Source organism: Pseudomonas sp. PWP3-1b2, from assembly GCF_049896045.1.
In the GTDB taxonomy this organism is placed as follows: Bacteria; Pseudomonadota; Gammaproteobacteria; order Pseudomonadales; family Pseudomonadaceae; genus Aquipseudomonas; species Aquipseudomonas antarctica_B.
This window is the reverse complement of the sequence record NZ_JAFCTN010000005.1, coordinates 109,633-214,652: the sequence shown is the minus strand read 5'-3', so window position 1 is coordinate 214,652 and position 105,020 is coordinate 109,633. Positions and strand designations below refer to the sequence as shown.

Here is a 105,020-nt window from a genome sequence, read left to right as displayed (position 1 = left end):
ACTGCGTTTCGCGCCCGTATCCATTACACCGTCCTGATAAGACTTCAGAAGGTGTAAACCTTATTCAGGGCGAGACACTGTAAATGAAAAAGCCCCGATCGAAAGATCGGGGCTTTTTTTTGAGTTTCAGATGGATCGAGTGGGCCTCATCGCAGGCGGCCAGCTCTCACAGTTTGATTTGAGAATACCTTCACGTGTGGGAGCTGGCTTGCCTGCGATGAGGCCGTCACATTCCCCCAAAAAGTCAGGAAGCCATCCCCAGTTCCCGCTTGACCATCTTCGCCAACTTCACGCTATCAATCGGCTTGAGCAGGAAATCCACCACGCTCAAATGCATCGCATCAATCACATCCGGCGCTTCTGCATCCCCCGACACCACGATGATCGGCAATGCTGCGCGGGTAGAGCTGCGTACTTTGCGGATCAATTCCAACCCATTACTCGGCGCCATGCGCAGATCAGTGATCAACAAACCGATGGAGCTGCTCGAGCTCAGCAAGTCCCACGCAGACTCGCCGCTGTTGGCGGTCATGCAGCGAATACCGTCCAGCCCAAGGATCTCCGCCAGCAGTTCACGCGCGTCTTTGTCGTCGTCAACAATCAATACGCGTTGTGGCGGTAAATCAGGCTCCAGCATTACGGCGCTCAGCGCCTCGCGCTCGTCATCACTCAAAATATCGTGGTCGGACATACGTTTCTCAGCAATTCTCGTCAAACTCGCAGCACTCTCGTCACACTCGTCAGACATCTGCGGAAGGGCGATCAATGTGCACTTCGTCGGAAAGTTTGCCTAGTGGGCGTTCTACGGGTTTTGTACGATAGTCATGTAAGGCTTTTCCCTAGTTCGGTGCGAATTTCCTCTACCTAGACTTACGTCCAATGGGCACCCGCCGCGCGGGGGTCGACGATGACGGCTGATAACGACAATAAAAATGCGGTCACTGTTATGAGTAAAGCTGATGCTTTTACACAGGCGGGAAAAACCGCCGTGTTGCAGAACATTCACGGCACCCTGCAATTCCTGCAACGCTTCCCGCCGTTCAACCAGATGGAAAACGCGCACCTGGCGTTTTTGGTGGAGCAGTGCCAACTGCGCTTTTATGGCCCAGGCGACAGCATCCTCAAGCCCTCGGGCGGGCCGGTTGAGCACTTCTATATCGTCAAGCAAGGCCGGGTGGTCGGTGAACGGCCGCTGCTGAATCAGGAAGGGGCCGAAACCACCTTTGAAATCACCACCGGCGAGTGCTTCCCGCTCGCCGCGCTGTTGGGCGAGCGCGCCACCCGTACCGAACACAAGGCCGCCGAAGACACCTTCTGCCTGCAACTGAACAAGCCGGCCTTCATCAAGCTGTTTGCCCTCTCCAGCGCGTTTCGCGATTTTGCCTTGCGCGGCGTCAGCAGCCTGCTTGATCAGGTCAACCAGCAGGTGCAGCAAAAAGCCGTGGAGACCCTCGGCACCCAATATTCACTGAACACCCGCCTGGGCGAATTGGCCATGCGCCATCCCGTCTCCTGCAGCCCGAACACGCCGCTGCGCGAAGCGGTGACGCTGATGCATGAACAGCAAGTGGGCAGCATCGTGATTGTTGATGAACACAAAACACCCTTGGGCATCTTCACCCTGCGCGACCTGCGCCAGGTGGTGGCCGACGGCACCCGCGATTTCGATCAGGCCATCGAACATCACATGACCCAGGCGCCGTTTTTCCTGACGCCCGACCACAGCGCCTTCGATGCCGCCATCGCCATGACCGAGCGGCACATTGCCCACGTGTGCCTGGTCAAGGATCAGCGCCTGTGCGGCGTGGTGTCGGAACGCGATCTGTTTTCCCTGCAACGGGTCGACCTGGTGCACCTGGCCCGTACCATCAGCAATGCGCCCAGGGTAGAAAACCTGGTGGCCATTCGCGGTGAGATCGGCCAACTGGTGGAACGCATGTTGGCCCACGGCGCATCGTCCACCCAGATCACCCACATCATTACGCTGCTTAACGATCACACCGTGTGCCGGGTCATCGAACTCACCCTCGCCGAGAAAGGCGACCCCGGCGTGCCCTTCAGCTGGTTGTGTTTCGGCAGCGAAGGGCGGCGTGAGCAGACGCTGTTTACCGACCAGGACAACGGCATCCTGTTTGAGGCCAAAGACGCCGCCCAAGCCGCCGAAATTCGCGGGCGGCTGCTGCCCCTGGCGCAGCAGATCAACCAGAGCCTGGCGCTGTGCGGCTTCAGCCTGTGCAAGGGCAACATCATGGCCGGCAACCCAGAACTGTGCCTGTCGCGGGCTGAGTGGGCGCGGCGGTTTGCGGCGTTTATCCGCGAAGCGACGCCGGAGAACCTGCTGGGGTCGAGTATCTATTTCGACCTGCGGGTGGTGTGGGGCGATGAACAGGGCTGCGAACAATTGCGCCAGGGCATCCTTGATCAGGTCGCGGATAACCGGCTGTTCCAGCGCATGCTCGCCGAAAACGCCTTGCGCCAGCGCCCGCCCGTAGGGCGCTTTCGCGAGTTCGTGCTGACCCGTAAAGGTGGGGAAAAAGCCACGCTGGACTTGAAGGTGCAGGGCCTGACGCCCTTTGTCGACGGCGCACGCTTGCTGGCCCTGGCCAATGGCATCCACGCCAACAACACCCTGGAGCGCCTGCGCCAACTGGTGGCCAAGGAAGTCATCGAGCCGCTGGACGGCGCCGCCTATGAAGAGGCCTACCATTTCATCCAGCAAACCCGCATGCAGCAGCACCAATTGCAAACCCGCGAGAACCAGCCGTATTCCAACCGCGTTGACCCCGACAGCCTCAACCACCTGGACCGGCGCATCCTGCGAGAATCCCTGCGCCAGGCCCAGCGCCTGCAAAGCAGCCTGACATTTCGGTATCAGCTGTGAGTTTGTTCGGCTGGCTGCGTACGAAAAAGCCTGGGCTCGACGCAGTGCAACAGCGGCGGCTCGAGCAATTGCCCACACCCGGCGCGCTGGGCGACGGGCCATTGCGCAGCCAGCGCTGGGTCGTCGTGGACCTGGAAACCAGCGGCCTGAACCTCAACCGTGACCAGGTGCTGTCCATCGGCGCCGTGGTCATCGACGACGGCGCGGTGGATTTTTCCCAACTGTTCGAACGCACCCTGCACCGCGCCGAAACAAAACTCAGCCCCAGCGTGTTGATTCACGGCCTGGGGCCAAGTGCGATTGCCGCCGGCAGCGACCCGGTGGAAGCGCTGCTGGATTTTATGGAGTTTGTCGGCGACAGCCCGTTGCTGGCGTTTCACGCGCCGTTCGACCAACACATGCTGTGCCGGGCGCTCAAAGACAGCCTGGGTTACCGCTTGGCTCATCCATTTCTGGATGTAGCCGACATCGCCCCGCTGCTGTGCCCCGACGCCAACATTCGTGAAGCCGGGCTCGACGACTGGATCAGCCACTTCAAACTGCAGGTCGGCGAACGCCACCACGCCAGCGCCGATGCCTTGGCCACGGCCGAGCTGATGCTCATCCTGTTCAGCCGCGCCAGCCGCCAACACATCGACAGCCCGCAGGTACTGCAAGAGCGCTTGAGCCAATGGAAACGCCGTAAACAAACGCCCACTTTCTAATGGGGTGAGCGGGCCTCTGTGGCCGGTGGGCTTCTGTGGCGAGCGGGCTTGCCCCGCGTTGGGCTGCGCAGCAGCCCCAAAACCGGATGGCCTGATTCCGACTGATGCACCGCGGCGTACTTGCTGGGGTCGCTTCGCGCCCCAACGCGGGGCAAGCCCGCTCACCAGACGAGCCAGCTCACCACCCTCGGCAGTCGCTACCCGACAAACGCCAATTGCGCCCGCCTTGCGCCTCTGACACAATCGCGAATAATTCTCGTTAGTTTAAACTCTCCGTTTATTTGGTGATGCCTTGTCGTCGGCCCAGACCCCACGCAGTGAGCTTGTTGGCGCGTTGTATCGCGACCATCGTGGCTGGCTGCTGGCCTGGCTGCGGCGCAACGTGGCGTGCCCGAGCCGCGCCGAAGACCTGAGCCAGGACACGTTCATCCGCCTGCTGGGCCGTGACGAGCTGCGCGAACCCCGCGAGCCGCGCGCGTTTCTGGTAGCCATCGCCAAAGGCCTGCTGTTCGACTACTTCCGTCGCGCCGCACTGGAACAGGCCTACCTCACCGAACTGATGCTGATCCCGGAAAGCGAACACCCCTCGCCCGAAGAACAGCAACTGATCCTCGAAGACCTCAAGGCCATCGACCGCCTGCTCGGCAAGCTGTCGAGCAAGGCCCGCGCCGCCTTCCTCTATAACCGCCTCGACGGCCTTGGCCACGCAGAAATCGCCACGCGCCTCGGCGTGTCAGTGCCGCGCGTGCGCCAATACCTGGCCCAGGGCATTCGCCAGTGCTACATCGCCCTGTATGGCGAGCCGCTGTGACCGGCGCCAAACCGGTCTCGGCCCGCGTACTGGATGCGGCGATTGCCTGGCAACTGTCCCTTGATTCAGGCGACGGCAGCGCGGTTGAGCGTGAGGAGTTCGACAAATGGCTGGCAGGCCATGAAGAACACGCCCGCGCCTGGCGCCAGTTGGGCATGCTCGACCAGCGTTTCAGCGCCGCCTCGGGCCCGGCGCGGGCGGCGTTGTTGCACTCGCGCGAGGGTATTCGCCAGCGTGTGCGCAAGCTGGGCAGCGGCCTGGCGAGTGTCGCGCTGGTGATTGGCCTGGCATTGTTTGCCGGTGAACGCTACGTGCCGATCCACTATTGGCTGGCCGACCAACGCACCGCCACCGGCGAGCAGCGCACGCTGAAACTGGCAGACGGCACGCTGATCAACCTCAATACCCACAGCGCCATCGACGTGCGCTTTGATGAAAAGCGCCGACTGATCGTGTTGCAGGAAGGCGAAATTCTCGTCGAAACCGGCCACAACGATTCGCGGCCCTTTTATGTACAAACCCGCGACGGCAGCCTGCGGGCGCTGGGCACGCGGTTTATCGTCAAGCGCGAAGACGCCGCCACGCGCCTGAGCGTGCTGCAGTCCGCCGTGGCCGCTCAACCTGAGGCGTTGCACCAGGAACAGATCTTCAAGGCAGGCCAGCAAGTGCTGATGCGCAGCGACGGCCTCGGCCCTGCGCTGGCCGTCACCCCCGCCACCGACGCCTGGACGCGCGGCATGCTGGTGGTCGACAACGCTCGCCTGGGCGATGTGATCAACGAGCTGAGCCGTTACCGCACCGGTTATCTGGGTGTGGATAAAACCGTGGCCGACTTGCGCATCACCGGCAGCTTCCCGCTGCACGACACCACGCTGGCGCTGAATGCCCTGCTGCCGACCCTGCCAGTGCAGATCAAGCAGCACACGCCGTGGTGGGTGACGGTTAAGGGCAAGCCTTAGGACCTGCGGTGCTTGGGCAATGGCTATCGCAGGCAAGCCAGCTCCCACATTTTGCTGAGTGAACACCGTCAATTGTGGGAGCTGGCTTGCCTGCGATAGGGCCCCAAGGAACACCCCAAAAAAATATTTTCACCCCGCCCTATCACTTTTCGATTCTCACTCGGCACCTAGGCAATTGAGAAATATTTCCATTCAGGAGCCTTCCCCATGTCCCGCACGCTCGACACCCTGTTGCGTCCCAGCCTGTTAACCCTGGCCATCGCCCTCAGCGTCCCGCTGGCCAGCACCTCGCTGATCGCCGCCGAACAGGCTTCCAGCGTGCGCGCCTACAACCTGCCGGCTGCACCGTTGGCCACCAACCTGAACCAGATCGCCAGCCAGGCCGGCCTCGCGCTGACGCTCAACCCAGCGCTGGCCGCGGGCAAAACCTCGGCCCCGGTTAAAGGCCAGTTCGATGCACAGGGTGCGCTGCGTGAAGCGTTGCGGGGCACCGGGTTGCAGTTGGAGCAGAGCAGCGCCGGGACGTTTACGCTGGTGGCGATTCCGGACGGTGTAGTGGCGCTGCCGCAAACCAGTATCACCGGCCAGGGCGACTTTGAAAGTGCATGGGGCCCCGTTCAAGGCTACCTGGCCACCCGCACCGCCGCAGGCACCAAGACCGACACCGCACTGGTCGAAGCACCGCGCTCGATCTCCGTCGCCACCCGCCAGCAGATGCAGGACCGCAACGTCCAGAATCTGGATGACGCGGTTAAATACATGCCCGGCATCGTGTCTTCCAGCTACGGCAGCGATACCCGCTACGACTGGATGCGCGTACGCGGTTTCGAACCCACGCAATTCCTCGACGGCCTGCCTCTGCCGCGCGGCGTTTACGCCAACCCAAAAGCCGAAACCTGGAATCTGGATCGCCTGGCCCTGTTGCGTGGCCCGGCGTCCTCTGTCTACGGCCAAACACCGCCAGGCGGTTTGCTGGACATGGTCAGTCGTCGTCCCAGCGCTGAATCCAGCAACGCCATCCAGGCGCAATATGGCAGCGACAACTACCGTCAAATCAACTTCGCCAGCACCGGCAAGATTGATGATGAAGGCCAGTTCCTCTATGGCCTCAGCGGCGTAGTACGCGATGCCGGCACTCAGGTCGATCACATCGACAACAAGCGCTACAACATTGCGCCGAGCCTGACCTGGAACATCGATCCCGACACGCAGTTGACCTTTCTGTCGCAATTCACGCGCGACGATACCGGCACCACCAGCCAGTTCATGCCGATCCAGGGCACCAAGATCAAATCGCCGCTGGGCGAGGTTTCCCACCACAAAAACCTGGGCGACCCGGACTACGAGTTCTACGACCGCACCTACTACGCATTGGGCTACGCGTTCGAACACCGCTTCAACGATACCTGGCAGTTCAAGCAGAACCTGCGTTACACCAAATCCGAGTTGGACTTCCAGCAGTTAACCGTAGGCTCCTTTGCCTACTCCCCCGCTGATGCGGCGGGCAATATCAGCCGGTCTACCACTAACGTTGACGAAAGCATTGGCCAGTTTGCTGTGGATAACAACTTCCAGGCCGACTTTGCCACTGGCGATATCACCCACACCTTGCTGCTGGGCCTGGATCATCAACGCACCGATACGTCTTATCGCGCGATCTACGGCCTCGCGTCCGGCACCAATATTTTCAACCCCGTCAACACCCAGCCAACGCTGCGTCCGACTAACAGCGCCTTCTACAATTACAACCAGAAAACCGTGCAAACCGGCCTCTATGTTCAAGACCAAATGGCTCTGGACAAGTGGCGCCTGACCCTGGGTGGCCGTGAAGACTGGGTGCATCAGGGCACCACCTATTTCAACGATAACGATGCGACCAACACTGACCGCATCAGCCATTTCAGTGGCAATGCGGCGCTGAGCTATGTCTTCGACTCAGGCGTCGTACCGTACGTGTCTTACGCCGAATCATTCCAACCGGCGAGCAACGCAGATACAAATGCGCTCAAGACGTTTAAGCCGACGGAAGGCAAGCAATGGGAAATGGGGGTCAAGTACCAGCCGCCCGGCTCCAATACGCTGCTGAGCGCGGCGGTCTATGACCTGACCCAAAAGAATGTGCAGGTGACCACCCTCGGCGCGGGGAACCAGCAAATCAACAGCCAGACCGGCGAAGTGAAGGTCAAGGGCCTGGAACTGGAAGCCGTGTCTGACGTGACCGAGAACCTCAAGGTGATCGCCGCCTACACACTGGCCAAGTCCGAAGTGCAAAAAGGCATCTACAAAGGCAATCGCCTGACCCTGATGCCCAACCAGCAAGCTTCGCTGTGGACCGACTACACCTGGCACAGCGGCGTACTGGATGGCTTCGGCATCGGCTTCGGCGCCCGCTACACCGGCAACACCTACGGCGATCAGGCCAACACCTGGCTGGGCAAGGCCAACGCCTACACCGTGTTCGACGGCGCGGTGCACTACGATCTTGGCCGCCTGGACAACAGCCTCAAAGGTGCGTCGGTCAAACTCAACGCCACCAACCTGTTCAACAAGGATTACCTGTCTACCTGCGACGGCAACTACTGCTACTTTGGCGACCAGCGCAGCGTCGTTGCCAGCGCCACTTACCAGTGGTGATCGGCTGAGTTAACAGCCAGGCCGTCCTCCGGGGCGGCTTCGGCATGTCTGAAGGCTGGAAAATGAAAAGCAAAACCATCCGCCGCTGGTCCTTCATCCACACCTGGGCCAGCCTGATCTGCACGGTATTCCTGCTGTTGCTCGCCCTCACCGGCCTGCCGCTGGTGTTTCACCACGAGATCGACCATCTGCTGGGCAACGAGCCCGAACTGGCGCAGATGCCGGCCGACACGCCACAGCTCAACCTGGAACAGCTGGTAGCCAAAGCCCAGGCCCATCGACCCGGCGAGGCGCTGCAATACCTGGCCTGGGACGAGGACGACAAGAACGGCGTGATCGCGATCATGGCCGCCACCGCCGGTACCGAGCCCAACGCGTCCCACACCTTCATGCTCGATGCGCGCACCGGCGACGCCGTGGAAACCCCGGCGGCCAACGGCGGGTTGACCCTGTTCCTGCTGCGCCTGCACACCGACATGTTCGTCGGCCTGCCGGGCAAGTTGCTGCTGGCGTTCATGGGCATTTTGTTTGTGATGGCGATTGTTTCGGGCACGGTGCTGTACCTGCCGTTTATGCGCCGGTTGGAGTTCGCCACCGTGCGCAAGGACAAGTCCACGCGCCTGCGCTGGCTCGACCTGCACAACCTGATCGGCGTGGTCACGCTGACCTGGGCGCTGGTGGTGGGAGTGACCGGCGTGATCAGCGCCTGCGCCGACCTGATCATCGCCGCCTGGCGCCAGGACAGCCTCAGCGCGATGATCGAACCCTACAAAAACGCGCCACCGTTGACCCTGCGCGCGCCGGCCACGGACCTGCTGACCATCGCCGCCAAGGCCGCGCCCGGTATGCAACCGGACTTCATCGCCTTCCCCGGCACGCGCTTTTCCAGCGAGCACCATTACGCGGTGTTCATGAAGGGCGGCACGCATTTGACGTCCCACTTGCTCACGCCGGTACTGATCGACGCCAGCACCCTGGCCGTCACCGCCATCGCCGAACGGCCGTGGTACATGGACGCCATGGGCATGTCCCAGCCGCTGCATTTTGGCGACTATGGCGGCATGCCGATGAAGATCCTGTGGGCGGTGCTGGATGTGCTGACCATCATCGTGCTGGGCAGTGGGGTGTACCTGTGGATTGTGCGGCGCAAGGCGGCCAGGGCATGAAGCCGCGCCAGTCGAATTTCTGGAAGGTATTTGGTGCGCCGCTGGGGATTGGCCTGCTCAGTGCAGCCGGGTTGTTTGCGGCGTTGCTGGGGGATGGGCTGTGGGATTCGCTCAGCTGGGTGGGGTTGGGGGTACCGGCTGCCGTCAGTGTATGGGGGTTGTTTAAGCGGCGCGGCTAATGGCGCTTTCGCAGGCAAGCCAGCTCCCACCTTTGAGCGGGTTTACAGATCAAAAAGGTGGGAGCTGGCTTGCCTGCGATGAGGCCCTCTCAAACACCAAAATTCCTGCTCGCCAGCCACCGAGCAACCCTCTAGGCTAGCCACAGCCCATTTCGAGGAATGCCCATGTCCGCCCCCAGCATGACCTTGTTTCATAACCCCGCCTCACCCTTCGTGCGCAAGGTTCGCGTGTTGCTGGCCGAAACCGGCCAACAAGACCGCGTGACCCTGCAGGACTGCATGCCAACGCCGGTCAACCCGGATGCGCAACTGGTGCAGGGCAACCCCGTGGGCAAGATCCCGGCCCTGCGCCTGGCCGATGGCAGCGTGTTGCACGACAGCCGGGTGATCCTCGACTATCTTGACCACCAGCATGTCGGCAACCCGCTGATCCCCCGCGACGGCTCGGCCCGCTGGCGCCGCCTGACCCTGGCCTCGATGGCCGACGGCATCATGGATGCCGCCGTGCTGGTGCGCTATGAGACCACCCTGCGCCCGGCGGAAAACACTGGGACCAATGGCTGGATGAGCAACGCAACAAAATCCGCCGCAGTGTCGCCGAGCTGGAACAGGACGCCGTGGCCGAGCTGACCAGCCACTTCGATATCGCCGCGATCAGCGTGGCCTGTGCCGTGGGTTACCTCGACTTCCGCCACCCGGACCTGCAATGGCGTGATGCCAATCCCAAGCTTGCCGCCTGGTACGCCGAGGTCAGCCAGCGGCCGTCGATGCAGCAGACCCAGCCGCCCCTCTAACGCCCACCTTTCTCCACTGTGGGAGCGGGCTTGCCCGCGATGTCGGAGTGTCAGGCGGCGCATCGCTGACTGGCCAACCGCTATCGCGGGCAAGCCCGCTCCCACAGTAGCCGGCGGTGGCCGCGTTGAGATAAGTGATCAACTGCTCCCTCATCTGCTGATCTTCGCGCAAACCGATCATTGCACCTCCTCCAGCTCAAACCTCAACGGCGCTTGCACCTGACGCTTGCCCACGCCATACCAGTCCAGTTTGCGCGTCAGCACCATCACCGTGCCCAGCAGGCCGAACAGCAACAGCGAGCCCATCAACAGCGCGTAATCCTCGGCGCTCAACAGCCCGTACAACAAGCCGTACAGTGCCGCCAACCCCGCCGAAAACCCCAGCCCATGGTGGATACTGCGCAGCACGTGGCACACGTAAAAACCGATCAACAACACACAGGCACTCGCCGATATCAGGTAAGCCAAGGCAAACCCGATGTGCTCGGACAACGACAGCAACAGCAGGTAGAAAAACGCCAGGGCAACCCCCACCAGCGCGTACTGGATCGGGTGTACCGCCAGACTCTTGAGCACCTCGAACAGGAAGAAACCGGCAAACGTCAGGGCGATAAACAGCAGCGCGTATTTGATTGCACGGTCGCTCTTGAGGTACTGGTCCACCGGGTCGATGAAGTTCACGCCGAAGCTGCGGCTGTTGAAATCGTCACAGACTTTGTCGACCGAACAGCCGCGCAATGCTTCTTCCAGGTTGGTGGAGAAAAACGAGGTCTGCCAGTTGGCGGTAAACCCCTTGTCCGTGACGTCGCGTTGAGCCGGCAGGAAGTTGCCGATAAAGCTCGGGTGCGGCCAGTTCGAGGCCAGCGACACCTGGCTGGTTTTACCCACCGGCACCACTTGCAGCTGCTCGGTGCCTTGCAGGCGCAGGTCGAAAGCGAAGTCCAGCGTGGCCGGTTTTTTGCTGTCCTGTTCCGGCAACGCCACGTGCACGCCCTCCCCCAGCCAACCCACTTGGGTACCCGGCGAAAACTCCAGGCGCTGGCTGCCCAGTTCAAGCTTCAGCGCGTTTTCAATGCCACGGATATCGCTGATGCCCACCGCCAGAAACGCCGGCTCAAACGTGTAATCGGAGAAGTCTTCCTTGATGCCCAACTGCTCAGGCAAGACAAAGCGCCCGCTGATGCGGTTGTCGGCATGGAACAGCCGCGCCTGATAGATGCCGCGCGCGCGCAGTTCGGTTTGCACCTGGCCGTCGAGGGCGAAATGCTCCGGCAGGAAATACAGACGACCGCGCACTTCACGGGTTTCCTCGTAGCGCTTGTTGAGTTTTTCATTGAGCTTCCACTCGCGGACAATCTTGCGATACGGCACCACCATCACCGGGCCGGTGAGGCGCTGGCTGTAGCTGGAGCTGCGGGCGATATCTTCCAGCACACTGTCCCGAGCGTATTGGCGGTCGGCGATGATGCCGTTGATCATCAGCAACGGAATCAGCAACAGCAGGATCAGCAGCGCAATCGCGCCAAGTTTGAAAAGCAGGCTGCGGTTCATGGGTGTCTCCCTGTTTTGATGGGGAGAGTCTGGGCAGCCCGTATGGGGGATTTATGTGGGGGATGTGGAGACTGTGTGGAGATGCAGCGCCGCTTGCACGCCGCCGGGCACGTTGCCGATCTGCAAGGCGCCGCCGTGAAGCTTCATCACTTCCTCGACGAAATTGAGGCCCAGCCCAGTGCTTTTGCGCCCGCTGGCCGGGCGTGGCAGCGAGTAGAAACGTTCGCTCAGACGCGGCAGCGCGTAATCGGGAATCGCTGCGGCCTCATTGAACAGCGTGACGCGCACGTCGTTGTGCTGCGCGAGCGCGCTGAACCTCAACGCCCCGCCGGCTGGCGTGAAATCCAGTGCGTTATCCAGCAGATTGCCCAAGGCCTGACGCAGCAGGAAGGGCTCGCCGAACACCTTCACGTGCGCGCCAATCGTCTGCTCGACCTGCAAACCGGCGCCTTCGATTCGCGCGCATTGCGCCTTGATTACCTCGTCCACCATCGCCGCCAACGGGATACTCACCTGCTCTTCCAGGCCTTGGCGCTGCTCCACTTGCGCCAGGTTGAGCAGGCGCTCGATTAACTGCTGCAGGCGCGCGCTTTCGCTGTCGATATTGCCCACGAAGCGCTGCTGCTGCTCGCGGGTCATATCGCCCTGCAACAGCTCCGCCGCACCGCGAATCGCCGCCAGCGGGCTTTTCAATTCGTGGGTCAGGGTGTGCACGTAATGCTCGACGTAAGCCTTGCCCTCCAACTGCGTGCGCATGTGCTCCACAGCGGTAGATAGCTGCTTGAGTTCACCGCCCCGGTAATGCGGCAACTCGGCACGCCGACCTTCGCTGACGGCCTCGGCGTAGGCGGTGAGGCGTCTGAGGGCAACACTCAGCCACCATGACAACAACGCGCCCAGCAGCAGGCCCAGAATCACCAACCCGGCGCCGTACCACAGCAGGCGGTTCTCGGTGCGGTCCACATAAGGCTGCAACGAGCTGTTGGGTTTGGCCACGGTGACCACGCCGATAATCTGCCCGTTATCACGAATCGGCGCGCCCACGTGCATCACCGACGAGGTCGGGTCATTCAGCTCGTTGCGGGTGGAGCGGGCGCCGTATTCGCCGCGCAAGGTCAGGTACACGTCGTTCCATTTGGAGTAATCCTGGCCCACCGCTTCACCCGTGGAGTCGAGCAACACGATGCCCTTGGCGTCGGTCACATAAATGCGGTGGTTAACCTGGTTTTTTGGCAAGCCCCAGATGGTCGCGCCGGGCTGACGGTTGCCGTAAGCCTTGAGGTATTGCGGCCAGTGACTTTCGCCGAGGGTGCGGTTTTTCACGTCATCGCGCAGGATCTCGGCGAGCAGGTTGGCGGTGTCCACCAACGTTTCTTCGGTGGACTGGCGCACGCCGGGGCGGATTTCCTTCATCACGGTGTTGAGCACGAAGTAACCGGTCAGGCCGATAAACAGTGCATACACCAGGAAAATCCGCAGCCCCAGGCGCATCAGCTGTTGCTCGGGCTGTAGCTGTAGCCGAGGCCGCGATGGGTCTGGATCGGCTCGGCATCGGCGGCCACGCTGCGCAACTTGCTGCGCAGGCTTTTGATGTGACTGTCGATATTGCGCTCGTACCCCGCATCGGCGGGCACGCCCACCGCGTCGAGCAATTGCTCGCGGCTGAAGACCCGCTCGGGTTGCTCCAGCAGGCTTTGCAGCAAACGAAATTCGTGGCGTGTAAGGCTTAAAGGCTGCCCGCGGTAGCTGATCTGCATACGCTCCAGATCGACCTGAAACACAGCCGGCGCCACGCCTGAGCCGACGCGCTTGAGAATCGCGCGCACCCGCGCCGCCACTTCCCGAGGGCTGAACGGCTTGACCACGTAGTCGTCGGCGCCGATCTCGAGCCCCACCACCCGGTCAATTTCGCCATCACGGGCACTGAGGAACATCACCGGCACTTCAGTGAAACGGCGCAGTTGTTTGCAGGTTTCAAAGCCGCTGATGTCCGGCAGGCCGATGTCCAGAATGATCAGGTCGGCCGGGGTCTGGCGTTGATAGGCCAGCGCCTCCTGGCCAAGGCTCAGCCAGGTGGTGGTAAAGCCCTCGCCTTGCAGCGCGAATATCAGCGTGTCGGCTATCGCCGCTTCGTCTTCGACAATCAGGATATGCGCCATGGGGTCCGTCAGCAGTCCGGTTTGTCAGCAGTGTAGCGACGGGCCGGGTTCACCGCCGCGCCGAATTCACGCAGGGCTTTGGCGCCGATCAACAGCGGATAGTTGAAGCTGCTGCGGTCGGTGAGGTTGACCTCGACCGTGCGCTTGACGTTGCCCAGGCACATTTCCAGGTCGATGACCGGGCGCTTGGCCACGGTGGCTTCGTCCTTGTCTTCGTCTTCGTCGGCGCGGCTTTTGATCTTGCTGATGCGCGAGACCTTGTGCTCGTAGACCTTGTCGCTCGCATCCTTGCCGCCGATGCGGAAGCGCACCCAGTCGTCGCCGTCGCGCTGGAAGGTTTCGATGTCACGGGCCGACAGCGAAGCGGTCAGCGCGCCGGTGTCCATCTTGGCCTTGAAGGTCTGGCCGATTTCCGGCAATTGAATGTATTCGTAGCGACCGTAGAGGGTCGGTTCGGCGGCCATGACGGGCAAGGCAACCAGGGCGAACGCGGCAAGGAGCAATTTCACGAAGTGATTTCCTCGAAAGAAGTAGGCGGATTCTAGACCGCAAAAGCACTGCTTAGTTAGTTTCAAGCCTACGGGGAACATTGTGAAACATTCGTCGGGCGAATTGGGATTTGGCCTCTCGACTCACCTCTCTTATCATGGCTCGCCCAACAGCTTTCAAGAGTTACTTATGCGCCGCCTGCTCACCGGCTGTTTTGTCACACTGCTGTTATTGCTCAATACGCTCGTGCTGATCGGGCCGTTGATGGTGTTTGCCCTGCTCAAGCTTGTGGCCCCGGGGCGCTCACGCGATTGGGCGTCGCGGGCGGTGATGTGGATCGCCGAAACCTGGGCCGAGATCGACAAGCTGATCTTTGCGCTGTGCATCCCGACCCAGTGGGACATTCGCGGCGGCGGGGATTTGCGCAGCGACACCTCCTACCTCGTCATCAGCAACCACCAATCCTGGGTGGATATTCCCGCGCTGATCCAGGCGTTCAACCGGCGTACGCCGTTCTTCAAATTCTTTTTGAAAAAAGAGCTGATCTGGGTGCCCTTCCTGGGTCTGGCCTGGTGGGCGCTGGATTACCCGTTCATGAAGCGCTACACCAAGGCGTTCCTGGCCAGGCACCCGGAACTGGCCGGGCAGGACTTGAAGATCACCAAACAGGCCTGCGAGCTGTTCAAGCGCCAGCCGGTAACGGTGGTCAATTACCTGGAGGGCACGCGCTTCAACGAGGCCAAACGCGCGCAGCAGGCTTCACCGTTCAAGCGTTTGCTCAAGCCCAAGGCAGGCGGCGTGGCATTTGTGCTGGCGGCAATGGGCGAGCAGCTGGACGCGATCCTCGACGTGACCGTGGTCTATCCGCAGGCAAAAATTCCGGGGTTCTGGGACTTGCTCTGCGGTTCAGTGCCGAAGGTGATCATCGACATCCGCACGCGCGAACTGGACCCGGCGTTGTGGCAGGGGGATTACGAGAATGATCCGGCGTTTCGCCAGACCGTCCAGAACTGGGTGAACCAGCTCTGGAAGGAGAAAGATGCGCGCATCGAGCAACTGCGCGCAGAGGCGCTTTAGCTGCCAGTGCCCCAGGCCGAGGCCAGCTTGCTCAGCACCGACTGATTGGCGCCCTGGCCGCCCAGGTATTGCAGGATCACCGGCGCAAACTGGCTGACCATGCCGCTGTCCATGCCCAGCGCGCTGAACGCGGTGTTCAGGTCGTTGGTGTTTTTCACGTTACCCAAAATGCTGTCCAGGCCGCTGATTTTGCTGCCGCCGGTCTGGCCGAGCAAACCGCTCAAGGCGCCGAGGCTGCCCAGGGAGTTGCTCCCCGACAGCTGATCCAGGCCAGGCACGCTCTTGCTCAGTTTCGAGTAGTCAGTGTTGTTCAGTTGGTTCTTGGCCAGGCCCAGCATGGCGCCGGTGCCGCCGACGGCTTGCTCCGGGGTGATGTTCAGTTGCGAGGTCAGTGCGCTCAGCAGGCCGGCGGTCTGGGAGCTCGGCGCTGCGGCAGCCGCCTTGTCGTTGCTGCCCTGTGCGCCGGAAACGGCGTTGGCCACGTCACCCAGGCTGAAACCTGCGGCAAACACCGGGCTGGCGGCCACGGTCAACAGGCAGGACAGGGCGAAACCGCGTGAAATCTTCATCAAGACAACCTCTGAATGTAGGAGCTAAAAGCAGGCGTTTGACTGACGGTTCTGGAGGAATGTTCCCACACCAGAAACAGTTCGGAAAAAGCCGCATCCAAATCACCGGCCCGCGCGTATATCAGGCTTGCACCGCCCGGAGATGGATGGAATGAATGTTCAAGCTGGACTACCCTCTGCCTACCGTGCGCCGTCCCGCCGCCCTCGATCGCGAGCCTGGAGAAGCCCCATTTCCACCCATGATGCTGACCCGTTGCGGCCTTTGCTGGCCCAATGCGCCCTGGGCAATCGCCAGGCGTTTGAAACCCTTTACCGCCGCGTGTCGCCGCGCTTGCACGGTGTTGCGTTGCGTTTCATGGGCCGCTCCGACCTCGCCGAAGAGGTGCTGCAAGAGGCCTTCGTGCGCATCTGGTACAACGCCTCACGCTACGAAGCGCACCTGGCGGCGCCGATGACCTGGATGGTCAACATCACCCGCAACCTGGCCATCGACCAACTGCGCAAACACCGCGAGCAACCCTTGGCCGACGGCCAGCAGGACGCCTTGCTCGACGACAGCCCCGGCGCCGACGAAAGGCTCGACAGCGAGCGCGAAGCCCGCGCCCTCAACCGTTGCCTGGACACCCTCGACGGCATGCAACGCCAGTCGATCACCGTGGCTTACTTCCAGGGCCTGTCGTGCTCGGAACTGGCCGACCACTTGGCCGCGCCGCTGGGCTCGGTCAAATCCTGGATTCGTCGCGGCATGGAGCGCCTGCGCAGGTGCCTTGAATCATGAACTATCACACCACCGCCCTGCGCCGCGCCCTCGCTGCCGATTACGCCATCGGGCTGATGCCCGCCATGGCGCGCAAGCGCTTTGAACACCTGCTGCTGGACGACGCCGCACTGCGCGCAGAACTGGGCCACTGGCAGGATGCACTGGCCAGCCTGACCGGAACCTTGCCCGAGCGGCCAGTGCCCGATCACGTGTGTGCCGGCATCAACGCGCGGATTGAGCCGCAGGTGCTGCACGTGCCGGCGAAGAAGCCGTTCCTGATGAGTTTCCGTTTCCTCGCGGCGGCGTGCGCCGTGGTGCTGGCGCTGTTTGTCGGCGTGCTTTACCAGCAGAGCAACACCGCGCAGTACACCGCCACCCTGGTCAACGCCAGCCAGCAACCGGCGCTGCGGGTCCAGGCATTTGCCGATTACCTGCAAGTAGAGCCACTGACGCTGGCGGCGCTGGAACCCACGCGCGCGCTGGAACTGTGGGCGATTCCGGCCGGCGGCAAACCGATTTCACTGGGCCTGGTGCCAGCTTCGGGCAAGGGCCACATCCAGTTGAGCAAGGCACAGCAAGCGCTGCTGACTGCGCCGCTGACTCTCGCCATCACCCTGGAGCCAACCGGAGGCTCGCCCACCGGGCAGCCAACCGGACCAGTGCTATACCAAGGCGCGCTGGCCACTCGCTGACGCGAACCCGTCGTGACAAACGGGCTTGTCGTGGCGAGCGGGCTTGCCCCGCGTTGGGCTGCGAAGCAGCCCCAATAGAATCACCGCGTTTTTCCAGGCAGTTCACCGTGTAGGGTTTCAGGGCCGCTGCGCACCCCAACGCGGGGCAAGCCCGCTCGCCACAGATTCAGCGCTCGTTCGGTGCTTATCGAAATAATCAGCACCGACTACTACAAAAACGGTTCTAAAAACTTTCACTTCTAACAGTGACCTCCGCCCTGTATCACCCGCACCATCACTCTCCTGCACGCCACGGGAGAGCGTTCATGAAGCACGTCATACTGGCGACTGTGTCGGCGACGATCGGCGGTGATGGGTTCAGGAACCCATCGCGGTTAACAGAGTCCATTTACTGACTACACAATTTGTCAGGAAAAGACCAATGACTGCGATCCAACCCCAAGTGACGGAACACACACCTTCATTCTGGAGCGGCCCTCGCCTATTCATCGGCATATGTGCGGTGGTGGTTGCCGGTGTCGGCGCCGCGTTTTACACCCAAGACAGCGTTAAATCTGCCGCTACGCTGCTGACCACCGAGCAACAGCCAGCCGCGCAAATCATGGCCCACAAGGATTACCTGGAAATAGAACCGATCGCTGCGGCGGCCGCCGCGCCCGACCAGAGCCTGGAACTGTGGGCCATTCCCGAAGACGGTACGCCGGTGTCCCTGGGCCTGTTGCCGACAGATGGCAAAGGCATCATCGGGCTCAACCCTCGCCAACAGGCATCCATCAGCAAGCCGGTGGAGTTGATGGTGAGCGCCGAAACCAAAGGCGGATCGATCAGCAAACAGCCGACCGGGCCGACGGTTTACCAAGGCGCGCTGGCCAACCGCTAGGCACCGACCCATACAAATTCCCACATTTTGATCTCCATCAGCCAGGCGACTTGCTCCTGGCGCAGGATGGCGCTTATAGTTCGGCCGTCGTCCACATGGCGACACGGGTTTGGCGACTCGGTGGATATAAAGTGTGCAAAAGCGCCTGCTCCTTTGCAGGTTTTTTTGTACGCGTAAAGTCGCTTTATGGCGGCTGTGCGCGGGAGACCTTCGGGTCTGCCGGCTTTGCTTTATTCCCCGGTTCGCCAACCTGCGTACAGCTGCCACCCATTCGTTTGGCGACGTGTGAGTAGCAGCCTCACTCTCTGGAATAAAGGTTACAACATGAATCGATACATGCCGCTCACCGGCCACAACAGCACCACCCCTTCCCTGCTAATCGACACCCAAGTCCCCTTGGACGTGCTCCACGACGCTGCTATTTACCGCATCCGCGCGGTCACTCAAGTCATGGAAAACCTCGCGTTTCGCGAAGGCCTGCACACCGACAACCTCGTCCTCCAGGACTTCGCCCTGCTCTGCGCCATACCGCTGCGCGACGGCTGCGACTTGCTGGATGTGATCAGCCGGCGCTTGCAGGCTTAATCTCAGGATGCAAAAAGGGCGACCCACGGGTCGCCCTTTTATTTGCCCAACGCTTTACGCCGCACTGAACAACTTATGCGGGTCGATCACAAACTTCTTCGGCACGCCCGCATCGAACTCGCCATACCCACGCGGCGCGTCATCCAGGCTGATGACCTGCACACCGACGATGTCGGCAATGTTGATGCGGTCCCACATGATCGCCTGCATCAGTTGGCGGTTGTACTTCATCACCGGCGTTTGCCCGGTGTGGAAGCTGTGGGATTTAGCCCAGCCCAGACCAAAGCGAATGCTCAGGCTGCCCATTTTTGCGGCGGCGTCCACAGCACCTGGGTCTTCTGTGACGTAGAGGCCCGGGATACCGATCTTGCCCGCCACACGCACCACGCCCATCAGCGAGTTGAGCACGGTGGCCGGGGCTTCGGCTTTGACGCCTTCATGGCCGTGGCCACGGGCTTCGAAGCCCACCGCATCCACCGCGCAATCCACTTCCGGCTCGCCCAGCAGTGCGGCGATTTGTTCGTGCAGCGGTGTGTCTGTGGACAGGTCGGCGATTTCAAACCCTTGCGCCTTGGCGTGAGCCAGGCGGATCGGGTTGACGTCGCCGATGATCACCACCGCCGCGCCAAGCAGGCGTGCAGAGGCGGCAGCGGCCAGGCCGACAGGGCCGGCACCGGCGATGTAGACCGTACTGCCGGGGCCAACGCCCGCGGTAACGGCGCCGTGGTAGCCGGTGGGCAGGATGTCGGAGAGGCAGGTCAGGTCGCGGATTTTCTCCATGGCCTTGTCGCGGTCCGGCAACTTGAGCAGGTTGAAGTCGGCGTAGGGCACCAGCACGTATTCGGCTTGGCCGCCGGTCCAGTCGCCCATATCGACGTAGCCGTAAGCACCGCCCGGACGGGCCGGGTTTACGCTCAGGCACACGCCGGTGTGTTGTTCCTTGCAGGAGCGGCACAGGCCGCAGGCGACGTTGAACGGTACCGACACCAGGTCGCCGATTTTCAGGTTTTCGACGCCGCTGCCCATTTCAATCACTTCGCCAGTGATTTCGTGACCGAGCACCAGGCCGGTCTGGGCGGTGGTGCGGCCGCGCACCATGTGTTGGTCGGAGCCGCAGATGTTGGTGGAGACCACGCGCAGGATGACGCCGTGTTCAATCTTCCTGCCACGGGGGTCCTGCATTTTGGGATAGTCGATTTTCTGTACTTCGACTTGGCCGTTGCCGAGATACACGACACCACGATTACCAGACATGCTTTCACCTCGCTGTTGTTTTTATGGAACCGCGTTGCCCAGGCAGGCAGCGCGTTAAAGTGCTCGGGTACAGATGCTGTTTCTTGTGTTGTTGCTGAGGGCCTCATCGCAGGCAAGCCAGCTCCCACATTTTGATGTGTGAATACTTTCAAATGTGGGAGCTGGCTTGCCTGCGATAGCGTCCGTCAGAGCACCACGGTGCGATTGGCATTCAAAAACACCCGCCGCTCAATGTGGTACCCCACCGCCCGCGCCAACGTCAGCCCTTCAATATCCCGCCCCTTGGCAATCAAGTCCTCGGGATAGTGGCTGTGATCCACCACCTCCACACCCTGCGCAATGATCGGGCCTTCGTCCAAATCGTTGTTGATGTAATGCGCCGTGGCGCCGACCAACTTCACCCCCTTGTTGTACGCCTGGTGATACGGCTTGGCGCCCTTGAACCCCGGCAACAACGAGTGATGGATATTGATCGCCTTGCCATCCAGCTTGCGGCACAGCTCCGGCGACAGCACTTGCATGTAGCGCGCAAGGATCACCAATTCGGCGCCGGTGTCTTCCACCACTTGCCACACTTGACGCTCCTGGGACGGTTTGTCGTTAGGGTCGAGGGGGAAATGGTAGTAGGGAATCTGGTGCCAGTCGGCCAGAGGTTTGAGATCGGGGTGATTGGACACCACCGCGACCACGTCCATCGACAGCTGGCCGATGCGCTGGCGGTACAGCAAGTCGTTCAGGCAGTGATCGGCCTTGGAGACCATGATCACCACTTTTGGCCGGTAGTTCGGCGCCGTCAGCTCGAAGATCATGCCAAAGGCTTCGCCGCGAGAGGCCAGGCCATCGCGGAAACCCTGCTCGTCAAACCCATCGGGCTGGCGAAATTCCACGCGAATAAAAAACCGGCCCGAAAGCCGGTCATCGAACGAATGGTGCTCGGTAACGTAGCAACCCTGTTCGAACAGGTAGCGGGTCACCGCGTCCACCGTGCCGAGCACGCTGGGGCAGTCGGCAGTCAAAATCCATGTATCAGGTGCGCGGCTCATACAGAAATCCTCAGGCCCTTGTGGCGAGGGGGCTTGTCCCCCGTTGGGCTGCAAAGCAGCCCCAACACCTGCCATTCAATTATTTCAAAAAAAATGCGCCGGCTTTATCAGGCCTGGACACTCAGGCCGAATTCAGCCGAGGCGTCCTGCAACCACAACCACCAGTAATCCGAGAAGCTGCGACGAATCACCAGCTCCCAGGTGTCTTCGGCTGTGTGACGAATCACCAGCTGCGACTTGGCGAACACTGTGCCCACCGCCTTGCCCACCGGGAAGTTGCTGGGGTGCACGTCGTAGCTGGTGGATTTCATCAGCACGTCGCGCACATTCGGGCCGCGGAGTTCGAGGATCTGCTGGCCGCCGCTGACGTTGACGATCTGGATGTGCAACTCACCCAGGGCCGCACGCAGGTTTTGTTCGGCGGCGAATTCTTCACCGCTGGGCACGATCAGCAGCCACTCATCCGGCCCGAGCCATTGCAGGCTGGTTTCGCCTTTGACGATGACTTGTAATGCGCCGGGCAGCTCGATGTCCAGGGCTTTGTGCACGCCTGCTGCAAAGGCGGCGTCATGGCCGTCGCCACGAATGGTCAGGTGGCCGAGGAGTTTCTTTTCACGCACGGTCACGCCGGCGTTCTTGCGGCCCTTGCCGACCAGGCTGGCGAGGTCGGCATGGTGCAGCGACGACTCGGCCTTGGCCCCGGTGGTTGGGCGTTGTTGGTACACATTGGCTGCTGTCATAAAGCACCTGTTCTGAATGCTGTGGTGACTGTTCTGGCCTCATCGCGGGCAAGCCCGGCTCCCACAGGGAAACGCATTCCACATGTGGGAGCTGGCTTGCCTGCGATGCAGGCGACTCGGTCTGTCAGATATTCTGGCGTTCGCCTTTCGGATCAAAGAACACCGAAGACACAATTTCCGCCTCGATCACGCTGCCATCGGCCTGGGGCGAAAACACCCGCTCGCCGATGCGCTTCAAGCCGCCCTTCACCACCGCCATCGCGAACGAATAACCGAGAGAGTTGTGGGCATAGCTTGAGGTGACGTGGCCGACCATCTTCATCGGAATCGACTGCTTCGGGTCCAGCACCAACTGCGCGCCTTCCGGCAACCACACGGTCGGATCAATCGGTTTGAGCCCGACCAGCTGCTTACGCTCTTCGCGCACGCAGTCTTCACGGTTCATGCCGCGCCAGCCGATCCACGAGAACGGTTTGGTCCGGCCCACGCACCAACCCATGTTCAAATCGTCCGGGGTCATCGAGCCGTCGGTGTCTTGCCCGACGATGATGAAGCCCTTCTCGGCCCGCAGTACGTGCATGGTTTCGGTGCCGTACGGGGTCAGGTTGTATTTTTTGCCGGCTTCGACGATCTGCTCCAACACGCCCATGGCGTAGTCGGCCTGCACGTTGACTTCGTACGACAGCTCACCGGTAAACGAGATACGGAACACCCGCGCCGGTACGCCGCCGACCAGGCCTTCTTTCCAGGTCATGAACGGGAAGCCGTCCTTGTCCAGGTCGATGTCGGTGACTTCCGCCAGCAGCTTGCGGCTGTTGGGGCCGGACAAGGTCATGGTCGCCCAGTGGTCGGTGACCGAGGTGAAGTACACCTTGAGGTCTGGCCACTCGGTCTGTTGGTAGATTTCCAGCCACTGCAGCACGCGAGCGGCGCCGCCAGTGGTGGTGGTCATCAGGAAGTGGTTGTCGGCGAGGCAGGCGGTCACGCCGTCGTCGAAGACCATGCCGTCTTCCTTGCACATCAGGCCGTAGCGCGCCTTGCCCACGTCGAGCTTGGTCCAGGCGTTGCTGTAGATGCGGTTGAGGAACTCACGGGCGTCCGGGCCTTGAATGTCGATCTTGCCGAGGGTGGACGCATCTAGCAGGCCGACGCTGTCGCGCACGGCCAGGCATTCGCGTTTCACCGCAGCGTGCAGGTCTTCACCCTTGCGCGGGAAGTACCACGGGCGTTTCCACTGGCCGACGTCTTCAAACTCGGCGCCGTTTTTAACGTGCCAGGCTTGCAGCGCGGTGTAGCGCACCGGTTCGAAAATGTGCCCGCAGTGACGGCCCGCGACGGCGCCGAAGGTCACTGGTGTGTAGTTCGGGCGGAACATGGTGGTGCCCATCTGCGGGATGGTCACGTTCAGCGAACGCGCGGCAATCGCCAGGCCGTTGACGTTACCCAGCTTGCCCTGATCAGTGCCAAAACCCAACGCAGTGTAGCGTTTGACGTGTTCGACCGACTCAAACCCTTCGCGGGTCGCCAGTTCGATGGCGGCGGCGGTCACGTCGTTTTGCAGGTCGACAAATTGCTTCGGCGCCCGTGCCGTGGCTTTTTCGTGGGGCACCTGGAACAGCGCCAGGGTCGGTTCTTCCAGACGGCTCAAGGCTTTTGGCAGCGTGCCTTCCACCGGGGCAAACCCGGCTTCGCTGGCGGCGCGCACGCCACCTTCAAACCCATCCGCCAGGGAATCGCCAAGGCCATAGACGCCGTTGATGCCGCCAACGCACACGCGTTTTTGCGGGGCTTCGCCCGGTACAAAACCGAGGATGTCTTCACGCCAGGTCGGCTTGCCGCCCAAGTGCGAAGCCAGGTGAACCACCGGGCTGTAGCCGCCGGAGCTGGCGACCAGGTCGCACTCCAGCCACTCGCCGGGGCTGGTGACTTTGTGTGCTTTCACATCAATCGCGGCCACGCGGGCAGCGGTCACGTGCTTGCTGCCACGGGCTTCGATCACGGCGCTGCCGGTGAGGATGCGAATACCCTTGGCACGGGCTTCCTCCACCAATGCGCCCCGTGGGTTGTGACGGGCATCGGCCACGGCCACCACATTCAGGCCCGCATCGAACCAGTCCAGCGCCACGCGGTAGGCGTGGTCGTTGTTGGTCGACAGCACCAGTTTTTTACCCGGTGCCACGCCGTAGCGGCGCACGTAAGTCGAGACCGCACCGGCGAGCATGTTGCCCGGCACATCGTTGTTGCCGTACACCAGCGGACGCTCGCACGCACCGGTCGCCAGCACCACGCGCTTGGCCCGCACACGGTGAATACGCTGACGCACCACGCCTATCGGCGCGCGGTCGCCAAGGTGGTCGGTGAGGCGTTCGTGAATGGTCAGGAAGTTATGGTCGTGGTAGCCGTTGACGGTGGCGCGGGGCAGCAGCACCACGTCCGGCAGGGCTTTGAGTTCGGCGATCACGCCTGCCACCCATTCGGTGGCGGGCTTGCCGTCGAGGCTCTCGCGCGAGTCCAGCAGCGAGCCGCCGAACTCTTCCTGCTCGTCAGCGATGATCACGCGGGCACCGCTGCGCGCGGCAGCCAGTGCAGCGGCCAGGCCAGCAGGGCCTGCGCCGACCACCAGCACGTCGCAGTGGCGGTTGAAGTTGTCGTAGGTGTCCGGGTCGTTCTCGGTTGGCGAGCGGCCAAGGCCGGCAGCCTTACGGATGTACTTCTCGTACGTCATCCAGAACGATTGCGGGTACATGAAGGTTTTGTAGTAGAAACCCGGCGGCATCAGCTTGCCGCCGACCTTGCCGAGAATGCCCATCACGTCATTGTTGACGTTCGGCCAGCCGTTGGTGCTGGTGGCGACGAGGCCCTGGTACAGCGCCTGTTGCGTGGCGCGCACGTTCGGAATTTGTGTGGCTTCGGTGGCACCGATCTGCAACACCGCATTGGGCTCTTCGGCGCCGGCGGCAAAGATGCCGCGCGGGCGCGAATACTTGAAGCTGCGGCCGATGATGTCGACGCCATTGGCCAGCAGCGCTGCGGCCAAAGTATCGCCCTCAAAGCCTTTGTAGCTCTGGCCGTTGAAGGTAAACGTGAGGACTTTATTGCGGTCGATGCGGCCACCGTTGGACAGGCGATTGATCTGGCTCATACCTTCTCTCCAGAGGCCTTGGCGGTGAATTGCGGCTTCTCGCCGATCTTGTAGGTTTCAAGAATTTCGTAGGTCAGGGTGTCGCGGGTGGCGTTGAAATACTGGCGGCAACCGGCGGCGTGAATCCACAGTTCGTGGTGCAGGCCACGCGGGTTATCGCGGAAGAACATGTAGTCGCCCCACTCCGCATCGGTGCAGGCATTCGGGTCCAGCGGGCGCGGGATGTGCGCTTGGCCGGACGCGTGGAATTCCTCTTCGGAGCGCAGTTCGCCACAGTGAGGACAGAAGATATGCAACATAGGGAATTTCTCCTGTTAGTGGGCGACGGCCGCAGCGCCGTGTTCGTCGATGAGCGCACCGTTGTGGAAACGGTCGATGGAGAAAGGTGCCGCCAACGGGTGCATTTCACCCTTGGCGAGGCTCGCGGCAAACACGTTACCTGAGCCTGGGGTGGCCTTGAAGCCACCGGTGCCCCAACCGCAGTTGAAGAACATGTTCGGTACCGGGGTCTTGGAGATGATCGGGCACGCATCCGGCGTGGTGTCGACGATGCCGCCCCACTGCCGGTTCATGCGCACGCGCGACAGCACCGGGAACATCTCGACGATGGCCTGGATGGTGTGCTCGATCACCGGGTACGAACCACGCTGGCCATAACCGTTGTAGCCGTCGATACCGGCGCCGATCACCAGGTCGCCCTTGTCGGACTGGCTGATGTAACCGTGCACGGCGTTGGACATGATCACGCTGTCGATAATTGGCTTGATCGGCTCCGACACCAGCGCTTGCAGCGGGTGGGATTCGATCGGCAGGCGAAAGCCCGCCAGCGAAGCCATGTGGCCGGAGTTACCGGCGGTGACCACGCCGACGCGCTTGGCACCGATAAAGCCCTTGTTGGTTTCCACACCGATGCACACGCCGTTTTCCTTGCGAAAGCCGATCACTTCGGTCTGCTGGATCAGGTCCACGCCCAGTGCGTCAGCGGCGCGGGCAAAGCCCCAGGCCACGGCATCGTGACGCGCCACGCCGCCGCGCCGTTGCACGGTGGCGCCGAGTACCGGGTAGCGGGTGTTTTTCGAGCAGTCGAGGTAAGGGATCTCGTCGGCCACTTGTTTGGCATTGAGCAGTTCACCGTCCACGCCGTTGAGGCGGTTGGCGCTGACGCGGCGCTCGGAATCTCGGATGTCTTGCAGGGTGTGGCACAGGTTGTAGACGCCGCGCTGGGAGAACATCACGTTGTAGTTCAGGTCCTGGGACAGGCCTTCCCAGAGCTTCATCGCGTGTTCGTAGAGATGCGCCGATTCGTCCCACAGGTAGTTGGAACGCACGATGGTGGTGTTGCGTGCGGTGTTACCGCCGCCCAGCCAGCCTTTCTCGACCACGGCCACGTTGGTGATGCCGTGCTCTTTTGCCAGGTAGTAGGCGGTCGCCAGACCATGCCCGCCGCCGCCGACGATCACCACGTCGTAGACCTTTTTAGGTGTGGGCGTGCGCCACATTTTCTGCCAGTTTTCGTGGTGGCTGAGTGAGTGCTTGAAGAGGCCGAAGCCTGAGTAGCGTTGCATAGTCATTACTCCAAAACCGCGCTCAGCGATAAACCGGGAAATCAGCGCACAGGGCAGACACGTGCTTGGCCACGTTGGCCTCGACATCAGCGTCGCCGAGGTTGTCGAGGATGTCGCAGATCCAGCCGGCCAGTTCGATGCACTGCCCCACTTTGAAACCACGCGTGGTCACCGCCGGGGTACCGATGCGCAGGCCCGAGGTCACGAACGGCGACTGCGGGTCATTCGGCACGGCGTTCTTGTTGACGGTGATATGGGCGCGGCCCAGTGCGGCGTCCGCCTCTTTGCCGGTGAGGCCCTGACGGATCAGGCTGACTAGGAACAGGTGGTTGTCGGTGCCGCCGGACACCACGTCATACCCGCGCTTGATAAACACCTCGGCCATGGCCTGGGCGTTATGAATCACTTGCTGTTGATAGGCCTTGAAGCCAGGCTCCTGGGCTTCCTTGAAGCACACCGCCTTGCCGGCGATGACGTGCATCAGCGGGCCGCCCTGGGCGCCCGGGAACACGGCAGAGTTGAGTTTCTTTTCAATTTCTTCGTTGGCACGGGCCAAAATCAGGCCGCCACGCGGACCGCGCAGGGTCTTGTGGGTGGTGGTGGTGACCACGTCGGCGTACGGCAGCGGGTTCGGGTACAGGCCAGCGGCGACCAGGCCGGCGACGTGGGCCATGTCGACGAACAGCAGTGCGCCGACCTTGTCGGCGATGGCGCGAAAGCGTGGGAAATCCAAAGTTTTGGAGTAGGCAGAGAAACCGGCCACCACCATCTTCGGCTTGTGCTCGACCGCCAGGCGCTCGACTTCGTCGTAGTCGATCAAACCGGTGTCGGTGTTGATGCCGTATTGCACCGCGTTGTACAGCTTGCCCGAGGACGACACTTTGGCGCCGTGGGTCAGGTGACCGCCGTGGGCCAGGCTCATGCCGAGGATGGTGTCGCCCGCATTCAGCAGGGCCAGGTACACCGCGCTGTTGGCGGACGAGCCGGAGTGCGGCTGCACGTTGGCGTAATCGGCGCCGAACAGTTGCTTGGCGCGCTCGATGGCCAGCACTTCAACCTTGTCCACATGCTCGCAGCCACCGTAGTAGCGCTTGCCCGGATAGCCTTCGGCGTATTTGTTGGTGAGGCCACTGCCCTGCGCTTGCATCACACGTTTGCTGGTGTAGTTCTCCGACGCGATCAGCTCGATATGGTCTTCCTGACGCTGCTCTTCGGCATTCATGGCCGCGAGCAATGCGTCGTCATATCCCTGGATCTGGTCTTTTTTGCTGAACATCGCGTCTCTCCCAGCCTTTCGTATTGTTAAGGCCCGTGCAGGGCCCTTTGATGCGATGGTAGGGCTGGCGCTGGCAGGTCAAATGCCTACGCACGCCACGCAAAGGTGCGTTTACGACATGGCGCGAACAACACCGAAACAAATGTGGGAATGGGCTTGTGTGGGAGCTGGCTTGCCTGCGATGCAGACACCTCGGTCTGTCAGCAAAACCGCGGTGATGCCATCGCAGGCAAGCCAGCTCCCACACAAGCCAGCTCCCACAAGGATTAGGCGATGATTTGGCGGACGAGTAGCAGCAGCAGGAAATGCAGGGGATAGAGCGCATAGGCCCAGCGGCGCATGGCCGGTGGCGCGACATTCCTGGCATGTCGCAACAAGACCAGACCCGCCAACGGCGCAATCAGGCATGTGACCAACCCCATCAGCGCCACAGGCGTGCCGCTATTCAGCAGAATCTGCCACTGGTTGGCGGCCAGACACACCAAACCTGGCAACACGCTGAAATACCACGGTCGACGAAACACCAGCAGCATCGCCAGCGGCAATAACACACCGAAAAAACCGAACATCAGTTGGGTAGAAAACACCGCCGCTACCGCGACGGCAATCAGCGCCAATCCTCGTTCAAAAAGCGCCTTCTGCTGCCATCCTCTGGCAACCAGCAGGCCCAACGCTAAAGTCGGGAGCACATTCAACGTATCGGCATCCTCGATAAACATCCCATACGGCACTTCGCTGATTACGCTGAACAGCAGCAGCCAGCCCAGATATCGCCACTGGCCGGTGACCGGGGCGTTTCGGGCCCGGTACAGATTGGCCGCAATCGCCAGGCAAAACCACGGGAACGCCAGGCGACCCGGTACGTACAGGCCATCAAGGCTTAAACCGACATAACGCAGGTGATCGAGCACCATGCTCAGCAGCGCCAGCCACTTGAGCAAATCCAGAGCGCCATCGCGGACGCGTCCGACAGGCAAGGTTTGAGTACCGTGCATAATTCCCCAGTGACTTTGCATTTACAGTGCGTGCGCACCCCCAACGATCTTGGTTACAGTGCGCACCAACATCGACCACAGGAATGGGCCATGACCGACAAGAGCCAACAATTCGCCAGTGACAACTATTCCGGCATTTGCCCGGAAGCCTGGGCCGCCATGGAACAAGCCAACCAGGGCCATCAACGCGCCTATGGCGATGATGAATGGACCCACCGCGCCGCCGACGGTTTCCGCAACCTGTTCGAAACCGACTGTGAAGTGTTCTTCGCCTTCAACGGCACCGCCGCCAACTCACTGGCGCTGTCGTCTTTGTGCCAGAGCTACCATAGCGTGATTTGCTCGGAAACCGCCCACGTCGAGACCGACGAATGTGGCGCGCCGGAGTTTTTCTCCAACGGTTCCAAGCTGCTTGTGGCGCGCACCGAAAACGGCAAGCTGACCCCGGAATCGATCCGCGAGATCGCCCTCAAGCGTCAGGATATCCATTACCCGAAACCGCGCGTGGTCACCCTGACCCAGGCCACGGAAGTCGGCAGCGTGTACACCCCGGAAGAAATCCGCGCCATCAGCGCCACCTGCAAGGAACTGGGCCTGAACCTGCACATGGACGGCGCGCGCTTCTCCAACGCCTGCGCGTTCCTTGGTTGCTCGCCGGCCGACCTGACCTGGAAAGCCGGCGTGGACGTGCTGTGCTTTGGCGGCACCAAAAACGGCATGGCCGTGGGCGAAGCGATTTTGTTCTTCAACCACAAGCTGGCCGAAGACTTCGATTACCGCTGCAAACAGGCAGGCCAGCTGGCGTCGAAAATGCGCTTCCTGTCTGCCCCGTGGGTAGGCTTGCTGGAAAACGATGCCTGGCTCAAACACGCCCGCCACGCCAACCGCTGCGCGCAACTATTGAGCAGCCTGGTAGCGGACATTCCCGGCGTGGAACTGATGTTCCCGGTACAGGCCAACGGCGTGTTCCTGCAACTCTCGGAAGCGGCCATCGAAGCGCTGACAGCCAAGGGCTGGTGTTTCTACACCTTCATCGGCAAAGGCGGCGCGCGGTTCATGTGTGCGTGGGATACCGAGGAAGAGCGTGTAAGAGAATTGGCCGCAGATATTCGGGAAGTGATGGGCGCTTAAGCACGACGAGTAATGGCGGATTGCCGAGACTGTTATTTGGTGTTTCCGACAGCCTCCAGCTCACTTTTCATCGACTAGCCTCTTGGAACCCGAAAGGAAAAAGCCGCTGCAGCGGCCCCCTTTCGGGAACAACTGCCTGCCGAATGTTCGGCCGGAAACGGAAATCCAAAAGAGGCTACACCCATGGAATATGTGAGCAGCGGCACCAGCCTGCGAAGCGAAGGCACTGACAGCACCACCATCATCGACTGGGACGAGTTCAGGAAGTACGCAAAAGTCGGTGACACCATCCGCGAGCCCTCAAGGACATTGCGGGTTTACGATAAAGTCTACGAATTGACAGCATCAGGCCAGCACTTCGTCGTTCACATCTACGCCCAATAACCCCTACCCATAACCAACTGTGGGAGCTGGCTTGCCTGCGATAGCGGTGGGTCAGCTACGTACCCCGTGGCGAGCGGGCTTGCCCCGCGTTGGGCTGCGCAGCGGCCCTGGAAAGGAAGAATGCGGTGAGTCAGACAATCTCCGGCCGCTGGTTTGGGGCTGCTGCGCAGCCCAACGCGGGGCAAGCCCGCTCGCCACGGGGATAGCGCTCACCCTATCAGAAAGATTTCCAAAGACCCTGAAAGAGCTCGGGGTTAGAACTCGATGCGCACGTCGCCCTTCGGCACGCTGCAGCACGACAGGATGTAACCCTCGGCTTCGTCTTCCTCGGTGATGCCGCCGTTGTGCTCCATCTCGACCTCGCCCCCCAGCTTCATCACCTTGCACGTCCCGCAAATGCCCATGCCGCAGGCTTTCGGAATCAACAAGCCCAGTTTGGCCGCCGCCGCGTGCACGGTTTCGCCGGGCGCCACGCGAATGCTTTTGCCCGAGGCAATGAATTCCACCTGGTGCAGATCCGCCAAATCGATTTCCGGTGCATCGGCGGCTTGTTCGGCTTGCTCTACCGCGTCGGCACGCGCTTCCGGCGGCGTCGCGCCGAAGGATTCCTCGTGGTAGCGCGTCATGTCGAACCCGGCCGCTTCCAGCATGCGCTTCACCGCGCTCATGTACGGCGTCGGGCCGCAGCAGAACACTTCGCGCTCGAGGAAGTCGGGCACCATCAGTTCGAGCATCTTGTGGTTCAGGTAACCGCGATAACCGGCCCAAGGCTCGCCCAGGCCATGCTTCTCGCAGATCAGGTGCAGGCTGAAGTTGTCGATCCGCGACGCCATGTGCTCCAGCTCGCGGTGGTAAATGATGTCTTTGGGCGAACGGGCGCTGTGGATAAACGTCATGTCGACATTGGCGTTGGTGTCGTAGTACCAGCGCGCCATGGACATGACCGGCGTGATACCCACGCCGCCGCTCAAATACAGCACTTTCGGGTTGCTGAAGTCGATGGCGTTGAACAGCCCGACCGGGCCGTGCACTGCCAATTCCTGCCCTTCATGCAATGTGTCGTGCAACCAGTTGGACACCTTGCCGCCCGGCACACGCTTGATCGTCACCGAGAAGCTGTACGGCACCGACGGCGAGCTGGAGATGGTGTAGGAGCGCATGATCGGCTGGCCTTCGATTTCCAGCTCCAGAGTGACGAACTGCCCAGGCTTGAAAAAGAACAGAATCGGCTGGTCGGCCATGAAGCAGAAGGTGCGCACGTCCCAGGTTTCCTGGATGACTTTGACGCAACGGACGATGTGCCGACCATTGGCCCAGGTCTGGGTGGTTACCGGGTTCAGGAAATTATTGGACATGCTTGCTCTCCACTGCCGATGTTCGGCTTTATGGTGGCGATTCTGCGTAACGCCGCAACCGCCCATTTACCTATCTGCGACATTCACATACTTATCGCGACCAGCCCCCATATCACGGGGGTTGCGCGTCGGGATCAGAGTGGGCCATGTCGCTAATGGACAAGGTTCTGGTGTTCGGCGGCCCCACACTCGCTCACAACAAAGACGCTTTCTTTACGCCTTGCAAAGCGACAACCGTAGCCACTATTCGCCGGCCACACAGAATGGCCCTGAGGACACACACGATGGACGTCACCGCAACCTTAAGCTTGGGCGATCCGCTGGAACCCGCACGCAAGGCCACCGCGCAAATGCTGCAAGAGCGCGAGCGCACCTTTTCGCTGCCGCAGCCGTTCTACTCTGATGAGCGGCTGTTCGATATCGACATGCAGGAAATTTTCCAGAAAGAGTGGTTGATCGCCGGCATGACCTGCGAGATCCCGACCAAGGGCAATTACATCACCCTGCAAATCGGCAAGAACCCGATCATCGTGATCCGTGGCGCCGACGGCGTGGTGCATGCCTTCCACAACGTCTGCCGCCACCGTGGTTCGCGTTTGTGCACCAGCGACAAGGGCAAGGTAGCCAAACTTGTCTGCCACTACCACCAGTGGACCTACGAGCTGGACGGTCGTCTGTTGTTCGCAGGCACCGAGATGGGAGCCGACTTCGACATGAAGCAATACGGCCTCAAGCCGGTAAACGTGAAAACCGCCGGCGGCTACATTTTCGTCAGCCTGGCCGAGAACCCGCCGGCCATTGATGACTTCCTGTCGACGCTGAGCCATTACATGGAACCGTACGACATGGAGAACACCAAGGTGGCGATTACCACCACCTTGTTTGAAAAAGCCAACTGGAAGCTGGTGCTGGAAAACAACCGCGAGTGCTACCACTGCAACGCGTCGCACCCGGAACTGTTGAAAACCCTGCTGGAATGGGACGACGTCACCGACCCGCGCGCCGACCAGGCCTTCAAGGACCACGTCGCCGCATCGGCCGCCGCCTGGGATGCCGAAAAAATCCCTTACGCTCACGCCAGCTTTGGCCTGCGCAACCGCATCGTGCGCATGCCGCTGCTCAAGGGCACCGTGTCGATGACCCTGGACGGCAAGCAAGGCTGCAACAAGCTGATGGGCCGCATCAAAAACCCGGACCTGGGCTCGATGCGCATCCTGCACTTGCCCCACTCGTGGAACCACTGCATGGGCGACCACATCATTGTGTTCACCGTGTGGCCGATCAGCGCCCAGGAAACCATGGTCACCACCAAGTGGATCGTGCACAAGGACGCAGTGGAAGGCGTGGACTATGACGTAGAGCGCATGCGTAAAGTGTGGGATGCCACCAACGACCAGGACCGTCGCCTGGCCGAAGAAAACCAACGCGGGATCAACTCCACGGCTTACCAGCCTGGGCCGTATTCCAAAACCTATGAGTTTGGCGTGGTGAACTTTGTGGATTGGTACAGCGAGCGCTTGCTGAGTAATCTGGGCGCGGCGCCTGCGCCTTATCTCAAGGGCGTGGCTGTGCATGAATAACTGACACACCACAGTTCAACACTGTGGGAGCGGGCTTGCCTGCAATAGCGGCGGTGAATTCACTGCAGTCATCGCAGGCAAGCCAGCTCCCACATTTGGATCTCCACATTGTTCAAGATTTGATCAGTTCTCTCGCAGCCCTTTATAGATAAGCCCTCCAGCCTTTACCCAACAACTTATCCACAGAGCCACCCACAGCAATTGTGGGCAAGTGCGCTCCTCCCTCCAAAATTAATGAAGAAAATCCGTGACTTATTCAAGTTGACGGGTTTCGCACACCTTTGATCATTTATTGATCAACACCTTGAAAGCCACGGTATACGTGCCCTGTAGCACTACGCGAACACCTTATCCACAGAAGCACCAACAGACTTTGGGGGCAACTTTGGTCGTGCTGTGGAAAACCGCCTAAAACCTGCATAAACCGGGGCATTCAGGGTTTTAATTGGATAAATAACACAAATTGATCACCTTTTAACCAACTCACGCAAAGCCTCTGTTTACATGGGCTGCAGCCAGTAGCAAACATCTTATCCACAGAAGCGCCAACAGACTTTGGGGGCAAGTCTGTACCCTTGATAAAAGTTATTCAGGGGAAAACCCGAGGAAAAACCGTCAGTTAGCCTGGTTATTTTTCGTACAGAGGGCTGCAGGGCGCTATATACAGGGGCTGTGGACAAGCGCGAACAGGTTATCCACAGGCGGATCAACAGGGATTGTGGGTAATCCCTCAAAGACTTGCAAAACTCAAAATGGGAACCGGCTTTTCTGTGGGAGCGGGGCTTGCCCGCGATGCAGGCAACTCGGTCTTGAATTAAGTCGAGGTGATGCTATCGCAGGCAAGCCAGCTCCCACACAAGCCAGCTTCCACAGTGCAATCAGCGTACGACGCCTTCTTCTATTAACAATTTGAGAATGGCCTGCGCGCCCGCTTCCGGGCTCAGGCCCTTGAGCACCTGCCCGCCGCCGCCACTGGCTTTGGCGGTCGCAGCCTTCATCCGATCCGCGCCGCTCTTGGCCTTGATCACCTTGAGGCGCTTGGGCCGAGGCTTGGCCGGTTGCAGCAGCGCGCTTGTGAATAACTCATCTTGCTCGATCTCGACGTCATGCGCGGCCAACTCACCGCGCTGCGCCGGGCCGTAGGCGCTTTGGCGTGGCTTGGGCGCGGCGTTATCCACCGTGGCCAGAAACGGCAGCCGCACCTTAAGGCGCCGCCGCTGACCGCGCGGCAACGCTTGCAGCACGTGCGCCACGCCGCCGTCGATGGATTCAACCTGCGCCAGCCCCACAATCAGCGGCCAGCCCAGTTGCTCGGCCAGCAGGAACGGCAACATGCCCGAGCCTTCGCCGGTTTCCGCCTGGCTCCCGGCGAGCACCACCTGGGCGCCCGCCTCACGCAAATAATCGCTGAGCACCGGCAACGCATCGCTGCCCGCCGGTTGTTCCAGCACGTGCAGCTGCGGCACGCCCATGCCCAGGTAGCTGCGCAATGTCGGTTCGTGGATGTCGCCTGCGTGCAGCACCTGCAACTTATCCCCAGCCAATTGCAGGCCCAGCTCGACAGCGCGCGCGTCCTGCTCGGCGCGGCGCGGGCGCCCGGAAGTCGGGTGGGCGCCGATGGACACCAGGCTGATTACATTCGTGGTCATGGCCATATCCTTAAGCCGCGTCGCGCTTGGCGCCGTTGCGGTAGGTCTCAACGGCCGCGATCAAGGCTTGCAGAATCGCGGCGCTTTCGCCAATCACCGACAGGTCGGCACGCTTGATCATGTCGCAACCCGGGTCGAGGTTGATTGCCACCACCTTGTCGCAGGCACCGATGCCTTGCAGGTGCTGGATCGCCCCGGAAATCCCCACGGCCACGTACACCCGCGCCGTGACCCAGGTGCCGCTCGCACCGACCTGACGGTCGCGGGCCATAAAGCCGTCGTCCACGGCCACCCTTGAGGCGCCTTCGGTGGCGCCGAGTGCGGCGGCGGTTTGGTGGAACAGCGCCCAGTCCTTCACGCCATTGCCGCCGGAGAAAATAAATTCGGCTTCGGCCATTGGAATGGCTGCCGGGTCCACCGCCACCGCGCCGAGGTCTTCGATACGCGGCAGGCTGCGCGCCAAGGGTGTGGATAACTCTACGGGCAACACTTCGTGACGGGTTTCGCTGACCGGTTCGGCGCATTCCGCCGCCGCCAGAATCAGGCGCGGCAGTGGCCGGGCCAAATCCTCCTGGCCCGCACCGGCGCGGCCGATGCAGTCTTCGCCCTTGATCTGCCAGACACGTGTGGCCGGGCGTTCCTTGAGGCTTGCGGCAAAGCGCCGGCCCAATTCGCCGCCGCCACTGCGGCTGTCCGGCAGCAACCAATGGCGCGGGCTGAACTGGTTATCCACAGCCCGCAGGCCCTGGACGCGTTGCTCCGGTGAATAACCGTCGAAGGCGTGGCCTTCCAGCACCAGCAGGCGGTCGACGCCCGCCGTGGCAAAGGCACTTTCCTTGTGTTCACCAAACACCACCGCCAGCACCGCGCCGTGGCTGCCGGCCAGTTGCCGAGCCAGGCCGAGCAAGTCGCGGTCGTGGCTGCTCAGGCGGCCGCCGACCATGTCGGGCACCACGTTGATGTAGAACGCCGGTGCCGGAACCTGATGCAGCGGCAACTGCACTTCTACTGCCGTCGTACGCTTGGCTGCGCCGCCCTGCTGAGCGCCGCTGCGGTCGATGCGCTTGATGCCGTTGGGGCCGATGAAACCGGCGCCGTGCACGTTTTTGCGGATGACGCCGTTAGGCCCCATCCAGCTCTGTTGTACCGGCTGCATCGCCGCATGCAGCGGGTGCAGACGGTTGCGGGCGATCCATTCGGCCCGTGGGTCGCGGCGGATAATGTCGCTCATCAGTGCACCTCCGCAGGTTCACGCTGGATGGGAGCCTTGGTGGGCGCTGCATCTTCAAGCAACGCGTCAGCCACCAACTCGGCAATGTCCTTGATCAAGGGGCGCGGTTCCACCACCCCTTCCAGCATCGCTGTGCACTGCGGGCAACCCACGGCCACCAGTTCGGCACCGGTCTCGCGGATGTCGTCCATGCGCATGTCCGGGATCCGTTGCTTGCCGGGAATGTCAGTGATTGGCGCGCCGCCACCGCCGCCGCAGCAGCGTGAACGCAAGCCCGAGCGTTGCATCTCCTTGACCTCGATGCCCAGCGCGCGCAGCACCTGGCGCGGCGCCTCGTACTCGCCGTTGTAGCGGCCCAGGTAACACGGGTCGTGATAGGTCACGCTGTTGCCTTTGTGCTGGCCCAGGTTCAGCGCGCCCTCGCCGATCAGCTCGGCCATAAAGGTGCTGTGGTGCTGCACGAGGTAGTTGCCGTTGAAGGCGCCGTACTCGTTTTTCAGCACGTGGAAGCTGTGCGGGTCGCAAGTGACAATGCGCTTGAAGGCATACTTTTCCAGGGTCTGGATATTGCGCGTGGCCAGCAGCTGGAAGGTGGCTTCATCGCCCAAACGGCGCGCCACGTCGCCACTGTCGCGCTCTTCGAGGCCGAGTACGGCAAAGTCGACCCTGGCCGCTTTCAGCACTTTGACGAACGCGCGCAGGGTGCGTTGGTTGCGCATGTCGAACGCGCCGTCGCCCACCCAGAACAGCACGTCGGTGGTGCCTTTTTCGCTGAGCAATGGCAGGTTCAAATCCGCCGCCCAGTTCAGCCGGCCGCCCGGTGCAAAGCCGCCGGGGTTGTCGGTGGCGATCAGGTTTTCGAGGACTTCGGCGCCCTTGTTCGGTGTCGCGCCTTTTTCCAGGGTGAGGTAGCGGCGCATGTCGACGATGGCGTCCACGTGCTCGATCATCATCGGGCACTCTTCCACGCAGGCGCGGCAGGTGGTGCACGACCACAAGGTCTCGGCATCCACCAGGCCGTTGACGATTGGCTGGTGCGGGTTGCCGCTATGTTCGCCGATGGCTTTGCCTGGGTAGGGGCTGCCAGCGAAGTTGGCATCGGTGCCGCCGGCCAGGCCGACGACCATGTCCTGAATCAGTTTTTTCGGGTTCAGCGGCTGGCCGGCGGCGAAGGCCGGGCACGCCGCTTCGCACTTGCCGCACTGCACGCAGGCGTCGAAACCGAGCAGTTGGTTCCAGGTGAAATCCACCGGTTTCTCCACGCCCAGCGGCGCGGTTTTGTCGCTCAAATCCAGCGGCTTCAAACCGGTGGAACGGCCACCGCCGAAGCGCTCGGCGCGGCGGTGCCAGGCCAGGTGCAGGGCACCGGCGAAGGCGTGCTTCATCGGGCCGCCCCAGGTCATGCCGAAGAACATCTCGCTCACGCCCCACAGCACGCCTACGCCAAGCAGCGCAGCGAGCAGCCAGCCGCCGAAGTCAGCGGGCAGAATCCCGGCCACCGGTAAAGTCACCACAAAGAAGCTCACCGAGAACGCCATCAGGCTTTTCGGCAAACGCATCCACGGGCCTTTCGACAGGCGCGACGGCGGGTTGCGGCGGCGCAGGTAGACAAAGGTGGCGCCGACAAACATCAGCACCGAGGCCAGCAGCAAGGCATAGCCAAGGAGGCGGTTATGCAGGCCGAAACCGTGCACCAGAATCGCCAGCAACGCCGACAGCACAAAGCCCAGGGCGGTGGCGACGTGGGTGTTGGCGATGTATTTGTCGCGGGCCACCACGTGGTGCAGGTCGACCATGTAGCGCTTGGGCATGGCCAAAAGACCACCAAGCAGGTCGACCTTGGACGCGCGGCCACGGCGCCACATGTTCGCCCGGCGCAGAGCGCCGAGGACCGCAAGGCCCAGGGCTGCAAATAAGAGAATAGGCAGTAGGGTGTTCAACATGGTGAAGCTCCCAAAGACCACACAGGCCTTGAATGGGAACCGGATCAATGTGGGAGCTGGCTTGTGTGGGAGCTGGCTTGCCTGCGATGGCATCAACGGGGTCTTAATCTAGACCGAGTTGCCTGCATCGCGGGCAAGCCCGGCTCCCACAGAAAAGCTGGCTCCCACCTTTAGACCGAGTCCACTTTGGTTCGCCGGTATCAGAAATCCTTGCACAGGCGCAGGGCGTCATAGATCGCGGCGTGGGTATTACGCTGCGCCACACAGTCACCAATGCGGAACAGCAAGTACCCCTCGCCCGCCTCGCTCAAACACGGCTGCGGCTTGATTGCGAACAACGCTTCGATGTCCATCTGGCCTTTGTTGCGCGAGCCGCCTTTGAGTGCGTAGTAGATTTCTTCATCCGGGCGCACGCCGTTTTCGACGACGACCTGATCAACCACCCGCTCCTCTTTGGCGCCGGTGTATTCGTTCTCCAGCACCGCCACCAGCTTGTCGCCTTCGCGGTAGACCTTTTCCAGCATCATGTCGCCGGTCATGATCACTTCTTTGGGGTACATGCTGCGGTAGTAGGTGGGGAACGACGTACCGCCGATGGCCACGCCCGGCTTGATGTCGTCAGTGACGATCTCGACCTGGCTGCCTTTGTCGGCGAGGAAATCCGCCACCGACATGCCGGTGAATTCGCAGATGGTGTCGTACACCAGCACGTTTTTGCCCGGCGCAACCTTGCCGTCAAGCACGTCCCAGCTGCTGACGACCAGGCCTTCAGCCGCGCCCCAGTGTTCGTTCTGTTCCAGAAACGGATGGCCGCCGACGGCCAGCACCACCACGTCCGGGCGCAGGTCGAGGATGGTTGCTGCGTCTGCCGCCACGCCCAGGCGCAGGTCGACGTTCAAACGTGCCAGTTCCAGCTGGAACCAGCGCGTGATACCGGCGATCTGGTCGCGTTGTGGCGCTTTGGAGGCGGTGGTGATTTGCCCACCGATGAAGGCTTTCTTTTCGAACAGCGTGACGTCGTGACCACGTTCAGCGGCAACGCGCGCGGCTTCCATGCCGGCCGGGCCGGCACCGACTACCACGACTTTGCGTTTGGGCCCGGTGGATTTTTCGATGATGTGCGGCACACCCATGTATTCACGAGAGGTCGCGGCATTCTGGATGCACAGCACGTCCAGGCCTTGATACTGGCGGTCGATGCAGTAGTTGGCGCCAACGCACTGCTTGATCTGGTCGATCTGGCCCATCTTGATCTTGGCGATCAGGTGCGGGTCGGCGATGTGGGCGCGGGTCATGCCGACCATGTCCACGTAGCCGCCCTCGAGGATGCGCGTGGCCTGGTTCGGGTCCTTGATGTTCTGCGCGTGCAGCACCGGCGCCTTGACCACTTCCTTGATACCGGCGGCCAAATGCAAAAATGGCTCCGGTGGATAACTCATGTTCGGGATCACGTTGGCCAAGGTGTTGTGGGTGTCACAGCCCGAGCCGACCACACCGATAAAGTCGAGCATGCCGGTGTCGTCGTAGTACTTGGCGATCTGTTTCATGTCCTCGTGGGACAGGCCGTCCGGGTGGAATTCATCGCCGCACAGGCGGATGCCCACGCAAAAATCCGGGCCGACTTCCTTGCGCACAGCCTTCAATACTTCCAGGCCGAACCGCATGCGGTTTTCAAAACTGCCGCCCCATTCATCGGTGCGTTTGTTGACCCGCGGGCTCCAGAACTGGTCGATCATGTGCTGGTGCACCGCCGACAGTTCCACGCCGTCCAGGCCACCGGCCTTGGCGCGCGCTGCCGCCGTGGCGTAGTTGCCGATCACGCGCCAGATTTCTTCCGGCTCGATGGTTTTGCAGGTCGCGCGGTGCACCGGCTCGCGGATGCCCGACGGCGACAGCAGGGTTGGCCAATGATCGCCATCCCAGCGCGAGCGACGGCCCATGTGGGTAATCTGGATCATGATCTTGGCGCCATGCTTGTGCATGGCATCGGCCAGGTTCTGGAAGTGCGGAATAATCCGGTCATCGGCCAGGTTCACCGATTTCCACCAGCCTTGCGGGCTGTCGATGGCCACACTGGAAGAACCGCCACAGATCGCCAGGCCGATCCCGCCCTTGGCTTTCTCTTCGTAATACTTCACATAGCGGTCGGTGGTCATGCCGCCGTCGGTGGCATACACCTCGGCGTGGGCGGTACTGAGCACGCGGTTGCGGATGGTCAGTTTGCCGACCTGGATCGGCGCAAACATTGCTTCGAAAGCCATGGCAGGGTCCTCGGCTTACAACGGCTTGACGGTGAACAGGCCGTCGTCGTGGCCCTCTTCGGAGCCTCCGTAGACTTGCTCTGCAACAGTGCGAACCTTGCTGCCACGCGCCTCGAGAATCTGGTCCATGGCACCGGCAAACCAGCCGGTGAACATGTAGTCAACCTTGCGCCCGACCTTGCCGTACACGTAAACAAACGCCGAGTGCTCGAGCTTGACGCTGGCGGTGCCTTTGTCGAGGTCGATGTCCTGGATCTTGAACAGGCCCCAGCCGCGCTGCGACAGGCGCTTCATGTAATGCTCGAACACCGCGACGCCTTCCAGGCCGTGGCATTCGGCTTCTTTTTCACACCAGTGCCAGGCAGATTTGTAGCCAGCCTTGTAGAGGATTTCGGCATAGGCGTCGGCGCCCAGCACTTCTTCGATGCCCATGTGGTTGTTGACGAAAAAGTGGCGTGGCACGTAGAGCATGGGCAGGGCGTCGGACGTCCAGACACCGGTTTCGCTGTCGACTTCGATAGGCAATTGCGGGGCGATTTTGGCCATGGAAACTTAACTCCAGAAAATTCGTTTTCAGTGCTTCGCAAAGCTGTTGCTTTGCTCTTGTAAACAAGCCGTGTGAATGACTTTGGAGCCGTAGCGAGCACGTCGAGAGCAAGGAAGGACCGGAGCGACAAGCGAGACAGTACGGGACGTACGGCGAGTTTGGCGCGAGGACCTGACGCAGCTATCGGCGAGCGGAGTAGGCTCCAGAGTTATTCACTCGCCCCAGACGTCCTTGAGGATGTTGACCCAGTTTTCGCCCATGATCTTGCGCACCACGCGCTCGCTGTGGCCGCGCTTGAGCAGGGTCTCGGTGAGGTTGGGAAACTCGCCCACGGTGCGGATGCCCAGCGGGTTGATGATCTTGCCGAAGCTGGTCAGGCGGCGGGCGTAGCCCTTGTCGTGGGTCAGCATTTCGAAGAAATCCTGGCCATGGCCCTGGGTGAAGTCAGTGCCGATGCCGATGGCGTCTTCGCCGACGATGTTCATGGTGTATTCGATGGCTTCGGCGTAGTCGTCGATGGTCGAATCAATGCCCTTGGCCAAAAACGGCGCGAACATGGTCACGCCGACAAAACCGCCGTGGTCGGCGATGAACTTGAGCTCTTCATCAGACTTGTTGCGCGGGTGCTCTTTAAGGCCGGACGGCAGGCAGTGGGAGTAGCACACCGGCTTTTTCGATTCGAGGATGACTTCTTCGCTGGTCTTGGAGCCGACGTGGGACAGGTCGCACATGATGCCGACGCGGTTCATCTCGCCCACCACCTCACGGCCAAAGCCCGACAGGCCGCCATCACGCTCGTAGCAACCGGTGCCCACCAGGTTTTGGGTGTTGTAGCACATCTGCACCACGCCAACGCCGAGCTGCTTGAAGATCTCCACATAGCCCAGTTGGTCTTCAAACGCGTGGGCGTTCTGGAAGCCGAAGATGATGCCGGTTTTGCCCAGTTCCTTGGCTTTGCGGATGTCGGCGGTGGTTTTCACCGGGATCACCAGGTCGCTGTTCTCGCGGATCAGGGTCTGGCTGGCGACGATGTTGTTAATCGTGGCCTGGAAGCCTTCCCACACCGACACGGTGCAGTTGGCGGCGGTGAGGCCACCTTTGCGCATGTCCTCGAACAGGTCGCGGTTCCACTTGGCAATGATCAGCCCGTCGATAACGATGCTGTCGGCGTGCAATTCGGCTGGGCTCATCAGGCGTCCCCTTATTGGCGATTCATGCGCCGAATCGTCTGCCGGCGCTTTGGGGCCAGCATATGCCCAGGGGCTGAACGAACCGGGTGCAAAAACGACAGGGGAATTGCCGAAAGCGTCAATCCGCGACAAAGGCCTGCATGACATCTCCTACTGGCGTCTGTTCTTTGTCCCACGCTTGAGCCAGAATTTGCGTCATCACCTGACATGAGACGGCGCAATGAAATCGATTTTCCTGGCTTTGGCACTCATCGCAACCGGCGTCCACGCGGCCGAAGACACCGACCACACGCCTTGCGATGGCATCGAAAACGACAAGCAAACCCTGGAATGCGCCACCTTCAACAAGACCACCGCAGACCAATTGCTTAAAGATAACTATCAAGGCCTGCTCGAACGCATGGGTTCGACCTATGGCAGCAACAAGTCGCAACTGGCCGACATTACCGCTCGTCTGAAGGATGCCCAGCAAAAATGGGAAAAATTGCGTGACGCTGATTGCGCAGTGGACACCTTCCCGACGGTGACGGGCAGCAAGGAATATGCGATTCAACAGAACGATTGTCTGGCGCGGATGAGTGATGAACGGTCGGAGTTTTTGGAGTCGATTGGTCAGGAATAATCAGGTTTCAGGCTTAACACACTGTTGAAAAGGACTTCATATGTACTACCCACGCGAAGCGCAGCGCGACTTTCTGTTCACGCGCGCCACCATGCTGTTTGTTGCCACGCTGGTATTGGCACTGATGCTGTTTCTGTCCAAAGACCGGGGCGCACCTTATGCCTTGATCAAGGCGGCACCCGTGGAGACGACGGGGCAGGTCACTCAACTGGAAGCGATCGGCGACTGGGGCACCATTACCAATGTGTATTACCGCTTCAAACATGACGATCTAAACGAAGAAGGCATGGTGAGCACCAGCGGCTATGCGGGCGGCCCGGTTTATGAAGTCGGCAGCCCGGTACAAGTGGTGTACTCAAAGTGGTTTCCTGAAGTTCACAACATAAAGGAGAACTTCAGATCAGGTTCGTGGAACTTCTACATCATGAGCGCGAGTGCGGCCTTGATACTGTTGTGCCAGATCGGGATGTTCTGGACGTTGCGCCAGATCTATCGGCACAAGGAAGAAGATCGCCGTTACTGATAAGGTTGCTCCGCCAATCTCTCTCCCTCAATAGGCTATTGCATGACCATTTGCGGCATCGAAATCAAAGGCAGCGAAGCGATCATCGCCGTCGCCTCGCTCGACAACGGGGCACTGACGCACGTCGCCCTGGCCACCAAGAAAATCGCCCTTGAAGACGACGATGAAGCGGCCAACGTCAAAGCCTTCGCCGTTCAGGTGAAGGCTTTTGTGCAGGCAAACGCCATTACCCGCATTGCGATCAAAAAGCGCAGCAAAAAGGGCGAGTTTGCCGGTGGCCCGACCACGTTCAAGCTTGAAGGCGTGTTTCAGCTGCTGGAGGGTGTGGAGGTGACGTTGCTGTCGCCGCAGACCATCAATGCGCAGTACAAGAAGCACGGCTTTGAGCTGCCGGCTTCGCTGAACAAGTATCAGCATGAAGCCTTCAAGGCCGCGTGCTCGGCTCTGCTAAAGAAATAAGCCACACTACGGTTCAATGTGGGAGCTGGCTTGCCTGCGATAGCGGTGGGTCAGCCAGAACATGCTTTCACTGATACACCGCTATCGCAGGCAAGCCAGCTCCCACAGGCGTTCCGTATTGCATTCAGCTGGGTGCACGGCCTCTGTGCCGCAGCCAATCCCCAAACGATTTGTCCTCCAGCGCATAACCCCCTCGGCCAGACTTCCACACCAGCTCCTTGTCACGCAGCGCATCAATACAGGCCTGAATGGTCTGGGTGCCCGGTACCACGTCACTGCCCATATCCTCCAGCTTCTTGCTGACCGCCGTGAGGGTGCTGTCGGTGAACGGTGCAAAGGGTTCGTTGGTTTGCGAACGCTCCACCATCACCTCCAGCACCGCACGTTGCGGGATGGTCAGGGCGTTCCAGGCACTTTCGAATTCAGTCCACACACCCGCGCGCAAGAGTTCGGCGCGGCTGTGCAGCAGTTGACCCAGGTTGCTGGCCTCGCCCAACTCCAGGGCGACCTCACCGATGATGGTGCGCAGCATTTCCGGGCGACGGCCTACCAACTCAAACGCCTCATCAATATCGGTCGCATCGAACTGGTTAGTCGTTGCCAGATGCGCATTGAGATGCGCGGTGTAGGCTTGGGTGAATGCTTTACCCAGCAGTGGAAACGGCGTGATGCTGGAACCGAAAAATGGCTGGCTTTTACCCAGTACCAAATGCGCCAGCTTGTCGCGATTGGAGCCGGTGAACACTAGACGCAGGCCACTGCCTTCCTCATCGCGGCCTTGATTGAGCTGATCCCGCGCGGCCTTCAACGCAAACATCGCATTGACGCCCGACTCGCTGGTCAATGCGTGCTGCGCTTCGTCTATCACCAGCACGACAGGTTTTTCTGCCGCGCTGTGGAGCAATTCCAGGGCTTGGGTCAGCGTCGCGCCGGCAGGCAATTGTGGCGTGCTGAAGTCCCAGGACAGGGTGCGCAAAAAACTGAGTTTTTCGATGCCAATGTTCTTCGCCAGTTTGCGGATACCCTTTTCATAGGGAGCCAGCGCAGCGGCAATCGCGCTGGCGATCAACTGCGCAGGGTCTTTCTCTTTGTCGGCCCACAGATCTACATACACCGTCAGCCACCCCCTGAGTTGACACTCGGGGATCAGGTCTTCACGCAAAAAGGTGCTTTTTCCAGTGCGCCGGGGGGCCGCGAGAAACAGGCCCGACGTGAAATCCTGAATACCGGCCCCCACCAAACCATCGGCAATACTGCTCGCCAGGGCGGGGCGGCGAAACACAAAGCCGCTGTGTTTGGACATGATTTATACTCAATTATTAAAACAACTATAAATTATAGCCATGAGTATAATTGACTATAATTGCCCGTCAAACCACCTCCCGTCGCCGATCCTCCCTCGGGCACTTCGCGAACCGCGCTCTATAGCTGCGCGTGAAGTACGACGGCGACTCGAACCCGCATGCAATGCTCACCTCCAACACGCTCAGATCGCTCTGGCGCAATAACTGCCGGGCTTTTTCCAGGCGCAGGCCGAGGTAAAAATTACTCGGTGTGTCATTCAAATGCAGACGAAACAGCCGCTCCAGCTGGCGACGGGTGACCTTGATCGCATCGGCCAAGGCTAAGGTGCTCAGCGGCGGCTCGGTGTGCTGCTCCATCTCGCCGATCACCTGCACCAGTTTCTTGTTGTTGATGCCGTAGCGCGTGGCGATCTGCATGCGCTGGTGGTCTTTGCGCGGGCGGATGCGGCTGAGCACGAACTGCTCAGAGACCTGGATCGCCAGCTCCGGGCCGTGGGACTGGGCGATCAGGTCGAGCATCAGGTCGATGGAGGCGGTGCCGCCCGCGCAGGTGATGCGGCGGCGGTCGATCTCGAACAGTTCCTGGGTCACGGTGAGCTGGGGATAGGACTCCTTGAACGCGTCGATGGCTTCCCAGTGCAGGGTCAGGCGATGGCCGTCGAGCAGGCCGGCTTCGGCCAACACGCAGGCGCCGGTGTCGATGGCGCCGAGGGTCACGCCGTCGTGGTCGAGGCGGCGCAGCCAGTGTTCCAGCGCGGGCGTGGCGAACTTCAAGGGTTCGAAGCCTGCGACCACCATCAACGTCGCGCCCTTTTTCAGCGGCTCCAGCGCGGCGTCGGCGTTGACCGACATGCCGTTGCTCGCCAGCACTGCGCCGCCGTCGGCGCTCAATACGTGCCAGCGGTACAGCTCACCGCGAAAGCGGTTGGCCACTCGCAACGGCTCCAGCGCGGAGATAAAGCCAATCGCCGAAAACCCCGGCATCAGCAAAAAATAGAAATCCTGGGACATGGTGGCGCTCTCGTCGTACGGGCAGCGTGGCACTGTGATACTCCCGTTCACGGGCGGATTCAAGGGGCTAGGTCGCTGCAGTGCAAGAGCGGGTCGCCGCCGTGCGTTTTGTCATCCCCAGGCTTGCGTAACTTGGCCTCACGGCGCACAAAGACGCCGGACCCCACAATAACGACCTGCCGAGGGATCCACCATGAACCGACTGATCAGCCGCTGCGTGCTCGCACTCAGCGCCAGCGCCATATTGAGCACGAACGTACTGGCCGCCGATGCGGCGTCTTGCCAGAACGTGCGCATGGGCGTGGTGAACTGGACCGACGTAATCGCCACCAGCGCCATGACCCAAGTGTTGCTCGACGGCCTCGGCTACAAGACCAAACAAACCAGCGCCTCTCAGCAAATCATCTTCGCCGGTATCCGCGACCAGCGCCTGGACCTGTTTTTGGGTTACTGGAACCCGCTGATGACCCAGACCATCACGCCATTCATCGACGCCAAGCAGGTCAAGGTCCTCGACAAACCGAGCCTGGAAGATGCGCGCGCCACCCTCGCCGTACCGACTTACCTGGCGGACAAGGGCCTGAAAACCTTCGCCGACATCGCCAGGTTCGAAAAAGAACTGGGCGGCAAAATTTACGGCATCGAGCCAGGCTCGGGCGCCAACACCCAGATCAAGGCGATGATCGCCAAGAACCAGTTCGGCCTGGGCAAGTTCCAGCTGGTCGAGTCCAGTGAAGCGGGCATGCTTGCCGCCGTTGATCGCGCCGTGCGCCGCAAGGAAGCCGTGGTGTTCTTTGGCTGGGCGCCGCACCCGATGAACGTCAACGTGGCGATGACTTACCTCACCGGCAGCGACGACGCGCTGGGCCCGAACGAAGGCATGGCCACGGTGTGGACGGTTACCTCGCCGACCTACGCCGAGCAGTGCCCGAATATCCACAAACTGCTGACCAACCTGACCTTCACCGCCGCCGACGAGAGCCGCATGATGCAGCCGTTGCTGGACCACAAGGACGCCTTCGAGTCCGCCAGGCTGTGGCTCAAGGATCACCCGCAAGACCAGGCGCGCTGGCTGGACGGCGTGACCACCTTCGACGGCAAACCGGCTGCAGCCAATCTGCAACTGACTGCCAAATAACCTGATTCGACTCACCGTGTCGCAGCCGCTTCTGGCTGCGAACGGCATCACTACGCCCGCCTGCAAGGAACCTGCCTCATGAACCACGACGTCATCATCACCTGCGCACTCACCGGTGCTGGCGACACGACCGCCAGAAGCCCACACGTGCCGGTCACCCCCAAGCAAATCGCCGCCGCCGCCGTGGAAGCTGCCAGGGCCGGCGCGACGGTTGTGCACTGCCATGTGCGCGACCCGCAAACCGGCAAGTTCAGCCGTGACGTCGCCCTGTACCGCGAAGTGATGGAGCGCATTCGTGAGGCTGACGTCGACATCATCGTCAACCTCACCGCCGGCATGGGCGGCGACCTGGAGATCGGCGGCGGCGAGAACCCGATGGAGTTCGGCCCCAACACTGACCTGGTCGGCCCGCTGACCCGCCTGGCCCACGTTGAAGAGCTGCTGCCGGAAATCTGCACCCTGGATTGCGGAACGCTGAACTTCGGCGACGGCGACACCATTTACGTCTCCACCCCGGCGCAATTGCGTGCCGGCGCCAAACGCATTCAAGCGCTGGGTGTTAAGCCCGAGCTGGAAATTTTCGACACCGGCCACCTGTGGTTCGCCAAACAGATGATCAAGGAAGGCCTGCTCGACAACCCGCTGTTTCAACTGTGCCTGGGCATTCCGTGGGGCGCACCGGCTGACACCACCACCATGAAAGCCATGGTCGACAACCTGCCCGCTGACGCAGTGTGGGCCGGGTTCGGTATTGGCCGCATGCAAATGCCGATGGCCGCGCAAGCGGTGCTGCTGGGCGGCAACGTGCGGGTCGGCCTGGAAGACAACCTGTGGCTGGACAAAGGTGTGCTGGCCACTAACGGCCAGTTGGTGGAACGGGCCAGTGAAATCCTCAGCCGCCTGGGCGCACGGGTCATGACCCCGGCGCAAGGCCGCATCAAGATGGGCCTGACCAAGCGCGGTTAACTCCCACACACCACACCACCCTGTGGGAGCTGGCTTGCCCGTGATAGCGGTCAGTCAGCCACCGACTCCATCAGCTGACACACCGCTATCGCAGGCAAGCCAGCTCCCACATTGAATCACCGAACTCTTCAGGAATTTTGCCATGAGCTTTATCACCGAAATCAAAACCTTCGCCGCCCTCGGCAGCGGTGTCATCGGCAGCGGCTGGGTCTCCCGCGCCCTCGCCCACGGCCTGGACGTAGTCGCCTGGGACCCGGCGCCCGGTGCCGAAGCCGCGTTGCGCAAACGCGTCGCCAACGCCTGGGGCGCGCTTGAAAAACAAGGCCTGGCGCCCGGTGCTTCTCAAGACCGTCTACGCTTTGTCGCCACGATTGAAGAATGCGTCAAAGACGCCGACTTCATCCAGGAAAGCGCCCCGGAACGCCTGGAGCTGAAACTCGAATTGCACAGCAAGATCAGCGCAGCCGCCAAGCCGAATGCATTGATCGGCTCAAGCACCTCTGGCCTGTTGCCGAGCGAGTTCTACGAGGGTTCGACCCACCCGGAGCGCTGCGTGGTCGGCCACCCATTCAACCCGGTTTACCTGCTGCCGTTGGTGGAAGTGGTCGGCGGTAAGAACACGGCACCCGAAGCGATTCAAGCGGCGATCAAGGTGTACGAATCCCTCGGCATGCGCCCTTTGCATGTACGCAAGGAAGTGCCCGGCTTCATCGCCGACCGCCTGCTCGAAGCGCTGTGGCGTGAGGCGCTGCACCTGGTGAATGACGGCGTGGCAACCACCGGCGAAATCGACGACGCAATCCGTTTTGGCGCCGGGCTGCGCTGGTCGTTCATGGGCACTTTCCTGACCTACACCCTCGCGGGCGGCGATGCCGGGATGCGGCATTTCATGGCACAGTTCGGCCCGGCGTTGCAGTTGCCGTGGACGTACCTGCCGGCGCCGGAGCTGACCGATAAGTTGATTGATGATGTGGTGGAGGGCACCAGCGATCAGTTGGGTAAACACAGCATTTCGGCGCTGGAGCGCTATCGTGATGATTGCCTGTTGGCGGTGCTGGAAGCCGTGAAAACCACCAAGGCCAAACACGGTATGAGCTTTGCCGAGTAACCCATGTGGGAGCTGGCTTGCCTGCTCCCACAGTTGACCGAGTACTGATCCGGAATCCCAGACATGCCTGCATTGATGACCTACACGACTAAAATCCAGCCCGACTGGGTCGACTACAACGGCCACCTGCGGGACGCGTTTTACCTGCTGATCTTCAGCTACGCCACCGACGCGCTGATGGACACCCTCGGCCTTACCAGTGAAAACCGCGAAGCCAGCGGCCACTCGCTGTTCACCCTCGAGTTGCACCTGAACTACCTGCACGAAGTGAAACTCGACGCCGAAGTCGAGGTGCACACCCAACTGATCGCCCATGACGCCAAACGCCTGCACCTCTATCACAGCCTGCATCGGGTGGGCGACGACAAAGAGTTGGCAGGCAACGAACAGATGCTGCTGCACGTCGACCTCGCAGGCCCGCACTCGGCGCCGTTTACCGAGGCTACGCTGGAAAAACTCACGGCCATCAGCGCCGAACAGGCAGACCTTTCACGCCCTGCCCTGCTCGGCCGAGTGATTGGGTTGCCGCCTAAAAAATAATCGGCAGTGGACTGAGGTGCGGCCATCGCAGGCAAGCCAGCTCCCACATTTGACCGTGTTCACATCGCTCACTGTGGGAGCTGGCTTGCCTGCGATGGGGCCAGCACATCCCCCCCAAATCCCGGCCAAAAAAAGCCCCGATCAAGCCGTGACAAGATCGGGGCAGAGTGCTTTGTGTGAGCGTGACATCCCGAGGGTGACCAAACCATCAAGCTGTTTGCTGGCATTCAGTGTGCCTGTTACTTCTTTTGGTAAATGACCCGAAAACGACCCTTTCATAGCCATACAAGCCATTCACTGATTCTGCCCTTGCCGACCGACCGGGGGCCTTCCAGAATCCAACTCAGTCCCCGCTCCCTACACCAGGATGAACGTCATGATGCACGCGGATTTGATTGACCAGGATGACCTGCTGGGCCAACTGCGCTCGCTGGGTTTTGAAGTGTCCCACGGCGCCACAGCCGAACAGGCTTGCGAGTGTGCGGTGCGCGGTTTGAACCCGGCACGGGCCAAGGCGCTCAAGGGCATGGTGGAGCAAATGTACAGCGGCAGCGCGACGATTTTGCCGGCGGTGAGGCAGGCGATCGATAAGCAGTTGTTGCCGGCTTTGGTGCAGTTCAAGCAGAATTCTGGCGCCTGATAGATCGCCATCGCAGGCAAGCCAGCTCCCACATTTTGATGTATGAACACAGTCATATGTGGGAGCTGGCTTGCCTGCGATAGAGGCGACTCGGTCTAGAGCCTTACACTCGCAAACGTCGACTCATTGCGCGCCTGGCTCAACGCCGACAACGGCCCCGACAACGGTGACAACACCAGCGCCTGCGGGATCGGCATCATCGCCACTTGCTGGGTAGTGTTGGACCCTACGCGCTCATCCCGTGGCGGAATGCCAAAGTATTCGCGGTAGCACTTGGAGAAGTGCGGCGTGGACACAAACCCGCACACCGACGCCACTTCGATAATCGACATCGGCGTTTGCTTGAGCAACTGCCGGGCACGGATCAGGCGCAGCTTCAAGTAATAGCGCGACGGCGAGCAATGCAGGTATTTCTGGAACAGGCGCTCCAGTTGACGACGCGACACGGCGACGTACACCGCCAGCTCATCCAGATCGATCGGCTCTTCCAGGTTGGCTTCCATCAGCGCGACGATTTCCTGCAGCTTTGGCTGGTTGGTGCCCAGCATGTGCTTGAGCGGCACGCGCTGGTGATCCTGTTCGTTGCGGATGCGTTCGTACACAAACATCTCGGAGATGGCTGCCGACAATTCACGGCCGTGGTCGCGGCTGATCAGGTGCAGCATCATGTCCAGCGGCGCGGTGCCGCCCGAACTGGTGAAGCGGTTTCGGTCGAGGGTGAACAGGCGTGTGCTCATGGCCACGCGCGGAAAAGCTTCCTGCATCGACGCCAGGCATTCCCAGTGCACGCTGCAATCAAAACCATCAAGCAAGCCGGCGCACGCCAGGGCCCAACTGCCGGTGCACACGGCGCCGAGGCGGCGGGACTGGCGCGCCTGGCTCTGCAGCCACGACACGTGTTCACGGGTGACGGTGCGCTGGATGCCCACGCCGCCGCACACAATGACGGTGTCCAGGGCCGGGGCTTTGTGCATGGAAGCATCGGGAGTGATCTGCAGGCCGTCGCTGGCCCATACCTGATTACCGTCGACGCTCAGGGTGGTCCAGCGATACAGCTCGCGGCCGGACAGCTGGTTGGCCATGCGCAGCGGTTCCACGGCCGACGCCAGGGAAATCAGCGTGAAATTGTCCAGCAGCAAAAAGCCGATGGATTGAGGCGCACGGTTCTGGGGTTGGGCCCCTGAGTTGAACGACGTCATCGCGGTATCTCCTCACACAAAGCGGGTGATGGCCTCAGGCGAGGCTCTTGTTATTGCACTCGGCTCCAGCGAGGAGAGAGGCTTTGTGTTGATAGAGCAATTGCCATGCCTAAAATTGAATAGCCATTCAATAACTCCTGAAAACGACCTGATGATGCGTCTATATAAGCCCGCGCGGGAAGTGCGGGATATGCCCCGAAACAGGCGCAGCAGCGGCTCTGCTCAAGGGGTGTGAGCAGTTCGGTAGCACTTGTGGGAAGGCGCTTTGCGGGCGTAGGAAACGTCTGTCACCACACGCACGGGAGACGGGTGGCCGGGAGGAAAATCGTTCGGGCGCAACTTATCTGTTTGCGACGCGCTAAAAGGTGGCGTGATGGGATCCGGGTGTTCACTTTATGAGCAGTAGTGCCTGGGCCACCGCCATCGCAGGCAAGCCAGCTCCCACAGGGATATGCATTGCACAGGTGGGAGCGGGCTTGCTCGCGAATGCAGGCGACTCGGTCTCAACACTCCACCGCACTCACCGCCAAGCCCCCGCGTGATGTCTCTTTGTACTTGTCGTGCATATCCGCCCCGGTATCGCGCATGGTGCGGATCACTCGGTCCAGGGAGATAAAGTGCTGGCCGTCACCGCGCAGGGCCATCTGCGCGGCATTGATCGCCTTCACCGCCGCAATCGCATTGCGCTCGATGCACGGCACTTGCACCAGCCCGCCCACCGGGTCGCAGGTCAAACCGAGGTTATGCTCCAGGCCAATTTCGGCTGCGTTGCACAGCTGCTCCGGCGTGGCGCCGAGGATTTCAGCCAGCCCGGCGGCGGCCATGGCGCAGGCCGAACCGACTTCACCCTGGCAACCGACTTCAGCACCCGAGATCGACGCATTCTTTTTACACAGAATGCCCACCGCCGCCGCGCCGAGCAGGTAGTCGACCACGTTGGCTTCGGTGACCTCTTCGCTGAACTTCATAAAGTAATGCAGCACCGCCGGAATAATCCCCGCCGCGCCATTGGTGGGCGCCGTGACCATGCGCCCGCCGGCGGCGTTTTCCTCGTTCACCGCCAACGCAAACAGATTGACCCATTCCATGGCGCTCAAGGTCGAGCCAATCACATTCGGCTTGCCCAGTTCCTGCAAGCTGCGGTGCAACCTGGCGGCGCGACGGCGTACGTTAAGCCCGCCGGGCAGGATGCCCTCGTGCTTGAGGCCCTGCTCCACGCAATCTTGCATGGCGCGCCACAGCTTCATCAGGCCGCTGCGGATGTCCTCTTCGCTGCGCCAGGTTTTTTCGTTGGCCAGCATCAATTCGGCAACGCGCAGGTTGTGGGTTTTGCACAGCTGCAACAGCTCTACCGCGCTGGAGAAATCATAGGGCAGCTCGGTGCGGTCCATGTCCGCCACGCCGCTCTGCGCCTGGGCCTCATCCACCACAAAACCACCCCCGACCGAGTAGTAAGTGTCGCGGTGCAATTCACCCGCCTCGCCATACACCACCAGGGTCATGGCGTTGGGGTGGAACGGCAGGTTTTCATCGAGCAAACGCATGTCGCGTGCCCATACAAATGGCACTGGCAAACGCCCATCGAGCAACAGCGTGTCGGTCTCGCGCAGGGTGTGAATGCGCAGGCCGATTTGCGCCGGATCAATCGCGTCGGGCCACTCGCCCATCAGGCCCATGATGGTCGCGGTGTCGCTGCCGTGGCCGATGCCGGTGGCCGATAAAGAGCCGTACAGCTGAACTTCAACGCGCCTGACCTGTTCCAACAGTTCACGTTCACGTAACCGTTGAACGAACAACGCCGCGGCGCGCATGGGGCCGACGGTGTGAGAACTAGAAGGCCCGATGCCGATCTTGAACAGGTCGAAAACGCTGATAGCCATTGCCGTGCAACTCCGCAGGTGAACAGGCCTGGCACCAACGAGCTGCTACGCTCAGATCGCCCAGATGGCGGCATCATCAGGCTTTTTTTGCCCCTCGCGGCGTCTCACACCGACGTAACCATGCTCACCAGCGCCGCTCGCGGGCGATGCGACGTTTTGGCCGTTTTTAGCGGTGCAGATCGACAAAACCTGCGGTTTTGCCGTTTGAAAAATCTGTAAGCGACGTCACCGACACTGGATACGACCATCCCTGTACTGGATACGACGCCCCCTGTAGGCGTCAGATTTTCGCTGGTACATGATCAGTCTCGACTCGTTTGCAAGGCACCGTGCCGTCGCCTCATCGCACGCACCAACCGCAACACTTATAAAGCGCGGCGAAGGCCGCCAGAAAAAACACAGGAGTCTAGCCCCATGAAAGGTTCACCCCAGTTGTTGTTGGCCGCCATGCTGAGTCTGCCAGTCCTGGCGAACGCTGCAGAACCGGCACAATGTCAGACTGTTAACTTCTCCGATGTCGGCTGGACCGACATCACCGTCACCACCGCCACCACCAGCGAAGTCCTCAAGGGCCTGGGCTACAAGCCGCGCACCACGATGATTTCGGTACCCGTGACTTACAAGTCGCTGGCGGATGGCAAGAACATGGATATCTTCCTCGGCAACTGGATGCCGACCATGGAAAACGACATCAAGCCCTACCGTGATGCCGGCACCGTGGAAACCGTACGCGCCAACCTTGAGAACGCCAAATACACCCTCGCGGTCCCTGAAGCGCTGTACAACAAGGGCCTTAAAGACTTCGCCGACATTGCCAAATTCAAGGATGAGCTGGGCGGCAAGATCTACGGCATTGAGCCTGGCAACGACGGCAACCGCACCATTCAAACCCTTATCGACAAAGACGCGTTCGGCCTGAAAACCGCTGGTTTCAAAGTGGTCGAGTCCAGCGAAGCCGGGATGCTTTCGCAGGTAGAACGCGCGACCAAACGCGACCAGGCCATTGTGTTCCTCGGCTGGGAACCGCACCCGATGAACACTCGCTTCAAGATGAAGTACCTGACCGGGGGTGACGATTCGTTCGGCCCCAACTACGGCCAGGCCACCATCTACACCAACGTTCGCAAGGGCTACACCCAGGAATGCAGCAACGTCGGCCAGTTGCTGAAAAACCTGTCGTTCACCCTGAACATGGAAAGCACCCTGATGGGTAACGTCCTGGACGACAAACAAAAACCCGACGCCGCCGCCAAGGCCTGGCTCAAGGCCAACCCGCAAGTGCTCGACACTTGGCTCGCCGGTGTGACCACCGTTGATGGCAAACCGGGTCTGGAGGCCGTTAAAGCTTATCTCGCCAAACAGTAATCGCTGACCCCGGGCCGGTGCGCTGGCCCGGGATGTTTTCCCCTTCGCATGTGGACATTCACTACCATGCTGACTGAACATAAAATCCCACTAGGCCAGTACATCGCTGCCTTCGTTGAATGGTTGACCCAGCACGGTGCCAACTACTTCGACGCGATCGCATCGACCCTGGAAACGATGATCCACGGCGTGACGTTTGCGCTGACCTGGTTCAATCCGCTGGCGTTGATCGGTCTGGTTGCGCTGCTGGCTCACTTTATTCAACGCAAATGGGGCCTGACGGTGTTTGTCATTGCCTCCTTCCTGCTGATCCTGAACCTTGGGTACTGGCAGGAAACCATGGAAACCCTCGCGCAGGTGTTGTTCGCCACCCTGGTCTGCGTGGTCATTGGCGTGCCACTGGGCATTGTTGCCGCACACAAACCGCTGTTCTACACGATGATGCGGCCGGTGCTCGATCTGATGCAGACCGTACCGACCTTCGTCTACCTCATCCCGACCCTGACCCTCTTCGGGCTGGGTGTGGTGCCTGGGCTGATTTCCACGGTGGTGTTCGCGATTGCCGCGCCGATCCGCCTGACCTACCTGGGTATCCGCGATGTTCCACAAGAGTTGATGGACGCCGGCAAGGCCTTCGGCTGCTCGCGCCGTCAGTTGCTCTCACGTATTGAGCTGCCCCACGCCATGCCGAGCATTGCCGCCGGTATTACCCAATGCATCATGCTGTCGCTGTCGATGGTGGTGATCGCCGCCCTGGTGGGCGCTGATGGCCTCGGCAAACCGGTGGTCAACGCACTCAACACCGCCGACATCGCCCTGGGCTTTGAAGCCGGCCTGGCAATCGTATTGCTGGCCATCATGCTCGACCGCATCTGCAAACAACCCGACGCCAAAGTAGGGGGTGATGCATGAGCATTATCCGATTCGACAATGTCGACGTGATCTTCTCCAAAGACCCACGCGAAGCGCTCAAGCTGCTCGACCAGGGCCTGAGCCGTAACGAGATCCTGAAAAAAACCGGCCATATCGTCGGCGTTGAAAAAGCCAGCCTGGATGTGGAGAAAGGCGAAATCTGCGTGCTGATGGGCCTGTCCGGCTCCGGCAAGTCGAGCTTGCTGCGTTGCATCAACGGCCTCAACACCGTCAGCCGTGGCCAGCTGTTTGTGGAGCATGAAGGGCGCCAGATCGACATCGCGTCCTGCACGCCCGCCGAGCTGAAAATGATGCGCACCAAACGCATCGCCATGGTGTTCCAGAAGTTCGCCCTGATGCCCTGGCTGACGGTGCGCGAGAACATCAGCTTTGGCCTGGAGATGCAGGGCCGCCCGGAAAAAGAACGGCGCAAGCTGGTGGATGACAAGCTTGAGCTGGTGGGCCTGACCCAATGGCGTAACAAGAAGCCCGATGAGCTGTCCGGCGGCATGCAGCAGCGCGTCGGCCTGGCCCGCGCGTTGGCGATGGATGCCGATATTTTGTTGATGGACGAACCCTTCTCCGCCCTCGACCCGCTGATTCGCCAAGGCCTGCAAGACGAACTGCTGGAGCTGCAGCGCAAGCTGAGCAAGACCATCGTGTTTGTGAGTCACGACCTGGATGAGGCGCTGAAACTGGGCAGCCGCATCGCGATCATGAAAGACGGCAAGATCATCCAGTACAGCGTGCCGGAAGAGATCGTGCTGAACCCGGCGGATGACTATGTGCGCACCTTCGTCGCCCATACCAACCCGCTGAACGTATTGTGCGGCCGCAGCCTGATGCGCACTGTGGATAACTGCACCCACGTGAACGGCTCGATCAGCCTGGACCCGGGCGGTGATTCGTGGCTGGACCTGACCGAAGCCAATGTGATCAAAGGCGCACGCCAGAACGGCACGCCGTTGAACCTGCAGAACTGGGCACCGGGGCAACCGGTGGAAGGTTTGGCGCGGGTACCGACGCTGGTGGATTCGAATATCGGCATGCGCGATGCGTTGCAGATTCGGTATCACACCGGGAACAAGCTGGTGTTGCAGGACAATGACAAGGTGGTGGGGATACTCGGCGACAGCGAGCTCTACCATGCCCTGCTCGGCAAGAATCTCGGCTAAGCCCCAACTGAAGGAATGCGGTCAATGTGGGAGCTGGCTTGCCTGCGATAGCGCTGGTGAATTCACTAAAGCTATCGCAGGCAAGCCAGCTCCCACAGTTGACTGCATTACCAATGCTTGGACAGGTGGTGTCAGTGAGGACACCGCCCCGCTCAACCATCAGCTATAGACACGGCCAAGGAGCTGCCGATGGCTTTCAAACTGATCGAGCACATCCCGGGTGATCTGTTCCTGGGTGAAGCCCATCAGGTCGTACTCCTGAGGCCCATTGTGCAGGTAAACCTCGGCCCGGTAGTAACGCGTACGCTCTTCCTCAGGCACATCGCTCGGCGCCGACGAGTAAGCATCCAGGCTCACTTCGTAGACAAACGGGTTGCCCTCGTCCATCTCGATCCGCACACCGATGCAGCGCTTGGATTTACCGAGCAAGGTCTGCACTTCCAGCCCCTGATCACGCAACGCCGTCGCCGCTTCTTCCAGCGCCGGCGTGACGTGTTTATCCATAAAGCGCTGCACGGTGCCCTGGCTTGGCTGCAGGTCCAGCGCGGTCAGACGCTCGCTGAAACCACGACGGCCACGCTCGGCCAGTTGCGCCTGCTCCTGTTCCATCGCCACGTCCTGGCGCATGGCCTTGTGCAAACCGAACATGAACAAAATCAGCACCACCGAGAACGGCAACCCCGCCAACACCACCATGGTTTGCATGGCTTCGAAGTTGCCGGCAAACAGCAGGCCGATGGTCACCAGCGTGATCACCGCCGACCAGAAGATTCGCAGCCAGTGCGGCGCATCTTCGTCCACGTTGCCGCCTTTGCAAGACAGGTTAGCCATCATCACCGCGCCGGAATCCGCCGGGGTCAGGAACAGCACAAAGCCCACGAAGATCGACACGCCGATAACGATTTTCGACGCCGGGTAATGCTCCAGCAATTGGTAGATAGCCATGGACGGTTGTTCCAGCGCCGTCTTGCCCAACTCCACCGCACCGTGGTTCAGCACCAGGTCCAGCGCCGAGTTACCGAAGATCGACAGCCACGCCAGGGTGAAGCCCAGCGGAATCAGCAGCACGCCAGCCACCAGTTCACGCACCGTGCGACCACGGGAAATACGCGCGATGAACATGCCCACAAATGGCGCCCAGGAAATCCACCAGGCCCAGTAGAACAAGGTCCACAGGCCCATCCAGCGTTCAGTCTTGTCGGCGTCGCCTTCATACACATAGAGGTCGAAGGTTTTCAGCACGATGCCGTTCAGGTAGTCGCCCGTGTTCTGCACCAGGCCGTTAAGCAGGTGCAAGGTCGGGCCAAACAGCAGCACGAAGATCAGCAAACCGCTGAACAACACGATGTTGAGGTTGGACAAACGACGAATGCCGTTTTCCACACCCGACACAGCAGCGATGGTCGCCACGGTGCTCATCACGATGATCACGATCAGCAGGTTGGTGTTGCTGTGCGCCATGCCGAACAGGTTTTCCAGCCCGGACGACACTTGCATCGCGCCGATACCGAGGTTGGTCACCAGCCCGAGCAAAGTCACGAACATGCCGAAACCGTCCACCGCGTGGCCGGCCGCACCTTTCACCCAGCGCTCGCCCACCAACGGGTAGAGTGCCGAGCGCAGGGCCAGCGGCTGGTTGTGCCGGTAGGCGAAGTACGCCACGGCCAGGCCGACCAAGGCATAGATCGCCCAGCCGTGCAGGCCCCAGTGCAGGAAGGTCAGTTGCAGCGCCTGGCGTGCGGCGCCATTGCTGGCGGCGGCGCCTTCGGGCGGGTTGAAGTAGTGGTCCAGCGGCTCCGAGGCGCCAAAGTACAACAGCGAAATACCGATGCCCGACGAGAACAACATGCCGGCCCAGGCGCCGTAGCTGAAGTCCGGGGTGTCGTCCTTGCTGCCCAGTTTCAACTTGCCGTAGGACGAAAACGCCAGGCCAACCACGAACACCAGGTAAGCGGCGATGACCACCATGTAGTACCAGCCAAAGCTTTTCGACAGCCAGGCCTGCGCTACGCCAAGCATGCGCCCGGCCTCCTGCGGGGCGATGATCAGAATGGCGGTCAACAACAGAATCAGCGCGGTGGAGGTGTAAAACACCCAACCGTTGACCCGCACCTTTTCCGGCGGGGTCTTTATAAGAGAGGCAGAACTCATGGCGCAGATGCTCCAGGCAGTGCGAGAGAGAAACACAAGGCAACGGTTATCCCGGGACATCGATTTTTCGGCAGTCGACGGACGGGTGTTATAAAGACACCGCGAAAATTCCAGAACCCCGCCGAAGCGGTGACAGGCCCTGATACGGCCTGTTTCAAGGGTTTTTGCAGGTGTCATGGGTCGCCGCAAAGAGGCAGTAAATACCCATAGGTAGCGACCATTTGTCGCAGAGCTTATTCTTTGTTGATTGAACGTTCAATCAAAACAAAATAGACTGGCCTTCAAGTCGACGAACGTTCATCGCCCGTCGGCAGGCCTAAGGAGAGGTGCTACATGCCCAAGGTCGGTATGCAACCCATACGCCGCCAGCAGTTGATCGAGGCCACCTTGACGGCCATCGATCAGGTCGGGATGGGAGACGCCAGCATTGCGCTGATCGCCCGTTTGGCCGGTGTCTCGAACGGCATCATCAGTCACTATTTTCAGGACAAGAATGGCCTGATCGCCGCAACGATGCGGTACCTGATGAATGTGCTGATCGAGAACGTCCACGAACGCAGGCTTGCGCTGAAGGACGACAGCCCACGGGCGCACCTTCGGGTGATCATCGAGGGCAATTTCGACGCCAGCCAGGTCAATGGCCCGGCAATGAAAACCTGGCTGGCCTTCTGGGCCACCAGCATGCATCACCCGTCATTGCACAGGTTGCAGCGGATCAACGATCAACGTCTGTATTCCAACCTGTGCTGCCAGTTCCGCCGAGTGCTGCCACTGCCGCACGCACGCAAAGCAGCCAGAGGCCTGGCAGCCCTGATCGACGGTTTGTGGTTGCGCGGCGCCCTGTCGGGAGACGCTTTCGACACGGAACAGGCGCAGCGGATCGCTTACGAATACATGGATTTCCAATTGGCCAAGCAGGTGAGTTAGAGCACACATAACCGCTCAACCCCTGAACGGCTGTCGCTGAGTGTTGCCACACCCATATGGCCCCACTTTTCGGCGGTTAACGCCAACCACTTATGCACTTGCGAGGACTTTATGGCCCGTTTCGAACTGCAAAAACTCTACATTGACGGCGGCTACAGCGACGCTGGCAGCGATGCCACCTTCGAAGCCATCAACCCGGCTAACGGTGAAGTTCTCGCCCAAGTGCAGCGTGCTACCAAAGACGACGTTGAACGTGCCGTGGTCAGCGCTGAAAAAGGTCAGAAAATCTGGGCCGCGATGACCGCCATGGAGCGTTCGCGCATCCTGCGCCGTGCCGTCGACATCCTGCGCGAGCGCAACGATGAGTTGGCCGCCCTGGAAACTCTGGACACCGGCAAGCCGTTCTCCGAAACCCAATACGTCGACGTGGTGACGGGCGCTGACGTGCTGGAATACTACGCAGGCCTGGTGCCGGCGATCGAAGGCGAGCAGATCCCGCTGCGTGACACCTCTTTCGTCTACACCCGCCGCGAGCCGCTGGGCGTTGTAGCCGGTATCGGCGCGTGGAACTACCCGATCCAGATCGCGCTGTGGAAATCCGCACCGGCCCTGGCGGCGGGTAACGCGATGATCTTCAAGCCAAGTGAAGTCACTTCGCTGACCACCCTTAAACTGGCTGAGATCTACACCGAAGCCGGCGTTCCAGCAGGCGTGTTCAACGTACTGACCGGCAGCGGCCGTGAAGTCGGCACCTGGCTGACCGAGCACCCGCGCATCGAGAAAGTCTCGTTCACCGGCGGCACCGACACCGGCAAGAAAGTCATGGCCAGCGCTTCGAGCTCTTCGCTCAAAGAAGTGACCATGGAACTGGGCGGCAAGTCCCCGCTGATCATTTTCGACGACGCCGACCTCGATCGCGCCGCCGACATCGCGATGATGGCCAACTTCTACAGCTCCGGTCAGGTCTGCACCAACGGCACTCGCGTGTTCGTGCCAAAGCACCTGCAAGCAGCGTTTGAAGCCAAGATCGCCGAGCGTGTTGCGCGTATTCGCATCGGCAGCCCGCAAGACGAAAACACCAACTTCGGCCCGCTGGTCAGCTTTGCCCACATGGAAAGCGTGCTGGGTTACATCAGCAAGGGTAAAGAGCAAGGCGCCCGCCTGCTGTGTGGCGGCGACCGCCTGACCGAAGGCGACTTCGCCAAAGGCGCCTTCGTGGCCCCGACCGTGTTCACCGACTGCACCGACGACATGGTCATCGTGCGTGAAGAAATCTTCGGCCCCGTGATGAGCATCCTCACTTACGAGACCGAAGAAGAAGTGATCCGCCGCGCCAACGACACCGACTTCGGTTTGGCTGCCGGCCTTGTGACCAAAGACCTGAACCGCGCCCACCGCGTGATTCATCAGTTGGAAGCGGGTATCTGCTGGATCAACGCATGGGGCGAGTCCGACGCAAAAATGCCGGTCGGCGGCTACAAGCAATCGGGTGTTGGCCGTGAGAACGGCATCAGCTCGCTGAACAACTTCACCCGCATCAAATCGGTACAGGTTGAGCTGGGCGACTACGCCTCGGTGTTCTAACACCCAGGTTTTGTGTTGCCTGCGAGGCCGCCATCGCAGGCAAGCCAGCTCCCACATGTTGACCGTGTGAACCCGATCAAATGTGGGAGCGGGCTTGCCCGCGATGAGGCCCGACCTGACCATCTCAAAAGAGGGTGCATTTTATGTCCCAAGAATACGATTACATCATTGTGGGTGCCGGCTCCGCCGGTAACACCCTGGCGACCCGTCTGACCGAAGACGAAGGCGTCACCGTTCTGCTGCTGGAAGCCGGCGGCCCTGACTACCGTCTCGACTTCCGTACCCAGATGCCCGCCGCCCTGGCGTTCCCGCTGCAAGGCCGTCGCTATAACTGGGCCTACGAAACCGATCCAGAGCCACACATGAATGGCCGCCGGATGGAATGCGGTCGCGGCAAGGGCCTGGGTGGTTCCTCGCTGATCAACGGCATGTGCTACATCCGTGGCAACGCCATGGACTACGACAACTGGGCAAAACTGCCGGGTCTGGAAAACTGGACCTACCTCGATTGCCTGCCGTATTTCCGCAAGGCCGAAACCCGCGACATCGGCCCGAACGATTGGCACGGCGGCGATGGCCCGGTCAGCGTGACCACGCCCAAAGCCGGCAACAACCCGCTGTTCCACGCGATGGTTGAAGCAGGCGTACAGGCCGGTTACCCGCGTACCGAAGACTTGAACGGCTACCAGCAAGAAGGCTTCGGCCCGATGGACCGTACCGTCACGCCTAACGGCCGTCGCGCCAGCACCGCGCGCGGTTACCTGGACACGGCCAAAAAGCGTTCGACTCTGACCATCGTCACCCACGCCCTCACCGACAAAGTGTTGTTCGAAGGCAAGCGTGCCGTTGGCGTGCGTTACCTGATCGGCGCCGCTGAAGAGCGCGTTGAAGCCCGTGCGCGTAAAGAAGTGCTGGTGTGCAGCGGCGCAATCGCTTCGCCGCAACTGCTGCAACGCTCCGGCGTCGGCCCGGCCAAACTGCTGGAAAGCCTTGATATCCCGGTGGTCCACGACCTGCCCGGCGTCGGCGAAAACCTGCAGGATCACCTTGAGCTGTACCTGCAATATGCATGCACCCAACCGGTCTCGCTGTACCCGTCGCTGCTCTGGTACAACCAGCCGGCCATCGGTGCCGAGTGGCTGTTCAACGGCACCGGTATCGGCGCCAGCAACCAGTTCGAAGCCGGCGGTTTTATCCGTTCGCGTCCGGAATTCGAATGGCCGAACATCCAGTACCACTTCCTGCCGGTGGCGATTAACTACAACGGCAGCAACGGTGTGAAAGAGCACGGCTTCCAGGCGCACATGGGTTCCATGCGTTCGCCGAGCCGTGGCCGCGTGCACCTGAAGTCGAAGAACCCACGGGACTACCCGAGCATCCTCTTCAACTACATGGCCACCGAGCAGGACTGGCAGGAATTCCGTGACGGCATCCGCCTGACCCGCGAAATCATGCAACAGCCGGCGCTGGACCAGTACCGTGGTCGCGAAATCAGCCCCGGTATTGAAGTGCAAACCGATGAACAGCTGGACACGTTCATCCGCGAGCACGCCGAAACCGCGTTCCACCCGTCCTGCTCGTGCAAGATGGGCACCGACGAGATGGCGGTGGTGGATGGCGAAGGCCGCGTGCACGGCATGCAAGGCCTGCGCGTGGTGGATGCGTCGATCATGCCGATCATCACCACCGGCAACCTGAACGCGCCAACGATCATGATCGCCGAGAAAATCGCCGACAAGATCCGCGGCCGCCAGCCGCTGCCGCGCAGCACCGCCGACTACTACGTGGCAGGCGATGCGCCAGTGCGTGGCAAGCCGCTGCGTGAAGTGGGCCCGCTGGCGCAGTAACGGACACACCGCGGTGCTCCCATCGCAGGCAAGCCAGCTCCCACATTTTGATAGGTGACCACCTTCAAAATGTGGGAGCTGGCTTGCCTGCGATGAGGCCCGACCATTCACTGCAAAACCTCTCCTTGATCAGCTACTCTGTCTGCCTGCCCGCGACGAGCCGCCCACAAGGAAGGCCCCATGTTCGACAAACACGCCACACTCAAACAGCATTTCAGTGCCCTGCGCACCCGTGCCGAGTTCTTCTCGCTGCGCTACGTTCGCGAATCCGGCCAGTACCTCTCGGTACGCAAAAACGTCGCCGAACCGCCCCACCTGAACCACGACGAAGGCGCGATGCTCACCGTGCGCCTCAACGGTGTGGAAGCCTACGCCGCAACCAACGACATTTCCCTCACGGGCCTGCAAGCCGCCCTTGAGCGTGCCGAGCACCAAGCCCGGCAGATCAACCCTCACGCCCTGCTCGACCTGCGCGACCAACACGTCTCCAGCGACGTGGCCGACTACCTGTCGCCCGACCTCGACCAGCCCTTCCCGTCCCTGAGCGACTGCTACCAATTGCTCGGCAACGAATCGGCCGCCGTGCCCAAGGACGAGCGCCTGGTGAACTGGGAAGTCAGCCTGGGCCTGACCCACGTCGAGCAGATCTACCTCAACAGTGCCGGCGCCGAACTGCGCCAGGCCCAGCGCTTTGTGTTCCCCGGCGTCAACGTCACCGCCTACGACGGCAATGACAGCCAGACCCGCACCCTGGGTGGCAGCAACTTCGGCCAGCAAGGCGGCTTTGACGTGATCAGCCGCTTTGGCCTGGTGGGCGCCGCGCCGCGCATCGCCGACGAAGCCTTGCAACTGCTGCTCGCGCCAAACACACCCAACGGCCCGCGCGACCTGTTGTTGATGCCCGACCAGATGATCCTGCAGATCCACGAGTCCATCGGCCACCCGCTGGAACTGGACCGCATCCTCGGTGACGAGCGCAACTACGCCGGCACCAGCTTTGTGAAAGCCAGCGACTTCGGCCACCTGCAATACGGCTCGCCGTTGCTCAATGTGACCTTCGACCCGGACATCCCCGAACAGCTCGCCAGCTACGGCCATGACGACGAGGGCAGCGCCGCCAGCAAGCAATTCCTGATCCGCGAAGGGCTGTTGCTCAAACCCTTGGGCGGTGCGTTGTCGCAGTTTCGTTCAGGCATGAGCGGCGTGGCCAACAGCCGCGCCTGCAGCTGGAACCGCCCGCCGATCGACCGCATGGCCAACCTGAACATCGAGGCCGGTGACAGGAGCCTGCAGCAACTGGTCGGCGGCATCGAAAACGGCATTCTGATGTCGACCAACCGTTCGTGGTCTATCGACGATGCGCGCAACAAATTCCAGTTCGGCTGCGAATGGGGCCAACTGATCGAAAACGGCGAACTCAAGGGCGTGGTGAAAAACCCGAACTACCGCGCGATTTCCGCGCAGTTCTGGCGCAACCTCAGCGCCGTCGGCGACGCCAGCACCTTCAAGGTGTTGGGCACGCCGAACTGTGGCAAGGGCGAGCCGAACCAGGTGATCCGCGTCGGCCACGCCTCGCCGGCCTGTGTGTTCAGCAATGTCGACGTATTTGGGGGAGATGCCTGATGACTAACTTCAAGGCACTGGTGGAATGGCTCAAAGAAGCCGTCACCGACAAGGAACAATTTCACCTGGGCTACGCCGATGAAGCCTCCGAGTTCGTGCGTTTCAACCATGCTCAGGTGCGTCAGGCCGGGCAGGTGCAACAGGCCAGTCTCAACCTGAAACTGATCGACGGCGGCCGCCACGCCGACTTGGGTATCACCTTGTCCGGCGAGCCGGAACTGGACCGCCAACGCCTCGCCGATGGCCTGCAGCAATTGCGCGAAACGCTGCCATTGCTGCCGCAGGACCCGTACCTGCTGCTCAATCACAACGCCTGGCAGAGCAACAACGAACAGACCCGGCCCTTGCCGGAACTGGCCCTGGTACTGGAAGACATCCGCCGCGCCGCCGACGGCGTGGACCTGGTCGGCTTCTACGCCGCCGGCCCGATCACCCGTGGTTTTGCCAGCTCCGACGGCGCGTTTGGCTGGCACCGCGCGAACAGCTTCAACTTCGATTTCAGCCTGTTCCACGCCAATGGCGAGGCGGTAAAAGCCAGCTACGCCGGGCACACCTGGGACAGCGCCGAGTTCGCTGCGCGCTTCCAGCAGGCCCGCGAGCAGCTCGAATTTCTCGGCCGCCCACTGCACCCACTGGCGCCCGGCCAATACCGCGCCTACCTCGCCCCGGCGGCACTGGAAGAAATTTTCAGCATCATCACCTGGGGTGGCTTTTCCGCCCAGGCCATCGCCAGCAAAGGCAGCTCGCTGCAAAAGCTCTACGCCGGTGAGCAATCGCTGAGCCCGTTGGTGACGGTCAACGAGCAGATCAGCGGCTCGTTGAGCCAGGCATTTTCCACCGAAGGCTACCCGCGCGGTGACGTCACGCTGATCAAGGCCGGCAAGGCCGAGGGCCAGTTGATCAACTCGCGCAGCGCCGCCGAATATGGCCTGAGCACCAACGGCGCCAGCAGTGATGAATCCCCCAGCGCCTTGCAAGTGGCGGCGGGCAATTTGGCCCAGGCCGATATCCTCAAGCAACTGGGCACCGGGCTGTACATCAGCAACCTGTGGTACCTGAACTACTCCGACCTGCCGGCCGCCCGCCTGACCGGCATGACCCGCTTCGCGACGTTCTGGGTGGAAGACGGCGAGATCAAGGCGCCGGTCAGCACCATGCGCTTTGATGACAGCGTGTACAGCCTGCTGGGTTCGCAACTGGAAGCGCTGACGGCGGAGCGCGAGCTGTTGTTGTCGGCGAGTACCTATAGCCAGCGCAATACCGCCTCCAATCTGCTGCCGGGAGCCCTGGTAAAACGCCTCACGCTAACCTTGTAAACAACCACTTGCCCCGTCTTGTGTGGGGCTGACTTGTGTGGGAGCTGGCTTGCCTGCGATGCAGACACCTCGGTATCTCAGTAGAACCGCAGTGATGCTATCGCAGGCAAGCCAGCTCCCACACAAGCCCTCTCCCACACTGTTTTGTGTTGATTTCCGACATCCCGCTTTACCCCTTCCTACCGCAAAATCTCATCTAACACTTATCACCGCTCGGCCTGTTGTCGCCTGTAAAAAACCTCGCTATAACGGTTAGTGGCATTCCGCCACCTAAACCCGCGTGCGCGCGTGTGTGTGCACGACCTTGCCCAGGATAAGGCAAGCTGGAGCGTTGACATGAACCATGGAAGTTTTGTCATTCAAAGGCTGTTCAAGCACTACAACGTTCACATTGAAAGACTGGGTAACAACCCGAACAAAAAAACCGTCCTGCTGGTCAACGGAGCCCTCTCCACCACCCGCTCGTTTGCCCGCACCAGCAAATGCCTGGCGGAACACTTCAATGTGCTGCTGTTCGATCTGCCGTTCTCCGGCTACTCCCGCGAACACAACGCCGACCTCGACCTGGTGACCAAGGACGACGAGGTGCAAATCCTCAGGGCGCTGGTGGAGCGCTTTGAAGTCAACCACTTGGTGTCGGCGTCCTGGGGCGGCATCTCCACGCTGCTGACCCTGGCCCAAAACCCGCCCTCCATCGAAAGTTCAGTGGTGATGGCGCTGGCGCCCAACCTTAACCAAGCCATGCTCGACTACGTGGAACGGGTGCGTGTGTTGATCGAGGCCGATGACAAATCCGCCGTCGGCCACTTGCTCAACGAGACGGTGGGCAAGTACCTGTCACCGCGCCTCAAGCGCAACAACCATCGGCACCTGTCGAACATGGCCACCACCGAGTACCGCCAGGCGCGCTTTCATATCCATCAGGTGCTGGCCCTGGGCGATGGCAACTACTTGCCGACCCTCAAACAGATCGAAACGCCCGTGCATTTCCTCAACGGCACGCTGGACGAATACACCCCCGCCGCCGACGCGCAGTTGTTTAAAAGATACGTGGGCCGCAGCACGTTTGCGGTCGCCGAACACACCGGGCATTTACTTGATCTGGAGTCTCGCGAAGCCGCGTTGTCGGTACACCGGGCGCTGTTGGATTTTTTGGTGGGAGAGCACGCAAAGTTGTCGGATTTAGACGAACCGCCAGTGGGAAAAGGAGTGACGGATGGCGCATAATCGCCAACACATAGCCTGCTAACAAAAGGTTCTTCATGCCGAATCGCGTCCCGCTCGATGCCAAGACCGCCCGCTGGTTGCCCTGGGTGGTGGCGATTGCCTTCTTCATGCAGTCTCTGGACGGGACGATTCTCAACACGGCGCTGCCGGCCATGGCCCGGGACCTCGCGGAAAACCCGCTGCGCATGCAAGGGGTGGTGATCGCTTACATGCTCACCGTCGCCTTGCTGATCCCGGCGTCGGGCTGGGTGGCCGACCGTTTCGGCACCAAGAAGATTTTCTTCGGCGCGATCATGCTGTTTACCATCGGCTCGCTGCTGTGCGCACTGTCCAGCAGCTTGACCATGCTGGTGGGCGCGCGGGTGATTCAGGGCTTGGGCGGTGCCCTGATGTTGCCGGTCGGGCGATTGGTCGTACTGCGCGCCTACCCCCGCTCCGAACTGGTGCGCATCATGGGCTTCATCACCATTCCCGGCCTGCTCGGCCCTTTGCTCGGCCCGACGATGGGCGGCTGGATGGTGCAATACCTGACCTGGCACTGGATCTTCCTGATCAACCTGCCGGTGGGCATGATCGGCTGCTACGCCGTATGGAAGCTCATCCCCGACCTGCGCGGCAGCGAGCGCACGCGCTTTGACAGTGTGGGCTTTCTGCTGTTTGGCGCGGCGATGGTGCTGATCACCATTGCCATGGAAGGCTTGGGCGAACTGCACCTGCCGCACCTGCGGGTGATGTTGCTGCTGTTCGGCGGGCTGGCGTGCCTGGCGGCGTATTGGCTGCGCGCCGGGCATATCGATAACCCGCTGTTCTCGCCGGTGCTGTTCAAGACGCGCACCTTTGCCGTGGGCATTCTTGGCAACCTGTTTGCGCGGCTGGGCAGCGGCGCATTGCCGTTTCTGGTGCCGTTGCTGTTGCAGGTGGCGCTGGGGTATTCGCCGTCGGAAGCGGGCATGAGCATGTTGCCGTTGGCGGCGGCGGCGATGTTTGCCAAGTCCATTGCGCGCACGCTGATCGAACGCCTGGGCTACCGCGTGGTGCTGACCGGCAACACGCTGTTGCTGGGCATCATGCTCGCCAGCATGGGCCTGGTCAGCGAGCACACGCCCTACCCGCTGCTGCTGTGCATGCTGGCGGTGTTGGGCGCGGTCAACTCCCTGCAATTTACCGCGATGAACACCGTCACCCTCATCGACCTCGACGACGCCCAGGCCAGCAGCGGCAACAGTTTGCTGTCGGTGGTGGCGCAATTGTCCTTGAGCCTCGGCGTGGCCTGCGCCGGTGCGCTGCTCGGCGGGTTCACCCTGGAGACCGGCAACGATGGCGTGGAAAGCGTGCTCGGCGCCTTCCAGCTGACCTTCCTCACCGTGGGCATCATGGCGATGCTGGCAGCGGCGATCTTCCTGCAACTGTCGCCTACAGACGGCAAACGGGTGGTCAGCCGCGAGCACGATATCGAGCATTAACAGGCTTCTCGTCTAGAACTTGCGGGGAAAATCCCACAGGGCTGGTACACTGCGCGACATTTTGTTTTGCAGAGCCAGTCCCGTGACTACCATCGCCACCGCTTTTAATACTTTGCCCCTGTCCGCCGCCATGCTGGCTAACCTCGACTCGCTGGGTTATGTCGAGATGACGCAGATCCAGGCGCAAAGCTTGCCGGTGATCCTCAAGGGGCTGGACCTGATTGCCCAGGCCAAGACCGGCAGCGGCAAGACCGCCGCCTTCGGCATCGGCCTGTTGAACCCGATCAACCCGCGCTACTTCGGTTGCCAGGCGCTGGTGATGTGCCCGACCCGTGAACTGGCCGACCAGGTTGCCAAGGAAATTCGCCGGCTGGCGCGTGCCGAAGACAACATCAAGGTGCTGACCCTGTGCGGCGGCGTGTCCCTCGGCCCGCAGATCGCCTCGCTGGAACACGGCGCCCACGTCATCGTTGGTACACCGGGCCGTATCCAGCAGCACCTGCGCAAGGGTTCGCTGGTACTCGACGGCCTGAACACGCTGATCCTCGACGAAGCCGACCGCATGCTCGACATGGGCTTCTACGACGCCATCGAAGACATCATCAGCAAGACCCCGCCGCGCCGCCAGACCCTGCTGTTCTCGGCCACCTACCCGGTGAGCATCAAGCAGCTGGCCTCGAAATTCATGCGCGCGCCGCAGCAAGTGAAGGCCGAAGCGTTCCACTCCGACGACCAGATCGAGCAGCGTTTCTACGAGATCTCGCCGGAAGAGCGCATGGACGCCGTGACCAAGGTGTTGGCGCACTTCCGCCCGGCTTCGTGCGTAGCGTTCTGCTTCACCAAGCAGCAAGTGCAGGAAACCGTGGATCACCTGACGTCCAAGGGCATTTCAGCCGTCGGCCTGCATGGCGACCTGGAACAGCGCGACCGTGACCAGGTGCTGGCGATGTTCGCCAACCGCAGCACCTCGGTACTGGTTGCCACCGACGTGGCTGCGCGTGGCCTGGACATTGACTCGCTGGACATGGTGATCAACGTCGAACTGGCCCGCGACTCGGAAATCCACATTCACCGCGTGGGCCGTACTGGCCGTGCCGGTGAGACGGGCATTGCGATCAGCCTGGTCGCGCCGTCCGAAGCACACCGCGCCCAGGCCATCGAGCAACTGCAGAAGTCGCCGCTGAACTGGGACCAACTGGACAACCTCAAGCCGCAAAGCGGTGGCCCGTTGCTGCCCGTGATGAGCACCCTGTGCATCGCCGCCGGCCGTAAAGACAAGGTTCGCCCAGGCGACATCCTCGGCGCACTGACCGGCGATGCCGGCATTCCAGGTGCCCAGGTTGGCAAGATTGCGATCTTTGATTTCCAGGCATTTGTGGCCGTTGAACGCGGGATCGCCAAGCAGGCGCTGCAGCGTTTGAACGACGGCAAGATCAAAGGCCGCTCGTTGCGCGTGCGTATTTTGTAAGAAAACCGCGCTCCCGTTGAAGGAAGCGAATCAATGTGGGAGCTGGCTTGCCTGCGATAGCGGTGGTGAATTCACCGCCCTCATCGCAGGCAAGCCAGCTCCCACAGTTTTGATTGCATTTGAGCCCCCTATTTTTTTGTGAGGACACCGCTGTGCGCTCGACCGAAGTTGTGATCATTGGCGCCGGCGCCGCAGGTTTGATGTGTGCACTGACCGCCGCCGGGCGTGGGCGCAAAGTGATGTTGATCGACCACGCCAACAAGGCCGGCAAGAAGATCCTCATGTCGGGCGGTGGCCGCTGCAATTTCACCAACCTGTACACCGAGCCGGCCAACTTCCTCTCGCACAACGCGCACTTCTGCAAGTCCGCCCTGGCCCGCTACACCCAGTGGGATTTCATCGGGCTGGTGGCCAAGCACGGCGTGCCGTACCACGAGAAGAAACTCGGCCAGCTGTTCTGCGACAACAAGTCCAGCGACATCCTCGGCATGCTGCTCGACGAATGCATCCAGACCGGCGTGAGTCTGCACCTGGACACTTCGATCGAAGAAATTGCCAAAGTCGAGGGTGGCTACCAGTTGCAGACCACCTTGGGCGAACTGCGCTGCGAATCCCTGGTGATCGCCACGGGCGGCCTGTCGATTCCGACCCTGGGCGCCACCGGGTTTGGTTATCAAGTGGCCAGACAGTTCGGCCATGAATTGCTGCCAACCCGCGCCGGGTTGGTGCCGTTCACCATCACTGACCAGCTCAAGGAGATGTGTGGCGAATTGTCCGGCACGTCTGTGGACTGCCTGGTGATCTGCAACGACCAGAGCTTTCGCGAGAATATCCTGTTCACCCACCGTGGCCTGAGCGGGCCGGCGATCCTGCAGATTTCGTCGTACTGGGAACCCGGCGACACGGTGCAGATCAACCTGCTGCCGGATCACGACGCTCACGACTGGCTGCAGCAGCAACAGGCCGAACGCCCGAACAGCGAGCTGAAAACCCTGCTGGGCGAAATCTTCACCAAGAAGATGGCCAACCTGCTGGCGGAGACCTGGTTCGTGTCCAAGCCGATGAAGCAGTACACTCACGCCGAAATCGCCGACATCGCGCAAAAACTCGGCAATTGGCAGTTGGTACCAGCGGGCACCGAGGGCTATCGCACCGCCGAAGTGACACTGGGCGGGGTGGACACGCGGGAAGTGTCGTCCAAGACCATGGAATCGCTGAAAAGCCCGGGGCTGTACTTTATTGGTGAAGTGCTGGATGTGACCGGTCACCTGGGCGGGTTCAATTTCCAGTGGGCCTGGGCCTCAGGATACGCCGCCGCGCAATACGCCTGACAAAAGGCTGCACTCGGTCAAAATGTGGGAGCTGGCTTGCCTGCGATAGCGGTAGTGAATTCACCGCCGCTATCGCAGGCAAGCCAGCTCCCACATTGGTTTGGCGGCGCATGCAATAAATTTTGCTGGCAGATGTGATCGCCACGCTTGCCGTGACGTCACTGATGGCTCAATTTAGCGGCATTGTCCCGGAAGACTCCAGACTTCATGTCATCGACCTCATTCAAGCAGTCCATGCGGCGCCTGTGGGCGCTGGATAAATTCAGTTACAGCGTACGGGTATTCATCGCCCTCACCGGCAGCATGGCGCTGTGCTGGTACCAGAATGAAATGAGGTTGCTGATCCCGCTGTTCCTGGGGATTATCGCCAGCGCCCTGGCCGAGACCGATGACAGTTGGCAAGGCCGTCTCAATGCCCTGGCGGTGACGCTGGTGTGTTTCAGTATTGCCGCATTGTCGGTGGAGCTGCTTTTCCCCTATCCCTGGATCTTCGCGATTGCCCTGGCCCTGGCCAGCTTCTGCCTGACCATGCTCGGCGCCCTGGGCGAGCGTTATGGCGCGATTGCTTCAGCGACGCTGATTCTGTCGGTGTACACCATGATCGGCGTGGACCAGCGCGGCGGCGCGGTCACTGATTTTTGGCATGAGCCGCTGCTGCTGGTGGCCGGTGCCGCGTGGTACGGCGTGCTGTCGGTGCTGTGGCAGGCGCTGTTTTCCAACCAGCCGGTGCAGCAAAGCCTGGCGCGCCTGTTTCGCGAGTTGGGCCGTTACCTCAAGCTCAAGTCCTCTTTGTTTGAACCGATCCGCCAACTGGATGTGGAAGCGCGCCGCCTGGAACTGGCCCAGCAAAACGGCCGGGTCGTCGCAGCGCTGAATGCGGCGAAGGAAATCATCCTGCACCGCGTAGGCAATGGTCGACCGGGCTCGAAGGTCAGCCGTTACCTTAAGCTGTACTTCCTCGCCCAGGACATCCACGAGCGCGCCAGCTCGTCGCACTACCCGTATAACGCGCTGGCGGAAGCCTTCTTCCACAGCGACGTGCTGTTCCGCTGCCAGCGCCTGCTGCGCCAGCAAGGCAAGGCCTGCCAGGCGCTGGCCGAGTCGATCCAGCTGCGCCAGCCGTTTATCTATGACGACAGTTTCGCCGAAGCCCTGGGCGACCTGAACGCCTCGCTGGAACACCTGCGCATCCAGAGCAACCCCGCATGGCGCGGCCTGCTGCGCTCGTTGCGCGCGCTGGCGGCCAACCTGTCCACACTCGACCGCCTGCTCGGCGACGCCAGCAACCCCGACTCCCTCGCCGACGCCACCGACAGCAGCCTGCTCGACCGTGCACCGCGCAACTTCAGGGAGATGTGGACACGCCTGCGAACCCAGCTGACGCCAACGTCCTTGCTGTTCCGCCACGCCCTGCGCCTGCCGCTGGCGCTGAGTATCGGCTATTGGATGGTGCACTTGATCCACCCGTCCCAGGGCTACTGGATCATCCTCACCACCCTGTTCGTGTGCCAACCGAACTACGGCGCCACCCGGCGCAAACTCGGCCAGCGGATCATCGGCACGGCCATCGGCCTGACCATCGCCTGGGCGTTGTTCGACCTGTTCCCCAACCCACTGGTGCAATCGATGTTCGCCATCGCCGCCGGCCTGGTGTTCTTTATCAACCGCACCACGCGCTACACCCTGGCCACCGCGGCAATCACCTTGATGGTGCTGTTCTGCTTCAACCAGGTGGGCGACGGTTACGGGCTGTTCCTGCCACGCCTGTTTGATACCTTGCTGGGCAGCCTGATCGCAGGCCTGGCGGTGTTCCTGTTCCTGCCCGACTGGCAAGGCCGCCGCCTGAACAAGGTGCTGGCCAATACCCTCACCTGCAACAGCATCTACCTGCGGCAAATCATGCAGCAATACGCCGCCGGCAAGAGCGACGACCTGGCCTACCGCCTGGCGCGGCGCAACGCGCACAACGCCGATGCTGCGCTGTCCACCACCCTGGCCAATATGCTGATGGAGCCGGGGCATTTTCGCAAAGAGGCGGACGTGGGCTTCCGCTTCCTGGTGCTGTCGCACACCTTGCTCAGTTATTTGTCTGGGCTGGGCGCGCACCGGGAAACGCAATTGCCGGCTGAAGTGCGCGAGCATTTGATCGAAGGCGCGGGTAATTCCCTGGCGGCAAGCATTGATGAAATCGCCACGGGGCTGGCGAACAAGCAGCCGATTGCGATTCAGAGTGATGCTGAAGAAGCGTTGGCGGCGGACCTGGAGCAGATGCCGGATGAGATCGATGAAGGGCAGCGGCTGGTGCAGACGCAGCTGGCGTTGATTTGCCGGCAGTTGGGGCCGTTGCGCACGCTGGGGGCGCATTTGATCAAAGACACCAGCGCGGCTTGAATCGCTATCGCAGGCAAGCCAGCTCCCACATTTGAACGTATTCGCAATTCAACAGGTGGGAGCTGGCTTGCCTGCGATGGGGCCCTGAAGAACCCTACATCCCATGCGCCTTCATCAACCGCGCATAACTGCCATCCGCCTTCATCTTCGCAATCTCCCGGTCGAAACCGGCGACGATCTGCGCATGCTCCGGGTGCTTCAAACTGACCAAAATATGCAGGCTGTTCTCACTCAACGGCTTGTCCAGAAACTCCACCGTATTGCGCACCCGTAGTGACTCGCGGGCCAGGTAATACCGGGCAACGTATTCATCTTCCAACGTCAGCCGAACACGCTGCGCCGCGAGCATGCGCACGGCCATGGCGAAGTTATGCACAGGGACTTTCTTTAATTGCGTGTCTTGGTCAAACGGCGCCGAATAGGCATAGCCGCGCACCACGGCAATGGACTCGTCGTGCAGTTGTTCCAGGTTCTGATAATCGATGGGGTCATCCCGGCGCTTGATAAAGCGCACGCGGTTCAGCAGGTATTCGCCGGAAAACTGCCCCAGCTGTGTGCGGGCGTCGTCGTACCACGCGTTAACCAGCACATCGTAGCGGCCATCACCTACGCCCATCAGCGCCCGCGCCCAGGGCACCTGCTCGAAATCGCTGGCGTACCCGGCGCGGGCCAACGCCGTGGTGACGATATCGGTGGCCAACCCGCCATTGATCAAGGTGGCATCGGTAAAGGGAGGCCACGCATCTGCTACCAGGCGCAAACGTTGAGCGAAAGCGGGTTGGGCCACTAGTAACAGTGCGATCAAAGCAACGGCACGAGAAAATCGCGGCATGCTCAAGGTCCTTGGCGGGCAGGCGATGGCCTGATAACAGTAGCTCATCAATGAGCTTGCACCTGAGATTACACAAAGAAGTCAGCGGCGATAGGCCTGAATGGTGGCAAATTGACGCCATTCACAAAAATGCTCAATTTAGACAGAAAAGCCCGTCGCGCTTACTATCGGCACAGGCATTCACAAGAGAACACACCATGACCGTTGAATGGGTCTGCAAACATCACGTTGAGTTGGGCAAAGAGCAGCTGTACGCCATTCTGCGTTTGCGCAACGAGGTGTTCGTCGTCGAACAGAAATGCGTTTATCAGGACCTCGACGGGCAGGACCTGTCGAGTGACACCCACCATCTGATGGCCTGGCAAAACGATGAACTGGTGGCGTACCTGCGCCTGCTGGACCCGCAGACCCAGGGCGGTGATGTGGTGATTGGCCGAGTCATCGTGGCGCCGGTGGCGCGGGGCACCGGGTTGGGCCATCAGATGATGGAAGAAGCCCTCAAGCAAATAGAAGATATCTGGCCCGAGACAGAGATTTTTCTGTCAGCCCAGGCGCATTTGCAGGGGTATTACGGGCGCTATGGGTTTGTAGCGGTGGGTGAGGAATACCTGGAGGATGATATTCCACACATTGGTATGCGCCGGGCGGCTTGAGTACGCCATCGCAGGCAAGCCAGCTCCCACATTTTGACCGTGTGAACCCTTCAAGTGTTGGAGCTGGCTTGCCTGCGATGGGGCCAGACCCGTCATCCCTTGTTTCAGGGATACCCCAACACCTGCTTGATCACCGCCAGGTTCGCCTCGATCCACCGCCGATCAATCGCCCCCCAATTGCGAATCCGATAGTGCCCGGCATGGTTGCGGGCACCGTCTTCCTGCTCGAACTCACACACAATATCCAGGTCGGCCAGCGCCGCAATGGTGTCCTGCGCCGTGCGCCGGGGCATGCCGGTGGCGTCGGTCAACGCCGGTACGCTGCTCGCCAATTGGCTGTCAATCAAGTACGCCACGTACAGGCGGCGGTAGAAGCTGCTCTTGGTCTTGCTCACGTCCATGGTCGGTCGCCTGATGAGTTAGGGCTTGCCCTGCAAGTCGCGATACGTGAGGTACACCCGTAGGTCAAATTCCACCTGGTGGTAGCCCGGCATCATGTATTCGCAGAGTTTGTAGAAGGCCTTGTTGTGGTCCGATTCCTTGAAGTGCGCCAGTTCGTGAACCACGATCATGCGCAAAAACTGCGGCGCGGCCTCCTTGAACAGTGAGGCAATGCGGATCTCTTTCTTGGATTTGAGATTGCCGCCCTGCACCCGCGAAATCGTGGTGTGCAGGCCGAGGGCGCGGTGGGTCAGGTCGAGGCGGTTGTCGAACAGCACTTTGTCGATGGCTGGCGCATTGCGCAGGTGTTCCTGCTTCAGGGCCTGCGCGTAGCTGTACAACGCCTTGTCGCTTTGCACCCCATGGCGCTCGGGGTAACGCTGCTCCAGATAAGCGCCCAACTGGTCCTTGGCGATCAGTTGGCGCACTTGTTCCTGAAGCGCTGCGGGATAGGCCTGGAGGTATTTCAGCGCGGTCATGGGGTCTGCAACACGGTTGGAATGGGCGCCAGTGTAGCGAATTCAAAGCAGACGAGGGTGGGACCAGGTGACCATTTCCTCCGCCATCAACGGCTGCGCCGCCCACGACCCCTGCGCAAACGAGCAACCATTGGCCTTGAGCCAGCGAGCTTGTTCAAGGGTTTGCACGCCCTCGGCAATCACCACCACATCAAAATGCCCACACAGTTGAATGATGCTGCGGGCCATCGCCGCGTCCCGCGTAGAGCCCGGCAGTCGAGCCACCAGTTGCGGGTCAAGCTTGAGCGTATCGAATTCCAGATCGCGCAGATGGGCCAGGGAGCAGTGCCCCAACCCGAAGTCATCCAGGGCGATACGGATGCCGATCTGACGCAACAACTTGAGCTGCTTGGCCGACTCATCCCGGTTACTCATCAGGCTGTCTTCGCTGATTTCCACCTCCAGTTGCCGGCCCTGCAACCCATGTCGCTCAAGGACCTGCTGCAGTTGAGTGGCCAGGTTGGGCATGTTGAACTGGCTGCTGCTCAGGCTCACGCTCAGCACCAATTCTTCATCGAATGTGGTTTGCCAGGCCTGACGCTGGGCCGCCACTTGCTGGTAGATCCACGCGCTCAACTGGCTGATGAGCCGCGCTTCTTCCAGCAACGGCAAGAACAGCCCCGGCGGCACATCGCCGACGCTGGGGTGCTGCCAGCGCAACAGCGCCTCGACGCCGCGCAAGCGTCCGTCTTCGAGCGATACCTGGGGCTGGTACACCAGGGTGAAATCCTTGTTCTGGATAGCGGTGCGCACGCTGTCTTCAAGCATCAAACGCGAGCGGGCGCGGCCGTTCATTTCCTGATCGTAATAGCGATATTGCTGACGCCCTGCACGCTTGGCTTCGTACATGGCGATGTCCGCTGCGCGCAGCAGACCATTCAAATCCGAGCCACAGTCCGGGAACGTTGCAATGCCGATACTGGCGCCGAGCATCACATCCAGGCCGTCGACCTGCTGGCATACCGACACGCGTTCGATCAGTTTTTCCGCAATCTTCGCCGCCTGCTCCGGGAATTCCAGCTCCAGCAACGCGGTAAATTCATCACCGCCCATGCGCCCCAGAATGTCGTAGGAACGCAAACACGCCTGCATCTGCTCCGACACCCAGCGCAATACCCGGTCACCCGCGTCGTGACCCAACGAATCGTTGACCCGCTTGAACCCGTCGAGGTCCAGGTACAACAGCACCAGCGCATTCCCGTTGCGTTCGCTGCGCAGCAGGGTGTTCTCCACGGCCTGGTGGAAACCGCGCCGGTTCAACAACCCGGTCAGCGGGTCGGTCACGGCCTGGAACTCCAGTTGCTGGTGCAGGTGGCGCACCTCGGACATATCCAGCACCGTGACCACCATCGCATGCTGCTCGGCGGGCAACGGCGCGCAGGACAACGCCACCGGCACCTGCTGGCCACGGCCGGTGCGCAAAATAGCGTCGTGCTGGCGCCACGTCTCGCCTTTGCGATACGCCTCGTACATGGGGAAACTGAGCCAGGCGGGCACGTGGGGTTTTTGCAGGAAACTCAGAAAGCTCTCACCCTGCAACTCCGCCATCGTGGCATTGAGCAGCCGTGAAATGGCCGGGTTGGCGTACTCGATCACACTGCCCTCGCCCACCACCAGAATGCCCTCGGCGGCGTTGTCGAGCACCGAGGCGTTGAAGGCGCGCGCGGACTCCAGGTCATGGCTCAGGCGCTGCAAGGCCCGGCGATTACGCTGGTGCTCGAGCAGAGCCTGCACTTTGGGCTTGAGGACAGTGGGGTCAAACGGTTTGAACAGGTAGTCAATCCCACCGCTGGCATAGCCTTCCAGCACCGCAGCGGGCGACTGCGCGTTGGCGGTCAGGAAAATAATCGGGGTCATGCGCGTGCGCTGGCTGCCGCGCATCAGCCGGGCGACTTCAAAGCCGTCCATGCCGGGCATCATCACGTCGAGCAGCACCAGGTCCACGTCGTGCTCAAGCAGCAGTTCCAACGCCTCCAGGCCTGAGCTTGCGGTGAGCACCTGCCAATCTTCCCGTTGCAAAAGCGCACGCATGCTGATGAGGTTTTCCGGGTAGTCATCGACCACCAGAAGAACCGAACTGCCATCGCCGAGGTGTGGAGCGCAATCCATGCTACGTCTCTTCCTTAAGAAGCTGCACCGGTCATATCTGATAAAAAAAGACCGGACAAAAACTGAGGCCTCACTCTAGCCTCGGTTCTAAAAAAGCAGAAGTGACGTCGGTGCCATCATTGCGCCAAAGCTCAGGAAGCCGACTAACGGTAAGGCCCTACACACCCCGTACCATGGGAAACATGGCTTTTTGGCACTCCTCTGACGCCAATAAATTGCCAGGCAAAGTTTAACAAGTGGTTTAACACGCACTATAAAGAACCTGTCTGGCCCACGGGCCAAAGCCTTCACTTCTGCAATAAGGCCAACGTCATGATCGACCTTTCCACCTGGAACCTGAGCATTCCTGTCGGCTCGCCGCCGACGACCATCGACACCCCGAAGCTGATGAACGGTTTCAACGACCAGTACTTCCAGGCCGAAGGCAGCAACGTGCAATTCTGGACACCCGTGACCGGTACCCGCACCGAAAACGCTATTTACCCGCGCAGCGAATTGCGCGAAACCTATGCCGATGGCCGCCTGCGCAACTGGACCTACCCGGATGCCGACAACTTTTTGCGCGCCACCCTGACGGTGAATCAGCTGCCCTCCACGGGCAAGGTCGTGATTGGGCAGATTCATGCCTACGACAGCCAGAAGCCGTTGATCAAACTCGAATACCAGTTCAAGGAAAAAACCCAGTCCGGCAATATCGTCGCCAAGGTGCGCATGCGCCCGGACGACGGCGAAGGCCGCGTGATCACCGTGGCGTCCAATGTGCCGCTGGAAAAAAGCTTCACCTACGTCATCAACCTCAACAAGGCCGGGCTGTTGAGCGTGTATGCCGCTGATGGTGAATGGAACGAGCGCATTGGCGCGGCGTGGGGCGCCAAGCCGTTGTATTTCAAGGCCGGGGTGTATGTGCAGGACAACAGCGGCAACAGCAAGGAAGGCGCGCGGGTGACGTTTGCGAAGCTGGATATTGATCACGAGTGAGCATCGCTCACTATCGTGTAGGTCTTATCCTAACGAACCAGAGATCAATCACTGTTTAGGACAGGCCAATGATCCCTGTGGGAGCCGGGCTTGCCCGCGAGGGCGGTGTATCAGGCAACATCTTCAGTGACTGACACGCCGCCATCGCGGGCAAGCCCGGCTCCCACAGGGGTTCTGCGTCCTACACGGCCGTTGCGACAAGCCAGATGGCCGCTTATAGTTCGCCCCGTCGCTGGCATTGAACAGCGATAGGGTTTCGCAGCCCTAACGATACGTGTGTAACCAAGCATCATGACTGCAACGATGAGCGCTTTTGCGCCCGACGTTTATCTTATGGTGGCTGTGTGTGGGAGACCTTCGGGTCTGCCGGGTTCCTCGTATCCTCGGTCTGCGAACCCGCACACAGCTACCACCCATTCGTTTCGCAGCGAACGGCGGTAGTCCTTTTAGATACGAGGAATATTTGCCATGAAGCCACAACAACCGCCCCGCCGCTTCTACCCCTGCACCGAAACCGCCACCGACTCCGCCGTACTGCTGATCGACAGCGAAGCCCCACTGCCCGACCTCCACGCCTGCCTGCGCGAGCGCCTCAACGCGGCCCTTGAACACCTCAACCTGATGGCCTGCTCCAGCCTGCCGGACTTCGCCGAGCGCGACCTGAATAACGTCGCCAACATTGCACGCATTCTGGTGCAGGACGTGAGCGACGTGTTCCGCGTGATCGAACACCGCGGTTTCGATACACCTGACGCCGCCTGATCAAATCCCGGCCACAAAAAAGCCCGCATCGCTGCGGGCTTTTTAATTTCTGGATTAATACACGTCACCCGCAGCCTGGCGACGTCCAACCCGCAACTATTTCAGACACCGTTGTGGACGCGGCCCAAAATTAAAAAGCCAAAAACACCCGCCTACCATTCGAAATAAATATAAGTAACTGTCATTTATAACAGGTCACACACAACCATTTACACACTAGCCTCATGGACGAAACAAGAAAATTATCACTGAAGAATAAACACGCTCATTCCAAATCTTAAAAACCTCGCACACACAGGAACGGTGAAAAATATGGGCCAGGATAATCCGAACGGAACTTACAAAGGGACCGTAAATGATGCCATTGTGAAAAATGACGCCACCCTGACAATTACTTCATCAGACCCGCAGACAGGCACTATAAGTAAAGCCAGCATGGATTATTCCGGCCGCAAGTTTGAAGTTGATGGCTCTTTCATTTATGAAAACGTAATGGATGAGTCCGCTTTATCCTTAACGCTTCGAGCGCAAGCCGGCGAGCCGGCCAATGTCGTACTCAGTATTACTATGAGATCGCTCGACAGAAATTACTCTGAATTAGAAGGTACCGTTCGTGTTGAGGCCGGCGGGCCAGGTGCCGGCACAGCCTACAACATTGCCCTTAAGAAAAGCTGACGCCTTTTCAAATGCAAAAAACCCGTCTGACGACGGGTTTTTATATCGCTACACCTGTAATTAATCAGTTGACCTTGGCGTTCAACTCACCTTTCAGGTAACGCTGGTACATGGCTTCCAGTGAGATCGGCTTGATCTTCGAAGCGTTGCCGGCAGTGCCGAAGGCCTCGTAGCGCGCGATACACACGTCACGCATGGCGGTCACGGTGGCGCCGAAGAATTTACGTGGGTCAAATTCGCTCGGGTTGGTGGCCATCAGGCGACGCATTGCGCCGGTGGAGGCCAGGCGCAGGTCGGTGTCGATGTTGACCTTGCGCACGCCGTACTTGATGCCTTCGACGATTTCTTCAACCGGTACGCCGTAGGTTTCTTTGATGTCGCCGCCGTACTGGTTGATGATCGCCAGCCACTCTTGGGGCACCGAGGAAGAACCGTGCATCACCAGGTGGGTGTTCGGGATGCGCTTGTGGATTTCCTTAATGCGGTCGATGGCCAGCACGTCGCCGGTCGGCGGCTTGGTGAACTTGTAGGCGCCGTGGCTGGTGCCGATGGCGATGGCCAGGGCGTCAACCTGGGTCTTTTTCACGAAGTCGGCGGCTTCTTCCGGGTCGGTCAGCATCTGGCTGTGATCCAGCACGCCTTCGGCGCCGATGCCGTCTTCTTCGCCGGCCATACCGGTTTCCAGGGAACCCAGGCAGCCCAGCTCGCCTTCAACCGACACGCCACAGGCGTGAGCCATGGCCACGGTTTGTTGGGTGACGCGTACGTTGTATTCGTAGTCGGTTGGGGTTTTGCCGTCTTCGCCGAGGGAGCCGTCCATCATCACCGAGCTGAAGCCCAGCTGGATGGAACGCTGGCACACGTCAGGGCTGGTGCCGTGGTCCTGGTGCATGCACACCGGGATGTGCGGGAATTCTTCGATCGCAGCGAGAATCAGGTGACGCAGGAACGGCGCGCCGGCGTATTTGCGGGCACCGGCCGAGGCCTGGACGATCACTGGGGAGTCGGTCTTGTCAGCGGCTTCCATGATGGCGCGCATCTGCTCAAGGTTGTTGACGTTAAAGGCTGGAACGCCGTAGCCGAACTCGGCTGCGTGGTCCAGCATTTGACGCATGCTGATAAGTGCCATTGTGTTGTCTCTCCCGGTAGAGGGTCGTTAATCGTGCAAGCCTGCCGTAGCGGCGGCTGCTATTCAAGTTATTGCAGATCAAGAGGTTAAGGCTTGAGCTGCTGAATCGTTATTGCTGACTCAATTCCCTGTTTGGAGCCAGCTCCCACATTGGATCTCATCAGATTTGAGAGCCTATTGAGCTTTACAGCCGCGCCCAATCAAATCATCGGTGGCGACCCAGTAAACCAGGCCTTCCTCACCTTTTGTGTGAAACGCCAACTGGCCGTCGCTGTACAGCACGCCCGAGGCGGCAACGTCTTGTTTGAGGCGATACACCTGATCGGAACCGCCGAGGCGCACATCCACCTCGTTGCGGGCCGCATTGGCAAAGCGCCAGTTGACCTCGGCCTTGCTGTCGCAGGTCCAGGTGGTCCACTTGTCGGCAGGCTCTGCCTTGTTGCTGAACATGTTCATGCTGCTGCAACCGGCCAACAAGGCCAGGGCTGCCAGGGCGAAAACGCCTTTCATTGCCAATCCTCGAACGGCGGCCCAGGGGCCGCCACTGCTGTGGGTTAGTTGATCAGACCCATCAAGGGCAACCCTGTTCCTGACCGTTGGGCGCGGCGTCGTATTCCTCGAGCCGCTCGTTGCCGATGCGCTTGTTGATCACCGGCATGGTCTCGGCCTGCCAGTCAGCCTGGTAGCAGCTTTTTTTCTGCGAAGGCCCGGGCTTTTCAGCGTCGGGTACCGCGCGTGGCGTGCTGCCGCAGCCGGCCAACAGGCCCGCTGCGATCACCAGTACCAACGACTTGATCATGGGAATGCTCCTTTTCCGGATCACGAGCCTTAGCCTTTGGCTCGGGTTTCCAGGACTTCAACGGCTGGCAGGACTTTGCCCTCGACGAATTCGAGGAATGCGCCGCCACCGGTAGAAATGTAGGAGATCTGGTCAGCAACGCCATATTTATCGATGGCCGCCAGAGTGTCGCCGCCACCGGCGATGGAGAAAGCCGAGCTTTCGGCGATGGCCTTGGCCAGCACTTTGGTACCGTTGCCGAACTGGTCGAACTCAAATACGCCGACCGGGCCGTTCCACAGGATGGTCTTGGACGACTTCAGCAGTTCAGCGAAGTTGGCCGCGGTTTGCGGGCCGATGTCCAGAATCATGTCGTCGTCGGCCACGTCAGCAATCAGCTTGACGGTGGCTTCGGCGCTTTCAGCGAATTCCTTGGCAACTACCACGTCCACCGGCAACGGCACGCTGACCTTGGCGGCGATGGCACGGGCGGTGTCGAGCAGGTCCGGCTCAAACAGGGACTTGCCCACCGGGTGGCCGGCTGCGGCCAGGAACGTGTTGGCGATGCCGCCGCCGACGATCAACTGGTTGCAGATGGCGCTCAGGCTGTTGAGCACATCGAGCTTGGTGGAGACTTTGGAGCCGGCGACGATGGCAGCCATCGGTTGCGCCGGAGCGCCCAGCGCCTTGCCGAGTGCATCCAGTTCAGCTGCCAACAGTGGGCCAGCCGCTGCAACCTTGGCGAACTTGGCCACGCCATGGGTCGAACCTTCGGCGCGGTGTGCGGTGCCGAAAGCGTCCATCACGAACACGTCGCACAGGGCCGCGTATTGCTGGGCCAGTTCGTCGCTGTTCTTTTTCTCGCCCTTGTTGAAGCGCACGTTCTCGAACAGCACGATGTCGCCCGGCTTGACGTCAACGCCGCCCAGGTAGTCAGCCACCAACGGCACGTCGCGGCCCAAAGCCTTGCTCAGGTAGTCGGCGACAGGCTTGAGGCTGTTTTCGGCGGAGAACTCACCTTCGGTCGGGCGACCCAGGTGGGAGCAGACCATCACGGCCGCGCCTTTTTCCAGGGCCAGCTTGATGGTCGGCAGCGAGGCCAGGATTCGCGCATCGCTGGTGACAACACCGTCCTTGACTGGGACGTTGAGGTCTTCGCGAATCAGTACGCGCTTACCTTGCAGATCGAGGTCGGTCATCTTCAACACGGTCATGGGTCGCAGTTCCTGAATTGACTTATTTAAAGGGCAGATTTGGATGAGGCGATGTGCAGATAGTGCTCTGCCACGTCGAGCATGCGGTTGGCAAAACCCCATTCGTTGTCGAACCACGCCAGGATGTTCACCAGCCGTGGGCCGGAAACGCGAGTCTGGCTGGCATCGACAATCGCCGAATGCGGGTCGTGATTAAAATCACAACTGGCGTGGGGCAACTCGGTGTAGGCCAACAGGCCTTTGAGCGGGCCGCTGGTGGCGGCGTCACGCAAGATACGGTTGACCTCAGTCGCGTCGGTGTCGCTGACGGTTTGCATGGTGATGTCCAGGCAGGACACGTTCACCGTCGGCACCCGTACGGCTTTGGCCTGAATTCGCCCGGCAAGTTCCGGTAACAATCTTTCGATGCCGCGGGCCAGGCCGGTGGACACCGGAATCACTGACTGGAACGCCGAGCGCGTGCGGCGCAGGTCTTCGTGGTGATAAGCATCGATCACCGGCTGGTCGTTCATGGCCGAGTGAATCGTGGTGATCGACACGTAATCCAGGCCGATCGCCTGATCCAGCAGGCGCAACAGCGGCACGCTGCAGTTGGTGGTGCAGGACGCGTTGGACACCAGCAGCTCATCGCCGGTCAGGCAATCCTGGTTGATGCCGTAGACGATGGTGGCGTCGACATCCGCCTCGCTGGACATCGGCTGGGAAAACAGCACACGCGGTGCGCCGGCGTCGAGAAAACGCTGGCCATCGGCACGGGTGTGATAGACACCGGAACATTCCAGCACCAGGTCGACGCCCAGTGCTTGCCAGTCGATGCCTTCGGGGGTGGCACTGCGCAAGACCTGCACGCAGTTGCCATTAATGTGCAGACAGTCGTCTTCAACCCGCACTTCGCCAGGAAAGCGGCCGTGGGTGGAGTCAAAGCGTGTCAGGTATTCGATGCTGGCCATGTCGGCCAAATCATTGATCGCCACAATTTCAAACCCGGCCGCCGCCCCTCGCTCGAACAGCGCACGCAAGACGCAACGACCGATGCGGCCGTAGCCGTTGAGTGCAACTTTGTAGGGACGCGGTTGAGGCATGGGGTTCTCGATCAATGTTCGTTCGGTGTTGAATGTTCTGACGCTATCGCGGGCAAGCCCGCTCCCACATTAGACCGCGATCCAAATGTGGGAGCGGGCTTGCCCGCGATAGCGCCAGTACACACAACGCAGACTGACTTAGTCTTCCAGCAGCTCTTCAGCCTGACCCAGGATGTTTTCCAGGGTGAAACCGAACTCTTCGAACAAGGCTGGCGCCGGCGCCGACTCACCGTAGGTGGTCATGCCGATCACGCGGCCTTCCAGGCCCACGTACTTGTACCAGTAGTCGGCGTGAGCCGCTTCAATGGCGATACGCGCGCTGACCTGCAACGGCAATACCGATTGCTTGTAGCCGGCGTCCTGGGCTTCGAACACGCTGGTGCACGGGATCGACACCACACGGACCTTGCGGCCTTGCTCAGTCAGCTTGTCGTATGCCTGAACGGTCAGGCCGACTTCGGAACCGGTGGAGATCAGGATCAGCTCCGGCTCGCCTTCGCAGTCCTTGAGCACATAACCGCCACGGCTGATGTCGGCGATCTGCGCGTCGGTACGCACTTGGTGCTGCAGGTTCTGACGCGAGAAGATCAGCGCCGAAGGGCCGTCCTTGCGCTCGATGGCGTGCTTCCAGGCCACGGCGGACTCCACCGCGTCGGCTGGGCGCCAGCAATCCAGGTTCGGTGTGGTACGCAGGCTGGTCAGTTGCTCGACCGGCTGGTGCGTCGGGCCGTCTTCGCCCAGGCCGATGGAGTCGTGGGTGTACACATGGATCACACGCTTCTTCATCAGCGCAGCCATACGTACCGCGTTACGCGCGTATTCCATGAACATCAGGAAGGTTGCGCCGTAAGGCACCAGGCCGCCGTGCAGCGACACACCGTTCATGATGGCGCTCATGCCGAACTCGCGCACGCCGTAGTACATGTAGTTGCCGCTGGCGTCTTCGGCCGTGACACCTTTGCAACCTTTCCACAGGGTCAGGTTGGAACCGGCCAGGTCAGCCGAACCGCCGAGAAACTCAGGCAGCAATGGGCCGAAGGCGTTCAGGGTGTTCTGGCTGGCTTTACGGCTGGCGATGGTTTCGCCCTTGGCGGCGACTTCAGCGATGTAGGCCGAGGCTTTTTCCGAGAAGTCGGCAGGCAGGTCACCGGCCAGGCGACGCACCAGTTCGTTGGCCAACGCTGGGAATTCAGCGGAGTAGGCAGCAAAACGCTGGTCCCACTCGGCTTCAGCGGCCAGGCCTTTTTCCTTGGCGTTCCACTCGGCGTAGATGTCAGCCGGGATTTCGAAGGGGCCGTGGTTCCACTTCAGCGCTTCGCGGGTCAGGGCGATTTCCGCGTCACCCAATGGGGCGCCGTGGCAGTCTTCTTTACCTTGCTTGTTCGGCGAGCCGAAACCGATGGTGGTCTTGCAGCAGATCAGGGTCGGCTGCTCGCTCTTGCGCGCGGTCTCGATGGCGATCTTGATTTCTTCCGGGTCGTGACCGTCGACGTTGCGGATTACCTGCCAGTTGTAGGCTTCGAAACGCTTCGGAGTGTCGTCGGTGAACCAGCCTTCGACTTCGCCGTCGATGGAAATGCCGTTGTCATCGTAGAAGGCAATCAGCTTGCCCAGGCCCAAAGTACCGGCCAAAGACGACACTTCGTGGGAAATGCCTTCCATCATGCAGCCATCACCCAGGAACACGTAGGTGTGGTGGTCGACAATGTTGTGGCCAGGACGGTTGAACTGCGCCGCCAAAACTTTTTCAGCGAGGGCGAAACCAACGGCGTTGGCCAGGCCCTGGCCCAGGGGACCGGTGGTGGTCTCGACGCCTGGGGTGTAGCCGAATTCCGGGTGGCCCGGGGTGCGGCTGTGCAGCTGGCGGAAGCTCTTGAGGTCGTCAATGGTGACGTCGTAGCCGGTCAGGTGCAGCAGCGAGTAGATCAGCATCGAGCCGTGGCCGTTGGACAGCACGAAGCGGTCACGGTCGGCGAACGATGGGTTGCTCGGGTTGTGTTTCAGGTAATCACGCCAAAGTACCTCGGCGATATCCGCCATGCCCATCGGGGCACCGGGATGGCCGCTGTTGGCTTTTTGCACGGCATCCATGCTGAGGGCACGAATGGCGTTGGCACGCTCACGACGGCTGGGCATCGCTGATCTCCTGGAGGTTGAATAAAAGAAACGGAAAAAAGGACCGGCATTTTCCCTCAGCCACCGCCTGCGGGCAATGACAGATAGTCACTTGGGGTGTTTTTCCTGCCGTTTGCAGCGCAATGCCTTGCAGAAAGGGCCAGTCGGTTCGTTCAAAGGTAATAGCGGCTGCTTATAACCGCCACTTATCGATCAATATCAAAACTTTTTGATATTGCCCTTGCGGGGATATCCACCCGTCTCTAGACTGCTGGCCTTATGAACCTACCCGTGCCCTCCCTGCGTCCCGACGACGGCGATGAACTGGCAGCCTTATGCAAGGCCGCTGGCGATCCGTTGCGTTTGAACGTGTTGCGCGCACTGGCCAACGATTCGTTCGGTGTACTGGAGCTGGCGCGGATCTTCGCCATCGGCCAGTCCGGCATGAGCCACCACTTGAAGGTATTGGCCCAGGCCGACCTGGTGGCCACCCGCCGCGAAGGCAATGCGATTTTTTACCGCCGCGCCCTGCCCCACACCGAATTGCTCGGTGGCAAGCTGCATGCCGCCCTGCTTGAAGAAGTGGACAGCCTGAGCCTGCCAAGTGACGTGCAGTCGCGTATCGCACAGGTTCACGGGCAACGCGCCGCCGCCAGCCAGGACTTTTTCTCACGGGTGGCCGAGAAGTTTCGCGCCCAACAGGACCTGATTGCCGGCCTGGCCCAATACCGCGAAAGCGTGCTGGCGCTGCTGGACAAGCTGAGCTTCAGTGATGAAGCGACGGCGCTGGAAGTCGGCCCCGGCGACGGTGGTTTTCTGCCGGAACTGGCGCGCCGTTTTCAACAGGTTACGGCACTCGACAACAGCCCGGCGATGCTCGAACTGGCGCGCCAGCTGTGCGAGCGCGAGGCGCTGGGCAACGTCAACCTGCAGTTGGCCGACGCCCTGAATGACACCAGCCTGCGGGCCGATTGCGTGGTGCTGAACATGGTCTTGCACCATTTTGCCGCCCCCGCCGACGCCCTCAAGCAAATGGCCGGGTTGCTGCACCCCGGCGGTAGCCTGCTGGTTACGGATTTATGCAGCCACAACCAGAATTGGGCCAGGGAGGCCTGCGGTGATCTCTGGTTGGGTTTTGAACAGGACGATCTGGCCCGTTGGGCCACCGCTGCGGGACTCGTTCCCGGGGAAAGCCTCTATGTAGGTTTACGTAATGGTTTCCAGATTCAGGTCCGCCATTTTCAGCGACCGGCTGGCGACACTCACCATCGGTAAATATCAGGAAAACATCGAGATGAGCGAATACTCCCTTTTCACCTCCGAGTCCGTGTCTGAAGGGCATCCGGACAAAATCGCCGACCAGATTTCTGACGCGGTGCTGGACGCCATCATTGCTGAAGACAAGTTCGCCCGTGTGGCGTGCGAGACTCTGGTGAAAACGGGCGTGGCGATCATCGCCGGCGAAGTCACCACGTCTGCCTGGGTCGACCTGGAGCAGATCGTTCGTGATGTGATCACCGAGATCGGCTACACCAGCTCCGACGTGGGCTTTGACGGCGCGACGTGCGCGGTGATGAACATCATCGGCAAGCAGTCCCCCGACATCAATCAGGGCGTTGACCGCGCCAAGCCTGAAGATCAGGGCGCCGGCGACCAGGGCCTGATGTTTGGCTACGCCAGCAATGAAACCGAAGTGCTGATGCCGGCGCCGATCACCTTCTCTCACCAGTTGGTGAAGCGCCAGGCCGACGCCCGTAAGTCCGGCCTGCTGCCGTGGCTGCGCCCGGACGCCAAGTCCCAGGTAACCTGCCGTTACGAAGGCGGCAAAGTCGTGGGTATCGACGCCGTGGTGTTGTCGACCCAGCACAACCCGGACGTGTCCTACAACGACCTGCGCGAAGGCGTGATGGAGCTGATCGTCAAGCACGTGCTGCCTGCCGAATTGCTGACCAAAGACACTCAGTTCCACATCAACCCGACCGGCCAGTTCATCATTGGTGGCCCGGTAGGCGACTGTGGCCTGACCGGTCGCAAGATCATCGTCGACAGCTACGGCGGCATGGCCCGTCACGGCGGTGGCGCGTTCTCGGGTAAAGACCCGTCCAAGGTAGACCGCTCGGCGGCTTACGCCGGTCGTTATGTGGCCAAGAACATCGTCGCTGCCGGCCTGGCCGAGCGCTGCGAGATTCAGGTTTCCTACGCCATTGGTGTGGCCCAGCCTACGTCGATCTCGCTGAATACCTTCGGTACCGGCAAGATCAGCGATGACAAGATCGTCAAGCTGGTGCGTGAGATCTTCGACCTGCGCCCGTACGCCATCACCACCATGCTCGACCTGTTGCACCCGATGTACCAGGAAACCGCAGCCTACGGCCACTTCGGTCGTACCCCTGCGCAGAAGACTGTCGGCGACGACACCTTCACCACGTTCACCTGGGAAAAAACCGACCGAGCCAACGACCTGCGCACCGCCGCCGGCCTGTAATCGCTCACGGTACACACAGCCCCGCCGGGTTCGCCCGGCGGGGCTTTTTATTGCCCGTTACAGAAATCAGCTAACAATTTCGCCGTGCCACCAGGCTGTTTTGCGAGTGAGCGGATGACTTAGGCTGGGCACCCTTTTCGAGCAAGGATGCTCATGATGCGTTTACTGATAATTCTATTACTCAGCGCCCTGCCCTTTCTGGCATGGGCCGAAGCATGCCCCGATGATGCCTGGTCACAGGTCGACGCCTTGGCCAAACAGATCAGCCAGTGGGATGACAGCTACCACCGGCTCGGCCAATCGCCGGTCAGTGATGAGCTTTACGACCAGGCTCGCCAGCGCCTTGCCCGCTGGCGCAAATGCGCGCCTGACATCACTCGGGAAGCTGACACGCCCCTGAAAAGTTCACGCGGCACGCTGCCGCACCCGGTCGCCCATACCGGCCTGGACAAACTGCCGGATGAGCCGGCGGTGAGCGATTGGCTTGGCACACGCCAACAGGTGTGGATTCAGCCCAAGGTCGACGGCGTTGCGGTGACGCTGGTCTATCGCCAAGGCCGGTTGAGCCAGGTCATCAGCCGAGGCGACGGCTTGCTCGGCCAGGACTGGTCAACCGCCGCGCGCACGCTTCCCGGCATCGTCCAGCAATTGCCGGAACCCATCGACCTGGTGCTGCAAGGCGAACTCTATTGGCGCCTGCCCGATCATGTGCAATCCACACGCGGCGGGCTGAGTGCCCGGGGCAAAGTAGCCGGGCTGATGAACCGCCGACAACCATTGAGCGACGCCGAGTGTGCCGGGATTGGCTTATTCGTCTGGGCCTGGCCCGACGGCCCGGCAGACTTCAGCGAACGCCTGGCCACCCTGGCACGTCTGGGCTTCAGCGACACGGGGCGTTACAGCCAACCCGTTCAGACCATCGCCGAGGCCGCGCACTGGCGCACTTACTGGTACAACCACCCACTGCCCTTCGCCAGCGATGGCGTGGTGTTGCACCAGGCGGCGCGAGCGCCCGCCAAACGCTGGCAGGCCAGCGATGCTTACTGGGCAGTCGCCTGGAAATACCCGGCGGCCAAAGCACTGGCACTGGTGCGAGCGGTGAACTTCAAGATCGGCCGCACCGGGCGCATCACGCCCATCCTGGCGCTGGAACCGGTGCGGCTCGATGACCGGCAGATCAGTCGCGTCAGCGTTGGCTCGCTGAAACGCTGGCAGAGGCTGGATATACGCCCCGGCGATCAGGTGTCCATCAGCCTTGCCGGCCAGGTCATTCCGCGGCTGGAGCGGGTGATTCTGCGCAACGAAACCAGGGTGCCGGTGCCAGTGCCCGATGCTGCGGATTATCACGCCCTGAGTTGCTGGCAACTGGACCCCGGCTGCGAGGAACAATTGCTCGCTCGCCTGGCCTGGCTCAGTGGTAACCAGGGCCTGGCCATGCCGCACATGGGGCGCGAGACCTGGAACGTAATGATCCAGGCCGGTCTAATCGCAGGCTTTCTCGATTGGTTAACCCTGGATGCGGCAGAGCTTGCTAACATTGATGGCTTCGGCGAGCGCAGCCGTGCGCGGGTGCTCGACAGCATTCAAAGTGCGCGGCAACGCCCGTTTGCACAATGGCTCAAAGCCCTGGGCGTACCGCCTGTGGCCCGCAACAACCTTGAAGGTGACTGGCAGACATTGGTCGCCAAAGACACCCAGGCCTGGCTGACCACTGATGGCATCGGCCCGGTTCGCGCAGCGCAACTGAGCGCTTTTTTTCGCGACCCGCACGTTCAGGCGCTGGCTGAAACATTACGTGTGGCGGGTATTGACGGTTTTTGAATCGACTCGACCCCTTTTAACCAACGGCAGAATTCACCCTGCCATCTGATTGCGACATTTGGAGCCCTTTATGAAATTTCTCGCCCCGCTTGCCCTGTTAACCGTCGCAAGCTTTATGGCCACGCCGTTGCTGGCCGCCGAAGAAGCCCCGCAACTCACCGGCTGCGCTGCCAAGCGCCAGGCCATCAGCACCCAGATCGAACAAGCCAAGGCCCATGGCAACAGCGAACAGCAAGCGGGCCTGGAAAAAGCCCTGAGCGAAGTCACCGCCAACTGCACCGACGCGTCCTTGCGCAAAGAACGCGAGAACAAGGTGCTTGATGCCAAGCACGAAGTCAGCCGCCGTCAGGCCGACCTCGACAAGGCGATGAAAAAGGGCGACGCAGACAAGATCAACAAGCGCAAAGACAAGCTTGCCGAGTCCCGCAAAGAGCTGCAGGACGCCGTAGAGGAACTCGACGAGTAAATGCGGTCAGTGGTCGCGAAACTGCTTGTGGCAGGCGGTGCAGGCATCTTCGACCTTCTGCACGGCCGGCCCGAGGTTGCTGGCTTTGTAAGGCTGGACCTGGCTTGCGCTCACCAATTCACCGGTGGCCGTTTCAAGGTTTCGCGCCAACGCCTGGAAACGTGCCTGCTGCTGCCACACGTTGTCTTTGGCGCTGGTGTGATCGTCTTCGCGCACGCTCGGGAAATGCTTCCAGGGCTCATGGGACAACGCATCCAGCTTGACCGCGCCGTCGGCAAATTTTGCACCGTCGAACGGGATACGCCCACGCAACATGCCACCCAGGTCTTCGCTGGTCTTGAGCATTTGCTTGAAAATCGCCTTGCGCTGACCCAAGGGTGAATTCGGATCGACGCCACCACAGGCGGACAATGTCAGGCAGGCCAGCAGTACTACGGTCAGTCTTTTAACAGTCATGTGGGTTTCAAGGTCACAGGAAATGGCGGCCAGTATCCTCGCCCCGCCTGCAAAGACCAATAGCCCTATTAATAATAAGGGTTGCCCGATGGCGTCCAATGCCCGGGCAATCGCTTCAGGAATTACTGGTATGAATGTCACGTTGAAACCCTGGAGCCGCCGATTGGCGTGGGCTCTACCAATGATCGCGCTGCTGGCCGGTTGCGATGGCGGCAAAGACACCGGCAAAAAAGACGACGCCGTCAAACCCCATGCCGTCGCCACCTATGTGAGTGCACCGTGGGAAGCCTTGCCAGCCGTGTCCGACAGCGATTTGCTGGCTGGGTTTGAATCCTGGCGCAGCGCCTGCCAACGCCTCAAGGCTGATCCGGTCTGGGGCGCAACCTGCGCCGCCGCCGCCACGGTGCCGGGAGATGCGCCAGCCGTTCGCGGTTTTCTCAAGGAGCGCCTGGATGTGTTCGGCCTGCGCTCGGCGGATAACACGCCGAACGGTTTGATTACCGGCTACTACGAACCGGTCTACCCCGGCAGCCTGACCGAAACCGCCACCGCCCACGTGCCGGTGTACGGCGTGCCGGATGACCTGATCATCGTCAACCTGGAAAGCATCTACCCCGAACTCAAGGGCAAACGCCTGCGTGGCCGCCTTGAAGGCCGTGTACTCAAGCCTTATGACGATGCGAGCACCATCAACGGCCAGGGCTCCACTGCCAAGCCGATTGCCTGGCTGACCGACCCGATGGACCTGCAGTTCCTGCAAATCCAGGGTTCCGGGCGCATTCAACTGGCAGGCGGGCGGCAACTGCGAGTGGGTTACGGCGACCAGAACGGCTACCCCTATCGCCCAATCGGCCGCTGGCTGGTTGAGCAAGGCGCTCTGAAGAAAGAAGACGTGACCATGGGCGCCATCAGCGCCTGGGCCAAGGCCAACCCGCAACGTATTCCTGAACTGTTGGCGAGTAACCCCAGCTACGTGTTCTTCAGCGCCCGCCCCGACAGCAATGAAGGCCCGCGTGGTTCGCTGAACGTGCCGCTGACGGCCGGCTACAGCGTGGCAGTGGACCGCAAGGTGATTCCGTTGGGCAGCCTGTTGTGGCTGTCGACGACCAAGCCGGATGGCTCGCCGATCACAAGGCCTGTGGCCGCTCAAGACACCGGCGGCGCTATCACCGGCGAAGTGCGCGCGGACTTGTTCTGGGGCACTGGCCAGGCAGCCGGGGAACTGGCAGGGAACATGAAGCAGCAGGGGCAGATCTGGATGCTGTGGCCAAAGGGCGCTGCGTTGCCGCAGGTGCCGGATGCGCCAGCCGGAACCTGACACGCACCAAAAACCAACGGTGGGAGCTGGCTCGCCAGCGCCCACAGAAGTGCGACGTCAGGCTTTAGATCGAGACAAAAAAGAAGCTCGCAATCAGCGCCATTCCCACCGCCCATACCAGCGACCGGAACATCGCCCAGTCCGCCAGGTAGCAAATGATGTACAGCAGGCGACTGGTGATAAACAGCACGGCCAGCACATTGATGGTCACCAGCGACGCGGTGCCGGCCAGGTGCGCAATGATCACCGCCGCCGCAAACGCCGGGGTCACTTCAAAGCTGTTGAGTTGCGCGTTGTGGGCACGCTTGGCGACGCCTTCGAGAGTATCCAGGAAGGCACGCGGGTCGTGGTTGTGCCGTGGTCCGAACTTGCCGCCGCTGAACTTCGCGACTCCCGTGCACAGATAAGGCAGAACAATTGCGATCAACACACACCAGAAAGCGACGGTCATCACTGATTCCTTTTGTCGTTTTAGTCAGACGTTAGAGTTTTAGCATCAAAAAAGCCGAGCCGCACTTACCCGCTATGAGCGGCGACGCGCCAAAAGGTTCTATCAGGCTTTTGCCCGATACCTTGCAACATCAGGCCGCTGCTGCGGTCCATCCCCCCATCATGCTTGTTCCACCCCAACTTCCAAGGACCCCGGATGCTTGAACTTGTCGCCGCCTTCATTTGCCTCACCACCCTGCTCACGTATGTGAACTTCCGCTTTATTGGCCTGCCGCCGACCATCGGCGTGATGGTCACCGCCTTGCTGTTTTCCCTGATCCTGCAAGGCTTGAGCTTTATCGGCTACCCGGGCCTGGAAGAACGCATCCAGCAACTGATCGGCCAGATCGACTTCGGCGATTTGCTGATGAACTGGATGCTCTCGTTCCTGCTGTTCGCCGGCGCCTTGCACGTCAACCTCAGCGACCTGCGCAGCTACCGCTGGCCCATTGGCTTGCTGGCGACGTTCGGTGTGTTGATCGCCACCGTGGTGATCGGCAGCCTGGCGTATTACATCTTTGCCCTGTTTGGCTGGCACATAAGCTTCCTGTACTGCCTGCTGTTCGGCGCACTGATCTCGCCCACCGACCCGATTGCGGTGCTGGGCGTGCTGCGAACCGCCAATGCCTCAAAACCTCTGAAAACCACCATCGTCGGCGAGTCGCTGTTCAACGACGGCACCGCAGTCGTTGTGTTTACCGTGCTGCTGGGCATCGCGCAGTTGGGTGACACGCCGACCGTGGGCGCCACCGCCATGCTGTTTGTGCATGAAGCGATTGGCGGCGTAGCGTTTGGCGGGCTGATCGGTTACCTGGTGTACCTGATGATCAAGAGCATCGAACAGCATCAGATTGAAGTGATGTTGACCCTCGCCCTGGTGATCGGCGGCTCGGCAATGGCCACCGAATTGCACGTCTCCGCGCCGATTGCGATGGTGGTGGCGGGTCTGATTATCGGCAACCTGGGCCGCAAGCTGGCGATGAACGACATGACCCGGCGTTACATGGACGGCTTTTGGGAGCTGCTCGATGACATGCTCAACGCCATGCTGTTTGCGCTGATCGGCATGGAACTGCTGCTGTTGCCGTTTAACTGGCTGCACGTGTTTGCCGCCAGCTTGCTCGCCGTGGCGATTCTGCTCTCGCGCCTGCTGACCGTGGCCCCGGCGATCCTGCTGCTGCGCCGCTGGCGCACCGTGCCGCGTGGCACTATCCGTATTCTCACGTGGGGCGGCTTGCGCGGCGGCGTGTCGGTGGCACTGGCGTTGGCCCTGCCACTGGGCCCGGAGCGTGACTTGCTGCTGAGCATCACCTACATCGTGGTGCTGTCGTCGATCCTGCTGCAGGGGTTGAGCATCGGCAAGCTGGTCAAGCGCGTGACCCGGGACGAACCCCAGGCCACGCCTGAGCATCACTGACGTTTGTCGATCTGCTGCGGATGCCTCGGGTCCGCAGCATTTTTGCCTGGCAGGCTGCTTTCACTGCGAATCTGCGCGTGGCTGATCAGCGCAAAGATAAAGCTGCCGCCAATGATATTGCCCGCCAGCGTCGGCCCGGCGAACACCAGCCAGAAGTCTTTCCACGGCAATTCGCCGGCGAACACCAGGTAGGACACTTCCGCCGAGCCGACCACGATGTGGGTGAAATCCCCCAGCGCCATCAGGTAGGTGATCAGGATGATGATGAACATCTTGGCGCTTTCCATGGACGGGATCATCCAGACCATGGTGGCAATCATCCAGCCGGAAATAATGCCCTTGGCGAACATCTGGCCGGGGTCGTTCTCCATGACCTTGCGGCCGATTTCGAGAAAGGCCAGGTCGGTCTTGGTGTCGAAGATCGGCAAGTGCAGCATCACGTAGGCCACCAGCAAGGTGCCACACAGGTTGCCCACCAGCACCACCGTCCATAGCCGCAGCAAGCGGCCGGCATTGGCGAAGGTCGGCTTGCTCATTACCGGAAGCACTGCGGTCAGGGTGTTTTCGGTGAACAGTTGCTGGCGCGCCAGGATCACCGCAAGGAAGCCTGCGCAGTAGCCAAAACTGGCGATGACCTTGAATGCCTCACCGTCCGGCAAGCGCGAGTTGAGCAAGCCCATGCCCATCAGCGACAGGCCCATGGTGAGGCCGGCGGCCAGCGCCGACCACCACAGGGCCGCCACATTGCGCTCCAGTTCCTGGTCGCCCTGGGTGCGGATGATTTCATGCAGTACCGCCGCGCGGGGCGGCTGGTTTTTGTCTACGTCCTGTTGCTCTTCCTGCGACAGGTTGGGGGTTTTACCGTCTTCTTGAGTAGCCATGGTCTTACCTGAACGGGGGGGCTGTGTTCAGGTACGACCTATCACCCATCAAGAGCGTTCACTGGCCGGCCACAGGTTTATTCGCTGATGCCGTCCCCGGTGAACTGGTCTTTCACGTATTTGATTTCAGTACGGCCATGGGGCGCTGGCAGGCCGTCCTCGCCCAGGTTGACGAAGACCATTTTTTCCACAGTCAGGATGCTTTTACGGGTGATTTTATTGCGCACTTCACAGGTCAGGGTGATGGAGGTGCGGCCGAACTCGGTGGCGGTGATGCCCAGTTCGATGATGTCACCCTGGCGCGAGGCGCTGACGAAGTTGATTTCGGAGATGTACTTGGTCACCACGCGCTGGTTGCCCAACTGGACAATCGCGTAGATCGCCGCTTCTTCGTCGATCCAGCGCAGCAGGCTGCCACCGAACAGGGTGCCATTGGGGTTGAGGTCTTCGGGTTTTACCCATTTGCGGGTGTGGAAGTTCATGGTCACTCCAAAGCGTCTTGCGAAATGATGGACAACATCATGGCAGAGCCCGGCCCCAAGCTCTATGAGCCATTGCCTATCATGCCCATGAGCGATCTTCATCCGGCCGACAGAAAGGCTTGGGAAGTGCCGCGTACACGGCTATAATCCCCACCGTTTCAAAACGGTCATCTCCAGTTGATACCGTTCTCCCGCCACCTGTCCGAGGGGCGCTGCAGCAGGTTCTTCCTGTCAGGCTCGGATGGGGCGTTGTCCGGCCTGCTTTATACGGCCTGATACTAAACGCACAACGGCGCCCATTCGCACACTACGAATGGAGGCTCTTCATGAGCGCTGTCAACACGCCTGCAGATTTCACCGACTACAAAGTCGCCGACATGTCCCTTGCTGCCTGGGGCCGTCGTGAAACCTTTATTGCTGAATCCGAAATGCCTGCCCTGATGGGTCTGCGCCGCAAATACGCCGCTGAGCAGCCACTCAAAGGCGCGAAAATCCTCGGCTGCATTCACATGACCATTCAGACTGCCGTGCTGATCGAAACCCTGGTTGCCCTGGGTGCCGAAGTACGTTGGTCGTCCTGCAACATTTTCTCCACGCAAGACCAGGCCGCTGCTGCCATTGCTGCTGCCGGCATCGCGGTGTACGCCTGGAAAGGCGAAACCGAAGAAGAGTACGAGTGGTGCCTGGAGCAAACCATCCTCAAGGATGGCGCGCCGTGGGATGCCAACATGATCCTCGACGACGGCGGCGACCTGACTGAGCTGCTGCACAAGAAATACCCGCAGATCCTCGACCGCGTCCACGGCGTGACCGAAGAAACCACCACCGGCGTACACCGCCTGCTGGACATGCTGGCCAAGGGCGAGCTGAAAATCCCGGCCATCAACGTCAACGACTCGGTGACCAAGAGCAAAAACGACAACAAGTACGGCTGCCGTCACAGCCTGAACGATGCGATCAAGCGCGGTACTGACCACCTGCTGTCGGGCAAGCAAGCCCTGGTGATCGGTTACGGTGACGTGGGCAAGGGTTCGGCCCAGTCCCTGCGTCAGGAAGGCATGATCGTTAAAGTCTCCGAAGTTGACCCGATCTGCGCCATGCAAGCCTGCATGGACGGCTTTGAACTGGTTTCGCCGTTCATCGACGGTATCAACGACGGCACCGAAGCCAGCATCGACAAAGCCCTGCTGGGCAAGATCGACCTGATCGTAACCACCACCGGTAACGTGAATGTGTGCGATGCGAACATGCTCAAAGCCCTGAAGAAGCGCGCTGTTGTCTGCAACATCGGCCACTTCGACAACGAAATCGACACCGCTTTCATGCGCAAAAACTGGGCATGGGAAGAAGTGAAGCCGCAGGTACACAAGGTTCACCGTACCGGCGCTGGCGATTTCGACCCACAGAACGACGACTACCTGATCCTGCTGGCTGAAGGCCGTCTGGTGAACCTGGGTAACGCCACTGGCCACCCAAGCCGCATCATGGATGGCTCGTTCGCCAACCAGGTACTGGCGCAGATCTTCCTGTTCGAACAGAAATACGCCGACCTGTCGCCTGCCCAGAAAGCCGAGCGCCTGACCGTGGAAGTACTGCCGAAGAAACTCGACGAAGAAGTGGCCCTGGAAATGGTCCGCGGCTTCGGCGGCGTGGTGACTCAACTGACCAAGACCCAGGCCGACTACATCGGCGTGACCGTTGAAGGCCCGTTCAAGCCGCACGCTTACCGCTACTGATCGACCTGGTGCCAGCTGCCATAGGGGAGCTGGCTTTTGTGGGAGCTGGCTTGCCTGCGATGGCATCGCCTCGGTACTGCTGAGACACCGAGGCGCCTGCATCGCGGGCAAGCCCGCTCCCACACCGGTATTCTGAGTTTCCATAGGTACGACCATGTCCCAAGACCGTCGCTACAGCTTCGAGTTCTTCCCGACCAAGACCGATGCTGGGCATGAAAAACTGATGGCCACTGCCACGCAGTTGGCCCGTTACAACCCCGACTTCTTTTCCTGCACCTACGGCGCCGGCGGCTCGACCCGTGACCGCACGATCAACACCGTGTTGCAGCTGGAAAGCCAGGTCAACGTTCCCGCCGCTCCGCACTTGTCGTGCGTGGGCGACAGCAAAGACGACCTGCGCAGCCTGCTGACTCAATACAAGAGCGCCGGCATCAAGCGCATCGTTGCCCTGCGTGGCGACCTGCCGTCCGGCATGGGCATGGCCAGCGGTGAGCTGCGCTACGCCAATGACCTGGTGAGCTTCATCCGCGAAGAAAGCGGCGATCACTTCCACATCGAAGTGGCGGCTTACCCGGAGATGCATCCCCAGGCGCGCAATTTCGAAGACGATTTGCAAAATTTCGTGCGCAAGGCCAACGCCGGCGCCAACAGCGCAATCACCCAGTACTTCTTCAACGCCGACAGCTACTTCTACTTCGTCGAGCGTGTACGGGCGATGGGCGTGAACATCCCGATCGTGCCGGGCATCATGCCGATCACCAACTACAGCAAGCTGGCACGTTTCTCCGACGCGTGCGGCGCTGAAATCCCACGCTGGGTGCGCAAGCAACTGGAAGCTTACGGCGACGACGTCAAGAGCATCCAGGCGTTCGGCGAGCAGGTCATCAGCGAAATGTGCGAGCGCTTGTTGCAAGGTGGCGCACCAGGGTTGCACTTCTACACCCTGAACCAGGCGGAACCGAGCCTCGCCATCTGGAACAACCTCAAGCTGCCACGCTGAGGTTTTCCCGCAGTACCCAAGGCCCTCGTCATGACGAGGGCCTTTTTTGTTTCTGCGCCCTGCCCGCCGATGCGTGTGCCAGAGCTTCTCTTTGAGGCAAGGGCGTCGTAATCTCCAGGCATGCCCGTCATTCTCAAGTTGTTGACCGCCGTGCTTTTTACTCTCCTGAGCCTCAGCGCTTTCGGCGAGAAACTGCGCATTGTCACCGAACCCTGGGCGCCCTATGTATACGAAGACCAAGGCACCATGCGCGGGCTGGACTTTGAAGCCACCGTGGCGGTGTTCCAGCGCCTGGGTGTTGAAGTGGAGTGGCAGTTTCTACCGTGGAAACGCTGCCTGGCCATGCTCGACGGGGGCCACGCGGATGGCGCACTGGATATTTTTCACAGCCCTGACCGCGACGCCTTGCTGCTGTACCCGAGCGAGCCACTGTCCGACGTCGAATTCGTGCTGTTCTACGCCAACAACCGCCCGCATCCGGCAGAGACACTCGACGACCTGCGCGGCCTGACCATCGGCACCTCGCCGGGCTATCTTTATGGCGACGCGTTCAGCGAATCCAGCCTGTTCAACAGAGAGCCTGCACCCAGCCATGAGGCCAACTTCGGCAAATTGTCGTTGGGACGTATCGACCTGCTGATCACCGACCGCCGGGTGGGCCAGCATGTGATCAAGGCGCTGGGCCTGGAAGGCGAGGTCAGCCAGGCGCCGCTGGTGGTCAGCCGCCAGCAGCAGTTTCTGGCGGTGCGCCGTGGTGCGGGCATGGACCTGCTGGTGCAGCGCTTCGCCGCCGAGCTCAAACGCTTCAAACAGGAACCGGCGTACGCCACCTTGAGTGCCAAATATGGGGGAATCCAAGCCATTACGGCGTCAGAACACACCGTTGAGCAGCAGGAAAGCGGCGCGCCGTGATTGCTCTGTTATACTCCGGCCTTTCCGCCAGGCTTACGCCCGGCCGCTGAGGTCTTGAAAAAGGCACCCAACCCAGCTACTGCGCAGCTTTCAGCCCGCGCGAGCCGGTGGAGTGCCCGCCAGACGCAGCAGGACCGGACGGGATTGCGCTCCCCTAAGCGCCATTCACGCCCGGCAAGATTATCCCTTTGGGCCAAGCCCTAACTAAAACAGGATTACTCATGTCCTTTGCTTCCCTCGGTCTCTCCGAGGCTTTAGTCCGCGCCATCGAGGCAGCGGGCTATACCGAGCCTACTCCGGTGCAACAGCGGGCCATTCCCGCCGTGTTGCAAGGTCGCGACCTGATGGTTGCGGCTCAGACAGGTACTGGTAAAACCGGCGGCTTCGCCCTCCCGATTCTGGAGCGGTTGTTTCCCAATGGTCATCCGGACAAATCCCAGCGTCACGGCCCGCGCCAACCGCGCGTACTGGTCCTGACCCCAACCCGCGAACTCGCCGCCCAAGTGCACGACAGCTTCAAGCTGTATGCCCGCGACCTGAAGTTCGTCAGCGCCTGCATCTTCGGCGGCGTAGGCATGAACCCACAGGTTCAGGCCATGTCCCGTGGTGTTGACGTGCTGGTGGCCTGCCCCGGTCGTTTGCTCGACCTGTGCGGCCAGGGCAGCGTCGATTTGTCCCACGTGGAAATCCTCGTGCTGGACGAAGCCGACCGCATGCTCGACATGGGCTTTGTCCATGACGTGAAAAAGGTCCTCGCCCGCCTGCCGGCCAAACGTCAGAACCTGCTGTTTTCGGCAACGTTCTCCCAGGACATCACTGCCCTGGCCGGCAAGTTGCTGCACAACCCGGAACGCATCGAAGTCACGCCGCCGAACACCACGGTCGAGCGTATCGAGCAACGCGTCTTCCGCCTGGCGGCCAGCCACAAGCGTGCGCTGCTGGCGCACCTGATCACCGCCGGTGCCTGGGAACAAGTGCTGGTGTTTACCCGCACCAAGCACGGCGCCAACCGCCTGGCCGAGTACCTGGACAAGCACGGCCTCACCGCCGTCGCCATCCACGGCAACAAGAGCCAGAACGCGCGCACCAAAGCATTGGCCGACTTCAAGGCCGGTGAAGTACGCATCCTGGTTGCCACCGATATCGCCGCCCGCGGCCTGGATATCGACCAATTGCCACACGTGGTCAACTTCGAGCTGCCAAACGTCGACGAAGACTATGTGCACCGTATCGGCCGTACCGGCCGCGCCGGTCGTTCGGGTGAAGCCATTTCCCTGGTTGCACCGGACGAAGAAAAACTGCTGAAAAGCATCGAACGCATGACCAAGCAGAAAATTGCCGACGGCAACCTGATGGGCTTCGATGCCAGCGCCGTGGAGGCCGAAAAGCCTGAAGTGCGCGAGCGTCCGGACGTGCGTAACCCGCGCAACCCACGCGGTCCGAAGGGCGATGGCCCGAACGGCGGCGGTGGTGGCGGTGGTCGTCGCGACAAGGGCAAAGACAAAGGCGGCAAGGAAAAGGCGCCTGCCAACGGCCGTGGCGAACGCCCGGCCCGTGAGCAGAAACCCCGTGAAGGCACCCCGGCCCGCGAACAGCGCCAGCCGAGCCAGCCGCCACGCGCCGCCGCCGACCGTGCGCCGGACGAGTTCCTTGACGACGATATCGATAACTTCGGTAACCGTGCAGACTACGTGCCTCAGGCCAAACCGGCCCAGGGCCGTGGCCGCCGTCCAGGTGCGCAGGCTCCGGGCGCAGGTGCTGGCACCGGTTCCGGCGCACCCCGTGGCGGCCAGCCACAGGGCGCTCGTCAGAACGGCCCGCGCAACAGCAGCGGCGGTACCACCGGTACTCCGCCAGCCAAACGCAGCGGCCCGCGTAACGGCGCACCGCGTGACGGCCAGGCGCGTCGCGAAGACTCGCGCAGCAGCAACAACCGTCGCCCGGCCCGTGACGACCAGCCTCGTTCGTCCGAGCCAGCGGTGCAGAACCCGCGCGGCGGCCCGGCACCGAAGATCATCCACAAGGAGTCGAAAGCTGACCGCTTCCCGACACCCGAGCAGTTGGACCAACTGCCAGGCCGTCCTCGTGGTGAAAAACCAGCGCTGCTGACCCGCAACCGCTGAGTCACCAGGCTGTAAAAAAACGCCCCGATTGTTCGGGGCGTTTTTGCATCTGACGGTTAACGTGTTATTCGGCAACTTCACCGGCTTTGTGAAACAGTTTGGCGAAGATCATCCAGCGCCCGTCAACTTTCATCAAATTCAAATAGTCGACCATTACGTTATTGAACAACCGCAAGCGCACTTTGACGATGGCCATTTCCGGCGACATCACGTCAATCATCAGTACTTCATCCAGCTGTGGAAAACCGCCTTGCTGCGGCGACTCACGGCCCTGCACCATGGTCCGGTACTCATCAAAAGGCCGAACAACCACCGCAGCATTCTGCGCGCTGTACAACATGCAGCCACGATGAAACACCTGGTCAAACGTGTTCAATTCCTGGGTTTGCAACACAGTAAAGTAGTCTTTCAAAAAGGCTTGGATTTCAGTAATCACGGTTAATAACTCCCGATATTTTCAACATGACGTTAGTTAAACCACTAACAAGACGCCGATTATCGGTAGCCCACTCACTTCACGTATAGCGGCTATTATTAGGCTTTTCCGTGAAAGGAATTCACCTATTGAAGCTCCCTCCCCTCGCTGCACTGCGTGCCTTTGAAGCGTTGGCTCGGCTGGGCAAGGTGAACCTGGCGGCGCTTGAGCTGCACGTGACGCATAGCGCCGTCAGCCATCAGATTCGCTCACTCGAAGACTATTTGGGCATCGCACTGGTTTCGCGTGAAAAAAGGTCCCTGGTGTTAACGGATGAAGGCCGCGTTTATGCCTACCAGATCAGGCAGGCGCTGGGCGAAATTGCCGGTGTTACCGAAAAACTGCTGGCGAAAACCAGGCACCCGCAACTGACGCTCTCAGTGCTGCCGTCCTACGCCATGTATTGGTTGCTGCCGCGCCTGCAAGGGTTCATGACCGCCCACCCCGGGCTGCGCCTGAAGCTGGAGTCGAGCATGGAGTTCGTCAGCTTCGAGCAGGGGCTGATTGACTGCGCCATCCGCTTTGGCCATGGCCAATGGCCGGACGTGCAGTGCGAGCCCCTGATGGCCGACGCCTTGCTCGTGATTGCAGCCCCGCACTTCAATGCCGGCGCGCTGCCAGACACAGCGCAAGCCATCCTCGAACAACCGCTGCTGCACGCCAGTGAAAGCTGGCCAGTCTGGCTCAGCGCCGCCGGCGTGGAGGGGCAGCGCCCGCCTGCCTCGCTGGAATTCACTGACTCAACGTTGATGCTCGAAGCCGTCAGACTCGGATACGGCGTCGCGCTCACCCGACGATCCATTGCCCATTCGCTGATTCAGCGCGGGGAGCTGGTCAAACTGACAACGGTCGAACCTGCGCACTCTTCACGCTACTACCTGGTCTGGCCTGCCGGCAGTCAGCGTTCAGCGCAATTGATCACGCTGCACACCTGGCTCAAAGACCAGATCGTGGAATATCAGGCCAGCCTGTAAAGCACTAGCAGTACGCCAGACAGCAAAACGCCGACCCTGAGGTCGGCGCTTCGATTAAACGGCGACTATTACTTCGCTTTGACACCTTCCAGCGAGATGTCCAGGTCCACGGTCTGGGAAGACGGGCCTGGGCCTTTGATGCCGAAGTCGTTCAGTTGCAGCGTGGTGGTAGCGTTGAAGCCAGCACGTTCGCCGCCCCACGGGTCCTTGCCTTCGCCGTTGAACGTGGCCTTGAAGGTCACAGGCTTGGTCACGCCGTGGAACGTCAGGTCGCCGGTCACGTCAGCGGTTTTGGCGCCGGTGGACTTGACCGAGGTAGATACGAACTTGGCGTCAGCAAACTTGGCAACGTC

General features: G+C 60.8%; 93 protein-coding genes, 1 pseudogene and 1 riboswitch (1 of these 95 running past the window's edge). Of the genes and pseudogenes, 52 read left to right on the top strand and 42 right to left on the bottom strand.

Going from position 1 to position 105,020, the window contains the following annotated elements:
- Nucleotides 1-244: 244 nt before the first annotated feature.
- Complete coding sequence (locus tag ACP7A2_RS05700; protein ID WP_348057442.1) at nt 245-691, bottom strand: response regulator; 447 nt, start codon at nt 689-691, stop codon at nt 245-247.
- A gap of 255 nt (nt 692-946) precedes the next feature.
- On the opposite strand from ACP7A2_RS05700, the gene ACP7A2_RS05695 reads away from it, so the two are divergent.
- From ACP7A2_RS05695 to ACP7A2_RS05660, 8 genes and pseudogenes are all read left to right on the top strand, one after another.
- Nucleotides 947-2,881: a putative nucleotidyltransferase substrate binding domain-containing protein gene (locus ACP7A2_RS05695; protein WP_426133432.1), complete on the top strand. Its 1,935-nt coding sequence runs from the start codon at nt 947-949 to the stop codon at nt 2,879-2,881.
- Complete coding sequence (locus tag ACP7A2_RS05690; protein WP_375066575.1) at nt 2,878-3,585, top strand: 3'-5' exonuclease; 708 nt, start codon at nt 2,878-2,880, stop codon at nt 3,583-3,585. Before ACP7A2_RS05695 ends, ACP7A2_RS05690 begins: the two co-directional genes overlap by 4 nt.
- Nucleotides 3,586-3,877: 292 nt before the next feature.
- Complete coding sequence (locus ACP7A2_RS05685; RefSeq protein WP_375066574.1) at nt 3,878-4,396, top strand: RNA polymerase sigma factor; 519 nt, start codon at nt 3,878-3,880, stop codon at nt 4,394-4,396.
- Nucleotides 4,393-5,355 (top strand): FecR domain-containing protein, encoded by a 963-nt coding sequence (locus ACP7A2_RS05680; protein ID WP_426133431.1) that lies wholly within the window; start codon nt 4,393-4,395, stop codon nt 5,353-5,355. Before ACP7A2_RS05685 ends, ACP7A2_RS05680 begins: the two co-directional genes overlap by 4 nt.
- A 207-nt stretch (nt 5,356-5,562) precedes the next feature.
- Nucleotides 5,563-7,989, top strand: a complete 2,427-nt coding sequence (locus ACP7A2_RS05675) for a TonB-dependent siderophore receptor (RefSeq protein ID WP_426133430.1) — start codon at nt 5,563-5,565, stop codon at nt 7,987-7,989.
- A gap of 62 nt (nt 7,990-8,051) precedes the next feature.
- On the top strand, nt 8,052-9,155 hold the full coding sequence (locus ACP7A2_RS05670; protein ID WP_426133429.1) for a PepSY-associated TM helix domain-containing protein: 1,104 nt from the start codon (nt 8,052-8,054) through the stop codon (nt 9,153-9,155).
- Nucleotides 9,152-9,334 (top strand): hypothetical protein, encoded by a 183-nt coding sequence (locus ACP7A2_RS05665; protein WP_426133428.1) that lies wholly within the window; start codon nt 9,152-9,154, stop codon nt 9,332-9,334. The genes ACP7A2_RS05670 and ACP7A2_RS05665 overlap by 4 nt, the downstream gene beginning before the upstream one ends.
- Before the next feature lie 165 nt (nt 9,335-9,499).
- A pseudogene (locus ACP7A2_RS05660) lies at nt 9,500-10,128 on the top strand (glutathione S-transferase).
- A gap of 177 nt (nt 10,129-10,305) precedes the next feature.
- Here ACP7A2_RS05660 and creD read toward each other — a convergent pair.
- The 4 genes from creD to ACP7A2_RS05640 are packed head-to-tail and all read right to left on the bottom strand — an operon-like array spanning nt 10,306 to nt 14,347.
- Nucleotides 10,306-11,679, bottom strand: coding sequence for a cell envelope integrity protein CreD (creD, locus tag ACP7A2_RS05655; protein WP_426133427.1), 1,374 nt, complete (start codon nt 11,677-11,679; stop codon nt 10,306-10,308).
- Nucleotides 11,680-11,730: 51 nt separating this feature from the next.
- Nucleotides 11,731-13,170 carry a two-component system sensor histidine kinase CreC gene (gene creC, locus ACP7A2_RS05650; RefSeq protein WP_426133426.1) on the bottom strand — a complete coding sequence of 480 codons (1,440 nt, stop codon included), beginning with the start codon at nt 13,168-13,170 and terminating at the stop codon, nt 11,731-11,733.
- A complete protein-coding gene (gene creB / locus ACP7A2_RS05645; protein WP_426133425.1) occupies nt 13,170-13,838 on the bottom strand; it encodes a two-component system response regulator CreB in 669 nt (222 codons plus the stop codon). Before creB ends, creC begins: the two co-directional genes overlap by 1 nt.
- Before the next feature lie 8 nt (nt 13,839-13,846).
- Nucleotides 13,847-14,347 carry an ATP-dependent zinc protease gene (locus tag ACP7A2_RS05640; protein ID WP_426133424.1) on the bottom strand — a complete coding sequence of 167 codons (501 nt, stop codon included), beginning with the start codon at nt 14,345-14,347 and terminating at the stop codon, nt 13,847-13,849.
- A 169-nt stretch (nt 14,348-14,516) separates the two neighbouring features.
- Here ACP7A2_RS05640 and ACP7A2_RS05635 point away from each other — a divergent pair, with 169 nt between their 5' ends.
- Complete coding sequence (locus tag ACP7A2_RS05635) at nt 14,517-15,404, top strand: acyltransferase (RefSeq protein ID WP_426133423.1); 888 nt, start codon at nt 14,517-14,519, stop codon at nt 15,402-15,404.
- Here ACP7A2_RS05635 and ACP7A2_RS05630 read toward each other — a convergent pair.
- Nucleotides 15,401-15,973 carry a DUF2780 domain-containing protein gene (locus ACP7A2_RS05630; protein WP_348057469.1) on the bottom strand — a complete coding sequence of 191 codons (573 nt, stop codon included), beginning with the start codon at nt 15,971-15,973 and terminating at the stop codon, nt 15,401-15,403. The two genes, ACP7A2_RS05635 and ACP7A2_RS05630, sit on opposite strands and share 4 nt — an antisense overlap.
- A gap of 151 nt (nt 15,974-16,124) precedes the next feature.
- On the opposite strand from ACP7A2_RS05630, the gene ACP7A2_RS05625 reads away from it, so the two are divergent.
- The 4 genes from ACP7A2_RS05625 to ACP7A2_RS05610 all read left to right on the top strand — a co-directional run bounded on the left by ACP7A2_RS05625 (nt 16,125) and on the right by ACP7A2_RS05610 (nt 18,890).
- Entirely contained in the window at nt 16,125-16,751 is a 627-nt protein-coding gene (locus ACP7A2_RS05625) for an RNA polymerase sigma factor (protein ID WP_348057471.1), read from the top strand.
- Nucleotides 16,748-17,425 (top strand): anti-sigma factor, encoded by a 678-nt coding sequence (locus tag ACP7A2_RS05620; protein ID WP_426133422.1) that lies wholly within the window; start codon nt 16,748-16,750, stop codon nt 17,423-17,425. The genes ACP7A2_RS05625 and ACP7A2_RS05620 overlap by 4 nt, the downstream gene beginning before the upstream one ends.
- Before the next feature lie 421 nt (nt 17,426-17,846).
- Nucleotides 17,847-18,305: an anti-sigma factor domain-containing protein gene (locus ACP7A2_RS05615; protein WP_426133421.1), complete on the top strand. Its 459-nt coding sequence runs from the start codon at nt 17,847-17,849 to the stop codon at nt 18,303-18,305.
- 324 nt (nt 18,306-18,629) lie between these two features.
- The gene (locus tag ACP7A2_RS05610) at nt 18,630-18,890 is read left to right on the top strand and encodes a hypothetical protein (RefSeq protein WP_426133420.1); all 261 of its coding nucleotides are present in this window, start codon (nt 18,630-18,632) and stop codon (nt 18,888-18,890) included.
- A gap of 54 nt (nt 18,891-18,944) precedes the next feature.
- Here the strand turns inward: ACP7A2_RS05610 and fdhA are convergent, their stop codons facing one another.
- The 8 genes from fdhA to ACP7A2_RS05570 all read right to left on the bottom strand — a co-directional run bounded on the left by fdhA (nt 18,945) and on the right by ACP7A2_RS05570 (nt 28,905).
- Nucleotides 18,945-20,144 (bottom strand): formaldehyde dehydrogenase, glutathione-independent, encoded by a 1,200-nt coding sequence (fdhA, locus tag ACP7A2_RS05605; RefSeq protein WP_078739470.1) that lies wholly within the window; start codon nt 20,142-20,144, stop codon nt 18,945-18,947.
- A gap of 185 nt (nt 20,145-20,329) precedes the next feature.
- Nucleotides 20,330-21,187, bottom strand: a complete 858-nt coding sequence (gene purU / locus ACP7A2_RS05600; protein ID WP_049711205.1) for a formyltetrahydrofolate deformylase — start codon at nt 21,185-21,187, stop codon at nt 20,330-20,332.
- A gap of 107 nt (nt 21,188-21,294) precedes the next feature.
- Nucleotides 21,295-21,927 carry a sarcosine oxidase subunit gamma gene (locus tag ACP7A2_RS05595; protein WP_426133419.1) on the bottom strand — a complete coding sequence of 211 codons (633 nt, stop codon included), beginning with the start codon at nt 21,925-21,927 and terminating at the stop codon, nt 21,295-21,297.
- Between the two features lie 124 nt (nt 21,928-22,051).
- The gene (locus tag ACP7A2_RS05590) at nt 22,052-25,069 is read right to left on the bottom strand and encodes a sarcosine oxidase subunit alpha (RefSeq protein WP_426133418.1); all 3,018 of its coding nucleotides are present in this window, start codon (nt 25,067-25,069) and stop codon (nt 22,052-22,054) included.
- The gene (locus ACP7A2_RS05585; RefSeq protein ID WP_426133417.1) at nt 25,066-25,368 is read right to left on the bottom strand and encodes a sarcosine oxidase subunit delta; all 303 of its coding nucleotides are present in this window, start codon (nt 25,366-25,368) and stop codon (nt 25,066-25,068) included. The genes ACP7A2_RS05590 and ACP7A2_RS05585 overlap by 4 nt, the downstream gene beginning before the upstream one ends.
- Nucleotides 25,369-25,383: 15 nt before the next feature.
- On the bottom strand, nt 25,384-26,634 hold the full coding sequence (locus tag ACP7A2_RS05580) for a sarcosine oxidase subunit beta (RefSeq protein ID WP_010207084.1): 1,251 nt from the start codon (nt 26,632-26,634) through the stop codon (nt 25,384-25,386).
- 22 nt (nt 26,635-26,656) lie between these two features.
- On the bottom strand, nt 26,657-27,910 hold the full coding sequence (gene glyA, locus ACP7A2_RS05575) for a serine hydroxymethyltransferase (RefSeq protein ID WP_375066557.1): 1,254 nt from the start codon (nt 27,908-27,910) through the stop codon (nt 26,657-26,659).
- 266 nt (nt 27,911-28,176) lie between these two features.
- Nucleotides 28,177-28,905 (bottom strand): TraX family protein, encoded by a 729-nt coding sequence (locus ACP7A2_RS05570; RefSeq protein WP_426133416.1) that lies wholly within the window; start codon nt 28,903-28,905, stop codon nt 28,177-28,179.
- Nucleotides 28,906-28,995: 90 nt separating this feature from the next.
- Between ACP7A2_RS05570 and ACP7A2_RS05565 the strand changes: the two genes are divergently transcribed.
- Both ACP7A2_RS05565 and ACP7A2_RS05560 read left to right on the top strand, forming a co-directional pair.
- Nucleotides 28,996-30,036, top strand: a complete 1,041-nt coding sequence (locus tag ACP7A2_RS05565) for a low specificity L-threonine aldolase (protein WP_426133415.1) — start codon at nt 28,996-28,998, stop codon at nt 30,034-30,036.
- Between the two features lie 183 nt (nt 30,037-30,219).
- Complete coding sequence (locus ACP7A2_RS05560; protein ID WP_375066554.1) at nt 30,220-30,420, top strand: hypothetical protein; 201 nt, start codon at nt 30,220-30,222, stop codon at nt 30,418-30,420.
- Nucleotides 30,421-30,674: 254 nt separating this feature from the next.
- Here the strand turns inward: ACP7A2_RS05560 and gbcB are convergent, their stop codons facing one another.
- On the bottom strand, nt 30,675-31,775 hold the full coding sequence (gene gbcB / locus ACP7A2_RS05555) for a glycine-betaine demethylase subunit GbcB (RefSeq protein ID WP_375066553.1): 1,101 nt from the start codon (nt 31,773-31,775) through the stop codon (nt 30,675-30,677).
- A gap of 284 nt (nt 31,776-32,059) precedes the next feature.
- Here gbcB and gbcA point away from each other — a divergent pair, with 284 nt between their 5' ends.
- Nucleotides 32,060-33,355: a glycine-betaine demethylase subunit GbcA gene (gene gbcA, locus ACP7A2_RS05550; RefSeq protein WP_375066552.1), complete on the top strand. Its 1,296-nt coding sequence runs from the start codon at nt 32,060-32,062 to the stop codon at nt 33,353-33,355.
- A gap of 878 nt (nt 33,356-34,233) precedes the next feature.
- Here gbcA and ACP7A2_RS05545 read toward each other — a convergent pair.
- From ACP7A2_RS05545 to ACP7A2_RS05520, 6 genes are all read right to left on the bottom strand, one after another.
- Nucleotides 34,234-35,004 (bottom strand): electron transfer flavoprotein subunit beta, encoded by a 771-nt coding sequence (locus ACP7A2_RS05545; RefSeq protein ID WP_426133414.1) that lies wholly within the window; start codon nt 35,002-35,004, stop codon nt 34,234-34,236.
- Nucleotides 35,005-35,014: 10 nt separating this feature from the next.
- Nucleotides 35,015-36,235, bottom strand: coding sequence for an electron transfer flavoprotein subunit alpha/FixB family protein (locus ACP7A2_RS05540; protein WP_426133413.1), 1,221 nt, complete (start codon nt 36,233-36,235; stop codon nt 35,015-35,017).
- Complete coding sequence (gene dgcB, locus ACP7A2_RS05535) at nt 36,235-38,178, bottom strand: dimethylglycine demethylation protein DgcB (RefSeq protein WP_426133412.1); 1,944 nt, start codon at nt 38,176-38,178, stop codon at nt 36,235-36,237. The genes ACP7A2_RS05540 and dgcB overlap by 1 nt, the downstream gene beginning before the upstream one ends.
- A 200-nt stretch (nt 38,179-38,378) precedes the next feature.
- Nucleotides 38,379-40,439 carry a dimethylglycine demethylation protein DgcA gene (gene dgcA / locus ACP7A2_RS05530; RefSeq protein WP_426133411.1) on the bottom strand — a complete coding sequence of 687 codons (2,061 nt, stop codon included), beginning with the start codon at nt 40,437-40,439 and terminating at the stop codon, nt 38,379-38,381.
- A 15-nt stretch (nt 40,440-40,454) separates the two neighbouring features.
- Nucleotides 40,455-40,985: a DUF5943 domain-containing protein gene (locus tag ACP7A2_RS05525; RefSeq protein WP_201125557.1), complete on the bottom strand. Its 531-nt coding sequence runs from the start codon at nt 40,983-40,985 to the stop codon at nt 40,455-40,457.
- Nucleotides 40,986-41,198: 213 nt separating this feature from the next.
- Nucleotides 41,199-42,176, bottom strand: coding sequence for a dipeptidase (locus ACP7A2_RS05520; protein ID WP_426133410.1), 978 nt, complete (start codon nt 42,174-42,176; stop codon nt 41,199-41,201).
- Between the two features lie 220 nt (nt 42,177-42,396).
- On the opposite strand from ACP7A2_RS05520, the gene ACP7A2_RS05515 reads away from it, so the two are divergent.
- Genes ACP7A2_RS05515 through ACP7A2_RS05505 form a run of 3 tightly spaced genes read left to right on the top strand, consistent with a single transcriptional unit; the run spans nt 42,397 to nt 43,780 of the window.
- Nucleotides 42,397-42,798, top strand: coding sequence for a lysozyme inhibitor LprI family protein (locus tag ACP7A2_RS05515; protein ID WP_348062000.1), 402 nt, complete (start codon nt 42,397-42,399; stop codon nt 42,796-42,798).
- Between the two features lie 40 nt (nt 42,799-42,838).
- The gene (locus tag ACP7A2_RS05510) at nt 42,839-43,321 is read left to right on the top strand and encodes a hypothetical protein (protein WP_426133409.1); all 483 of its coding nucleotides are present in this window, start codon (nt 42,839-42,841) and stop codon (nt 43,319-43,321) included.
- A 42-nt stretch (nt 43,322-43,363) separates the two neighbouring features.
- Nucleotides 43,364-43,780, top strand: a complete 417-nt coding sequence (locus tag ACP7A2_RS05505; RefSeq protein WP_426133408.1) for a DUF3010 family protein — start codon at nt 43,364-43,366, stop codon at nt 43,778-43,780.
- 124 nt (nt 43,781-43,904) lie between these two features.
- Here ACP7A2_RS05505 and ACP7A2_RS05500 read toward each other — a convergent pair whose 3' ends face one another.
- Nucleotides 43,905-45,083 carry an AAA family ATPase gene (locus ACP7A2_RS05500; RefSeq protein WP_426133407.1) on the bottom strand — a complete coding sequence of 393 codons (1,179 nt, stop codon included), beginning with the start codon at nt 45,081-45,083 and terminating at the stop codon, nt 43,905-43,907.
- A gap of 67 nt (nt 45,084-45,150) precedes the next feature.
- A complete protein-coding gene (locus tag ACP7A2_RS05495) occupies nt 45,151-46,095 on the bottom strand; it encodes a GlxA family transcriptional regulator (RefSeq protein WP_348061997.1) in 945 nt (314 codons plus the stop codon).
- A gap of 193 nt (nt 46,096-46,288) precedes the next feature.
- On the opposite strand from ACP7A2_RS05495, the gene ACP7A2_RS05490 reads away from it, so the two are divergent.
- From ACP7A2_RS05490 to ACP7A2_RS05470, 5 genes are all read left to right on the top strand, one after another.
- The gene (locus ACP7A2_RS05490; protein ID WP_426133406.1) at nt 46,289-47,233 is read left to right on the top strand and encodes a choline ABC transporter substrate-binding protein; all 945 of its coding nucleotides are present in this window, start codon (nt 46,289-46,291) and stop codon (nt 47,231-47,233) included.
- 78 nt (nt 47,234-47,311) lie between these two features.
- Nucleotides 47,312-48,199 (top strand): 3-keto-5-aminohexanoate cleavage protein, encoded by an 888-nt coding sequence (locus ACP7A2_RS05485; RefSeq protein ID WP_426133405.1) that lies wholly within the window; start codon nt 47,312-47,314, stop codon nt 48,197-48,199.
- 142 nt (nt 48,200-48,341) lie between these two features.
- Nucleotides 48,342-49,307 (top strand): L-carnitine dehydrogenase, encoded by a 966-nt coding sequence (locus ACP7A2_RS05480; RefSeq protein WP_426133404.1) that lies wholly within the window; start codon nt 48,342-48,344, stop codon nt 49,305-49,307.
- Between the two features lie 63 nt (nt 49,308-49,370).
- Nucleotides 49,371-49,847, top strand: coding sequence for a thioesterase family protein (locus tag ACP7A2_RS05475; RefSeq protein WP_426133403.1), 477 nt, complete (start codon nt 49,371-49,373; stop codon nt 49,845-49,847).
- Between the two features lie 376 nt (nt 49,848-50,223).
- Nucleotides 50,224-50,487 carry a hypothetical protein gene (locus ACP7A2_RS05470; RefSeq protein WP_426133402.1) on the top strand — a complete coding sequence of 88 codons (264 nt, stop codon included), beginning with the start codon at nt 50,224-50,226 and terminating at the stop codon, nt 50,485-50,487.
- Nucleotides 50,488-50,582: 95 nt separating this feature from the next.
- Here the strand turns inward: ACP7A2_RS05470 and ACP7A2_RS05465 are convergent, their stop codons facing one another.
- Nucleotides 50,583-51,686, bottom strand: a complete 1,104-nt coding sequence (locus tag ACP7A2_RS05465) for a GlxA family transcriptional regulator (protein ID WP_003216915.1) — start codon at nt 51,684-51,686, stop codon at nt 50,583-50,585.
- Nucleotides 51,687-52,189: 503 nt separating this feature from the next.
- On the bottom strand, nt 52,190-53,566 hold the full coding sequence (locus ACP7A2_RS05460; RefSeq protein ID WP_426133401.1) for an L-serine ammonia-lyase: 1,377 nt from the start codon (nt 53,564-53,566) through the stop codon (nt 52,190-52,192).
- 414 nt (nt 53,567-53,980) lie between these two features.
- Between ACP7A2_RS05460 and ACP7A2_RS05455 the strand changes: the two genes are divergently transcribed.
- The 3 genes from ACP7A2_RS05455 (at nt 53,981) to choV (ending at nt 57,018) form a co-directional block, all read left to right on the top strand.
- Nucleotides 53,981-54,931, top strand: a complete 951-nt coding sequence (locus ACP7A2_RS05455) for a choline ABC transporter substrate-binding protein (RefSeq protein ID WP_426133400.1) — start codon at nt 53,981-53,983, stop codon at nt 54,929-54,931.
- Nucleotides 54,932-54,997: 66 nt separating this feature from the next.
- On the top strand, nt 54,998-55,843 hold the full coding sequence (gene choW, locus ACP7A2_RS05450; protein WP_426133399.1) for a choline ABC transporter permease subunit: 846 nt from the start codon (nt 54,998-55,000) through the stop codon (nt 55,841-55,843).
- Nucleotides 55,840-57,018: a choline ABC transporter ATP-binding protein gene (gene choV / locus ACP7A2_RS05445; protein ID WP_426133398.1), complete on the top strand. Its 1,179-nt coding sequence runs from the start codon at nt 55,840-55,842 to the stop codon at nt 57,016-57,018. The genes choW and choV overlap by 4 nt, the downstream gene beginning before the upstream one ends.
- A gap of 159 nt (nt 57,019-57,177) precedes the next feature.
- Here the strand turns inward: choV and ACP7A2_RS05440 are convergent, their stop codons facing one another.
- The gene (locus tag ACP7A2_RS05440; protein WP_426133437.1) at nt 57,178-59,112 is read right to left on the bottom strand and encodes a BCCT family transporter; all 1,935 of its coding nucleotides are present in this window, start codon (nt 59,110-59,112) and stop codon (nt 57,178-57,180) included.
- Between the two features lie 390 nt (nt 59,113-59,502).
- Here ACP7A2_RS05440 and betI point away from each other — a divergent pair, with 390 nt between their 5' ends.
- From betI to yccS, 10 genes are all read left to right on the top strand, one after another.
- Nucleotides 59,503-60,096 carry a transcriptional regulator BetI gene (betI, locus tag ACP7A2_RS05435; RefSeq protein WP_010207128.1) on the top strand — a complete coding sequence of 198 codons (594 nt, stop codon included), beginning with the start codon at nt 59,503-59,505 and terminating at the stop codon, nt 60,094-60,096.
- A gap of 111 nt (nt 60,097-60,207) precedes the next feature.
- A complete protein-coding gene (gene betB / locus ACP7A2_RS05430) occupies nt 60,208-61,680 on the top strand; it encodes a betaine-aldehyde dehydrogenase (RefSeq protein ID WP_375066538.1) in 1,473 nt (490 codons plus the stop codon).
- 143 nt (nt 61,681-61,823) lie between these two features.
- Complete coding sequence (betA, locus tag ACP7A2_RS05425) at nt 61,824-63,527, top strand: choline dehydrogenase (RefSeq protein ID WP_426133397.1); 1,704 nt, start codon at nt 61,824-61,826, stop codon at nt 63,525-63,527.
- Nucleotides 63,528-63,707: 180 nt separating this feature from the next.
- Nucleotides 63,708-65,150: a TldD/PmbA family protein gene (locus ACP7A2_RS05420; RefSeq protein WP_426133396.1), complete on the top strand. Its 1,443-nt coding sequence runs from the start codon at nt 63,708-63,710 to the stop codon at nt 65,148-65,150.
- On the top strand, nt 65,150-66,466 hold the full coding sequence (locus ACP7A2_RS05415; protein ID WP_426133395.1) for a TldD/PmbA family protein: 1,317 nt from the start codon (nt 65,150-65,152) through the stop codon (nt 66,464-66,466). The genes ACP7A2_RS05420 and ACP7A2_RS05415 overlap by 1 nt, the downstream gene beginning before the upstream one ends.
- Nucleotides 66,467-66,802: 336 nt before the next feature.
- Nucleotides 66,803-67,693, top strand: a complete 891-nt coding sequence (locus ACP7A2_RS05410; RefSeq protein WP_426133394.1) for an alpha/beta fold hydrolase — start codon at nt 66,803-66,805, stop codon at nt 67,691-67,693.
- A gap of 35 nt (nt 67,694-67,728) precedes the next feature.
- Nucleotides 67,729-69,156: a multidrug transporter subunit MdtD gene (gene mdtD, locus ACP7A2_RS05405; RefSeq protein ID WP_426133393.1), complete on the top strand. Its 1,428-nt coding sequence runs from the start codon at nt 67,729-67,731 to the stop codon at nt 69,154-69,156.
- Nucleotides 69,157-69,286: 130 nt separating this feature from the next.
- Nucleotides 69,287-70,624: an ATP-dependent RNA helicase DbpA gene (dbpA, locus tag ACP7A2_RS05400; RefSeq protein ID WP_231982804.1), complete on the top strand. Its 1,338-nt coding sequence runs from the start codon at nt 69,287-69,289 to the stop codon at nt 70,622-70,624.
- 152 nt (nt 70,625-70,776) lie between these two features.
- The gene (locus ACP7A2_RS05395) at nt 70,777-71,955 is read left to right on the top strand and encodes an NAD(P)/FAD-dependent oxidoreductase (RefSeq protein ID WP_426133392.1); all 1,179 of its coding nucleotides are present in this window, start codon (nt 70,777-70,779) and stop codon (nt 71,953-71,955) included.
- Nucleotides 71,956-72,162: 207 nt separating this feature from the next.
- Nucleotides 72,163-74,346: a YccS family putative transporter gene (gene yccS / locus ACP7A2_RS05390; RefSeq protein ID WP_426133391.1), complete on the top strand. Its 2,184-nt coding sequence runs from the start codon at nt 72,163-72,165 to the stop codon at nt 74,344-74,346.
- A 94-nt stretch (nt 74,347-74,440) separates the two neighbouring features.
- Here yccS and ACP7A2_RS05385 read toward each other — a convergent pair whose 3' ends face one another.
- The gene (locus tag ACP7A2_RS05385) at nt 74,441-75,178 is read right to left on the bottom strand and encodes a substrate-binding periplasmic protein (RefSeq protein ID WP_426133390.1); all 738 of its coding nucleotides are present in this window, start codon (nt 75,176-75,178) and stop codon (nt 74,441-74,443) included.
- A 197-nt stretch (nt 75,179-75,375) separates the two neighbouring features.
- On the opposite strand from ACP7A2_RS05385, the gene ACP7A2_RS05380 reads away from it, so the two are divergent.
- Nucleotides 75,376-75,831, top strand: a complete 456-nt coding sequence (locus tag ACP7A2_RS05380; RefSeq protein WP_426133389.1) for a GNAT family N-acetyltransferase — start codon at nt 75,376-75,378, stop codon at nt 75,829-75,831.
- 104 nt (nt 75,832-75,935) lie between these two features.
- On the opposite strand, the gene ACP7A2_RS05375 is transcribed toward ACP7A2_RS05380, so the two are convergent.
- The 3 genes from ACP7A2_RS05375 to ACP7A2_RS05365 are packed head-to-tail and all read right to left on the bottom strand — an operon-like array spanning nt 75,936 to nt 78,899.
- Complete coding sequence (locus ACP7A2_RS05375; RefSeq protein ID WP_426133388.1) at nt 75,936-76,232, bottom strand: winged helix-turn-helix domain-containing protein; 297 nt, start codon at nt 76,230-76,232, stop codon at nt 75,936-75,938.
- Between the two features lie 18 nt (nt 76,233-76,250).
- Nucleotides 76,251-76,751 (bottom strand): M48 metallopeptidase family protein, encoded by a 501-nt coding sequence (locus tag ACP7A2_RS05370; protein ID WP_348059764.1) that lies wholly within the window; start codon nt 76,749-76,751, stop codon nt 76,251-76,253.
- 42 nt (nt 76,752-76,793) lie between these two features.
- Complete coding sequence (locus ACP7A2_RS05365) at nt 76,794-78,899, bottom strand: putative bifunctional diguanylate cyclase/phosphodiesterase (protein WP_426133387.1); 2,106 nt, start codon at nt 78,897-78,899, stop codon at nt 76,794-76,796.
- Between the two features lie 312 nt (nt 78,900-79,211).
- Here ACP7A2_RS05365 and ACP7A2_RS05360 point away from each other — a divergent pair, with 312 nt between their 5' ends.
- From ACP7A2_RS05360 to ACP7A2_RS05350, 3 genes are all read left to right on the top strand, one after another.
- A complete protein-coding gene (locus ACP7A2_RS05360) occupies nt 79,212-79,877 on the top strand; it encodes a polysaccharide lyase family 7 protein (protein ID WP_426133386.1) in 666 nt (221 codons plus the stop codon).
- Nucleotides 79,878-80,345: 468 nt separating this feature from the next.
- Complete coding sequence (locus ACP7A2_RS05355; RefSeq protein ID WP_348059758.1) at nt 80,346-80,639, top strand: fructose-bisphosphate aldolase; 294 nt, start codon at nt 80,346-80,348, stop codon at nt 80,637-80,639.
- A gap of 312 nt (nt 80,640-80,951) precedes the next feature.
- The gene (locus ACP7A2_RS05350; protein ID WP_426133385.1) at nt 80,952-81,314 is read left to right on the top strand and encodes a hypothetical protein; all 363 of its coding nucleotides are present in this window, start codon (nt 80,952-80,954) and stop codon (nt 81,312-81,314) included.
- A 64-nt stretch (nt 81,315-81,378) separates the two neighbouring features.
- Here the strand turns inward: ACP7A2_RS05350 and fba are convergent, their stop codons facing one another.
- The 6 genes from fba to tkt form a co-directional block, all read right to left on the bottom strand.
- Entirely contained in the window at nt 81,379-82,443 is a 1,065-nt protein-coding gene (gene fba, locus ACP7A2_RS05345; RefSeq protein ID WP_003177554.1) for a class II fructose-bisphosphate aldolase, read from the bottom strand.
- A 174-nt stretch (nt 82,444-82,617) separates the two neighbouring features.
- Entirely contained in the window at nt 82,618-82,953 is a 336-nt protein-coding gene (locus ACP7A2_RS05340) for an MliC family protein (RefSeq protein WP_348059749.1), read from the bottom strand.
- A 61-nt stretch (nt 82,954-83,014) separates the two neighbouring features.
- Nucleotides 83,015-83,242, bottom strand: a complete 228-nt coding sequence (locus tag ACP7A2_RS05335) for a hypothetical protein (protein WP_426133384.1) — start codon at nt 83,240-83,242, stop codon at nt 83,015-83,017.
- A 29-nt stretch (nt 83,243-83,271) separates the two neighbouring features.
- Nucleotides 83,272-84,435 carry a phosphoglycerate kinase gene (locus ACP7A2_RS05330; RefSeq protein ID WP_375066524.1) on the bottom strand — a complete coding sequence of 388 codons (1,164 nt, stop codon included), beginning with the start codon at nt 84,433-84,435 and terminating at the stop codon, nt 83,272-83,274.
- A 26-nt stretch (nt 84,436-84,461) separates the two neighbouring features.
- Nucleotides 84,462-85,517, bottom strand: coding sequence for an erythrose-4-phosphate dehydrogenase (epd, locus tag ACP7A2_RS05325; RefSeq protein WP_426133383.1), 1,056 nt, complete (start codon nt 85,515-85,517; stop codon nt 84,462-84,464).
- A 138-nt stretch (nt 85,518-85,655) separates the two neighbouring features.
- Nucleotides 85,656-87,653 (bottom strand): transketolase, encoded by a 1,998-nt coding sequence (gene tkt, locus ACP7A2_RS05320; protein WP_426133382.1) that lies wholly within the window; start codon nt 87,651-87,653, stop codon nt 85,656-85,658.
- A gap of 258 nt (nt 87,654-87,911) precedes the next feature.
- On the opposite strand from tkt, the gene ACP7A2_RS05315 reads away from it, so the two are divergent.
- From ACP7A2_RS05315 to ACP7A2_RS05300, 4 genes are all read left to right on the top strand, one after another.
- Nucleotides 87,912-88,907, top strand: coding sequence for an ArsR/SmtB family transcription factor (locus ACP7A2_RS05315; protein WP_426133381.1), 996 nt, complete (start codon nt 87,912-87,914; stop codon nt 88,905-88,907).
- 19 nt (nt 88,908-88,926) lie between these two features.
- Complete coding sequence (gene metK / locus ACP7A2_RS05310) at nt 88,927-90,117, top strand: methionine adenosyltransferase (protein ID WP_426133380.1); 1,191 nt, start codon at nt 88,927-88,929, stop codon at nt 90,115-90,117.
- Nucleotides 90,118-90,270: 153 nt separating this feature from the next.
- Entirely contained in the window at nt 90,271-91,938 is a 1,668-nt protein-coding gene (ligB, locus tag ACP7A2_RS05305; protein WP_426133379.1) for an NAD-dependent DNA ligase LigB, read from the top strand.
- Between the two features lie 70 nt (nt 91,939-92,008).
- Nucleotides 92,009-92,404 carry a DUF1090 domain-containing protein gene (locus ACP7A2_RS05300; protein ID WP_426133378.1) on the top strand — a complete coding sequence of 132 codons (396 nt, stop codon included), beginning with the start codon at nt 92,009-92,011 and terminating at the stop codon, nt 92,402-92,404.
- A gap of 6 nt (nt 92,405-92,410) precedes the next feature.
- Here the strand turns inward: ACP7A2_RS05300 and ACP7A2_RS05295 are convergent, their stop codons facing one another.
- The gene (locus tag ACP7A2_RS05295; RefSeq protein WP_426133377.1) at nt 92,411-92,860 is read right to left on the bottom strand and encodes a c-type cytochrome; all 450 of its coding nucleotides are present in this window, start codon (nt 92,858-92,860) and stop codon (nt 92,411-92,413) included.
- 130 nt (nt 92,861-92,990) lie between these two features.
- On the opposite strand from ACP7A2_RS05295, the gene mltA reads away from it, so the two are divergent.
- Nucleotides 92,991-94,178, top strand: a complete 1,188-nt coding sequence (gene mltA / locus ACP7A2_RS05290; protein WP_426133376.1) for a murein transglycosylase A — start codon at nt 92,991-92,993, stop codon at nt 94,176-94,178.
- Between the two features lie 64 nt (nt 94,179-94,242).
- Here the strand turns inward: mltA and ACP7A2_RS05285 are convergent, their stop codons facing one another.
- Nucleotides 94,243-94,629, bottom strand: coding sequence for an MAPEG family protein (locus tag ACP7A2_RS05285; RefSeq protein ID WP_375066515.1), 387 nt, complete (start codon nt 94,627-94,629; stop codon nt 94,243-94,245).
- Nucleotides 94,630-94,824: 195 nt separating this feature from the next.
- Here ACP7A2_RS05285 and ACP7A2_RS05280 point away from each other — a divergent pair, with 195 nt between their 5' ends.
- Complete coding sequence (locus ACP7A2_RS05280) at nt 94,825-96,084, top strand: cation:proton antiporter (protein ID WP_426133375.1); 1,260 nt, start codon at nt 94,825-94,827, stop codon at nt 96,082-96,084.
- On the opposite strand, the gene ACP7A2_RS05275 is transcribed toward ACP7A2_RS05280, so the two are convergent.
- The gene (locus tag ACP7A2_RS05275) at nt 96,078-96,965 is read right to left on the bottom strand and encodes a formate/nitrite transporter family protein (RefSeq protein WP_426133374.1); all 888 of its coding nucleotides are present in this window, start codon (nt 96,963-96,965) and stop codon (nt 96,078-96,080) included. The two genes, ACP7A2_RS05280 and ACP7A2_RS05275, sit on opposite strands and share 7 nt — an antisense overlap.
- A 77-nt stretch (nt 96,966-97,042) precedes the next feature.
- Nucleotides 97,043-97,447, bottom strand: coding sequence for an acyl-CoA thioesterase (locus ACP7A2_RS05270; RefSeq protein WP_348061527.1), 405 nt, complete (start codon nt 97,445-97,447; stop codon nt 97,043-97,045).
- Nucleotides 97,448-97,645: 198 nt separating this feature from the next.
- A riboswitch (S-adenosyl-L-homocysteine riboswitch) is annotated at nt 97,646-97,752 on the top strand.
- A 21-nt stretch (nt 97,753-97,773) separates the two neighbouring features.
- Here ACP7A2_RS05270 and ahcY point away from each other — a divergent pair.
- From ahcY to ACP7A2_RS05250, 4 genes are all read left to right on the top strand, one after another.
- Nucleotides 97,774-99,183, top strand: a complete 1,410-nt coding sequence (gene ahcY, locus ACP7A2_RS05265) for an adenosylhomocysteinase (protein ID WP_375066513.1) — start codon at nt 97,774-97,776, stop codon at nt 99,181-99,183.
- 154 nt (nt 99,184-99,337) lie between these two features.
- Nucleotides 99,338-100,183, top strand: a complete 846-nt coding sequence (gene metF / locus ACP7A2_RS05260) for a methylenetetrahydrofolate reductase [NAD(P)H] (protein WP_426133373.1) — start codon at nt 99,338-99,340, stop codon at nt 100,181-100,183.
- 120 nt (nt 100,184-100,303) lie between these two features.
- On the top strand, nt 100,304-101,095 hold the full coding sequence (locus ACP7A2_RS05255) for a substrate-binding periplasmic protein (protein ID WP_426133372.1): 792 nt from the start codon (nt 100,304-100,306) through the stop codon (nt 101,093-101,095).
- Nucleotides 101,096-101,316: 221 nt separating this feature from the next.
- On the top strand, nt 101,317-103,218 hold the full coding sequence (locus ACP7A2_RS05250; RefSeq protein ID WP_426133371.1) for a DEAD/DEAH box helicase: 1,902 nt from the start codon (nt 101,317-101,319) through the stop codon (nt 103,216-103,218).
- Between the two features lie 64 nt (nt 103,219-103,282).
- Here ACP7A2_RS05250 and ACP7A2_RS05245 read toward each other — a convergent pair whose 3' ends face one another.
- A complete protein-coding gene (locus ACP7A2_RS05245; RefSeq protein ID WP_348062556.1) occupies nt 103,283-103,654 on the bottom strand; it encodes a nuclear transport factor 2 family protein in 372 nt (123 codons plus the stop codon).
- A 128-nt stretch (nt 103,655-103,782) separates the two neighbouring features.
- Between ACP7A2_RS05245 and ACP7A2_RS05240 the strand changes: the two genes are divergently transcribed.
- Nucleotides 103,783-104,667 (top strand): LysR substrate-binding domain-containing protein, encoded by an 885-nt coding sequence (locus tag ACP7A2_RS05240; RefSeq protein ID WP_426133370.1) that lies wholly within the window; start codon nt 103,783-103,785, stop codon nt 104,665-104,667.
- A 68-nt stretch (nt 104,668-104,735) separates the two neighbouring features.
- Here ACP7A2_RS05240 and ACP7A2_RS05235 read toward each other — a convergent pair whose 3' ends face one another.
- Nucleotides 104,736-105,020: the 3' portion of a YceI family protein gene (locus ACP7A2_RS05235; RefSeq protein ID WP_348062558.1), read on the bottom strand. The gene runs 294 nt beyond the window's last position; 285 of the gene's 579 nt are visible here — the last part of the coding sequence; its start codon lies beyond the right edge, outside the window; it ends in the stop codon at nt 104,736-104,738.

Bases quoted from the DNA above. Each gene is read 5' to 3' on its own strand.
- ACP7A2_RS05700 (WP_348057442.1), bottom strand. From the start codon at position 691: ATGTCCGACCACGATATTTTGAGTGATGACGAGCGCGAGGCGCTGAGC.
- ACP7A2_RS05695 (WP_426133432.1), top strand. From the start codon at position 947: ATGAGTAAAGCTGATGCTTTTACACAGGCGGGAAAAACCGCCGTGTTG.
- ACP7A2_RS05675 (WP_426133430.1), top strand. From the start codon at position 5,563: ATGTCCCGCACGCTCGACACCCTGTTGCGTCCCAGCCTGTTAACCCTG.
- ACP7A2_RS05670 (WP_426133429.1), top strand. From the start codon at position 8,052: ATGAAAAGCAAAACCATCCGCCGCTGGTCCTTCATCCACACCTGGGCC.
- ACP7A2_RS05665 (WP_426133428.1), top strand. From the start codon at position 9,152: ATGAAGCCGCGCCAGTCGAATTTCTGGAAGGTATTTGGTGCGCCGCTG.
- creD (WP_426133427.1), bottom strand. From the start codon at position 11,679: ATGAACCGCAGCCTGCTTTTCAAACTTGGCGCGATTGCGCTGCTGATC.
- creC (WP_426133426.1), bottom strand. From the start codon at position 13,170: ATGCGCCTGGGGCTGCGGATTTTCCTGGTGTATGCACTGTTTATCGGC.
- creB (WP_426133425.1), bottom strand. From the start codon at position 13,838: ATGGCGCATATCCTGATTGTCGAAGACGAAGCGGCGATAGCCGACACG.
- ACP7A2_RS05635 (WP_426133423.1), top strand. From the start codon at position 14,517: ATGCGCCGCCTGCTCACCGGCTGTTTTGTCACACTGCTGTTATTGCTC.
- ACP7A2_RS05630 (WP_348057469.1), bottom strand. From the start codon at position 15,973: ATGAAGATTTCACGCGGTTTCGCCCTGTCCTGCCTGTTGACCGTGGCC.
- ACP7A2_RS05625 (WP_348057471.1), top strand. From the start codon at position 16,125: ATGAATGTTCAAGCTGGACTACCCTCTGCCTACCGTGCGCCGTCCCGC.
- ACP7A2_RS05620 (WP_426133422.1), top strand. From the start codon at position 16,748: ATGAACTATCACACCACCGCCCTGCGCCGCGCCCTCGCTGCCGATTAC.
- ACP7A2_RS05615 (WP_426133421.1), top strand. From the start codon at position 17,847: ATGACTGCGATCCAACCCCAAGTGACGGAACACACACCTTCATTCTGG.
- ACP7A2_RS05610 (WP_426133420.1), top strand. From the start codon at position 18,630: ATGAATCGATACATGCCGCTCACCGGCCACAACAGCACCACCCCTTCC.
- fdhA (WP_078739470.1), bottom strand. From the start codon at position 20,144: ATGTCTGGTAATCGTGGTGTCGTGTATCTCGGCAACGGCCAAGTCGAA.
- purU (WP_049711205.1), bottom strand. From the start codon at position 21,187: ATGAGCCGCGCACCTGATACATGGATTTTGACTGCCGACTGCCCCAGC.
- ACP7A2_RS05595 (WP_426133419.1), bottom strand. From the start codon at position 21,927: ATGACAGCAGCCAATGTGTACCAACAACGCCCAACCACCGGGGCCAAG.
- ACP7A2_RS05590 (WP_426133418.1), bottom strand. From the start codon at position 25,069: ATGAGCCAGATCAATCGCCTGTCCAACGGTGGCCGCATCGACCGCAAT.
- ACP7A2_RS05585 (WP_426133417.1), bottom strand. From the start codon at position 25,368: ATGTTGCATATCTTCTGTCCTCACTGTGGCGAACTGCGCTCCGAAGAG.
- ACP7A2_RS05580 (WP_010207084.1), bottom strand. From the start codon at position 26,634: ATGCAACGCTACTCAGGCTTCGGCCTCTTCAAGCACTCACTCAGCCAC.
- glyA (WP_375066557.1), bottom strand. From the start codon at position 27,910: ATGTTCAGCAAAAAAGACCAGATCCAGGGATATGACGACGCATTGCTC.
- ACP7A2_RS05570 (WP_426133416.1), bottom strand. From the start codon at position 28,905: ATGCACGGTACTCAAACCTTGCCTGTCGGACGCGTCCGCGATGGCGCT.
- ACP7A2_RS05565 (WP_426133415.1), top strand. From the start codon at position 28,996: ATGACCGACAAGAGCCAACAATTCGCCAGTGACAACTATTCCGGCATT.
- ACP7A2_RS05560 (WP_375066554.1), top strand. From the start codon at position 30,220: ATGGAATATGTGAGCAGCGGCACCAGCCTGCGAAGCGAAGGCACTGAC.
- gbcB (WP_375066553.1), bottom strand. From the start codon at position 31,775: ATGTCCAATAATTTCCTGAACCCGGTAACCACCCAGACCTGGGCCAAT.
- gbcA (WP_375066552.1), top strand. From the start codon at position 32,060: ATGGACGTCACCGCAACCTTAAGCTTGGGCGATCCGCTGGAACCCGCA.
- ACP7A2_RS05545 (WP_426133414.1), bottom strand. From the start codon at position 35,004: ATGACCACGAATGTAATCAGCCTGGTGTCCATCGGCGCCCACCCGACT.
- ACP7A2_RS05540 (WP_426133413.1), bottom strand. From the start codon at position 36,235: ATGAGCGACATTATCCGCCGCGACCCACGGGCCGAATGGATCGCCCGC.
- dgcB (WP_426133412.1), bottom strand. From the start codon at position 38,178: ATGTTGAACACCCTACTGCCTATTCTCTTATTTGCAGCCCTGGGCCTT.
- dgcA (WP_426133411.1), bottom strand. From the start codon at position 40,439: ATGGCTTTCGAAGCAATGTTTGCGCCGATCCAGGTCGGCAAACTGACC.
- ACP7A2_RS05525 (WP_201125557.1), bottom strand. From the start codon at position 40,985: ATGGCCAAAATCGCCCCGCAATTGCCTATCGAAGTCGACAGCGAAACC.
- ACP7A2_RS05520 (WP_426133410.1), bottom strand. From the start codon at position 42,176: ATGAGCCCAGCCGAATTGCACGCCGACAGCATCGTTATCGACGGGCTG.
- ACP7A2_RS05515 (WP_348062000.1), top strand. From the start codon at position 42,397: ATGAAATCGATTTTCCTGGCTTTGGCACTCATCGCAACCGGCGTCCAC.
- ACP7A2_RS05510 (WP_426133409.1), top strand. From the start codon at position 42,839: ATGTACTACCCACGCGAAGCGCAGCGCGACTTTCTGTTCACGCGCGCC.
- ACP7A2_RS05505 (WP_426133408.1), top strand. From the start codon at position 43,364: ATGACCATTTGCGGCATCGAAATCAAAGGCAGCGAAGCGATCATCGCC.
- ACP7A2_RS05500 (WP_426133407.1), bottom strand. From the start codon at position 45,083: ATGTCCAAACACAGCGGCTTTGTGTTTCGCCGCCCCGCCCTGGCGAGC.
- ACP7A2_RS05495 (WP_348061997.1), bottom strand. From the start codon at position 46,095: ATGTCCCAGGATTTCTATTTTTTGCTGATGCCGGGGTTTTCGGCGATT.
- ACP7A2_RS05490 (WP_426133406.1), top strand. From the start codon at position 46,289: ATGAACCGACTGATCAGCCGCTGCGTGCTCGCACTCAGCGCCAGCGCC.
- ACP7A2_RS05485 (WP_426133405.1), top strand. From the start codon at position 47,312: ATGAACCACGACGTCATCATCACCTGCGCACTCACCGGTGCTGGCGAC.
- ACP7A2_RS05480 (WP_426133404.1), top strand. From the start codon at position 48,342: ATGAGCTTTATCACCGAAATCAAAACCTTCGCCGCCCTCGGCAGCGGT.
- ACP7A2_RS05475 (WP_426133403.1), top strand. From the start codon at position 49,371: ATGCCTGCATTGATGACCTACACGACTAAAATCCAGCCCGACTGGGTC.
- ACP7A2_RS05470 (WP_426133402.1), top strand. From the start codon at position 50,224: ATGATGCACGCGGATTTGATTGACCAGGATGACCTGCTGGGCCAACTG.
- ACP7A2_RS05465 (WP_003216915.1), bottom strand. From the start codon at position 51,686: ATGACGTCGTTCAACTCAGGGGCCCAACCCCAGAACCGTGCGCCTCAA.
- ACP7A2_RS05460 (WP_426133401.1), bottom strand. From the start codon at position 53,566: ATGGCTATCAGCGTTTTCGACCTGTTCAAGATCGGCATCGGGCCTTCT.
- ACP7A2_RS05455 (WP_426133400.1), top strand. From the start codon at position 53,981: ATGAAAGGTTCACCCCAGTTGTTGTTGGCCGCCATGCTGAGTCTGCCA.
- choW (WP_426133399.1), top strand. From the start codon at position 54,998: ATGCTGACTGAACATAAAATCCCACTAGGCCAGTACATCGCTGCCTTC.
- choV (WP_426133398.1), top strand. From the start codon at position 55,840: ATGAGCATTATCCGATTCGACAATGTCGACGTGATCTTCTCCAAAGAC.
- betI (WP_010207128.1), top strand. From the start codon at position 59,503: ATGCCCAAGGTCGGTATGCAACCCATACGCCGCCAGCAGTTGATCGAG.
- betB (WP_375066538.1), top strand. From the start codon at position 60,208: ATGGCCCGTTTCGAACTGCAAAAACTCTACATTGACGGCGGCTACAGC.
- betA (WP_426133397.1), top strand. From the start codon at position 61,824: ATGTCCCAAGAATACGATTACATCATTGTGGGTGCCGGCTCCGCCGGT.
- ACP7A2_RS05420 (WP_426133396.1), top strand. From the start codon at position 63,708: ATGTTCGACAAACACGCCACACTCAAACAGCATTTCAGTGCCCTGCGC.
- ACP7A2_RS05415 (WP_426133395.1), top strand. From the start codon at position 65,150: ATGACTAACTTCAAGGCACTGGTGGAATGGCTCAAAGAAGCCGTCACC.
- ACP7A2_RS05410 (WP_426133394.1), top strand. From the start codon at position 66,803: ATGAACCATGGAAGTTTTGTCATTCAAAGGCTGTTCAAGCACTACAAC.
- mdtD (WP_426133393.1), top strand. From the start codon at position 67,729: ATGCCGAATCGCGTCCCGCTCGATGCCAAGACCGCCCGCTGGTTGCCC.
- dbpA (WP_231982804.1), top strand. From the start codon at position 69,287: ATGCTGGCTAACCTCGACTCGCTGGGTTATGTCGAGATGACGCAGATC.
- yccS (WP_426133391.1), top strand. From the start codon at position 72,163: ATGTCATCGACCTCATTCAAGCAGTCCATGCGGCGCCTGTGGGCGCTG.
- ACP7A2_RS05385 (WP_426133390.1), bottom strand. From the start codon at position 75,178: ATGCCGCGATTTTCTCGTGCCGTTGCTTTGATCGCACTGTTACTAGTG.
- ACP7A2_RS05380 (WP_426133389.1), top strand. From the start codon at position 75,376: ATGACCGTTGAATGGGTCTGCAAACATCACGTTGAGTTGGGCAAAGAG.
- ACP7A2_RS05375 (WP_426133388.1), bottom strand. From the start codon at position 76,232: ATGGACGTGAGCAAGACCAAGAGCAGCTTCTACCGCCGCCTGTACGTG.
- ACP7A2_RS05370 (WP_348059764.1), bottom strand. From the start codon at position 76,751: ATGACCGCGCTGAAATACCTCCAGGCCTATCCCGCAGCGCTTCAGGAA.
- ACP7A2_RS05365 (WP_426133387.1), bottom strand. From the start codon at position 78,899: ATGGATTGCGCTCCACACCTCGGCGATGGCAGTTCGGTTCTTCTGGTG.
- ACP7A2_RS05360 (WP_426133386.1), top strand. From the start codon at position 79,212: ATGATCGACCTTTCCACCTGGAACCTGAGCATTCCTGTCGGCTCGCCG.
- ACP7A2_RS05355 (WP_348059758.1), top strand. From the start codon at position 80,346: ATGAAGCCACAACAACCGCCCCGCCGCTTCTACCCCTGCACCGAAACC.
- ACP7A2_RS05350 (WP_426133385.1), top strand. From the start codon at position 80,952: ATGGGCCAGGATAATCCGAACGGAACTTACAAAGGGACCGTAAATGAT.
- fba (WP_003177554.1), bottom strand. From the start codon at position 82,443: ATGGCACTTATCAGCATGCGTCAAATGCTGGACCACGCAGCCGAGTTC.
- ACP7A2_RS05340 (WP_348059749.1), bottom strand. From the start codon at position 82,953: ATGAAAGGCGTTTTCGCCCTGGCAGCCCTGGCCTTGTTGGCCGGTTGC.
- ACP7A2_RS05335 (WP_426133384.1), bottom strand. From the start codon at position 83,242: ATGATCAAGTCGTTGGTACTGGTGATCGCAGCGGGCCTGTTGGCCGGC.
- ACP7A2_RS05330 (WP_375066524.1), bottom strand. From the start codon at position 84,435: ATGACCGTGTTGAAGATGACCGACCTCGATCTGCAAGGTAAGCGCGTA.
- epd (WP_426133383.1), bottom strand. From the start codon at position 85,517: ATGCCTCAACCGCGTCCCTACAAAGTTGCACTCAACGGCTACGGCCGC.
- tkt (WP_426133382.1), bottom strand. From the start codon at position 87,653: ATGCCCAGCCGTCGTGAGCGTGCCAACGCCATTCGTGCCCTCAGCATG.
- ACP7A2_RS05315 (WP_426133381.1), top strand. From the start codon at position 87,912: ATGAACCTACCCGTGCCCTCCCTGCGTCCCGACGACGGCGATGAACTG.
- metK (WP_426133380.1), top strand. From the start codon at position 88,927: ATGAGCGAATACTCCCTTTTCACCTCCGAGTCCGTGTCTGAAGGGCAT.
- ligB (WP_426133379.1), top strand. From the start codon at position 90,271: ATGATGCGTTTACTGATAATTCTATTACTCAGCGCCCTGCCCTTTCTG.
- ACP7A2_RS05300 (WP_426133378.1), top strand. From the start codon at position 92,009: ATGAAATTTCTCGCCCCGCTTGCCCTGTTAACCGTCGCAAGCTTTATG.
- ACP7A2_RS05295 (WP_426133377.1), bottom strand. From the start codon at position 92,860: ATGACTGTTAAAAGACTGACCGTAGTACTGCTGGCCTGCCTGACATTG.
- mltA (WP_426133376.1), top strand. From the start codon at position 92,991: ATGAATGTCACGTTGAAACCCTGGAGCCGCCGATTGGCGTGGGCTCTA.
- ACP7A2_RS05285 (WP_375066515.1), bottom strand. From the start codon at position 94,629: ATGACCGTCGCTTTCTGGTGTGTGTTGATCGCAATTGTTCTGCCTTAT.
- ACP7A2_RS05280 (WP_426133375.1), top strand. From the start codon at position 94,825: ATGCTTGAACTTGTCGCCGCCTTCATTTGCCTCACCACCCTGCTCACG.
- ACP7A2_RS05275 (WP_426133374.1), bottom strand. From the start codon at position 96,965: ATGGCTACTCAAGAAGACGGTAAAACCCCCAACCTGTCGCAGGAAGAG.
- ACP7A2_RS05270 (WP_348061527.1), bottom strand. From the start codon at position 97,447: ATGAACTTCCACACCCGCAAATGGGTAAAACCCGAAGACCTCAACCCC.
- ahcY (WP_375066513.1), top strand. From the start codon at position 97,774: ATGAGCGCTGTCAACACGCCTGCAGATTTCACCGACTACAAAGTCGCC.
- metF (WP_426133373.1), top strand. From the start codon at position 99,338: ATGTCCCAAGACCGTCGCTACAGCTTCGAGTTCTTCCCGACCAAGACC.
- ACP7A2_RS05255 (WP_426133372.1), top strand. From the start codon at position 100,304: ATGCCCGTCATTCTCAAGTTGTTGACCGCCGTGCTTTTTACTCTCCTG.
- ACP7A2_RS05250 (WP_426133371.1), top strand. From the start codon at position 101,317: ATGTCCTTTGCTTCCCTCGGTCTCTCCGAGGCTTTAGTCCGCGCCATC.